We start from the raw sequence: 115,343 nt of genomic DNA, 5'->3' as shown, positions 1-115,343 counted from the left end.
GCGATACTGAAGGACCCATAACCTTCGCCGCCGTTACCCAGAGCAGCACCGCAAGGACCATTCTGCACGAACAGCGTGGTATCCATGATGCGGCCCATTTTGGTGATCGTTTCGATATTTCGTGAGTGAATCATACTGGTGTGTCGGAATCCGTGTTCGAATTCTTTGGCCAGTTCGATTCCGTGATCGGCATTGCGGCAGCGAATGAAGGGCACGAACGGCATCATTTGTTCTTCGGGCACGAACGGGTTGTTCGTGTCGGTTTCGCCGTAGAGTAACTGTGTACCTGCAGGAACGCTGACGCCGATCATGCCGGCGAGGACAGAGGCGTCTTTGCCGATCAAGTCACGGTTGAGTACTGCATGTCCGCCCGGTTCTGTTGGAGGCGAGAATGCCAGTGATGTCAGTTGTGCGACCTGTTGATCGTTTAACTGATATCCGCCATGCCGTCCCATAGCGGACATCAGTTCATTGAAGATGCTGTCGACGGCGAAGACCTCTTTTTCGCCGATACACAGCAGGTTGTTATCGTAAGCCGCTCCGATGATGATCGATTTGGCCGCATTCTCCAGGTCCGCTGTTTCATCGACAACGACGGGCGGGTTACCCGGTCCGGCGACAATGGCTCGTTTCTTGGCAGCCAATGCGGCACGAGCCACACCAGGTCCACCGGTAACGCACAGCAAAGGCACGCCGCGATGATTGAAGATGGCATCGGCGGATTCCAGCGTGGGAGTTCCCAAAATCGTCACCAGGTTTTGTAAGCCAGTTGCCTGATAGATGGCTTGATTGAAACGTCGAACCCCTTCGCAGGCGATTTTGGCTCCGCCGGGATGCGGATTGACGACCAGTGTATTACCGGAGGCAACCATGTTAATGAAGTTACAGGCCAGTGTGGGCAGGCTGTGTGTGACGGGAGTGATGGCCCCGATGACGCCGAAGGGAGCGTATTCGGTCAGGCTGACTCCGTTATCACCGGAGACGGCTTCCGTCTTCATGAATTCCATGCCGGGAATACTTTTGATTAAGTGCAGCTTTTCAATTTTATGATCGAGACGACCGATTTTGGTCTCTTCCAGTTCCATGCGGCCCAGTTCTTCGGCTTGCGTATCACAGATCTGACGCACAATTTCGAGTGCCTTGGCCCGGTCTTCCAGCGTGGAGTTGAGCAGTTGTTTCTGTGCATCGTTGGCCGCAGCGACAGCCTGGTCAACACAACTGAAGACACCCCAGTCACCATCACGCTGTGATGTGGAGGAAGCGGAACCATAGCCGCCTCGATTATTGAGTTGTGATAACACTTCCTGTACGACACTGCGAATGGCTTCTTCAGTCGACTGCATAATCTATTTCTCCCCGAGTTGTCTGGCTGTGAGGCAGAGCTCAAGCCATCGTCTCAGTCTTTTGAATTTCAGTTTTGGTGTTCCAGGTTATAGTTTTCCATCTGGTTGCGAATCCATCCGTCCAGTTTTGATTTCGTTGGTACCGAAGCAATCATGACCAGCAGTAAAATGCCGACGACGACAAAAGGCAGCTTCTGATTTTCGATCAAGATGGCAACCAGGTTGAGCATCGCGGCACCTTCCAGTAATGCCAGTCCGATAATCAATCGAGTTGTGAAAATCTGATAGTAAGTTCCCAGGATCTCTTCCTCATCCTGATTTCCTTCTGCTTTGACCTTTTCCATTGTCTGGCGAAACAGATTCCGTGCCACCAGATTGGGAACAAAGGTGCGTAGTACCAGCATCAGTGCCGCCATGGCGATTCCCAGATAAGTGATGATTGGTAAATCGTCACCAGCGGCTTTTTCCTGACCCATGAACCCAATGATGACACCAAACGTAACCACACCCACGATCAACGCCAGCCAGATGACGGTCATCATCATCAGGCGTTGCTGTGGAGTTATTTGTGGTGGTTGGTTGGTCATCGTTTGATTCCTGTACAGAACGCTCATTAATCCTTCGAGTTAAAAATCTCTTTTGAATTCACGTGAACCTGATCGACGATGCCGATGATGGCGGCGTCGATGGGCAGTGTTTTGGTTTCGGGCGTGAAGCGGGCTGATGACCCCTGCACACACAAGACGATTTCACCCTGCCCGGCTCCCACAGTATCGACGACAATAAACGATCGTCCGGTGGGAGTCAGATCACTCTGGTCTTTTTCGTTGACTCGCAACGGTTCGACAATGAACAGTTTCTGGCCGACCATCGTTTCGACTTTCTGAGACGAAACAACGCTACCGGTAATACGTCCTATAAACATCGAACCAACTCCTGTAAAATCCTGAAAAGGATACTTATTCTCTGTGGGCGTTACGAACGCCCTTCGATGGTTTCTACTGTTTGCCGTCCAACGACAATTTCCTCATTGGTCGGTACGACCCAGATTTGCACGTTACTGTCGTCCGCCTGGATTTGTGCCTCATCTGAGGCTGACTTGTTCCGTTCGGCATCCAGGCGAATTCCCGCCCATTCCAGGTTGCTGCAAACTTTTTCTCTTAAACTTACGCTGTTTTCACCGATTCCACCCGTGAAAACAATCGCATCGGCGCCGCCCAGTACCGTCAGGTAGGCTCCCAGGTAATGCCGGATTGCAGAGTGGAACACGCCCAGAGCCGTTTGAGCCCGTTCGTGCCCGTTAGCGGCCGCTTCTTCCAGATCGCGACAGTCGCCACTCAATCCGCTCATGCCTAACAGGCCTCCCTTGCTCGACAAGTCTTCCAGAAGTTCCGCCAGAGATTTTCCGGTGGCCTTCATTAAGACAGGTAGAGCAAACGGATCAAAATCACCCACACGATTATTGTGCGGCAATCCTGTCTGGGGACTCATTCCCAGACTGTTGGCTTTGGAAACGCCACCCTGCATGGCACACAAAGAGCTACTGCCTCCCAAGTGACAGGAGATGACCTTCAGATCATCTTTACCGGTGAGTTCGGCCATACGAGAGCCGATATACCGGTGACTGGCACCATGAAATCCCCAGCGTTTCACTTCGTATTCTTCCTGCCATTCAAAGGGAATGGCGTAGGTACGATTTTCCGGCGGGATGGTTTCATGGAAGGCGGTTTCCAATGCGGCAACAAGCGGAATTTCAGGAAATGCCTGACGCAGTTGTCGCATGGCCCGGGCATACGGAGGGTTATGAGCAGGTGCAATATCTGCCAGTGCCTCCATCTTGGTCAGTAATTCTTCATCTACCAGACGAATGCCACTCAAGTTTCCGGCAAAGACCGCTTTGAATCCAATTCCGGCAACTTCATCGGCTGAATCGAGACAGCCCCATTCGGGGTTGGTCAATTGAGACAGACACAAGTTGACGGCGGCAGCATGGTCGGGCACGTTTTGTTCGTGCTCTTCCCGATGCTCACCAATTTCCACAAAGCAATGACTTTGTTCTTCGCCGATCCGATCAATGCCGCCGCGTGCAAGCTGCACTTCTGCGGGCATATCGAACAGGCGATATTTGAAACTGGTAGAACCTAAATTGGCGACAAGTACTTTCATTGCAGGAATCCATTCTGTGACTTAGAGACTGGTGTTTCGACTTCCGTTTCTCCGATCAGCACTGGATGTGATGATCGGAAAGAACCAACAGTACGCTCTCTTAGATAAAGTTGGCCATCAGACCTTCAGAGGGGCGTGCGATTACGTGTGCGCCAACCAGTTCTCCGATTTGAGAAGCAGCAGCAGCACCAGCGTCAACGGCTGCACGAACTGAGCCGATATCCCCTTGAATGACTGTGGTAATAAATGCACCGCCGATTTGAATCTGGTCAACCAGAGTCACGTTGGCAGCTTTCAGCATGGCGTCGGATGCTTCGATTTGAGCAACCAGACCTTTAGTTTCAATAAGACCAATAGCTTCAGAACTCATTTTGTCCTCGATCTGTTTAGTTGTGATGGGTTGAGCTGATTTGCCTGTTGCTTCATACCAGTTGAACGTCAGCTGGTTATGATCATCGTCGTTACGATCAGTTTCAGGAATTTCAGCCGTCAATGTTCATAACCCGTAATTATTTCTTGGCAGCAGAAGTTTTACCTGGCAGAACGTTTGCCAGTTCTTCGTGAGGACGTGGAATGACCTGAACGCTCACGACTTCGCCTACTTTGCTGGCAGAAGCAGCACCGGCGTCGACAGCAGCTTTCACAGCAGCAACGTCACCGACAACAAATGCGGTTACCAGGCCACTACCCACTTTTTCCCAGCCAATCATCTGTACGTTGGCCGCTTTCAACATTGCATCGGCGGCTTCAATCAGGCTGATCAGCCCTTTTGTTTCCACCATTCCCAGGGCTTCCATTGCTTTCGCCATGAGTCAGTTCTCCTTTTTAGAGATAGTTAAGAAAAAAACAGTTCGTTCATTCTGCAGAACCGGAAATTGATTCTGCCACAAAATTTAGATCACTGATCGCAGGGATCAGCTATGTTTGCATTTACACGATTCCGGAACATACAGCTTCACGGAAGTGGCATGATCCAGATCGACTGCGTTGCCTTCATCGGTATCGATGTGGACTTCGAGTTTGACTTCGGGGTTTTCACGCACAACGACGTCTTCCAAGACGGTCGTGCAACCTGCCGATTCAATTCTCAGATGTAAGTTATCGCCGTTGGAGCAGCCGTAGTAAGCACAGTCGGCGGGCGACATGTGTACGTGGCGGGCGGCACGAATGACGCCGAATTCGAGTTCAACGACGCCTTTGGGACCCATCAGCACACAGCCGGGTGTGCCTTTGAGGTCGCCACTGATGCGAATGGGAACGTCGAGTCCCAGTGAGATCGTATCGGTAAAAGCGAGTTCCACTTGAGTATCACCACGGCAGGGACCTAAGACGCGTACGTTGGGAATCATCCGGCGGCGGGGACCGACAACCGCGACGGTCTGAGTCGCAGCGAAGTATCCTTCCTGGTACAGATCTTTCTGCACTTCGAGTTCGGCTCCTTTGCCGAACAGGACTTCCAGGTGTTCCTGTGAAAGATGAATGTGCCGGGCGGAGATATTCACCACAAGCGGGTTCGGGGCAGACGAAGGTGCGGCAGCAGGGCCGGCTCCAAGTTGTTGTGATAATGCCTGACGAACCAGTTGTTCTACCTGCGAGCGTGAGATGGAATTGGAAAGTTGTGTCATAATATCAGATCTCAATTTTTCGAATTGAATGAGTAAACTCTACCGGAATGGGATGCTTATGTTTCTACAATCGTCAGTTCGATGCCTGCGTCCTGGATGACGGTTTTCCATTCCTCCGTGATGCCGTCATCAACGACAATGTGGTCGACTGTGTTCAGCGGGCATAAATAGGCCAGTGCCGAGTGGCCGAATTTGGTGCTGTCTGTCACAACAATCACTTCTTCTGCTGCTTCAAACATTTGCTGTTCTGTTTCCACCAGTAACATGTTGCTGTTGTAAAGTCCGTCCTCTGTAATACCTCCGACGCTGATAATGAGCCGTCGAACATGGACACTCTTCAGTGAGTCCACTGCTGTCTTGCCTAATGCGACTCCCGTTTTGGGGAACAGGAATCCCCCGATCAACATCAAATCAATTTGTGGCTGATTCACCAGCAGATTGGCAATCGGCAGTGAATTCGTGACAACCTGCAGTTGTTTTCCCGCCAGTTGCCGGGCGACTTCCAAGGTGGTTGTGCCTCCATCCATCAGCACTGCTTCACCGGGAGCGATCATGTCGGCTACAGCTTTGGCAACCTGCCTTTTTTGCCTGGATGACATAAAAGACCGGTCTTCAAATGTAGCTAAAGACTCTCCACTGTAAGCAGCCCCACCACGGGTTCGTCGAATTTGACCGATTCCGTCAAGATACTCCAAATCCCTCCGAATGGTAGATTCAGAGGCACCCACAGAATCCATCAAATCCACAAGAGACACAAATCCCTTGTTTTCAACAATTTTTAGGATGCTTTCCCGTCTTTCGTCAAGCAACATTGACATGCAAACTCCTCCTGAGACGATATAATTCCCTAAAGAATATGCCTTACAAAGCGCTGACTATCAATCGATATTTTCAAAATACCTCTAGAATCTTTCAAAATCAATCAAAATCTGTCAGTTGTTTTGAATTTTCCTAAAAGCTTCATCTTACCTAAAGAAAATATTCACTTTAGGACGGAATTCAGTAAAGTTTGCCCAAAATTCCCGGATTGAATGCGCTGGAGCCCCGTTGCGAAGGGGATTCGGAGGTTCGCTTTCCTCTCACCAGAATGGCCCGCTTCCATTCTTTCTCTGATTCGGATGACCGGAATTTCTCTCACTGAAGCGAAATCCAGGCTTGATTGCCTCTTGTGTCACAGCCGGGTGTAGACCGGCAGAAGCGGAATATGTCGGTTTTCCTGATTGATCGGGTTGATGACGTCCAAATCTGCCGTCTGTAGTAGTTTTGAGCAAAATACTGCGCAGCGAGAAACTCAATTCACCGATGAACCAACTATGGCTGCGCGACAGGAATGCGCAAGTATGACGCCGACAAGGAGGTCGCGGTGAACGGGGAAATTTCGATAGCCGTTTTGGCAGTGATGGTTTTTGCCAGTGGTTGTGCCACGGGGCCGGAGCGTCACGCTTCAAAGTCGCAGGATTTGAAGCAAAGTGTGGATCGTGTCTCGGAATTAGAAGAAAAGCCGTTCCGCCTTGCACTTGAAGATGAAGATGATTTTACTGCGCCCACCGAGCATTCCGAGTCAAAGACGCGTCAAGTTGATCATGAAGAAGAGATCGCCCTCCCGGTAGCACCAGCGGAATCCATTTTGCTGCCGGCTCCTGATGATAGCCTGCCTGCCCCTGCGAGCGAACATCATGCTGTGATGTCTTTGGCAACACTCGAGCAAATGGCGCTGTCGAATAATCCTACGTTGATCCAGGCGATGGCGCAGGTGGATGCTGCTTCGGGGGCCGCTTATCAGGCGGGACTCTATCCGAACCCTGTTGTCGGGTATGCCAGTGATCAGATTGGGATCGCAGGCACAGCCGGGGAATTGCAGGGGGCTTATATTTCTCAGGAGTTTGTCACTGGAGGAAAACTGCAACTGAGCCGCGCGAAATGGTCGCAGGCAACCTGCATCGCAGAGACGAATCTTTCGGCTCAATATGAGCGTGTCCTGAATGATGTGCGGATTCATTTCTATCAATGTCTGGCAGCGCAGCAGCATGTGGAAATTCAAAAACAGCTGGTTACGAACGCGAAAGATCATATGCAGACCCACAAGGAAATGCTCAATCTGGGGCAGACCAATATGGCGGGCTTTCTGCAATCGGAAGTGGATTTAAGCCAGAATCAGTTAAACCTGCAGAAGGCCGAGAACAACCTGGACCAGGCGTGGCGAAATCTGATGGCGATGGTGGGGACTCCGGAAATCACTCGTTCCACTCTGAGTGGGTCACTGGAGCCGACCGAAGAGAAACTGGACTGGGATTCCGCGTTTCATCATCTGTTGCAGAACAGTCCCGAGTTGATTGCTGCGGGGGAAAAGATCCATCACGATGAAATTACCGTAGAGCGCGAACGCGTTCAGCCGATTCCGAACATTCTGGTCGACGTCGATTTTGGTCACAACTTTGAAACGGACAATTCTGTCGCGGGGGTGACCGCCGGGATTGCGTTGCCGATTTTTGATAATAACAGTGGAACCATCGATCAGGCACAGGCAGATCTGAATCGATCTCGGGCGGATGTGAAGCGGCTGGAATTAACCTTGAGTATGAAGCTGGCTGAGAAATACCGTGATTACCAGACAGCCTGGCAGCATATTCAGGCATATCAGAATGAGATGTTACCCAAAGCCAGACGGGCTCACGAGATGCTCTATGATAGTTATTACAAGCGTCGGGCGGCCTGGCTGGATGTGTTGCTGGCGCAGCGACGTAGTCTGGAGCTGCAACAGCAGTATGTCGATGCACTGCTGGCATACTGCGAAACAGATATCGTGATTCGAGGCATGTTGTTAACGGGGGGATTGACCCAGCCTCCCGCTCCCCTCAGCGGCGGACATATCGACGCGGTTCCGAAGCCACGGTAAGGATGACGCGGGACGAACGTAAAATATTCATTGGATGAAAGAGGAATCATGGTGACTCCCAACGATCGCAGAGAATTTCTGGTCAAAGGTGCGGCTGCGACCGCCGGCCTGTTTGCCGCAGGTTCGGTGATGGGGCAGCAGCCTGAGACGGCATCAATTTCCGGCGCGGATGAAGAGGCGGGGCCCGGTGTCGATGACGGATATCCCCGGATGCATCCCGGTCTGGGAGGGCCAATCGGCAGTCCGACGGATCGGGGCAAGCTGGTCCCCGGTCTTCGCGCACCGGGTTTGACGCCCGTGAATGTCATTGCCCCCGATTTGCCAACGACGTTCGGGAAAATTGTCGATGGGGCGCGGGAATTTCATCTGCGTGCGATGCCGGTGCGTCGTGAGGTCTTACCGGGCATCTGGATGGACGCCTACGGTTACAACGAACAGTTTCCGGGGCCCGTGCTGGAGATGTACCAGGGGGAACGGGTGCGGATTATTTTCAAGAATGAACTGCCCGAGGCGACCACGCTGCATTCGCATGGAATGGAGTTGCCGGTCTATATGGACGGGATTCCGGCGGTGACTCAGAATCTGGTTAAGCCGGGTGAGACGTTCGTGTATGAATATGATGTGCATCAGGAAGGGAGTTACTTTCTGCACCCTCATGTCGCGATGCAGGAAGCGATCGGGATGGTGGTGCCGTTCATCATTCATCCCAAGGTGGCATTCGAGCCCACCGTCGATCGGGATTTTGTGTTGATGACGCAACAGTTTTCCATGTTGCCAAACACAAGTATTCCGGATACGACGTCGATGGACTGGAATTTCCTGACGATCAATGGTCGTTGTGGCCCTTACACAACGCCGCTGGTTTGTAAACTGGGGGAACGCATTCGAATTCGGTTTCTGAATTTCAGCACGCTGCATCAGCATCCAATGCATTTGCATGGGCATACTTTCTGGGTGACCGCAACAGAGGGGGGCCGCATACCGGAGTCGGCGTGGATTCCCGGCAATACGGTAATAGTGGGCGTCGCGCAATCGCGCGAGGTGGAATTAGTCGCTAACAATCCGGGAGACTGGGTGATGCACTGTCATATGTTCCACCACATGATGAATCATATGGTGACCCAGGTCGGACCAATTGTGCGCGACAATAAAAACAAAGCCGGCTTTGAAGTGCCCGGATTCCCACAGATGATGTCAAGCGCGAAACTGACGCCGGAAGACGTGTATAAATTGACAAGTCGTCGAGAGACGCAAGGGATGCGGGAAGGCTGGTATCATGGCGTGCATGGATTGTTTACTGTTCTTCGCGTGCTGCCGCCCGAGCTCTATGACAAAGTAATGTACACGAACGATCCAATTCCGCCGAATTCGAGTAACCCCCTGGGGCCGCCTCCGGGAAGCCAGAAGCTTTAGGTCCCGGCTGAAGTTACTCTTCGATGACAGCACGGCGATCGACGATTTTGATTTTACCAGCTGCGAAAAGTCGAATGACGTGGGGGTAGAGCTCACATTCGGCCTGGAAGACATTCGCCGCGACCTCGTCGGGCGTGTCGGTTCCTTTGACGGGAACAGTGCTCTGTCCGATGATCGGACCGTGATCGTATTCGTTGTCGGCAAAGTGTACGGTGCAGCCGCTGACTTTGACGCCGCGCGCGACGACGGCTTCATGAACTTTATGGCCGTAAAATCCGTGTCCACAGAAGGCGGGAATGAGCGCCGGGTGAATATTCATCACGCGGTACTGGAAGTCGTCAGGAATATGAATCAGTGACAAAAAGCCGGCGAGTGTCACCAGATCAACTTCGGCTTCGCGACAGAGATTAAAAATCGCGGCACTGAAGTCTTGCGTGTTTTCAAAATCGCGACGTCTGATCACTTCGCAGCGCAGTCCGGCGGCTTCGGCTTTGGCGATTCCTCCGCAGTCGGGGCGGCTGGCGATGACCAGCGGTACCTCGATGTTGAGTTCACCGGCTGCCCGTTTTTCCAGAAAGTTCGTGAGAGTGGTTCCGCCGCCGGAAATCAGAACGGCCAGTTTGAGAGGACGATTCTGGACAGGTGCGAGAGTGAGATCCGCGTTCATACTAGTGATACAATATTCTTTTAAATTGAGTGATTATTCCGGCGTTTTGTCGTCGGATTTGGATTCGGACTTCGACTCTGTCTTTGGTTCAGATTTTGATTCCGCCGCCAGCTTTGGTTCTACTTGAGTGGCAGCGGGCGGGGATTCCAGTTGATTGAAGCTGACTTGTTCTTCGCTGGTTTTCAAGCGTGCCTCTCTGAACTGTTTATCTTTCTGGCTGGCTTTCCACATGGCGAACGCAACGCCGGCAATCAGAATGATCAGAGTGCCCGCCAGAATTTGGGAAAAGAGCAGACTCCCTTTTTCATCAACGACCTGGGGAGTCCATTCGAGTTGCCCGGCCAGAATCAGTGGAGCAACCCGTGTCGCATCCTGAGCATTGTAAACGTACATTTTGAAAAGGTAGCCGGTGACTGTCACGTGGTCGATGACGTCGGTCCCTTTGGGAAGACCGTCTTTCAATTCCGGCGGCACATCGGTGCAGACGACGACGGTCGGGTTTTGTTGAGAGTCGTCGGTAAACAGCCAGGCTTCATATAAAGTTTTGATGCCATACTCATTTTTTTCGGCCGGGTAATGAATCAGCTTTCGAACCCGCCCGGTCAAGGTGACGAGTCTACCTTTGTAACGATTGCTGTTCTTAAAGATGTCCGGAAAGAGGGGAAGTTTCAGCTTGGGGTGTTCTTTGAATGTTTTGAGTTCGGATCGTCTCTGTTGCAGGTTGAACTGAGCGGCTTGCTTCTGGTCCTGCAGGCTGGTTTCGCGGAGATGTTTGAGGACATAGTAGTAGAGCGCTTTTTCTTCGGCGCGGATGCCGAACTCGTATTTATCCTCTACTTCGTTGAACAGCGAAGGGGCAAGTTGGTCTGGAAAGGGCTTAAACGGGTCTTCGGATGCCTCGTCTGCCTGGGTGAAAGCGGGAGCGAGGGCGCAGCAAAGTGCGGCCAAGATCAGAGATTTGATGTACGAGTGCATAATCCGCTCCCAGGGGTTCTGTCATTAAGTTCTTTAATATAAGACGATTATGACAATTGTGTGTTGTCCCTATTTTGTCGAGAGGGACTCAGTTTGTCGAGTTTAAAATATTTCGGTACGCGTTGTACCGCGCGGCGTAATCCCTTATTTCACAAGAGTTTTTGTCATTTTCAGCTTCATAGAGAGCATTGACACAATATACAGGATCTCTATAATTCTCTACAATTGCAATGAGAAGCGAAGCAATTTTGTTCTTGATTTCCATTGGGTTAGCGCGATCCTGGAGTCGGGAACCGATGTCATTGCAGGGTAGTCGAAGCGATTTTCTCTGCTTTTTTAAATGAGTATATCGAATCCAATTGTAACGGAGACAACCAGTAATGGCTGAAAATGTCCTGGAATTCACTGATGCGAATTTCCAATCTGAAGTAATCGAAGCGTCGGAACCAGTTTTAGTTGACTTTTGGGCTCCCTGGTGCGGTCCTTGTAAAATGATGATGCCGACCATCGAAGAAATTGCCAGCGATTACTCAGGCCGGGTTCGTGTGGGAAAATTGAACACGGATGAAAATCCAGGTGTTGCTTCCTCAAACAACATCAGCGCGATTCCAACTGTGATGCTTTACAAAAATGGTCAGGTTGTTGAAACGTTTGTGGGCGTGACTCCCAAAGAACGCTTTTCCGCATCTCTTGACAGCCAGTTATAATCGCAATTGAAATTGCGGTTTTAATACATAGTGGGCAGAGGATGGTCTTCAATCCTTCTCTGCCCTTTTTGTCGTTTAACTGATTCGTTTGAACTCAAGTACGATGTGTTTTTTGAGGAATGGGATTCCTCAATTTTGTGCTGATAGCAGACGACATAGCGAGACGCTTTTCAGGGAAAGGAATCCCGGCATGAGCGATGAAATCAAGCCTGAGCAGAAAACAGAGTCCCCTTCTCCGTTTGCGGGTATGAAACCGACCAGCGGTGATGCGGCTGACTCTCGACCTCTTTCCAGTCCCCAGGGCGTAGAACGCCGGGCAGACTCTCCGCATCATTCACAAGCACCCATTCCGCAGGATGAAGCCTCGTCTTTCAGTGCCCAGAAGCAGGCAGCTCTGGAAGAAAGTCTCTCTTTTGCATCAGTCGCTGCGGAAATGCAGACACAGGGGGCAGCGGAAGCAGGTGCTTCTTTAACGGGCGCCGAGCTTTTATCGCAGGCGGGAGAAATTGCCAATTACCTCAAATCGCAGTTTGCCGAAATCAGTCGTCGTGAGCAGACGCTGAGCGGCCAATTGAGTGAGCTTGATAATGAGCGACGCAAAATCCGGATGTGGGTCGGTCAGATTGAGGAACAGTATGACGAACGGGAAGCAAGCGTCCGCGAGAAAGAGACCGAACTGATTCGTAAAGCGGTCGAGTGTGAAAAGCTGGCAAAAACCGTGCAGCATGAGCAGGAAAAAGTGTTCGATGCCCAGGATGCGCTGGAGCTGGAACGCAGTGAAATGCGGGATCAGATTCTGATTGAATTTGCTCAGCAGCGGGAAACGCTGGAACGACAGCGTCTGGATTTGAATCAGGAACGTAGCCGGATTCGTGAAGAGGTGCAATCCTCACTGGCCGAGCAGCGACGCGACCTGGAACACGCCCAGGAAGAATGGCGGGGCGTGAAGCAGACTGAGTTGAATCATCTGAAACGCGAACGTGAATTACATGAAACCACGATTCGAAAAGTAGAAGAAGAGCTCGCTTCTCGTAAAGAAAACTTTGAGCTGGAACTGAAAACGCAAAAAGCGGATTGGGAGTCCCAAAGGCAGGCAGAGCTGGAATCACTGGAATCCCAGAAACGAGATTTTGTGATTCGTTCTGAAGAAATTGAACATCAGCTGAGAATTCAGCGTGAGGATCTGCAGCGCGAGTACAGTTCCCGGGAAGAGCAGTTTGAGCAGAAACGAACGCTGATCGAGAACCGGATCAAGTTTCAGGAGAATCATCTGTTAAGGTTGCGGAAGCAGATCGAGCAGGAGCAGCATGAGTTTCAGCGGCAGCAGCAGATCCAGCAACAGCAGCACGAACAGAACGAGCGGATTCATCTGTTGCGCATGAAACAGCTGGATCGGTTCCGGGATCTATTACATCAACGCGAAGAGTCTTTGAGTCGCGAGCGGTCGTTGCATTTAGAACTGCGGCGTAAGGTAGAACGCCAGGAATTGAATCAGGCGCAGCGGATGACTCAAGAATATGAGTCCTGGAAAAAAGACCGTGACGCACAAAAGGCCGAATTGCGTCGCCAGCAGGATATGCTGGCGTTGCACGCCGATAATCTGGAACGCCGTCGCGAACGACTGGACACACTAAGGTCTGAGGTTGAAGAGACACACCGTGGTACACTGGAAATGCGTCTGGCTCTCGAAGAGGGGTGGGCACAACTGACGCAGGTAGAAGGTGAAGAAGCGGCACGTGAGCGACTGGAAAAAGCCAGAGACGCTCTGGCTGCGCATTACCGTCAGTTGCGTGAATCTCTTTCGGTGGAACGTCAGGAGCTGGATCATTCTCAAGAAGTATTTCATCGGCACCGTGACGAATTTCGCCAGGAACGTCAGGATCTTTCCGAATGGATTGCTGAGCGTGATGAACAACTGAGGTTGCGCGGCGAACAGTTACGCTTCGAAGCAGAGCAGATGTCGATTCGGGATGCGGCCTGGGATCAGAACCGGGAAACCTGGCTACAGGAAAAAGTGCATGCCGAACTCATCATTCGCGAGCTATTGCAGCAACTCGCTGAATTGACGGGTGCGGAAATGACAGTCGATGAAGCGGTGCCGGAATTGAATATGGTCTCGTCTACTTCATTCCATGAACCAGCATCCGAAATACCGGGTGAGGCGCCTTTGGATGAGCGGGCAGAATCAGTAGAGGAAGACGCAGGCAACGAACCGGACACGGAATCCTGAAACGCCTGATAATCCGCTTATCGCAGGTCTTTCCAGGCATCCCAGCAGAGAAACAGAACCAGTGCGGCTGAGATGAGGAACATGATATCCATCATCGTGCTGCCTCGAAATGGGATGCCAGCAATGATATCTACCAGAGCGAGAACAGCCACCAGTCCGGAAGCGGCCATTGAGCCCATGATCATTTTTTTGGGTGCATCCGTCATTGCGATCCCTGTCCCTCTCTACTCGTTCTTAAAGCTATGTGGTTGTTAGATGTCAGTCTGAGCTGCGTTTTCTTACTACTTTTTTCTCGGGGAGAGCTGATCTAAGCTCTTTGTATTTCAAGTATACCGTATCATCTGATGGAATTTCCAGTCGATTCTGATGCTTCTGGCAGCTTAACGATTTCTTGAATCGCTCCCTGCTGAACGAATACCTGAAAAACCGTTAAAATGCTGATATTCGGAGTGAGCTAAGACCGTTCAAGCCAGTGAGCAGAGTTCGATAATATGGCCGTCCGGGTCATTCACGAAGGTTTGCGTGGCACCATCGGGTCGCGATTTGGGGGGCGAAACAATGGGGATTTCCCGGCTGACGGCTTTCTCATAAGCTTGTTTTGCATCGTTAACCTGAAACGCAAAATGATGCGTGCGTGTGTTCTGATCGGGGTCGAGATTGCCGGCTTTTCCGGATTGATCATGCTCGAGGATCAGATGAATTTGCTGATCGCCGATTTGGAACCAGTGCCCTTCAAAAGAGAACCCCGGGCGTGGAACATGTTCCATTCCCAGAAAATCGACGTAGAACTGGCGAGATGCTTCCAGGTCTTTTACGACCAGTGTGATATGGTCAAACGACTGTACCTGAATGGAGTCAGAAACGGCAGAATCGGTCATGGGGAGTCTCTCCTGTTTTGAAATCATTCACGAAGCGGCGGAGGTCAGAATCGGTTCGCCGACACTCCAGTCAGCGCCTTCTCTGACGATGTGACGGTAGAGTGTATCACGTTCGACGGGAATTCGGCCTGCTTCATTGATCAGACGGTGTAATTGTTCGACAGTCAGACCTTCCGGAGTTTTGGCGCCGGCGTCGTGATAGATCAGTTCATGAACCACGGTCCCGTCCAGGTCGTCTGCTCCAAAGCTCAGTGCTGTTTGTGCGGTCTTTTCGCCGAGCATGATCCAATAGGCTTTGATGTGGTCAAAGTTGTCGAGCATGATTCGTGACAAAGCGATTACTTTCAGGTCCATCAGTCCCGATGGTTTATGGATCTCTGACATGCCTGTATTTTCGGGATGGAATGCCAGGGGAATAAATGTCTGGAAGCCGCCGGTTTCGTCTTGCAGCTCTCGCAGGCGGCAGAGATGGTCGATGCGATGCTTGGCCTGTTCATAGTGGCCGTAGAGAATGGTGGCGTTACTGCGCAAGCCGAGGTTGTGGGCTTCGTGGTGAACTTCGAACCAGCTTTCTGCATCGGCCTTGTGCTCGCAAATCTGTTCGCGGACTTCGGGGTGAAAGATTTCTGCGCCCCCGCCCGGCATGCTGGAAAGACCGGCTTCCATCATCTGTTCCAAGACCCAGCGTGTCGGCTTTTTGGTCATAAAACTGAACCAGTTGATTTCCACGGGTGTCCAGGCTTTGATGTGCAGTTCGGGATATTCTTCATGAATCACGCGAACCACATTCAAATACCAGTCAAATTTTTTCTGATGGTGCAGGCCTCCCACGACGTGAATTTCCGTTGCGCCGGTAGTCCGGGCTTCCTGAACACGTTCGCGGATCATGTCATCGGTGAAGGTGTAGCCACGGGGCGATTTCAGGTCGGCCCGGAATGCACAGAACTTACAGCGATAGACACAGACATTGGTTGGGTTCAAATGAATGTTGGTATTATAGAACGCGAAGTTACCGTTTTTGCGTTCGCGAATCTGATTGGCCAGTGCACCCAGCGTCAGAATATCGACTTTCTCATCCAGGAAGACGCCTTCATCAAAAGTGATGCGTTCGCCGGCTTCGACTTTGCGGGTAATGAGATCCAACTGTTGTTGTTCGGTTTGATTTAGATTCATCAGACTGACTGTTGATTCTTTATTGCTTTTCAGGTGTTCAAATGAGTTTGCTGCGGTCGCAGAGACCGCGCAACAGAGACTTACTTTATTATTACGATTCAGGCCCGCTTATGCGAGCCAGACATCGATCAATCCCACAAAGAACAAACCAATACTGATGACGGCATTCACGTGAAAAAAGGCGAGATTGACGCGTCCCAGATCGTCGGGATTCACCAGCAGGTGCTCGTAGATCAACAGGCCTGCCACAGCAAGAACCGCAATCAGAAAGGGAATTCCCAATGCGGCGACGTACCACAGACTGAACAGGCAGACGATGGTCAATGCGTGGCTGAGCATGGCAAAACGGAGTGCTTTTCTGATTCCCCAGCGTGAGGGAATGCTGGAGAGCCGGGTTTCCTGATCGAAATGGACATCCTGACACGCGTAAATAATATCGAATCCGCCAACCCAGAAAAAGACGACCAGTCCCAGCAGTATCGGTTCCAGTGAAAGACTGCCGCGAATGGCGATCCAGGCGGCAAGTGGTGAGAGCATCAAAGCAGCGGAAAGCCAGTAGTGGCACCAGATTGTGAAACGCTTGGCATAGGAATAGCCGAGCAGAAACAGCAGAACTGGAATGGACAGATACAGGGGCCAGCGGTTGGGTAAGAACAAGAGCGTCGAGGCGATGAATGCCAGCGATGTCAGCAGTGTGAAGAGAAACACCGCGCGCACACTGATCAGACCGGCGGGCAGATGGCGGCTTTGGGTGCGTGGGTTCTGAGCGTCGATATCGCGATCGACGAGTCGATTAAAGGCCATCGCTGCGGAGCGGGCAAACAGCATGCAGAGCAGGATGCCGACCAGTTCTTGCCAGCGAACCGTTTGGCCACGCCAGGCCAGTACTGCGGAGAGCAGTGCAAACGGGAGTGCAAAAATGGTATGGCTGAAACGAATCAGTTCCAGCAACAGGCGCAGTCGGGCCAGCATCTCATTTATCCAATATCACGGGGGCGTCGTGCAGTTGAGGGCATACTTAACTGCTGCATCTTAGCTGATTATCAGACATCACCCAAGTCAGCGGGACGCGAAACTGCTCGTGCTTTGCGGGAAAGATGAACCGATTTAGCGTGAGGGGAACGTATTTAACGAGGCGACGTAGTTTACAAACCGCTGATCGACGCCCGGGATATCACGGGGCAGCCGTGTGCTCAGTTCTTCGGGATGATTGTTGGTTCTCAGTTCCGCCAGATATTCAAGCAGTGTGTCTCGCGTTTCCGGCGTGCTGTTCAACATGAAATGTACCCAGGCCCAGGCTTCCTGATAGTCAACCCGCTGCATCTGTGAGACTTTTTCCAGTTGCTCAAGACGTTTCATATCGGGTTTCCAGCCGTTATTCAGGGCGGTGGAAAGCCGCGAAGCATGATCGCGGTTAACTTGTCCGGGCGTATTGCCGGCGACTTCAAAGTATTCCGCCAGTCCTTCATCGAGCCATAAAGGGACGGTTTTCAAGCTGGCGTGTAACAGACCGTGCGTGAATTCGTGCCGCAGGTCTTCCTGAATGCGCTCACCCCAAAATGTATAGACGGCCAATTCCTTGGGAGTTCCCACGAAGTAGGCACGGCGGGGAGGCAACCCCGGGTAGGTCATGTCCAGATAATTTCGATATTCTTCCTGATTGGTGAAGAGGTAGACGGTGACCTGTTCGCTGTTGAGTGGAATACTCAACGTTTCAGCGACGTCCTCACGGAGCTTGATCAAATCCTGAAACAGTTCATGGTCCTGCCCGAGTTTGAAATCACTAAGGACAATGAGCTGTTCCGCACTTACGCTATGCCGGGCCGGTAGATGGACTGTTTGATTTTTGGCAGCACTACGACAGCCTTGAGTCAACAGCAGGCACAACAACAGACAGAGACTCAAAGTCAGTGCTTTGAGTATTCGTTGAGACTTCCTGTTGGAAGACTGATTCGGTCTGTTGGGTGCTTGTCGTTTCACAGTTTGGGATCGTTGTCTATTTGCGCGTTGATGGAACTGACATTCGAGGCTTTGATTTAATAACGTTGGGACGGAGTCTGGGTGTTTTCAGCAGAACGTTTTTTAGGGGCACTCTGAAACAGGCCGTCGAAAAAACCGTTCGACGCTGATTTAATGATGAGATTTCCTTTGCCATTCTCAACCAGGGATTGCGCTAACTTAGGATGGCTTTTCCATGTCGTTGCTTTCCAGTCTCTGATGTCGGCATAGGTGTCGTGCAGGCCGGCTTGCGACTTGGGAATGAAAAGCCAGCCTTCCTTGGATTGCACAATATGAAACTCAAACGCGGCATACATGCCTCCGGCTCCAATCATCATGAAGATCAGAGCCGCGATAATTCGGCGCATCTAATTCACTTCCTTGTGTTTATTAATACTGCATCGCCTCAGTTCAGGGGCGGGATCATCTCAGAAACGGGAAAACGCGGCAAGAGTGAAGTTGCTGAATTACAGTGATTTTGCGTTCACTTATCCTTGCTCTGCGGGAGGGTTTCCAAAGTGGTCTCCAGGGTTGATTTTCCTGCCACACAAGAACTGGCTGGTCTGCATGGGCCGTTTTCCCTGAGGCTGAATCTGTTTCAGTTCCAGCACTCCCTTGCCGGTGCTGATGAGGACTCGTTTTGTATTGGCAAAGATCACTGTGCCTGGGGCGGAATTCTGGAGTTCCTGATCGAGATTCAGTTCGCCTATTTGCTCTGAATTGAGTAGTTCCACATCCAGTATCAATAATCGAAGTGGTTCCTGCTCTGGTTGCTGGAGAAATGAGAAGGGATTAGGCCAGGGCTGCATCGCCCGAACGTGACATGCGATTTGCGAAGCACTCTGGTTCCAGTCGATGGCGCCTTCCTGTTTATCGAGAGTGGGCGCAAATGTTGCTTCAGTATGATCTTGTGGTGTTTCTTTCAGTGTTCCCTGTTCGATTTCTTTGAGTACATCCAATGCGAGCGGGGCGGAGAGTTCGGCCAGTCGGTTCTGGACTTCGCCCGTGGTTTCTTTGGGGCCGATAGAAGTTTCGACCATTGCTGCAACCGGACCGGAGTCGAGAGCGCGTTCGATGCGAAACAGAGAAACGCCGGTTTTGATTTCGCCGTTTCGAATGGCGTACAGAATGGGGGCAGCCCCACGGTATTTCGGCAATAGTGAGGCGTGCAGGTTAAAGGCCCCGTATTTGGGAATATCCAGAAGTTCTTGTGAGAGAATCTGTCCGTAAGCGGCGACTAAAAACACATCCGCATCAAGTTGCCGCAATTCTTCCAGCGATTCCGGCGTATTGATTTTGGGAGGCTGAAACACAGGAATTTCATGTGCGAGTGCGAGCTCCTTCATGGGATTTTTGTGCCGATGATGGCCGCGGCCTGTTCGATCGGGTTGGGTATATAGCCCGAGTACCTGGTGTTCGGAATCAATCAGCGCCTGAAATGCGGGGATGGCGAACGTGCCGGTTCCCATCATGACAACTTTTAAAGGCACGGCGGAGTCTCCTCAAGGCGGCGATGTGGACCATTCCAGTCCGTCGCAGAAAACCGGGGTATTGTATCAAACTCTAGCGGGGCGAACTGTGTTTCGGATAGCTCAAACAGCGAATCAGTTAAAGTGCGTGATTCGATTTATCCCAGCGCCTCTTCAAGCTGTTGCAGTTGTTTACGAATTTCCTCGTCAGACGGGTACTCGCCGGACTTCTGTTTATGTCGAAATTCTGATTCGAAATCGGCGATCAGTGCATCCAGTTCGACTCGTTTCGTATCCACCATTCGATCCGGAAACATGATGCCGTCAAGGTGATCGAGTTCGTGCTGGACCGCACGTGCGGCGAGATCATCGAGTGTGATTTCGAACAACTGGCCATCCAGATCATAGGCCTCGACGGTGATCTCTTCTGATCGTTTCACGTCGCCATACACCTGGGGCAGGCTCAGGCAGCCTTCTTCGCCTTCCGTGGTCCCTTTGCGTTTAGTGATTTCCGGATTGATGAATACGAATTCTTCTTCGCTTTCATTAGGATCGGATGTCAGATTAATCACAAACAGACGGTAGGGAAGTGCGACCTGATTGGCAGCCAAACCGATGCCCCGCGCTTCGTACATCAACTCAAACATGGTCTTTACGGTATCGCGCAGTTCGGGCGAGATACTTTTGATGAGTTTGGATTTCCAGCGGAGGGCGGGATGAGGATAATTAACGATTTCTAAAGCAGCCATAATTACAGATACCCGGCAGGGTATGATACTCAGATAAAGTTCGCAAATAACAATCGTCTCTGCCCTACCGAACTATTCGCGCAGAGGAGAAAACAGAGGACGTCATTACCTGTATATCAGGGCTGATCGGTAGATACAATCCATACGTCTGCGAACAATAGTATTGTTGCAGTAATTTTGCTGAAATCAAGCCGGGAAACTGTCTGTTTTCCCCATCGGCCTGAACCAGGCCGAGTTGACAAGCGCCCAACAAAAGGACCTTCTCACGTATTTCGTTTAATACATGGGAAGTGGATCAAGTGGTGCAGATGCGGTTGTGGGAACACTTCCCTGAATCACAGGTGCACTCGCTGTAGACTGATAGGTATTGTAAGTGTTGTAGGCTCCCTGTGGTGTATATGTTGGAGCGCCAACGCCACAATTTCCCGAGGAACATCCACCACCGCCAAAGGGAGCAGGTGCCATCGTGGGACCATAATTACAGCTTCCGCAGGTGCCTCGTCCGCATTGACATCCTGTCGTCAGGGTAATTAACGCGAGACCCAGCATCATTAAACCAAAACGTTTCATTTGAACAATCCTTTTCTACTACAATGTCGCGATCAAAAAATTCAATCGCTGAGAATCAATCTGTGATGTGGAATAGTTAGTCGATTTACGAAGCGACCGAAGCCGCCGGTTTCTTAAAGTCGATTGGAAACAGACTGGAATTCACGCCAGCCCAATGTGCAGTAAATCCTCCGGGGTGTCGTTCCGGATTGGCTGCGAACGCAATCGTTTCGTCTCTGATTTCATTCACTCCCAGAGAGAGTGAGACGGTCGCGGAATGACGACCTTTCCAGATTTGCAGTCCGGGGTGAAATCCCTGGATGTTTCCTGAAATGATCGTTTCCCAACCGGAGGCAATGTGGCTGATGCTCACGGAGAGCTGACGCCTTAAATTCCACCAGCGGAAAAATGTTTCCAGCGAAGTGACCCAGACCAGCGGTATCTGTTTTCGATCCAGGCCGATCTTCTGGAACAGCTGATTGAGTTCTTCTCGTGACGGAACAGACGGTAGTGAAACCGGCAGTCCCTGTCGGTATCTGCTGATCAGTTCGACGCGAAGTTTACGTTGTGTCTGGCTGTCTGATTTTCCCTGCCAGTCATATTCTGCTTTTAAATGCAGCATTTCCAGCGGGACTGTCAGCGGGCTCATGACATTGGAGAATTCTCGAAATTCTTTGCCTAAAGCCGATTCGCCATAACAGATAACACCCTGATAGGGATAAGGAAAATCTGCCAATCGAATCCAGGCACCGCCTGTTTGCTGTACTCTTTCCTTCAGTTGAATCACCAGGGCCGAGTTGAACTGTTCGCTACCCGTGTTGGATTTCGTTCCTAACTCGTGTTTAAGACGACCAACGGCTGCTTCACTGGTGAATTCAGAGAGATCGACGACCGGGATTTGACAGTGAGAGAGAGTCTGTAAATCCTGGGCATTGAATGTTTTCTGAGCTCCCACCAGTAACAGGTTCCAGTTGGAAGTCTGGTAGCCGGCAAGCTGGGCCAGATCTTCATGGAGTTCGGCGACCGGCAGTCCCATTTCGCGCAATCCTTTTACGACAGGTGTAGCAACCCCTGCTAAAAGAATCGGGTATTCCGGTAAATGACGCGAAACGGACATTGTCTGAAAAGTCTTTGTGAGAAGGAATCGTATCAGTGAGTGCTTGCGTTTCGTACGCAAGGTGTCACTGCTGTTTCAACACGAAAGGTAAATGGAATCAATTAGTTTGACGGGTAATCAGTGTGGGAGGTGAGTGACAGGCCTGTGGATCAGGCGCAGAGATCACTAATGTGAGGCGGGAAGATATTGCTTTTCAAAAGGCAGGTCAATACGAAAGAAAGACAATGAAATAAAAAAAACGACAAACCTTTAATCTTTTTTTCGATTTCGATTTGTTTTTTCGAAAAAATATTTCAGGTTTCTGTTCCAGAGGAGGGATTTTTGAGGAGGAATCGCGACTGTCTCAGATTCTCGATGCTTGATATGGGTTATGTATTATAGGTGAAGCAAGCAGAATCGATTCACGTTTCCGAGCCGAAACAGGGGTATGAAATTCTCTTTCAAATTGGGGTTGGTGAAAATCAGGAATGCCAACTATAATCCGCCTCTCGCGAAACAAAGGGATTGTTTTGTGAGTTTGATTACCGAGTTCTAAATCTGTTGAAAAGAGACAGACTTGTGATTTCGGAAATCAGAATAAGAACAATGTACTGACTGATATAACAACAACGTCATAGCATGGAGGCGCGGCGTGGAAACAGTTCTGGTTATTGGACTTGATACGGTTGCCGGAGCAAATATTGCAACCTGCTTATCCAGTCGATATCGGGTTGTAGGATTAACTTCAACGACACCGGTTTCCATCCAGGGATGCGAAACTCATACTTATCTGGAAGATGATGTCGAGACAGCCGAGCATTGGTTGTCCCTGGCTCGTCCGCAGTGGGTTGTGTATTGTGGCGTAGCAGCCAACTCTGCCTGGTCGGTCGATCCTGGAAAATTCTCCGCGAACGATCCAGTCGTGGCGGTGCGAAACTGGGTGAATGCTGCGGAATTGCATTCGGCCCGCTTTACCCACATCTCTTCTGATGCCATCTTTACCGGTCCCTGGATGTTCCATGAAGAGGACTGCCAGGGAGTGTGTGAAAGCGAGCAGGCAGAGATTCTTCGCGCCATCGAACGCGAAGTCAGCCTGTGTGATAATACATTGATTATCAGAACCAATGTCTTTGGCTGGAACCCGGCAACATACGGGCCTGGCGAGATTGAAAATCTGGTACAAACTTTGCAAGCCGGCACCTATTCCAAGCTGGATTGCTATCGGCATGCCACTCCACTGTTAGCGACGGATCTGGCTGCGATTATTGAACATGCCTATCAGGAACGATTGACGGGCATCTTCCATGTAGCAGGCGGCGAACGAATCAGCCCTGTAGAATTCGTCCAACGACTGGCGGCGACATTTGGATTAACCGTGCCTGTGCTGCCTCGTGCGAATGTGCTCAATGAACGTACTACCGGCTTTGCCAATGGTGAGACTTCACTGCACACCCGCAAAATTCGTCGTGCGTTGAGCATTTCGATGCCGATGCTGGATGACGGTTTGCAGCGTCTGTTCGATCAGCAGCACAATGGTTTCCTGAATCGTCTGAACGATGCCCCCGTTCGACAATACGAGCAGGAAATTGCCGCTTAAAGCAATCAACGAAAAAGATAAACAAAAACCCCTTGCGTATTCGCACAAGGGGTTTTCTTTTTTTCAGGTCTGATTTTCTAGGCCAGGATTTTCTTGACGATTTTTGCCGGATTGACGCCGATTAAGCGTTGATCAAGTCCCTGAAAGCGGAATGAGAGTCGTTCCGGATTCAAGCCAAGCAGATGTAAAATTGTGGCATGCAGATCATAGACGGGAACTTCGTCTTCAATGACATTAAAGCCGAAATCATCAGACCGGCCGATGGTCGTGCCCCCTTTAATGCCGCCGCCAGCCAGCCACATGGTAAAGGCATTGGGGTGATGATCCCGGCCATCGTTCCCCCCCTGCACCATGGGAGTCCGTCCGAATTCACCGCCCCAGACAACAAGCGTATCTTTGAGCATACCACGTTGTTTGAGGTCTTTAATCAATGCTGCTGAAGCCTGGTCGGTGGCTTTACAGTTGTTTTTCAAGCCTCCCACAAGACCGCCGTGCTGATCCCAGGATTCATGGAATAGCTGGATGCAGCGTACGCCACGTTCGACGAGTCGGCGGGCGAGCAGACAGTTATTGGCAAATGAACTTTTACCAGGTTCGGCGCCATACATTTCGAGGGTCTGTTTTGTTTCCTGGGTGATATCCATCACATCGGGAGCACTGGACTGCATGCGGTACGCCATTTCGAAGGAATTGATCCGGGTTGCGATTTCAGGATCGCCAACCTGCTCCAGATGATTCTGGTTCAATGCTTTTAAGGTATCGAGTGAATCACGCTGTAATTGCTCAGAGACGCCGGGAGGATTCTTGAGGTAAAGCACGGGCTCCTGGCCGCCACGGAACATGACGCCCTGATGAACGGTGGGCAGAAAGCCGCTACCCCAGCAGGAACTTCCGCCACTCGGGCCTTTATTTCCGGAACTGAAAACAACAAAGCCCGGCAGGTTTTTGGATTCGCTGCCCAGTCCATAGATGGTCCAGGCACCCAGACTGGGTTTGCCGAAGAGCTGTGAGCCGGTTAACGCTTGAATTTGAGCGGGTGCATGATTGAAGGCGTCGGTTTTCATACTTTTCACGATGGCGAGATCGTCGACGACTTCGGACAGATGCGGCAGGATTTCCGAGAGTTCCGCACCGCATTTGCCATGTTTTGCAAATTTAAATTTAGGGCCGAGGAATTTCGAGTTGGGATTGATAAACGCGGCCCGATAGCCTTTGAGAAGTTCTTCGGGGGGCAACTTGCCGTCAAATTTTCCCAAGACCGGTTTGTTATCAAACAGTTCCAGATGGCTGGGCCCTCCGCCCATAAACAGGAAGATAATATTCTTTGCTTTGGGGGGATGGTGTGGCTGGCGGGGTGCTAAGGGGTCTTCAATTTCACCAGTTTTTGCGGGAGCCGCGTAGCCGGATTCCTGTAACATCTGCTGTAAGGCGATGGCTCCCACACCGACGCCGCATTGTTGCAGGAACCAGCGTCGTGCGATGGGGTGGGCCGGGTGTTGATTTTGATTCATCATGCTTTACCTGTTTTATTCTGACAGTAAAATCACTGCGTTTTTTTGAGAGAACAGTTGCTTTGAAAGCCAGTGATTATTCTTTAGTAATCGTTTCATCCATATTGAGCAGGACGCGTGAGAGCGCGACCCAGGCTGCGAAATCTGTCGTATCCGTTTTTGTTTTTTTCTGTGCGGAAATCTGCCTGGCTTCTTCCGGATGTTCAGCGAAATAAGTGCGTTGCCTGGTCAGAAACTGGTTTAATACCTGTTTTTCAGACGCGGAAGGAGAACGGGAAACACAGCGACGAAAAGCGGTTTCAATGCGTTGTACGTCTGTCGCGTCCTGTTGTTTCAGTGCCGTTTCTGCCAGTCCGTTTGCGCATTCCATAAACAGGGTTTCGTTGAGGGTGGTTAACGCCTGCAAAGGCGTATTTGAACGAGTCCGTTTGACGGTCGAGATATCACCATTGGGTGCATCAAAGGCTGACAGCATGGGATAAGGAACCGAGCGGAAGCGGAACGTATAAATTGCTCGCCGGAAGCGATTATCGTCTTTTGCTTCGATCCAGGTTTTGGGTCCGTAGCTGGCCGGCTTTTCGAACAGAAACGCGGGGGCCGGCGGGTAGACGGACGGGCCACCGACCTGAGGATTGAGCAGGCCACTGGCTTTGAGTGCGATGTCGCGGACGATTTCTGCATCGACTCGATAGCGGGGGCCGCGGGCAAAGAAGCGGTTGTATGGATCTTTCGCATAGAGTTCCGGACTGACTTGAGAGGACTGTTGATAGGTGCGCGAAGTTACGATCAACGTGTGTAACTTTTTCAGGTCCCAACCCTGATCCATAAACCAGACCGCCATCCAGTCCAGTAGTTTACGGTGTGTGGGAGCAGCGCCCTGTGAGCCGAGATCTTCGCTGGTACTGACGATGCCTTTCCCGAAATAGGCCTGCCAGACGCGATTCACGATGGCACGTGCGGTGGTCGGTGATTTGCGATCGACGAGCCAGCGGGCAAACGTCAGACGATTCACCTGAGTATCCTGGGGTAATGTGTTGAGAAAGTCGGGGACTCCCGGCTGGACGACCTGTTTCTTTTTAAGGAAGTCGCCGCGATCCAGCAGGTGCGTCGATCGGGGGTCAGGTCGTTCCTGATACACCAGTTGAGTGGCGCCTTGGGGGTGCTGTTTCCAGAGGGCTTCGATTTCGTTATTTTCAGCTGTCCATTCCGGGACGGTTGTACGCCAGTAGCTGAAGACCTGATCCTGTTGTTGTGGTGTGCGCTTCGTGTGGGGAATCTGCAGAATTTGTCTGACCTGATCAGGAACCGGATCGGCTTTGGCGTTTGCAGATTTGCTGTAGGAGATACGGAAACGTCCCAGATTCATAGTTTGATTATCGTCGCTGTTCCAGCCTCCATGCATCTGTACCAGACTGATTTTAAGTTTCGTACCTTCCGGATAACCAAATGGTTTTTCTGCACGAAAAACAGCTTCACGTGGCTGATTGAAGCGTCCGGGACCGGCATCAATGCCCCAGGCTGTGGTGTTATCGCCGTCGATGGCATATGCCACGGGGCCTGTAAAACCGCGGACTCCTTTTTTATCACTGTACTTTGGTGGCAGTTGCTGTCGTTCATTGCTGAAGTCGGCGGTGGCTTCGGAGAATTTGACGCTGGTTGTCTGTTTCGGATCTTTCGGATTGACGACCGTGAGTTTGATATCAGTCAAAGCACACAAGCCTTCGATCGACCGCCCGGGACCGCCTGCAGGCAGGTTGGGATGATTTAAAAGTTCGAGTCGAATCGCTTTGATTTCAGAAGCATCCACGGTAGCTTCAAAATTGGATGTGAATTTTGAGGGGGCATAACCTTGCGCCAGCATCGAATGATCGGGTTGATCGAAATAGCGCTGAGAGTTACTGTCGGTATTGGTCAGCTGCAACACAGTCCACTCAGGCTGATTTTGTTTAACTGCTTGTTCCCAGGCGGCCATTTTTGCAGGCCAGACAGGCAGCTTTGCTTTGAGTGACTGTTCGATCGTATCGATTTGCTGAAAGAGCGACAGGCGTTTTTCCTGTTCTTCATCGGTGTAGCCGCGAATACTGGCTTCGTAGGAATTATTGATGCAGGCAAAAATCTGATAGTAATTTTCCTGGGTCAGGGGATCATACTTGTGAGTGTGACATTGACCGCATTGCAGAGTCAGGCCGAGCACGCTTTTGCCGATGGTATCCATTCGATCGAACATGGCTGCCATCCGGAACTCTTCAGGGTCGATGCCCCCTTCTTCGTTGAGCATGGAATTTCGCATGAAGCCGGTGGCAATAATCTGATCCTGTGTTGCGTTGGGCAGCAGGTCGCCGGCGATTTGTTCGAGAATAAACTGGTTGTAAGGCATGTTCTGATTGAAGGCGTCGATAACCCAGTCACGATAGAGCCAGACCTCGCGTGGAGCATCTTTTTCATAGCCGTTGGAATCGGCATAGCGGGCGGCGTCCAGCCAGATGCGGCCCCAGCGCTCGCCGTAATGCGGTGAAGCAAGCAAACGTTCGACCTGTTTTTCATAGGCGCTCGGGGCTTTGTCGTTTTGAAATTGATCGACTTCCTGAATACTGGGCGGCAGGCCGGTCAGGTCCAGACTCAGCCGCCTGAGGAGTGTGATGCGATCGGTGGGTTGGGAAAACGTTAACTGCTGTTGTTCCAGTTTTTCCAGCACAAAAGCATCGATCGGATTTTGAACGAGCTGTGGTTGTTGGACGTGAGGCAACTCTGGTTTTTCAGGAGGTTGAAAGGCCCAGTGAGAGGCCCAGGGAGCACCAGCGGCGATCCACTTGCGGATTTTTTCAATGTCCGATTTAGACAGTTTCTTACCGGAATCAACGGGTGGCATTCGTTCGTCGTCGTCGGTAGAAATCATGCGTTGATAGATCAGACTTTCGGCTGGTTTACCCGGGACAATCAGTGCGTGTCCGTCATGCGAACTGAAGACACTTTCTTTTAAATCCAATCTCAGTTCTGCTTCGCGGTGTTCTTCATCGGGGCCATGGCAGGAGAAGCAGGCGTCGGATAAGAGCGGGCGAATGTCGGTTGCAAAATCGAAATCGTCTGTTGTTGTTTCCGTTTCTGCAGAGGCACTCTGAAAAAGAAATACAACGGAAGCGATCAGGCAGAGTAATAAAAATGAGCACGTTCGAACGACCATAATTCTTCTTTCGGTCAACCGCTGAGAGTCGAAATTCAGTGCCGTGATGCAGAAAGAAACGAGACGGTTGTTGACAGACATTGGAGTCTGATCAAAGCAACTGCAATCCCGGATTTTCTGTTAAGCGGAATGATTTCCAAGTCTCAAAACCAAACACGAGTGAATACCGGTCCGCCACTTTACCCAAAGTGGGGTAGCTCAATCGCAGTGTAACTCTAATTGAGCAGGTGACTTAAGCCAGGCAAAGGTGGGCGGGCTGCCTGGCGTTTTCTTACCTTGATTATAGGCGGCGCGACATGGGAAATTCAAGTTTTGTCTCTCATCGGCTCGGTAATTCACCAGACATAATTATGAAGATTTGCGCGAAAACCTTGCTGTATATTCATTAAACCATAACAAAAGGCCCCATTTGATCAATTTTGCTACGAATTATTCATTGGTTCTTAACAGGTCGGGTGGAAAAAACTTCACACACGCTCGATATCGTACTCTCAATTGAAGATTTCAGCCGGCAACGAAAACTTCAAGGCAAAGTAAGAGATTGAATTCAATCAGAAGTGAAAAGAAGAAGTGAGTTTCAGGGGGGACAGATCAGAATCAAACATCAACAGCCTAATTGATGGGGATGACCTGTTTCTTTTACTAGTAATTTGTTTTTAGCCTTCATTGTTCGCGTATCAGTCAAACTCTTTTAAACAACAGGAAACAAAATGAAAAATTCGCGTTCTCGAAAAGTCAACCGATCAGGTTTTACCCTGATCGAACTTCTGGTAGTGATTTCGATCATTGCATTATTAGCTGCTCTGCTGATTCCCGCTGTCTTCGCAGCTCGTGAGTCAGCACGTTCTTCACAGTGTAAAAGTAACTTACGTCAGTTCGGTCTCTCCATGCACTCGTTCGCTTCTACCGATCCCAGCGGACGGTACTGTACCGGAGCTTATGACTTCCGTCGTGACGGATGTCCTGACACCTGGGGTTGGGTCGCCGACATGGTTAACAGTGGTGCTGGTCTTCCTCAGAAGATGCTGTGCCCTTCTTCCACACTGTTAGGTTCAGAAAAATTGAACGACATGATTGGTGTGGCCAATACAAGTAATAAAGACAATGCCCCACCAGCGCGTCTGCTGGAAGGTGTCTGTGCTACCTGGACTTCAGGGACAGAAGGTACAGCTCCTCGTATTCTGCAAGTTGCGAAACTGCTGGAAGACGGCTATGGAACAAACTATGCATCCAGCTGGTTCCTGGTTCGCTCTGGTGCAAAAACCAATGCTGGTGTCACTTCATCTGGTTTAAAAGGTTTTGGCGGTAGCTTAGGTCCTCTGACGATTCGTCGTCTGGATTCATCACGAATTTCTTCTTCAGCCGTTCCCTTCATGGGATGTGGTGCTCCTGGTGATGTGGGCGAAGCTGTTTTGTCACACTCCATTCCAGGATTCGTAGAAGCCGGCGAACGACTGGCTGAGTCCTTCAATGACGGTCCTGCTTACTGGAATCCAGCTGCGGGAACTGGTGGAGCCATCGATCTGATGCCTGCCGGTACAAACGTTGTTGGTGCCATTCCTGCAGAACTTCCAGATCCGAACCGAGCTGGAACGCCCGGAACTGATGGTATTCTGTGGTTACAGGATTCTCGCGACTGGTATGCATGGCACGGTCGTGGCCGTAACAAGATCTGCAACATCCTGATGGCAGACGGTAGTGTCAAAGCAATCGTCGACTTGAATGGTGATGGCTTCCTGAACCCAGGTTTCACTGGATCCGCTTCAGGTGGATCAGGTCACACTGATGCAACTGTTGAACTGCGTCCTTCAGAAGTCTTCTCCGGCCCCTGGTTGGATGCCCAGTTGACCAAAGGCAACTTCGAATAAGCGAAGACTGACTTTAACTGCAAGTTAAGTAATATGCGAGTGGCCGGTATTAAACCGGCCACTCGTTTTTTTATTGACGGTTTATGAAATGATCTCTTTGATGACATGCCCGTGCACATCGGTCAGACGGCGATCAATGCCATTATGTCGGAACGTCAGTTTTTCATGATCGATTCCCAACTGATGCAGAATCGTCGCATGCACGTCATAACACATCGTGGGGTTCGAGGGATCAGCGGGTTTGAAAGACCATTGATCTGATTCACCATAGGTCGTGCCCCCTTTAATGCCACCACCTGACAGCCAGTTGGTAAAGACGAACGGATTATGGTCGCGGCCTTTACTGCCTTGACTGCAGGGCATTCTGCCGAATTCCGTGGTCCATAACACAATGGTATCGTCCAGCATACCACGTTGTTTCAGGTCTTTGATCAACGCGGCTGCGCCGATGGACATGCCACGCCCTAAAGGCCAGTGATCGCGTTTGATGTCTTCATGGGAATCCCAGTTGCGGCGGGGAAATCCGTTGTCGGCTCCCGACCAGATCTGCACGAACCGCACTCCCTGCTCCAGCAGACGCCGCGCCACCAGGCAGTTTCGACCAAAGTATGCGATTTCGGCGGCTTCACTAATGCCTTCCTGTACTTCAAAGTCGACGGAATTCAGCCCGTACATGTTGAGTGTACTTTTCGTTTCATTCGAAAGATCGAGTACTTCCGGTGCCTGTAACTGCATTTTAGCAGCCAGTTCGTAGGATTGAATCCGTGCGTTGAGCCGTGAGTCTCCCGTGCGTTCCTGTTCGTGGCGCTGATTCAATTGTTTTAACGCCGCCAGGACGTCGCGGTCGCTTTTACGGGTGATAAAGTCATTTTTGGGTGGGAACAAATTGGAAATGGGGGTCTCGGAATTCGGTCGAATAATGGTTCCCTGATTGCTGGCGGGTAAAAAACCGGCAGACCAGTTGGCGGCTCCGTTGGGAGCAAAGCCGCGCGGGTCAGGCAGTACGACAAACGTGGGTAGATTATCGGTGAGACTGCCGAGACCGTAGCTGATCCAGGCACCCATGCCGGGAAAGCCGGGCAGGATGAACCCGGTGGCCTGCATGAAAGTGGCGGGGCCGTGCACGTTCGACTTGCTGACCATATTATGGATGAATGCCATATCATCGACGCAGTCACCCAATGGTGCGACGCACTCATTGATCCATTTTCCTGATTCGCCGTACTGTTTCCATTTCCAGGGGGCCTGCATGGTTTTGCCTGGCGAGGATTGAAACAATTGCACCTGTTCGCCGGGGTCCCAGGCATTGCCGTTATCTTTGATCAGTTCGGGTTTGTAGTCGAAGGTATCACATTGACTGGCGGCACCCGACATATAAAGTTGAATGACCCGTTTGGCACGCGGCGGGTGATGCAGTATCTGTGTTTTGGATGATTCAGCGGCAAGTAGTTGATCGTTCTGCAGCAGAGAGGCGAGCGCAATTCCCCCCAGTCCTCCCCCAGCCGACATTAAAAACTCACGACGATCCATGAGATTACTTTCTATGTTGATTAATCGATAAAGATAAATTCATTGCTGTTGAAGATCAGACGGCAGATATTTTTCATGCCATGCTGTTTCCCAATAGTCTGTAAAATCTGTAGTTCTACTTTGTTTGGCGTACGGCCTAATGCGGTTTCGAAAGCCAGTTTGATTTGAGCCGGCAAGTCTGCTGCTTCCGCTTCCACTTTTTGTGCGTAAAACTCGGACATGCTCACCATGAACTGATCATTCAGTAGAGAGAGTGCCTGCAGCGCTGTCAAAGTGGGAATCCGCTTGGGCGTGATCTGAGAAGGATCGGCACAATCCAGCGATTCCATAAAGGGGTCGGGCACCGAGCGAACGACAAAGCGGTAGATTGAGCGACGTAATGATTTGGCGGTCGCAGGATCAAATTTTTCATAAAGATAGTGCGGCGAGTGTTGCGGTTTCTCTAATACAAACAGCCGATCTCCCGGGCCAAACATGGTGAGGTCCAGCTTTCCGCTGACTTGCAGGGCGGCATCGCGAATGGCTTCGGCTTCCAGTTTGCGTCGATTCATTCGCCAGAGCAGACGGTTATCGCCATCAATTTGATTGCCTCGTTCATGGGAGCGCGATGACTGCCGATAGGCGGTGCTTAAGACCAGCATGCGGTGCAATGATTTGAGCGATTGCCCTTCGTCACGAAATCGGCGGGCGAGATAATCGAGCAGTTCGGGATGTGTGGGGAGCGAGCCCATTTTTCCAAAGTCATTCGGCGTATCAACGATGCCTTTACCGAAATGGTATTGCCAGATGCGATTCACAATTGACCGCCACGTCAGTGGATTCTCGCGGCGGGTGATCCATTGTGCCAAGGCAAGCCGGCGGGCGCCTTCGTTTTCCGGATCTTTCAGTTGAAAATCGCCAGGGAGTCCATCGATCAGATTTAAAGTCGCTGGTTGAACTTCTTTCACAGGCGCTTTTTCACTACCACGACTGAGTAGAAACACGGGTCGCGGTTCTCCTGCAGTCGGTCTGAAATTTCCTCGCGGAGAAAAGTGGGTGGCGGCTGCGAAAACTTTCTGACGCTTCGGGAGTTGGTCCAGTTTCTTTTTGATCTGCTTTAACTTGAGACTCTGCTGCAGCATTGTCTTTTTTTCTTCAGCAGTGGACAGGTTGGAGACTAAATGGTTTCGTTTTGCCTGCAGTTTTTGGAGGTCCCCGTTGGAATCGGGGCTTTGATAAAAATGACCGTCATTCACATTCTTGCGCGACCAGCGTGGCAGTGCTTCGATGGAATCAAGGGATGTGACAGTTGCTTGCCTGGCGATATTTTTGCCTGCAGAATCGAGGACTTTGATTTCGCCGAGTGCAAAAATGAAATCGTTTGAGCGGGGTGCGAGTTTTGTGGCCGTCATTCTCAGGTGTTGAAAGCTCTGGCCTTTCAGGTCAAATTCAACGATTCGGGTTTTGGGATTGGGATAATCCGCTTGTGTCTGATCGGCAATGATGGTTTTCGTTGTTTTGAAGTCGGCCGTGTCGGATACTTCCAGTTTGAACCGTTGGGGGAAACCGAAGCCGGCACCGATGCTGTTAAAGTCATCATAGGCGGGAAAGAGCGTGATCTGCTCTGCGGTGATCGGCTGTTTGAAGTTGAGCTGTATCCATTTCTGGCTCTTGTCCGATTTCTCAATTTTGCTGTGATAACCATATTCGACCCCCTGCCCCTGTTTGGCTTTCAGCGCCTGGTCGATTTTGGCGTCCAGTGCAGCCAGTTCTTTTCCCCCGCGTGATCGGATCAGTTCGGAGAGATCTTTGAAATCGTTCCGGGTTTTGGTTTGATCTGCCAACAGTTTCTGGCGTTGGTCTGCTGTCTGGGGATTCGGATCGTATTCCCGTTCGGCACGGTCAATGCCGGCGAAGACGGCTTGTAAACCATAATAGTCTTCCTGGGCGATCGGATCGAATTTGTGATTGTGGCAGCGGGCGCACTGGACTGTCAGGCTGACGGTGGTATTCATGACCGTCGCGACCATATCATCGCGATCGAGATTGCGTGTGATTTTTTTCTCGATCAGTTTTTCATTGATTTCTATTTGCCCGACCCAGTCAAACGGGCCGGCAACGATAAATCCGGTGGCAGGAATGCCGTCGGTGGAGTACGGTTTGATGACGTCGCCGGCGAGTTGTTCCTGAATAAATTCTGAATAAGGTTTGTCGTCGTTGAGGGCCCGGATGACGTAGTCCCGATAAGGCCAGGCGTTTTCACGGAGTTTGTCTTTATCGTATCCGTGTGTGTCGCCGTAGTGCACGACGTCGAGCCAGTGACGTGCCCAGCGTTCGCCGTAGCGGGGCGAAGCCAGCAGTTGATCGACGAGCCGTTCGTAGGCACGCGGGTGGGAATCATTGACAAAATTGTTGATCTCCGCTGGTGTGGGAGGGAGTCCGATCAGATCGAAATAGAGACGACGGATGAGAGTACGGCGGTCGGCGTCTGGGGAAAAGGAGAGGTTTTTCTCCTGCAGTCGGGCGAGCAGAAAGGCATCGACGGGAGTTCGAACCCGTTTTTGATTTTTGGCTGAGAGTGACGGGACCGCTGGTTTCTGCAGCGGCTGGAACGACCACCAGTCGGTTTGCGAAAGCTGGGCTTCGCGAATCCGCGTGCCGTCCGGCCAGGGGGCGCCGGCTTTGATCCACTGTTTGAGGGTTTCAATTTCCACTTCGGATAACGGCTTGCCTTTTTTGGGCATTTCCGGTTCGGGGCCGGTCACATAATCCAACAGCGAACTTTCGTTCGGCTTGCCTGCTACCAGCACACTGCCACTTTCGCCTCCTTTGAGAGTACTGCTGTGGCTTTCCAGTGAAAGGCCGCCGTCGCGAGTGCTGTCGTTATGACACTCAATGCAGTGCTGTTGGAGGATCGGTGCCACTTGTTTTTCAAACGGGAACTCTGCTGCAGACGCTGTCGGGAGAGAGTACAGGCAGAAGATGCTCAAAAACAGTGGTGTGGGTTTGATGTTCCGCTGGGTGAAAAAAAACATATGTGCTTTTCTATTTCTCTCAGAGTGGGAGAATAAATGGGCCGAACCTGAGTCGGAATGCCTCATGTTTTTGGGTAATCGATTATAACCGACAAGTCGGCTTCTGGTTGATCTGTTTGGAAAAAAATGCCTACTCTGTTTCCAGATCAAACAAATGTTGATTATTGCCTGTTTTGAGAGTGACTTTCAGTTCAGTCTGCCGGTTAAACCGGGGTGGGATGCCGTTTTCAAATTCGTCTACCATGGTTTCGCCATCGGTGTCCAGAATCTGTTTGCCGGTGGGGACACTGGAATCGATTTCAACGCGGTATTCGCCGGGGCTGGGGCCTGTTTCTTCAGGGATGACAAATTTTCCCGATTCGATACTCGCACCGGCAGTCGCACCTTTACCTGTGGGAATGAACGTGATGACGCCCTGCTTGACCGGATCTCCGTTGAGCGTCACCATGCCTGCTACCTTCGTTCGTTCGAAGGCGTCATTCTTCCCACAACCGGTCAGGAACAGTACCGCGGTGCAAAGGGACAATAGGATCAAATTCTGAATACGCACTGAAATCACCTTTTCTGTCAAATGACGGAACACAGCATAAAACGTTTCGAAGGACACGAAGTTGAGTTATACATGGCGCGGTTTAAAACTCGCCGATCACTTCGCCGCCACTCATGCTGCTCAGGCTTTGCCAGGTATTGAGGTCGATATTTTCGGAGATAAATCGTACGGCACCATCGCAGAGTAGCGCGTGGACTCCACCAACGTGAAGGCTCCGCGAAGCGTTACTGCGATCTGGACCGGCGATGGAACCCGTACAAGGCAGACGGCCAGCTTCGGAAACACAATGTGTCACCAGGTCGGGGGCTGAACTGTTCGGACCAACGCGGGTCATCACTACGGATTCCGGTTCATCATTCCAGATCCAGGCGCGATAGTCGTCTGCGCTGGTTTCCGGCTTGAGCATTTCCATCATTGCCAGAGTATTACTTGAGCCGTCGGTTATGTCCCGCATGCGGGCGCCGAAGGTATTTCGAAAAGGAGATGGCTTGATTTGATTGCCGAAGGTCCCCTGCCCCCAGTTGACGGCGTAATTTCCACGAATACTGCCATCAGGATTAGCGCTCCAGATCGATTCACGGTCGGTCGGACATTGCCAGACGGGAATCGGAACAAGGCGGACCCCGTTGCCGGCGGGTTGCGGGTCATGGACGGTGGCGTGCCAGTTTTGATTATGGTCGTACAGGTTGTAAATGTTGGCCTGATCAATGTAAGGCAAAAGGTGCACGCAGAAGGGAGTTCGTTTGCCGCCAGGGGATGACGGGGTGACGACGCGATAAATCATGCCGGGAGGGAACAGTCGATGCGTTTCGTGATAGTTGTGCAGCGCCAGTCCCAGTTGCTTCAGGTTATTTTTACAGGTACTGCGGCGGGCTGCTTCGCGCGCCTGTTGTACCGCGGGAAGTAACAGGGCAATCAAAATAGCAATGATGGCAATCACCACCAGTAGTTCGATCAATGTAAACGCGGTACGTTGGTGACGATTTTGTTTGCGAGCGACTGACATTCGTTCTCCCTGGTCTAAACCGGAAATAAAAGTATGCGGTTATTATTTAGTCAAAGACTCCTCGGTCGTTATTAAACGTTTTTCATTTGTGTTCTGTTTCGAGGAGTGGGGTCAGGGGAGAGCCACAGCGCGTCCTCATTAAGTATATGGCGCGCTGATTTTTGATTTAGTACCATCAGTTTTGAATTTTCGTTGAAAATTTGGAAAATCGCGCATTTTTTGGTACCAATTCGGAGTGAATCGCGCCACATACTATAGCGGAGACACCTTTGCGTTCTCTGCTGCGCTGATTTCTTTCCCGATCCAATTCCCTCCAACACCCTGGTAGTGATAGACTTAACTTCGACATGAGTGAGCATCTGAATAATCCGGTCATGAGCGAAGAATTTTTCCGTCTGTTTTCCCGGGATGATCGGAAGGTTTATGGTTATATCCTGGCACTGGTACTGGATGTGGCCGCTGCGGAAGACATTTTTCAGGAAACGTGCGTAATTTTGTGGAAAGAGTTTCCTGAATACGATCCCGACCGCAGTTTTCTCAACTGGGCATATGGGATTGCCTTTAATCAGGTGCGCAAATATCGCCGGAAGTATCAGAACAAGCGTTTGATTTTCAGTGACAGTCTGGTGACTGAGCTGGCGAAAGATGTTTCGAGTATGATGGAAGAACAGAGCCAGCGGCAGTTAGCACTGACTCAGTGTCTGAAAAAACTAAGTGCCCGTGAGCGGGAATTGATTGATGCCTATTACGGGGAACAGGAAACGGCAGCCACCGTGGCGGACCGTTGGAAATGTTCCTCGCATGCGATTTATAAAACGATCAAAAAAATCCGGAAAGCATTATTTGATTGTGTAAACCGTCGTCTTTCCAGCGAGGTGTCTTCATGACCAAACCCGAAAATTCGGTCTCCGAACAGATCTGGGAACTGGCTGACGCACAATGTTCGGGAATCATTACGGAATCCGAAATGGAGACTCTGGAACGTCTGTTGCTGGACCACCCCGAGTATCGGCAGGAATATCTGGACTATATCTTTCTGCATATGGGCCTGGCCAGTGCCGTCACATCGGGTGAACTGCTCTCTTCGTCGGCGATTGAAAAATCGGTAAATCAATATCACGCGGAACCTGAGACAGAAAAAAAATCGCTACGGCTTTCCATCATGCAGACGCTTTGTCTGGTGGTCTGTCTGCTGGCGGTGGGGTTGTTTCTGCTCAGGAAAAAACCTTTGCAAGAGAAAATAGTTCCCCAGGTTGTCGCGGAGTCGTCCCAATACTATTTCGATGACAATGCGGTGCCCCCGGATGAAGTGGCCACGCTTTCCGAGGTGGCTCAGGCAAGATGGGAATTGATCGGAAAATCTCCCGCATTAACGCACCATTTTCAGCCGGGCACGGTGAAGGTGACTTCGGGGAATGTGGAAGTGGCCTTTTCAGGAGGCGCTGATATCTCTGTCGAGAGCCCCGCGCTGTTTGGTATGGAACGTAAGAACCAGGGCACGCTGTTCTCCGGTACGTTGTCGGCACGGCGAACAAACGGAACCGAATCTTTTACGCTGGAGACACCCAGCGTTGAGGTCGTTGATCGGGGAACGGAATACGAAGTGAGTGTCAACGAGGCGGCTGAGACCTACGTGCATGTTCTGGATGGCCAGGTTGAAGTGAAGCCGCGCGGCCGCCTGCCTCGTTTTTTCTGGACCTTCGATCAACCAAAGGCAGAACCGTTAATTGATTCGATTGGCAATCGTTCGATTCAAGCTGGTAAAAATACCAGGCGGGTTCCCGGTTTAGTGGGAGCGGGTGCCGTCCGATTTAATAATCGACCTGATGCTAGTCTGCTGCTGGGAAGCGGAGGTGGTAAAGAAGTCGGCACCGGTGATTTTTCCGTTTCGACCGGTATCACCGTCGAAGCACTGGTGATTTCCGAGTGGAAGACTCCGAATACACCTCAAAAGAAAGCCCCCTTCGATTATGACGAAATCTTTCGCAAAGAAGATGGCAGCTATCGGATTTTGCTGAGCTTTCAGAATGACGACAAAGCCGGTATCACACAAATTCCGACGGTAGGATCCGGCCCTTGCCTTTCGTTTGGTCTGTTTCTGTCGGGCATGGGTTACAGCGAATTGGATATGCCGTTAGACGGCAAAGAGGGGCGACCCACGCTGGAAGAAATCCGCGATGGTAAACCGCATCATATCGTAGCGACGTATAACGGATGGACCGGTGTGAAGGCGATTTACATCGATGGCAAACTACGCATGAGCCATCGTTTCCCGGTGGGGACGATGATTATCAGCGGCGGCTCCAAGCCGGCGGTCATCGGCAATCTGATTTCCGATCGGTTCGAAACGCTAATCGGACGCGAGCCATTCACCGGCGTGATTGACGAAGTTGCCTTTTACGATTATGCACTGGACCCGGCGACCGTCGCCGCACATTATGCGAATGTACAAGCAGGCAAAGACTATTTCGACGGGCAATTGAGCCGGTTCGTACTGCAAGAGCAGAAAGGCAGTAACGTGTTGCTCAACAAAGGCGAGAAAATGAAATTTGCCGCCGAGACAGGTGAGCCGATGCTGTGATCAGCGGAGAGTTTTCGCAAAACTTTTCGAATCGTCGACCGTCGAAACGCGTTGTCTTATCTGGATGAGAATTTTTTTCTACCACGAAAAGCACGAAATAAGGGTCAGTGTAGGGGCAGTACCTGTGTGTCCGCCCGCCTTTCGAGGGTTGGATTTTATCATGTAAAGAATGGGGCGTTTGAAGCGTTCGTTTCTTAATTTTAATTTGCATGCTGTCACTGCGGGCTGACACATGGGGCAGCCCCTACAGCAACCACGTTGGTGGGATTAATCTGGACTTGGACCGGCACTATGGTCAGTCACGATTGGCACACATTGAGTTGGGATGTAGCACGATCTTTATTCATCCAGCGATTTGCCATTGGTTTCTTTGACGGTGAGGATAATGAAAAAGGTGATGCCGGCGATGGCGGAGAGATACCAGGCGATGGAGAGCGGGTTGCCTGTGACTTTGACGAGCCAGGCGGCGACCATCGGTGCGGTGCCTCCGAAGATGGCGAACGGCAGATTATAGCTGACGCTGGCGGCACTCACGCGCACGCCCCGCTTGAAGAGCTCGGTAATTGTTGCGGGGATAGCACCGGCGAAGCAGGCGACGAGCAGTGCGAATCCAATTTGCCCGGTGAGGATCAGCGCAAAATTGTGATGGTGCATCAAGCCGAGCAGCGTCGGCGAGAACAGCGCGATGCCGGCGGAGCCGATCAGCAGAAATGGTTTGCGACCAAATTTATCGGCCAGGATCGCAGCGATGGGAACAAACAGGGTTAACGCCGCCATGCTGATGGTGTTGATGTCGAGTGCTTCGGCGCGGTCTTCGCCAACTTCTTCGACGAGCCAGGATGAGAGATAGATGAAGACCGTGTAAAACGTGACGGCGTTCATCATATTGATGCCGGATGACTGTAACATTTCTTTTTTATGGCTGGCAAATGCTTCCTTCAGTGGTGAATACGCTTCCTGCTCGGAGAGTTCTTCCGACAGAGGCTGTTCGGGAATTCCGTGCCGAATGAAGTAACCGACGAAAGCGACCAGCACCCCGGATAGAAACGGAATCCGCCAGCCCCATTCCAGTAGTTGTTCGTCGGTCGTGAATGTATTGATTAATGCGCCAACGGCCGAGCCCAGCAGGATGCCGCAAGTGGCGCCGATCATGCTCCACGAACCAAAAAAGGCGCGGCGGTGTGGTGGGGCATGTTCGACGAGGAAGACGAACGAACTGGTATATTCGCCCCCGACGGAAACTCCCTGAATCATGCGTAACAACACCATCAGGACCGCGGCGGTGACGCCGATTTGTGCATGCGTGGGTAACACGCCGACCAGCAGTGTCGGCACGGCCATCATCATGACTGAGAGCGTGAGTGCTTTCTTCCGTCCGAGTCGATCGCCGATATGTCCGAACAGAACCGCGCCGACGGGCCGCATCAAAAAGCCGGCGGCAAACGCGCCGAAGGCGGCAATTAAAGACGTGGTGGGATTGTCGGAAGGGAAAAAGAGTTTGCCCAGCGTGGGGGCGAAGAATCCGTAAACGGCGAAGTCGTACCATTCGAGAATATTGCCAATAAAGCCTGCCGCCAGAACCCGCACATTTTTGCTGGCGGCTGGTGTGTTCTCGAGTTCTTCTGCCACGACAGACATACGATCTTCCTTGATAGTGCAATGCGTGTTTTGTGATAAGACTGGTGCGGTTAGTTTAGGGGATCAGAAAATGCTTGGGAATGGCGATATCAGGGGCTGGCTTAAGAAACATCACTCTCTTCAGAATAAGTCGGCAGAGTATGGACCAAAACACCCGAAATGAACAACAAAACGGCATCTGTGACTGCCGGGGGAATTTGTTCGATATTGAACCGGTTAGAAATGGAAATTCACTTTAGAGTGTTTGAAGCGATGCGCTTTCTCAAGGATTTGGAGTCTAATATTCGGTAACGACTATTATAACAATGAACTGTGATACCTGCCTCGCGCAGGGATTCAACGACGTTTGCTGATATCTTGGTGTTGTGGGCTCGAATTTCTCTGAGCAGGGGGATTTGTAACAGGCTGTCTTTCGCCTTGTCGGTGATTTTGGTACTTGACAATTCGAGATGAGTTAATTGGTCGAAATGAATCAGGTGCTTGATCCCTGCATCGGTAATCCCTGTGTTTTCCATTCGCAGTCGATTCAGCTGTTTCAACTTTGCTAGAGAAATGAGCCCCTGATCTGTGATTGAGGAATCGTTTAGTAACAAAAATGTGAGAGATTTCAGATTAGCGATCTGTCGCAGATGGGTATCGTTGATTGATGTTCCGGTTAAATTCAGTTGCTTGAGTGACTTCACATCTGCCAGATACTTCAAGGTATCGGCCTCGATTTCCGATTGAGCGATACTGAGATGCGCCAGCTTTTTCAATTTTGATAAATGCTGTAATCCATCCCTTGTGATACAAGTCTGACTGAGATCAAGCAACACCAGATTGGGGCTCGCAGAAATATTTTCCCAACCTGACTCGGTAAGTTTAATATTAGATAGATGTAGAGTGTATAAACTCTTGAGTGCAGATGCGGCGTGAAACTGTTCTCCCGTGATTTCCAGATCATGGAGACTGAGGACTTTGAGGTTGGAGCACTTTTTCAGCATATTTAAACCGGAGTCGGTAATCGAGCCGCCGTGGATCGTGAGATCAGTGAGCGGAAAATTTGTGATTGCGGCGAGCCCCTGGTCTGTTATTGTTGTAGGGAATTTTTTACTTCCCAGAGAAAGAGACGATAAATGCGGTTGCTCGCCGAGGGAATCGATGAATTCATCAGTGACCTGAAAGTCTACAGTTCCTGGAAGGTAAATCGAACTAATGGTGCCTGTAAACGGTTCCAGTTTCGGGTGTGGTGCGAGGCAGAAGCCTTTCAGGCACAAGCCATGGCTAAAATAGAATCTACCGTCGTTGTTTCGAATCGTTTCTACCACAGCTTTCGACCGCCAGCGTTTTAGTCCCCACGGAGCCAGACAAAAAACGGCAGCAATCAACAGCAGAGTAATCACCTTGCGAACACTGAACCGGGACCGTGTTGGCTGAGCAATGTTCTCAGGGGTAGCTGGTGTGTGATGAGTGAACATAGCACATTATCCCGGTATCATGTTTCCCCTGTTGGCAGGTCCATCAGGGATTGGCAGGCTCCCCCTATTCTATCGCGATTGTATTCGTTGAGTAAAGAAATCTCAGGGGAGAGATTTTCGGTCTGGCAATTCAGTGAACCGTGGTGTTCTTTAAATTAGATCCCGCCGGCGGTATACATGGTTGAAAACAATGAAGGTTCCATAAAGTAGAATATCATTCCAGATTTTTGCAGGGAGCGTATCGCATCGTCAGAAAGTTGCCCTTCAGAGAGATTGAGTACTTTGAGTTGAGGGATTTTTAAAAGGATTTGGATGACGTCATCTGTAATGTGTGTGTTTGATGACAGATCTAACTTCAGCAGACTTTTAGATTGGATCAGGTGTGCAACACCTGCATCCGAGATGCTCGTATTTGACAGAAACAGCTTTTTTAAGTTTTCCATTTTTGTCAGAGGAATCAGCCCTTGATCTGTGACTTGTGAATTACTCAGCATCAGAAATTCGATTTGCTTTACATTGGAAATCTGCCTTACATGGGCATCGTTAAACGCAGTGCCCTGCATGCTCAGGGTACGCAGGGGCTTGACGGCTGACAGATGATTGAGTGATTCGGAGGTGATATTTGTGTTGTCGAGGTTCAGGTCTGAGAGTTTTTTTAAATTCGATAAATGTTGTAAGCTGTCACCATCAATGGAAGTATTGCTGAGATTGAGAAAAAACAGGTTGGGAATAGTACAGAGTTGTTTCAATCCTGCATTGGTGAGCTTTGAGCCATTCAGTTGCAAGATTTCCAGCTTGCTCCAGGCAGGGGTTGCTTGGAATTGTTCTCCTGTAATATCAACTTCATTCAATGAGAGTACCGAGAGTGTGGGAATCTTTCTCAGTTCATTGAGACCTGCATCCGTGATGGAACCGCCGGTAATGCTGAGATATTGGAGAGGATAGTTTTTCAGAGAAACGAGTCCGTGGTCTGTGATTGAAGTCGGGTTTTGTAAGTTCCCTAAGGTCAGTACCGATAAACGTGGTTGCTCTCCCAATGAGCTGATGATTTCGTCCGTGACTTGTACCTTTTTCGAACTCGGAATGGTGATACTGCGGATGCCTCCAATGAGTGAACCGAACACCGGGGGGAAGTTGTTGGTGTATTGAATCTCGCCTCCCAGATCACGAATCCTGCTGACCGGAGTTTCGGGAAGCCAGTGTCTGACTGCGAAAGAAATCAGGCAGAATACGGCTGCAATTAACAACAACACACAAAGCTTGCGAAAGCTGAACCAGGACCGTGTTGGTTGATCGGAGTTGGTCATTGCCTGATGGTCCATTCTTTGTTTGAGGTGCCAGGTCGTGTTTATTTTATGCTACCACGAAAGACACGAAAAGCACGAAATCCGTGCTGGTGTTTAGTAAGTCATGCGGGATGCAGTCAATACCGAAAGGTACGACGGAATTGACTTTCTTCTAATCACAGATGTCTCTTAACAGTGTGCGGGACGAAATCTCGGCTTCGGGAATTCCGGTTACCTTGGAAACAGATGCCATGACGACTGTGTTAATTTCTGGTTTTGAGAGACTTTTTGCCTGATGTTGTTCTGATTGTTCATTTAAGAGCCGACAGGTGGAGAAATAAAGATCCTGTACTGTTTCATGATGGTCTAAAAACAGTTTTTCATCGTCGATGCCTAGACGCTCGCCGATCTCCATTCCGATTTCAATTAGATCCATTCCCATAATCATAGCTTAACAGTGTTCATCTCTGTGGTTGAGAGTCTCTTGGGTAAAATCGGGCGAGTTTTTCCTGATGTTGTTAAATGGCGGCTTGCGCCGTACCGCTCCCGGTGGGAGGGATTGCTAATGTTGTTTGTGAATCAGATTGTCTGTAGCGGTGTGAAGGAGTCAAGAGGAAAGGGGATTTTGTTGTGGGGTGGATGGTGGTTGAGTGTGTGCCGGATGGTGCGGGGAGTTGGTTGGGCGATGTTGGTAATGCGCCGATGTGTGTCGACCCGAATAACTTTTGGAGGATTTCATTTGGAAAATCGGGCTGAAACAAGCGGTTTTTTGCAGGTGCGGTTAAAACCGGTTTCAGAGTTTCACCTGAACCAGTACTGTTCTCGCGCGCGACGCATAAGTTTTGATAAACTAGCGAACCGCGGGTTCGCGTCAAGTGCGATTTTTGCAGTCACTGCTCCTGATCAACACTGCTTTTTCAGAACCAGTTCTGTTTATCAGCGGGGGTCAGGAATGGTTTATCGGCGAGAAAACAACGGAGGTTTTCCAACAGCGTTTCGAGATGGCGTTCGGGGACGTGGGTGGAGGCGGCTGCGATGTGGGGGGTGAGGATGACGTTTTCCATCTGCCAGAGCGGGTGCTCAGCCGGCAGGGGTTCGATTTCGAATACGTCCAATCCGGCGCCGGCGATCTCGCCGTTCTGTAAGGCGGCGGTTAAATCCGTGAGATCGACAATCGCGCCGCGGCCGATGTTGATCAGATATCCAGTTGACTTCATTTGCCGGAACTGTGCGGTGCGAAACAGTTTTTCGGTCTGGGGCGTGTGCGGGGCGGCGATGACGACGAAATCACTGACATCCAGCAGATCATTCAAGCGGTCGACATTCCAGACTTCATCCACCACGCCGGGCACTTCAGTAGCGATGGGGTCGACGGCGCAGACTTGCATGCCGAACGCGGCGGCACGCCGACAGATTTCTGCGCCAATGCTGCCGGCTCCGACGACACCCAAAGTACAGTCGGAGAGGTGCAGATGACTGCGATCGACTTCGCTGACCTGACCCGGTCCGGTGACGAAATTCGGTTTGCCGGCTACGCCGCCGATCGGTTGCCAGTTCGATTCGGTTTGTTGCCTGATATAACGGTGCAGGTTGCGGGCGAAGCAGATGACGAATCCCATGACGTGATCGGCGATGACATCGTAAAACAGGCCGCGCATGTTCGTGAGCTGGCAGGGATGATCAACGAGTTCGGGGAAGACGTAATGTTCGAGGCTGGCGGTGGGGGACTGGACCCACTGCAGGTTTTCGGCGGCGGCGAGCAGTTCGGGGCTGATTTTCCCAAAGAAAGCGTCGGCGTCTTTGATTTCGGTGAGTGCTGCGGAGAGTTCCGACGCGTTACAGACGGTCAACTGGTCGGAGACGTCCTCGATGCGGGCGAGTCTTGTGGAATCGATGGCGGGGTAGATGAGTAGTTTTTTCATAGGTTCCCAGATTCAATCAAAAATGTTCGATGGTGCCACTGATGATACGTTCGATACCTGTTGCGGTTTTCAGAATCAGAAACCCATCGTCGTCGATTTCCAGACATTCGCCTTGTTTGGTTTCGCGTCCTGTATTAATTCGAATCGTTTTGCCGGTCAGCAGGCAATACTCTCGCCAGGAGGACATGAATTTATTTTCTTCGCCGGCAACATCATAGAGTCGATTCTCGATGCCGTTGATCAGGTCGATGAGCGTATTCGCCAGCGAATATTTCTGGCGGGTGGTTTCATAGAGCGAGGTGCCTATCGATTGCAGAGCCTCTTCGGCGGAGAGAAAGGAGTTATTTAAATTGACGCCGACTCCGATCACGACGAGCCCCGGTTGGTTGGCGGCGGTTTCGACCAGAATGCCGGAGACTTTTTTGTTCTGCAGGTAGACGTCATTGGGCCATTTTAGTTGCAGGTGATATTCGGGGAGGTATTTTTCGATCGTTTCACAGACGGCGAGTCCGGTGGCGAGTGCGATCAGGGGTTGCTGTTCGAGGGGAATCTGGATCTGGCTGGCATCGACGACGAGGGAGAAAGTTAATCCCCCTTCAGGGGACCACCAGGCATTGCTGCCTCGACCTCGGCCTGCAGTCTGTTTTCCAGTGAGAATCAGACGCGGTAAACTGATATTGCGCGTCGGATTTTCGCTAACAGGAGGAGCAAGGTTATTCAGAGCCCAGGAGTTGGTCGAAGCCAGACTTTCGAAGTAGTCGAGATGTTCGATGAACGTTTCCGTCTGAATTGCTTTCAAGTCGTCGGCTGTAAACGGCAGCATTCCAAACTCATTTTCAGGAAGGAGGCGAAGGTCAGGAATTCTCGTTCAACGCGGCAAGCGCTGCTTCGCGGGAATCGTATAAAGGCCAGAGGGTTCCGACTTTGATGCACTTGAGGATGTTCTGCATGTTGTCGCAGGCATTACAGAAGACGGCATGTCCGCCGGTCTGTTTCGCACGTTGGAGCAAACGAATGATGGCGCCTATGATGATGGAGTCGAGGTAGTCGACGCGGGAGAGATCAATGATCACATTCTTGACTTCCGGCGAATCAAACAACCTCAGTACTTTATTGGATTCTACTTGAACATTGCTGTATTGAAATTGCATGGTCGAGCCTTGGGGGACTACCACCAGATTGGGAGCAGCCTGTTCTACCTCAAAAATTTCCAAGTTTTCTACCATAGTTCAATTCCAGTCACCCGTGATTTCAGAAAATCGTGAAAACACGGATTATGTAGTATCAATTGAGAGCAAGAAGAATTCATTAAAATGTCTTACAGAGCATACCTAACCTTAAACCAAATTTCAGGGTTGGAACGAAAAACTCTCTGGAAAATCGAGACGATGCTTTCAAAGTGTACATCTAAATCGAGTGGATCTCCCAGTGAAACGGGCCTGAGATTCGCATTTTTTTCCTGTTCCTGAATCAGACGGACTGGCAATTTCAGTTGCCTAATGTGAAATAGCTTAATTAGAATAGATGCTGATTGGGAGAAAACTCCAATTTGTATTATTGCCGCCGGTTGCATTCCGTATAATTGGATCAATTGAAAGAGTTGACCGAAGCAGAATTATCTCTCTAGACCAATAATTCCATCAACTTGAAGAATTTTCCCGGGATAGTGCCGATAAACTAATCCGAATCCTCGGTAAAGTGATGTGAACAACCATCTAGATTAAGCCCCTGAATCCGCCATTTGAATTGCCGTATATGTCGTCTTCTAAATTATCCTGGAAAAGCAGCCCTCGAATGCTTCTGCGTTCGATCTTGATGCTGGATGACAGTGCGCACTCCATTGCTCTGGGTACGGCGATCGGGATGTTTATTGCCTTGACGCCCACGGTCGGCATCCAAATGCTGATGGTGATTTGTTTTGCGTTTTTGATGCGTCCTTTCTTTCGATTCAACCAGATTGCTTCACTGATTACTGTATATGTTTCGAATCCGCTGACGATCGTTCCCATTTACTGGTTCGACTATAAAATTGGCACTTATTATGTGGGCGGTTCGCTCACGCAAAACGATTTTGCCCGGATCCTGGAGTTTGAAGGTTTCAGCGGCTGGTGGGAAACAGTGAAACAGCTCTTGTTGGAAGTCGGTTCGCCGCTGATTATCGGATCTCTTGTGGTGGCGACGTTTTTCTCGCTGGCGACGTATCCTATTATGCTCCGTCTGGTCATGCACTTTCAAAAACTAAGGCCGGTGACTGACCCAGTGGAAACGGAAGCCCAGACTGTGGTGCCTTCCAAACCTGCCGACAAAGAGCAGAACACAAAATCTGTGCATCTTCATTCCAGCTAGGCGTTGAACTCCAACTGAACTCGCTCATAATAATCAGACTGGATTGATCTGACCTGAGTTCGACGAGATAGGAAGGTGCCTCGAATGCCGTCTCCGAAGTATGATTGTTTATGTGCGGGAATCATTGTGGCGGACCATGTCTGCAAAGCCATTGATCATATGCCCAAGCCGGGAGAATTGGTGCTGACGGATGAAATGGAGCTGACCATTGGCGGCTGTGCGTCGAATGTGGCCGCTGATCTGGCGAGACTGGAGCGACAGGTCGCGATCGCTGGTATTGTGGGTCAGGATGTATTTGGTCGGTATGTGGAAGAAAGCCTGATTCAGTCGGGTGTTCAGTGTGAGTATCTGATGAAATCGGATCAGCTTCCGACCAGCGGCTCGTTTGTGATCAACGTTCAGGGAGAGGATCGCCGGTTCATTCATTCCGTCGCTGCGAATTCGTTGTTCACGGGAGAAACCGTCACAGAAGAACAGATTCGTTCGAGCCGGATATTGTATCTGGGCGGCTATTGTCTGTCGGAAGAACTTTCGCCGGACAATGTGGCTCAAATGTTCCGGATTGCGAAAGAGGCGGGGGTGACGACGGTGCTGGATGTAGTGACTCCGCAGCCCGACGACTATTGGAAAATGCTTAAACCAGTGCTGCCGTTAAGCGATTATTTTCTCCCCAATAATGATGAGGGGGAATTGATCACGGGAGAATCAGACCCACTCGCGCAGGCACGTGCCTTCAAAGCAGCCGGGGCGAAGACGGTGATTATCACCTGCGGGGGCGAGGGAAGTATTCTGATGGATGACCAGCAGACGATTCATTCGGCGGTGTATCCGGTACATCTGGTCGACGGAACGGGCAGTGGCGATGCGTTTGTCGCTGGTTTTATCCACGGACTATTGGAAGGTGTGAGCCCTGAAGAATGCCTGCGATTTGGATCTGCTTTGGGGCATAGCTGTGTCCGTGCTACTGGTGCGACGGCAGGCATTTTTACCCGTAGCGAACTGAATCAGTTTCTTGGCTCGCATGAATTACAGGTAAAAACGCTCTGAAATCGCCGGCTTTATTTGGCGGATGTTACTTATGGTTCAAAAACGGCTGAACCGCTTTTTTCCAGACGAGATAGCCTTCATGATTTAAATGCAAGCCGTCCGACTTGAACAGTTCCGGACGTGGCTTGCCATCGGCTCCCAACATGGGTTTCCAGACATCGGCGTACTCCAGCAGGCCGTTATCGGCACATTGGTCAGCAATCAGCTGATTGGCTTTGACGATAGAATCTGCCAGTTTCCAGCGGCTGAGGCTGGGTTTCACGGCGATGAAGACAATTTTCGTCTGGGGCAGTGTTTTATGCACGGTTGCCACGAATTTTTGAAAGTCAGCAGCAACATCTTCGGGGGATCTTTTCCGAGAGAGATCGTTATCGCCGGCGTAAAGGAAGATCAGTTTCGGTTCATGCTTTAGAATGATGCGGTCTGCGAAATGAGTGGAATCGACGATTTCCGATCCACCAAATCCGCGATTGACTGCTTCCAGCTCGGGAAAGTATTTATCCAGATTCCACAGTCGGATACTGGAGCTGCCGACAAAGAGGACTCCATTTTTCTTGATGCCCTGTTTCTGATCCTGCTTTTCAAACTGAGTGATTGATTTTTCCCAGCGGTCATAATTGTGCTTTTGCTCTTCAGCCGCCAGCCCGTTATGAGAAAGGGAACATAGTAAGGCCAGGGTGATTGACAGATAAAAACATTTCATTTTCATGGTCTTTCCTCAAGTTTCTAATTCAGAAAGCTTTTTACCAAGCCTTCTGAATCTATTAAATCTAAATCGCAAAATTACATCATTATGATACACGTTGGGAAACGGCATGCCAGGCAGATAATGCATCCCGATTAGCGGCTACATCGTGCAGACGTAAAATATCAACTGATTGATCCGCCAGTGCAATGGATACGCCGACTGTGCCGGCCAGACGTTCTTCCACGGAACGACCGAGCAGTTTTGATAAGAATCGCTTGCGGGAATGCCCGATCAGCACGGGGAAACCCAAGTCTTTGAATTCCTGAATGTGCGAGAGAATTTCCAGATTATGCTCGGCTGTTTTTCCAAAGCCGACGCCGGGATCGAGAACGATCTGCTCGGGCTCGACTCCAGCATCTAGTAAAGTTTGAACACGTTCCCCTAACCATGTTTTCAGATCGGAAACCACATCCTCGTATTCAGGATGGTCCTGCATGGTTTGTGGCGTTCCCAGAATGTGCATACAGATGACGCCGGCCTGCGTTTCTGCCGCCAGAGGAATCATTTCCGGATCAAAGGTGAGACCGGAGATGTCATTAATAATGACGGCGCCCGCTTGAATCGCGCGACGAGCGACTTCTGCTTTGGTGGTATCAATGGAGATCGGGACTGATGTTTGTACTGACAATGCTTCGATTGCAGGAATGACTCTGCTTAATTCTTCCTCAACCGAGACCGGTTCTGCCCCGGGACGCGTGGACTCGCCCCCAATATCCAGAATGTCGGCGCCATCCTTGACGAGTTTCAGACCTTTACGAACGGCGGAGTCAACATTGATTGCTTCGCCGCCATCGGAAAAACTATCGGGAGTGACATTGAGGATGCCCATTAATAACGGCATACCGCCTAAGGAGATGGACTGATCCACACATTTCCAGAGCCGCTGATGCGCTGAATCACAGGTTGAAGTTTTGGGAGTGGGCAAATTCACACATCCATCGATTGATCGAAATACTGTTGGGAAGGACTTTTATTGAATCAACTTGGTTTTACCCCCCAGGTTGAACTCTTGCAAGGAATTTGGCTGAAAGTCGCTTTTGAATCGGGAAACGTGGCTGAGAGGGCTTAAACCACCCCAATTTACATCTATTTTTCGAGTATTCCAATTGAATTTGAGCCTTCAATAGAAACAGATGCTTTGAATCTGATCGAATGCTACGGAATTTCAGATTGAATCCAGTACGAAAATGGGTCTGCCAGCAACACTTCAGGAAATAGAGGATTTTTAGAGAAACTTCATTTTTCGTATTCTCTTTACTTTGACAACGTAATTCGTTCTGGTATTGTAATCAGCGTATTTACTGTAACCGGTAAATCTTACCAAGATAGAAAAACAGACCTGTTTTCCCTAAGTGCGTAGACTTAGGGACATCGTTGGGGAATGAACTAGTGACTTGTTCTTCAACGGTAGTGGAACCACTTTATTTAAAGAATCTGAGGAGTACACCATGATTCGAAAAGCTGTCACACTCTCAATGATTGCTGCACTGACTTTGATCTCTGCATCTTTCAGTGTCTCTGACACAGAAGCCGGTTTGCTGAACCGTTGCTGCAAACCAGAACGCGTACGTTGCTGCAAGCCAAAGCGTGAACGTTGCTGCAAACCAGTTCGCGTTCGCTGCTGCAAGCCAGAAAAAGTTCGTTGCTGCAAGCCAGTCAAAGTTCGCTGCTGCAAGCCAGAACGTCGTGTTCGTTGTTGCAAACCAGTTCGCGTACGTTGCTGCAAGCCAGCTCCCGTATGCTGCCCCGCTCCAGCACCAAAGTGCTGTGCACCAGCTCCCAAATGCTGTGCACCAGCTCCTAAGTGCTGCCCCGCTTCTCCTTGCTCAAGCTGCGGATCAGCACCAGCTGAAGCTAAGCCAGCTGCTCCTAAGAAAGTAGAAGAAGCACCAGCTCCTCCAAAGAAAGCTCCCGCACCAGCTCCTAAAAAAGCATAGTGTACTGAGCTGATTCTGGCAGATCACACTATCGAGTATGACTGTCAGGAGCTAGATCTGATAAATTGAAACGGCCCATTGCTTTGTGCAATCGGGCCGTTTATTTTTTATCGATCGTATGGGTTATAACTGTTTTACGCTCTACCGGGCGGACAGTTCAAGCAGATTTCGAATAGGAATACTCCGATTCAGACTGCTCGGATGCACTTTGTTGCTGCAGCATCTTCTGCAGTTTGGGAAGCATCTTTTGTCCCGCTCGAGTGACTTTATAAAATACACCAGAATCCCGGCTGGAAATCTGAAATTTTAACAAGTCAAACGCGATCAATTTACCGTGAATTCGAGGGAGGTGTTCCAAGGCAACACCTTCTACCTCATTCTGGCGAATAATCCATCCGTCAAACTCGGGATCCTGCTTTTTCGTCTGGAGCTGTTGTTGACTGTAATGGTTCAACACGAGGCACCATTCAGGGTTTTCTATCATCTGTTCTAATTCAAAGTCGATCATGGTTTTCTTATCGACTCTGCCGGAAAATCAGTCGCATTGATTTTTCGTTGCCGACACGACCGATACAACAGGACTATCGTCTTATCTGATTCGTGATAAAACCGGGTAAAACGACTCAAGAACAGAGAGACTAACGCCGCTGTGACAAGGTAAAACTTGCCATATTTTTGTTCATTGCCTGGTGATCTTTCAACCAGGAATTGCGTATTACATATTTGTTTTTGAATCCGAAACTTCACCCAATGCTGCGTTCAAAGCATTGGTCATTTCTGAATCATGCAGGTGATCTCGAGTGTAGATTCGGAAAATCAAAAAGCTGACAGGAAGTGCACGAAACAATTCATCATCACTGAGTTCCTGTGATTTTCCCGTACCCGGGTCTAGAAAGAAATTCTGACCTCCAGCCGGGAGCCTGCCACTGGGCCGATGATAGTGCCGGGCCACATCAATCCGAAGAGGAATCTGCTTTAACTCAGCAGGCAGCTTGGCGCGCACTCTTTTTTCCACCAGATCCGGCTCAGAAAAAATGGAGGTATGAACGGCAGATCCTGAATGAAAGTTAATTGAGCGTTCGCAAGCCATTTTCCATTCCACATTCCGCGAAAGGAGTCCCTCCCAGCGTTTCGCCAGTTCCTGAACTTCTGGATTCTCGTTTTTATGAAACCGTCCCACATCAACCAGGAATGAGGATTCGGTAAAACCCTGATAGTCATCCAGGTGGTCCAGCGGATTCCCGTGAAACAGATGCTGCATTGTTTCTGCAAAGATCTCTTCGAGTGCCAGGTCGAGCGCGCGAACGGTGCGATGATAATATATCGTGCGAAATAAATTGGCCCGTGTTTCAATAAAATTGACTAAAGCCGGCAGCCCTCGCCCATGAATCGTTAATCCTTCTGATGTAAAAAAGCTGTAATGTATCAGGCGGGATACATCGACGGCCCGGGTGTTGTACCCCGACATATAGGCATCGCGTAGTACAAAATCCATATTATCGACGGTGTAGATTCCGCTAAACATGGCTCGCAATTTACAAAGCCAGTCAGGATTGCCTTCTTCGCTCTCTGAGCCATTTGCAGGGCGACGAATCAGCCAGCCAATCTGTTTGGGGTCCAACTCTTCCAGAGGATTCAAGTGCCCATTGGGGTTTCGACGAATTCCCCGAATCGAATCACCCAGTTCGTGTTCAATGATGTGGGAGCCAAGATCCTCATGAGTCAGGTCGTACTGCGCTAAATAGTGGTCATCAAAAAAGTGCCCGAATGGCCCGTGGCCGACATCATGTAACAAGGCTGCCAGTCTCACCAGGCTTTCCACATAAGGCAGTGAAGGTACATTCCTGCAGGCACTGTTCAGAGAGTCATACCAGGCATTGATGGAAACAGACGCTAAATGCATTGCCCCCAGAACATGCTGAAACCGCATATGCTCAGCCGACGGAAAGACCCACCATGCTGTTTGCAGCTGGTGAATGTGTCTTAATCTCTGTACCCAGGGGTGATCGATAATCTCCTGCTCGGAAACTTCATCGTCCGGAATTCCCGTTTTTGACGTAAAGGGGATATATCCGTGAATCGGATCGTGGGTCAAACTTTCGGAAATAAAATCGCGTACCATTTTCTCACTGCATCAATTGCACTATAGTGCTGTTAAAGTCTGGACAGGTTTTCATAAATTCAAATTTTGTTACAGCTTTAATCCATATGACGTTGTCACACCTTCCAAGCCGATTGCAGTATCAAACGCACCATCCTCGGCGGAGTCGAACACTTCGACGCCTGGAGATCATTGCGTTGATTATCAGCCTGGTGGCCACTGTCATTCTACATGGCCTGCTGAAGATTACCACCATCGTCCATTGGGAATTGGGCTGCACCATTGTGATCGCAATGGTCTATTTCACATTGAGCCTGACGATTCGCTATATCTGGCATCTCTCCCGAAAAGAATTTATTAAGAAATACCTGGCGTATATTTTTATCTCCGGCCTGTGGCTTCTTTCATCCATAGCCATTCTGATTTTTCACGACTTATTTCCCGGTGATGCCCCCGGGCGACTGGAATTGGTCCTGGGCGTTTCAGAACTTTGTGTGATTCTACGCAGTCTGTATGAAACGATTCTATTAATTCGGCGTGTTTCTTCGCGCGGTTGGAACCCGGCTTTGATCGTGGTGGCATCCTTTCTAATCCTGATTAGCATCGGAACTATCCTGCTGATGTTTCCCACGGCCCGTGTACAGGATCCGACTGATAATGCGACTGAAGCGGCCCCTTTTCTCGTTGCGTTATTTACATCTACCAGCGCCAGTTGCGTCACGGGACTGATCGTGGTTCCCACCGGAACCTATTGGAGTAGAACCGGCCAGACGATCATTATGATTCTGTTTCAGATTGGTGGCTTGGGAATATTAACATTTGGTGCTTTTTTCGCTGCGGCATTTGGACGAACCATGCAGATTCGTGAGAGTGTCACATTCAGCGAGATGCTGGAATCGCATCAGCGAGGAGATGTCAGGCGGTTACTCCTGGCTATTCTGGGGATCACCATTTTTACTGAGCTCACGGGGGCAATTTTTCTGACAGGACTCTGGCCTGAACTTCCCTGGCAAGAGCGACTCTACTACAGCCTGTTCCATTCGGTCAGTGGATATTGCAATGCCGGCTTCAGTCTGATGGATGATAATCTGCTCAACATGGGACACCACTGGCAGGTGTGGGGAGTTATGCCTGCCTTGATCATCGTTGGAGGGCTCGGGTTTGCCGTGAATTATAATTATTTGATTTATGGCATCACTCATTTCTCGAATTTCTCGATACGCAAACCATTATTTAATCACCCCACCCAAAAAGTCAGACTGACTGTCTCATCGCGTCTTGTGACTCTGACCACGCTTTTTCTGCTGGTTGGAGGCACACTTGGAATCTATCTACTCGAGTCTATTCATCAGCAAAAAGAGGTTTCGGCGTGGGAACAGCTTAATTCAGCATGGTTCCAATCAGTCACTTTCAGAACCGCGGGGTTTAACACCGTTGATTTAGGAGACTATCAGCCACACACCAAACTGTTTGCAGTTCTCATGATGTTTATCGGAGCCTCTCCCGGTTCAACAGGTGGTGGGGTGAAAACAGTCGTGTGTGCGCTTGCCGTACTCTCGGTCTGGTCACTTCTCAAGGGACGAGATCGGGTTGAAATCATGGGGCGCACGATTCCCAACACTTTAATCAACCGTTCTCTGACCATTATTTCGCTTGGAATTCTGGTCCTGATGACATCGACACTACTTGTGGTTATGTTTGAAAACAGGCAGGACATCTTCCTGGATCACTTGTTTGAAACTACGAGCGCCTTTGCTACCGTCGGTGTTTCTACCGGAATTACCGCAGATTTATCCCCCCCTTCTCATTGGGTGATCATCCTGACGATGTTTATTGGAAGAGTGGGGCCACTGACTGCCCTGATTGCGCTGACGAACCGTGGGCCGTCATACAGGTACAGTTACCCGGAAGAAAGCGTGACCCTGGGTTAGCAGATGATTTAATGAAGCGCGAATTTATTTAGATGACTGACATTTTATTTTGTGCGGGAGATTTCATCCAGTGATAAAAGTAGCGGTAATCGGGTTAGGACGCTTTGGGATAGAACTGGCTAAACGACTGGGAAACAGTGGAGTCGAAGTGATAGCGATTGACCACTCAGACAAACTGGTTAACGAAGTCAAGGACGATGTCGCAATCGCAGTACGTCTGAATGCGACAGATGAACTAGCCTTAAAGAGCCAGGAAGTTGATAAGGTCGATGCCTGTGTGATCTCGATTGGCGAAAATTTTGAATCAGCATTGCTCATCACAGTCATCGTCAAAAAAATGGGCGTCCCAAAAATTATCTGTCGTGCGCAATCAGAATTCCATGCCGAAATTTTTACTCAAATCGGTGCGACGGAAGTCATTCAGCCTGAAGTCCAGGCGGGTGCCCATTTGGCACGTTTACTGGCAAATCCACATCTGGAAGATTACCTGCAGGTGGGCGATGGATATACAATGATTGAATTGTTAACCCCCAACCAGTTTGTGGGTAAAAACCTGACTGAATTGTCTCTACGCTCTAAATACTCAGTCAACGTTGTCGCAGTCCGCAAGCGAAATTCGGAAGAGGTCGAGAAAAAAACCGGCAAAATCTACACCACGGACTGTGTGCCCCACCCTGATTATCAGATTCAGGAATCAGACATTCTTTTAATCATCGGAACCGATCAAAACCTGGCGCGGCTCCCGACCAGCAACACTTAACCAGTTTTAAGATCAATTTTGTGCCCGTACAGCAAGGACAGCTCTAAGACCAGTCCACGGCGCGACCGACGGCTTTCTTCCAGCGTTGATACAAATGGTCGCGTTTTGTCGAATCCATGGCTGGATGAAAATCGGCATCGAGGGCCCAGTTCTTTGTGACTTCATCCTGATTCTGCCAGAACCCCACAGCCAGACCCGCCAGATAGGCAGCCCCCAATGCCGTTGTTTCATGCACAACCGGTCGTTGAACGGGAACGTCCAGAATGTCCGATTGGAACTGCATGAGCAGATTATTCGCCGCGGCACCGCCATCGACCTTGAGCGTTTTCAGTTTGATTTTTGAGTCCTGTTCCATCGCATGCAAGACGTCACAGCTTTGATAGGCCAATGATTCCAAGACTGCCCGCGCAACATGCTCCTTCGAAGAGCCACGTGTTAGACCAATCAAAGTACCTCGTGCATTCTGGTTCCAGTAAGGCGCTCCCAGACCGACAAAAGCAGGCACGAAGAAAACATCGCCTGAATCCTCAACTTGTGACGCCAGTCCTTCGATTTCTTCTGCCGACTTGATTATCTGCAAGCCGTCACGCAGCCACTGTATGGCGGCTCCCGCAATGAAGACCGATCCTTCCAGACAATAGGTGACCTTCCCATTAATGCTCCAGCCGATGGTTGTGAGCAGCCCTGTCTCCGAAGGTACAGGTTGCGAGCCGGTATTCATCAACATGAAACAGCCGGTTCCATAGGTGTTTTTGGCAGCCCCCTGCTCAAAGCAACCCTGGCCGAACGTTGCAGCCTGCTGGTCACCAGCAATACCGGCTATTTTGATCGGCTCTCCAAACAGATCAGGCGTCGTCTCACCATAGACTTCACTGGAGTCTTTGACTTCGGGCAGCATGCATCGCGGAATATTGAATATTTTCAGCAGTTCCTCATCCCACTCATGCGTGTGAATATTATAGAGCAATGTGCGGCAGGCATTGCTGGGATCGGTGACATGCACTTTCCCCCCTGTTAGACGCCAGATCAAAAAAGTATCGATCGTTCCAAATAAGATCTTGCCAGCATTGGCCTGCTCTCTCAATCCTTCAATCTCATTTAATAAATACTCAATCTTGGTGCCGGAGAAGTATGCATCGAGCACCAGACCCGTTTTTTCGCGGAATAGTTTTTCATACCCTTCTGCTTTCAGTTGATCACAACGTTCTGCTGTCAGTCGGCTCTGCCAGACGATCGCGTTCGAAACCGCTTTTCCCGTTTCACGATCCCAGAGCACAATGGTTTCCCGCTGGTTGGTAATCCCAATTGCGGCAATCTCTTCGGGCGTTGCACCTGATTGCTGGATCACGGTTTGCGCCGTTGCCAGTTGTGAATTCCAAATCGCCTCAGGATTATGCTCTACGAGCCCTGGCGAAGGAAAAATCTGCTCGAATTCCTGTTGTGCAGTTGCTTCAATTTGACCTTGATGATTAAACAAAATGGATCGGCTGGATGTCGTTCCCTGATCAAGGGCCAAAACATATTTTGCCATCGAAATTCTCCTTGAGTTAATTGAAGGCTCTTCCGGGTCGCGTTCTCTGTTGATTTAATATTTACAGTACGCAAGCTGAGCCAGGTTCTCAAGGAATTCCGGATATTTCTTTGTTCACAACAACTTCAAACTCTCTGCGCATAAAAAAACTGATGGCAAGTGAAGTCGTTTCACAAGCCATCAGTCAGTCACACTAACGGTACCTCCTGCAAAGCACCAGTGTCTTCAAACAGGTCTTAGAGCCTGGCTTAGTGATAAGCCTGCATTCCGTGCTCTGACAAGTCTAAGCCCTTCATTTCGTCTTCTTCAGATACGCGAAGCTGTCCGATCATCTTCAGGAAGAAGAACAGAGCAAACATTGTGACAAACGCGTAAACAGGAATCACAACAGATCCCAGGATCTGCACACCAAGGTCGTAATCTCCAAAGATGCCAGTGGCAATTCCGCCCCAGACTCCACAGAGTCCGTGTACCGGGAAAGCACCAACAGGATCGTCGATTTTGAGTTTTTCCAAAGCCAGGATACCAAAGACGACCAACAAGCCCGCGATACCACCAATGATGATCGCTTCGATGTTCGTCACGCTGTCACAGTTGGCAGTAATGCCAACGAGACCAGCAAGCACGCCGTTTAAGGCCATTGAAATATCTGGTTTACCGTACATGATCCAACCCAGGATCATTGCGGCGACACCACCGGTGGCAGCTGCCAGGGTCGTATTGGTTGCGATTAACATCACAGCATTCGTGTTATCTGTACCACCGAAAGCCAACTGGCTACCAGGGTTAAATCCGTACCAGCCTACCCAGAGGATAAATACACCCAATGTGGCTTGTGCAATATTATGACCTGGAATCGGAGCAGATTTGCCATCTTTGAAGCGTCCAATTCGGGGTCCCAGAACCAGGGCACCAGCCAAGCCAGCAAATCCGCCGACAGCATGTACTACAATGGAACCAGCGAAATCGTAGAAGCCTTTGGCATCCAACCAGCCACCGCCCCATTTCCAGTAACCGCTGATCGGGTAAATGATCCCTGTCAGGATAATACTGTAGATCAGGTATGAGCTGAATTTCAAACGACCAGCGACTGCTCCGGAAACAATTGTGGCAGCTGTTGCGGCAAAGGCGACTTGGAACAAAAAGTCAACCTGAGGATGTAAAACGCCTGGACCAGGATCTCCTGCCTCGCCGATCCCAAACTGGGCAAAACCAAAGTACCCGTTTCCACTATCGCCCGGGTACATCAGTCCGTACCCAATGGCATAATAGACTAAAACGCCGACACAGACATCCATTAAGTTCTTAAAGAGAATGTTGATTGTATTTTTGGAAGAGTTAAATCCGGACTCGACCATCGCAAATCCAGATTGCATGAAGAGCACCAGAACCGCACACAGAAATAACATGCTGTTATCCAGAGCATAATAGAGCTCAGGTAATGTTAGCGGTGCTGCCTCTTCAGCAGGTGCTTCCGCTTCCCCTTCTGCCGGGGCCGCTGTTTCTGTTGATTCTGCTGCGGGTTTTTCTGTCGGTTCAGCTTCGTCAAACGCCAAAACCGGCTGTGAGAACGCTAAAACTACGACAAGGCTAGCCGTTAAGCCCGTGAGCGCATGTTTCCAATTCATTTTGTCGCAAACCTTTCCCGGAATACTCATCAGATGCTGTTTCGTTTGTTGTTTCAGTTAATCAAATAATCTGAATGAGACCCCTAATTACCAATCAATAATTTGAGCACTTTTCTGGTAATCAGGCATAAAGCAAACAGTGTGCCTCAATGCGATTTAGGAAATGAGCAAACGGCATTATGTCACTAAAAATATGGGACTTATGTCATCTCATAATAAATTAATATTTCCTGAAACCCACTCGAGTGCTGGTTTTGGATGCAGGATGATTAGGCAGCCCTCTATCCAGGTGCCTTCGAAATAGGCATTGTGAATTCAATTTGAATTTCGATCATTTTCCAATCCGGAGTCAGGAAGTGAAGCTCCTGTCTATGGCCGCACAGAGAGTCAGATTTAAATTTGACTCTGACAGATTTTCCCAGATGACTTACAAAGGCAGAGAATGCTGCCAAGTTGGCAGTCACTGAAGAGTGTCAGATTACCAGTGTTTCCATAAATCATAACATAACAGCATCTTACGGATCATGATTCCGATTGGCATGCTGATTGCATTTAGAGCATGGCGTGGACAGGGTCCAAGCTGGATCCTGCCAACTTTGTTGTATACACCTAACATACTCACACGCCGATCCCCATTGGATTCGCAGGAAGAAACATTATTCCGTGTGAGAGATCATCGTGGTCATGGGCAAAATTATTGGCCATTATTGCTGGTTGAGGAGAGACTGTGGCAAAACTTTTAAGCTTTGACGAAGAGGCCAGGAAGAGTTTATTGGCAGGAGTCGCCAAATTGTCGCGTGCAGTAAGCAGTACGCTTGGGCCGCGAGGGCGAAACGCTGTCTTGGACAAAGGCTGGGGAACCCCAAAGGTAACTAAAGACGGTGTCACCGTAGCAGAAGACATCGAATTGGAAGACCCATTTGAAAATATGGGAGTCCAGTTAGTAAAAGAGGCTGCTTCCAAAACGAATGACGTCGCCGGTGACGGAACCACAACGGCAACCGTTCTGGCAGAAGCGATCTTTCGAGAAGGTCTGAAATACATCGCTTCAGGTGCTGACCCAATGGCTTTGAGCCGTGGCGTTCAAAAAGCCGTTGAGGCAGTTGTGGAGCAGATTGGGAAAATCTCCAAGGAAGTAAAAGGAAAAGACAAAAAGGCAATTGAAACCGTTGCCACCATCGCTGGAAACAATGATCCGGAAATCGGCAAGATTCTGGCTGATGCTTTGCTTAAAGTCGGAGCAGATGGTGTCATCACTGTAGAAGAAGGACGAGGCGTTTCAACAGAAGTAGATCTGGTCGAGGGAATGCAATTCGAACGCGGATTCCTTTCTCCTCACTTCGTAACAGACGAAGACAATCAGACCTGCGATCTGGAACGGGCTCGTATCCTGATTTGCGAAGAAAAAATCAGCTCCGCACAAGCACTGGTGCCTTTGCTGGAACAGGTTTCCAAAGATGGTGCTCCGCTGCTGATTATTGCTGAAGACATCGAAGGCGAAGCACTGGCGACTCTGGTTGTCAACAAATTGCGAGGGATTCTCAAAGTCTGTGCTGTGAAAGCTCCCGGTTATGGAGATCGCCGTAAAGCAATGCTCGAAGACATTGCCGTACTGACCGGCGGAAAAGCCATTTTCAAAGACTTGGGAATCAAACTGGAAGCAGTTGAATTAAAAGACCTGGGGCAGGCCAAAAAACTTCATATCAGTGCCGATAATACGACGATTGTCAGTGGTTCTGGAAGTAAGGCGGCAGTGACTGGTCGTGCCGATCAGATTCGTGCAGAAATCGAAGTCACTGACAGCGAATACGATCGTGAAAAACTGCAGGAGCGTCTGGCAAAGCTCGCCGGTGGTGTTGCACAGATTAACGTCGGTGCCGCGACTGAAACAGAAATGAAGGAACGCAAAGACCTGATCGATGATGCACTCGCCGCAACGCGTGCTGCCATCGAAGAAGGAATTGTGCCCGGCGGTGGAATTGCTTTACTCCGATGTAGCAAAACACTTGACAGCCTTAAACTGACTGGCGATCAGGCACTGGGTGTTGCACTCATTCAGAGAGTTCTGGAAATGCCTCTGCGGGCAATTGCAGAAAACGCCGGCCAGGATGGTTCCGTTGTTGCTAATCGTGTCAAAAAAGAAAAAAGCAACTCCTACGGTTATGACGCTTTGAATGATCGTTACGGCGATATGTTCGATTTTGGCGTTGTCGATCCTGCTAAGGTGGTTCGTTCTACTCTGCAGAACGGAGCGAGTGTTGCCTCTCTGCTGATGACAACCGATTCCATTGTTGTCGAAGAACCGAAGGAAGAAGAAGACGATCACCACCATGACGACCATCACGACATGGGTGGCATGGGCGGAATGGGTGGCATGCCTGGGATGGGCGGTGGAATGCCCGGCATGGGCGGTATGCCTGGCATGGGAGGCTTCTAGTCTCGCTTGCAGTCTTTTAACGAGGAGCACCGCGAATCCTTGCTGGCTCCTCTGTTAAAAAAATCAATATATTTTCATCCGGGAACTGCTCCCGGGTTCACAAATACAACCAGACTAATTGGAATAATTGGGAGTTAACATAATGGAACTGAATCCTCTTGATGACCGTATCGTGATTGAACCCAATGTCGCTGAAGAAACAACTGCTGGCGGCATCGTTCTTCCTGACACTGCTCAGGAAAAGCCGCAGAGTGGCACTGTCATTGCTGTTGGACCGGGACGGCTCCTGGAAAGCGGCGAACGATGCCCGGTTGCTGTTGAAGTCGGTGATGAAGTTCTCTACGGCAAATATGGCGGAACGGACATTGAAGTCAGTGGTAAAGAGGTCAAGATTTTACGCGAGAGCGATATCCTTGCCAAAATCATCAAATAGAGAACGTACTTTTATCGGAACACCAGACAGGAAATTGAATCGCTGACCGCCTTTCAATTTCGAACTGCCTTGGGAATCTAATTCAAACCACAAAATCACGCAGGGGAGAACGGAGTAATCCGATCAAATGTTCGTTCCTGTTAAACAGAGGAGTTTATAAGCGTGGCAAAGCAACTATTGTTTGAAGATCGCGCACGTGCCAAGCTGCAAAAAGGCGTGCAAACTATTAGCGACGCTGTAGCCATCACAATGGGTCCCACAGGACGCAACGTGATCATCGATAAAAACTTTGGAAACCCACTGGTGACCAAAGACGGTGTTACAGTCAGTAAGGAAGTCGAACTTGAGGATCCCTTCGAAAACATGGGGGCCAAACTGGTCAACGAAGTTGCCTCCAAAACCAGTGATGTTGCTGGCGATGGAACAACAACCGCTACCGTATTAGCGCGTTCGATCTACCAGGAAGGCTTGCGAGGATTATCTTTGGGTGCTAACCCGATGATTGTTCGCCGCGGAATTGACAAAGCTGTTGAAGCTGCGGTTGCTGCAATCGAAGAACTGGCAAAACCAGTCACTGAAAAATCGGAAATTGCTCAAGTCGGTGCGATCTCTGCAAACAATGACTCTGTCATTGGAGATCTGATTGCCGATGCTGTCGAAAAAGTTGGCCGTGATGGTGTAATTACTGTTGAAGAAGGCAAGGGAAATGAAACAACCCTTTCTTTTGCTGACGGTATGCAATTCGACAAAGGCTATATTTCACCTTACTTTGTCACAGACACGGAAGGCATGAAGTGCATTCTTGAAGATTGCTACATCCTGATTCACGAATCAAAGATTGCCGCTCTGCGAGATCTGGTTCCTCTGCTCGAAAAAGTTTCTCAGACCGGCAAACCGCTGCTGATCATCGCTGAAGACGTTGAAGGCGAACCTTTGACTGCTCTGGTTGTGAATAAACTGCGTGGCGTACTCAACATTGCAGCCGTCAAAGCACCAGGTTTTGGTGATCGTCGTAAAGCAATGTTGGCAGATATAGCCGTGCTGACCGGTGGAACTGTCATTTCAGAAGATCTGGGCATCAAGCTCGAATCAGTCGAATTGAGCCAGCTCGGTCAGGCCAAGCAGATTGAAATCACCAAAGACTCCTGCACGCTGATTGAAGGTGCTGGTGAAACGGAAGCCCTACAGGCACGCGTTGCTCAGATTCGCGGTCAATTAGCCAAAACCGAGAGCGAATACGATCGCGAAAAATTCCAGGAGCGATTGGCAAAACTGACCGGTGGTGTCGCGATCATCTCTGTCGGCGCTGCAACTGAAGCAGAAATGAAGCAAACCAAAGCTCGTATGGAAGATGCGCTTCACGCAACGCGTGCTGCTGTTGAAGAAGGAATTCTTCCCGGTGGTGGTGTGGCACTTCTGCGATCGATTGAAGCTGTCGAGAAAGTCAAAGGTAAAAACAGCGATGAAAAGATCGGTATCAGTATCGTCGCTCGTGCCTTGGAAGGACCGATTCGCAAAATCGCTGAGAACTGTGGAACGGACGGCGCTGTTGTCGCTGATGAAGTGAAACAGCTTTCCGGTTCGAAGGGCTATAACGCCAATACCGGCGAATATGTCGACATGTTCAAAGCAGGAATTATCGATCCAGCCAAGGTCGTTAAAAACGCCTTGAAAAACGCTGCTTCAATCGCAGGGCTGATGTTAACCACTCAGGTTCTGGTCACTAACAGTGACAGCGCCGAAGGTGGTAAACAGGCTGATGTCGAAGGAAGTGTTCGATAGTTGCTGTCATTTACTGAAATCATAAAACCGGTTTCAGTAGGGACTTTGTGATATCAGACGGGCCGCCGTAAAAATGGTGGCCCGTTTTTTTCAGTTCTAACCGAACTGTGGAAGTCAGAAATCTACCAGAGCGGACTTGGTACATTTCGAAACCTTTAAACAATGAGTTGTGAGATATGGCATCGAAACGCGATTATTATGAAATCCTCGGTGTATCGCGCGAAGTGACCAGCGTTGAAATTAAAAAAGCCTACAAAAAGCTGGCGCTGGCCAATCATCCGGATCGAAACCCCGGGGATGAGGAAGCGGTTAAGCGCTTCAAAGAAGCCGCCGAGGCCTTCGAGGTTCTGAGCGATGAGCAGAAACGCGCTCACTATGATCGCTATGGCCATGCCGATTTTGGCGGCGCTGGTGGCAGCCAGTTCCATGATGTCTCTGATATTTTCAGTGCATTCGGCGATCTGTTCGAAGGTTTTGGGTTCCGAGGCTCCTCGCAGCGAGGCGGAAATCGCCCCCGTCAGGGAGAAAGCCTGCGTACCAATATTCAAATCGATCTTTTGGATGCCGCTTCCGGCTGTGACCGAGAAATCAGTATTACGCGTCAGGAAACCTGCGAAACCTGCCATGGCTCTGGTGCAGAACCGGGGACACAACCAGATGAGTGTGATTACTGTGGAGGAGCGGGTCAGGTCGTTCAGTCACAAGGCTTTTTCCGGGTTCAGACAACATGCCCACGGTGTCGTGGTGCAGGAAAAGTTATTGTTGAAAAATGTTCTGATTGCCGAGGTGAAGGCCGGGTTTCCAGTGAAATTACATTAGACATCAAGGTTCCTCCGGGCATTGATAACGGCATGCAACTCTGTCTTAGAGGTGAGGGCAATCCCGGTTTAAATGGGGGACCACGGGGCGATTTATACGTGGTTGTTGGTGTCGACGAACATCCTCTGTTCCGTCGTCAGGATCAAGAACTAAGCTGTCACGTCCCGATTACTTACACACAAGCAGCGTTAGGTGCCAACATCGAAATTCCGACTCTGGAAGGTCGGCATGATCTGAAAATTCCTTCGGGGACCCAACCAGGTGAAGTCTTTCGCCTGAAAGGCCTGGGTATGCCGAATCCACATGGCGGAGGACGCCGCGGCGACCTGCATGTTGTTGTGCAGATCGATGTGCCTAAGAAAATCTCAGAACGGGAAGAAGAATTACTGCGGGAATTAGCAGAAATTGAACACGCGGAAGTTTCTCAACACCGTAGCCCCAATCGAAATTCGTTTTTTGACAAATTAAAGGAATACTTCACACACGCTGATTAATTTTACTCAGTATGTGGGAGCCTCTTTTGTATTACTCAATATTAGATCTGTTTAAATTAACGTTATAGGTCAGAAGCATGGCAGATATGGAACAGCCTGAAGAAATCCAAAATCAGACTGAAGAAAATTCGGTTGAAGAAAGTGAAGCGGCGCAGGAAATGCCTACAATAGAAGAACAATTGCAGTCCGCAATTTCTGAGCGTGATGAAAACCAGGATCGTTTTCTGCGATCACAGGCAGAGTTGGATAACGCCCGTAAACGGCATCAAAAAGAACTGGCACAGATGCGACAATATGCGGCGGCTCCGTTTATTCAGGATCTGTTACCAGCGCTGGACAATCTGAAACGAGCCGTTGATGCGGCGGAAAGTGCTGATCACGTTGACGAACTCAAACGTGGTGTGGAAATGGTAGCGAAGCAGATTTTGGATGTCTTCGCACAACACCATGTCAAAGCGATTGAAGCCTTAGGACAACCTTTTGATCCAAACCTGCACGAAGCGTTACAGCAGATGCCATCAGACGAGTATCCTCCAATGACCGTCATTCAGGAACTGGAGCAGGGTTTTATCCTGAACAACCGAGTGGTTCGCCCCTCGAAAGTAATCGTTTCCTCCGGTCCTACTGAAAGTTAATTTATTTCTCATTGGCTTATTTTGTGAGAAGAGATCGATGCCAACTTACGATTATGAATGTTCCCAATGCGGCAATAAATGGGAAGAGTTTCAGTCAATTACCGCAAAACCACTCCGAAAATGTCCTGCCTGCGGAAAACTGAAAGCCAAACGCGTCATTGGCGCTGGTGCAGGGATCATCTTTAAGGGATCTGGTTTTTACCAAACTGATTACCGTAGCAGCTCTTATAAAAAAGCAGCAGAAGCGGACAGTAAAGCACAATCTTCCAGTTCCGAATCAAAAAGCAGCACCGATTCGAGCAGCTCGAAAAAGAGCACTTCATCTGATTCCTGATTACCTTTGATATTTCCGTTGGAATGATCTATATAGGAGTTTCAGGCTCTGATATTGCTCCTCTTTTTTTCGTCTGAGGCTCCGATGATCCAACCTCAAACATGTCCCATCTGCCGTAAGGTGGTCACATTTAAAGCCAGTGACGACCAGTCGCCATTCCCATTTTGCAGTAAGAAATGTCGCGACGTCGATTTTTTCCGCTGGTCAGAAGGACGCTATGCGATTGTTGAGGAGTTGGACCCTCGCATTATCGAACTACAGCGTCTGGAACAAGAGGGTGAAGACGATTAAAGAGTCCTCTGATATTCCCTCTGCCTCAACTGAGATAGATCTTACCGAGAACCAGGAAGCCAGCGGGATGTCTCCCGTGCTCAAAGGAACCATTTTCGGGGTTCTTTCTGCAGTCGCATACACGGCCGCCAACATCTCCCTGCGGGAAGCAGCCGTCGATAATAATGCCGACTGGGCAATCTGGATCTCCGCCTTGAAATCAGTCCCTGCGACAATCGTAGGCTGGACACTCGTTGCTTACCGGGGCTCAAAGGGTCTGCCTGCTCTGCCTCCACAACGACTCGTCATTCCCTTGATCCTGACCGGACTACTGATGCAGTTCGGGGGAAATGTAATGTTTCAATGGTCACTGAGCCTGGGCGGGTTGGCGTTTACTGTTCCTGTCTGCTTCGCCACCCTGCTGTTTACCGGGGCCATCCTCGGACGAATCTTTCTGGATGAAGCGATCACCCCGCGGATGTTTGTCTCGATGATTATTCTGACGGCGGCGATTGTCGTACTGAGTTTGGGGGCTCATCAGGCAGAAGAGTCTGTGTTTGAACATATGGAGCACCATACCCGATCGTTTGTCACCGTTGCGATGACAATTTTTGTCGCCTGCGTTGCCGGTTGTGCCTATGGAGGAGGAGGAGTCATGATCCGGGGGACCGTCCGTGGCGAGATGTCTATTTCGGCAAGCCTTGTGTTGATCAGTACTACCGGGCTGGTCTGCTTGACTGGTGTTGCCTTCTATCGACTCGGCTTTCAGATCCTCTGGCAGACAACTCCCTGGCAATATCTGGTAATGCTGGTCGGCGGTATTATGAATGCGATTGCATTTTTCGCCATCGGTGCTTCGATGAAATACCTGACAGTCACACGTGTCAATTTATTAAACGCCTCACAAACTGCGATGGCCGCGTTTGCCGGAGTCTGCTTTTTTGATGAGCAGGTAACGGTCTGGCTGTTAAGCGGGACCGCGTTGACCATTGGCGGACTGTTTCTGATGGAAAAAAAACGTCCTGCCATTCCCAACAACACCCTCACCCAGGCTACTCCCATAAGCCCCGAACAGCAGGAGTGTAGCACGAATGAATAATTCAGACTCTTCTCCGGAATGGCCCGCGGAATCAGATTCGATCCCCACACCTCCCGATCTGCCGTATCCTGAAGTCGACTGTGACTGGAACGCGCTGCACTCGATTCCGGTCATTGATCCGACAGCCTGGGTGACTCCGGATGCCATCGTCACCGGCCGCGTTCGTCTCAAAGCCCGCAGTTCCGTCTGGCACCAATGTGTTTTGCGCGGCGATCTGGAATACATCGAAGTTGGTGAAGAAACCAATGTGCAAGACGGATCGATCCTGCATACTGATTACAAACATCCCTGCATTCTCGGAAATCGAGTCACGTTGGGACACGCAGCCATCGTGCACGGCTCTATTGTGGAAGACGATGCCATGATCGCCATTGGTGCCACTGTGCTCAGCCGCTGTGTTATTGGGAAAGGCGCTTTGATCGCCGCGGGCGCTCTGGTCCGCGAAGGAATTCATGTCCCTCCGAATACGCTCTGGGCCGGCTGTCCCGCCCGACAGATTAAAGTGCTCACAGAACAGCAACAGGAACGCCTTAAGGCGACCTGGCAACATTACGTCAATCTTGGCGCTGCCAGCCTCCAACGGTTTGGACGCGAACACATCGACGCCCTCACTCAATCCGGTTAATCTGAAAATAGCACTTGTTCACAATAATGAGTGCTGTATCTGCCCCAAACGTAGGAGCAGCAGTTCAAACGACTTGCCTTCGAGAACCGTATAACGGACTGAGCTCTCAAGATTTGGACTAAAAAACCTGTGAGTAGTTCCCTTTTTTGCCTCGAAAACGGTCTATTACCTGTGGTATCCTAAGGATTCATTTTTCAATGAAACTAACTAATTCAGGACCCTCAAATGACTAACAAGCAATCTGAGCCTTCCAGCTCAACAACGCGTCGTGATTTTATTAAAACCGGCTCGGCAGCAGTTGCTGCTGCTTCCACCTTGTCCAGTGCCGTTTTTGCGGGAACGCCCCAGACGGCTGCTCTGCAATCCAGCCTGTTTGCTGGCGGAACTGATGTCATTCGCGTAGGTCTGGTCGGTTGTGGGGGACGGGGAACAGGAGCCGCCGCACAAGCACTGGCTGCTGATCCAAATGCCAAACTGGTTGCGATGGGCGATACTTTCTACGACCATCTTGATTCAAGTTTTAAAAATCTGAAAAAGAATCCTGTAGCAGAACAGGTCCAGGTCGACGCCGATCACAAATTCATTGGCTTTGATGCTTATCAGAAAGTAATTGACTGCGTAGATGTGGTTCTGTTAACAACACCTCCTCATTTCCGCCCAATGCAGTTGCGTGCTGCAATCGAAGCAGGCAAACATGTTTTCGCCGAAAAACCCGTCGCCGTTGATGCACCCGGTGTTCGGTCAGTAATGGAAACCTGCAAACTGGCGAAAGAGAAAAATCTCTCAATCGTGTCAGGTCTTTGCTGGCGCTATCACCAAGGCATGCGTGAAACATTCAAACAAATTCACGAAGGTGCCGTCGGTGATGTGATGGCCATTCAGTGTAGCTACAACACCCGTGGCTTATGGATGTTTAAGCGTGAACCAGAATGGAGTGATATGGAATGGCAAATGAGAAACTGGCTGTATTTCACTTGGCTTTCCGGTGATTTCAATACCGAACAACACGTTCACAGTCTGGATAAAATGGCCTGGACGATGAAAGATGAAACTCCCATCTCCTGTAGTGGAACCGGGGGCCGTCAAACACGAACGGGTAAAGAATATGGTCACATTTTCGATCACTTTGCCATTGTTTACGAATACCCCAATGGCGTGAAAGGCTTCAGCCGTTGTCGTCAGCAGGATGGTTGTGCTGTTGATGTTTCGGATCATGTATTTGGAACCAAAGGTCGCGTCGATGTCTTCAAACACCGCATCTATGATCCGAAAGGGGAAAAGACCTGGCAGTTCCGTGAAAAAAGTAAAAATATGTACCAGGTTGAGCATGACGAATTCTTCAACAGTATCCGTTCGGGTAATCCCATCAATAATGGCGATTACATGACCAAGAGCACCATGCTCGCTATCATGGGACGCATGGCTGCCTACACCGGAAAATCGATTACTTGGGACGAAGCGATCAATTCGAAAGAAGATCTGACTCCCGCCAGCTACGAATGGGGCCCGCTTCCCGTTCCACCTGTCGCAATGCCTGGAGTCACTGCGTTTAAATAATTTCATCTTCGATCGAAATATTGATTGTATTTACCTACCCCCCCGCACGCTTTCAGATTTTTCTGGAAGCGTGCTTTTTTGATTCAGACTAGAAAGTCTTGATCGCTCATTTCAGTTCCTGGAATTATTTTGAGAATGGCGAGTTTTTCGAAACATTTTCTCGTCTCTCGGGTTTGATTTTTGTAGATTCAATTGAATCAGCTGCGTTAAAGTTTCAGAAGTTGTCCCCCCCGATCTGATTTGGGGCTCGAAAACAACTTTCAATTGAATAAACGGCCATTGTTGTAAACCCATTGGCTAGAGACATTTAACATTTCAAAACCACATTTCCGGAGACCAACAGATGCGTTTCACACATCTACTTTCTGTCAGCACAGCTCTGCTCGCAATTTGTGCGACAACACTACTTCCTGCACAACCTCCTGAAGGTGGCGATCGACCTGAACGAGGTGATCGGCCTGAAGGGCGTGAGCGTGGCCCTCGCGACGGCGATCGCGGTGAACGAGGCCCTCGAGACGGTGGTCCCCGCAGAGGCGGTCCTGGTGGACCAGGCGGGCGTCCCAACTTCCTGATGATGATGCCGATCATCGTGGTTCTCGATGTCAATAAGGATGGCGAAATCTCCAAAGAGGAAATGGAGAATGCGACTGCGGCTCTTCAAAAACTGGATAAAGACAAAAACGGCAAGTTAACCCAGGAAGAATTGCGTCCTGATTTTGGCGGTTTCGCCCGACGCGACGGTGACCGTCGTGGCCCCGGAGGTTCAGGTGGCCAAGGTGGATTTGGAAGACGAGATGGAGGAAATCGTACTGGTGATTTCGTCTCGCGGATGATGAACAACGACAAAAACAAAGATGGCAAACTTACCAAAGATGAATTGCCCGAGCGGATGCAACCGATGTTTGATCGGATCGACACCAACAAAGATAAAGAAGTCGATAAAGCTGAGTTAACCAAAATGGCAGAACAGTTTAACTCACGCAATCGGTCGCGCGGCGGAGATCGGGGTAATCGTGGTGGACGTCGTCCCGACAGCGATCGTCCCAAGCGTCCTGAACCAGAAGAAAATTAAGACGTTCTTTTCCATTTGGCTCGTTATCTCATCTTATTTTCAGAGACATTGATATGCACCTCAAAATTGCTATGTTCGCTTTGTTGATGTTCATTTCCTCAAGCGTTCAGGCAGACTGGATGCGGTTTCGCGGGCCAAATGGCTCAGGGGTTTCTGATGAAAAGCAGGCTACTCCTGCTGAATGGAGTCCTCAGAAAAACCTGAAATGGAAAGTGGCACTACCAGGTCCCGGTTCATCCAGTCCGATCATTGTCGGTGATCAAGTTTTTGTCACCTGCTGGTCGGGCTATGGGATGAATCGGAATGACCTCGGTGATCAGAAAGATCTCAAGCGGCACCTTGTCTGCCTGGATCGAAAAAGTGGTAAGATCCTGTGGGATAAAACAGTCGGTCCGGTTCTACCTGAAGATGTCTATACAGGTATGTTCGCCGAACATGGTTATGCATCGCACACCCCCACCTCAGATGGCAAGCGGGTGTATGCCTATTTCGGTAAATCGGGAGCCGTTGCGTTCGACCTCGAAGGCAATCAGCTCTGGCAAACGATTGTGGGCGATGAACTTGATCCCCGCCGCTGGGGGTCTTCCTCAAGTCCTATTTTGTATAAAGATCTGCTCATTGTAACGGCGACGGCAGAAAGCGAAGCGATTGTCGCGTTGAATAAAGAGACTGGTAAAGAAGTCTGGCGACAAGAATCATCGGGCTTCAACTCAACCTGGGGCACGCCCATTTTAGTGAACCATGGTGATAAGCGAACCGACCTGGTGATCGGCGTTCCCTATGAAATCTGGGGACTCAGTCCAGACACCGGAAAACTGCGCTGGTATTGTGAAGCCATGCCGACCGAGACCTATTGCTCCAGTGTGATTGCTCAGAATGGAGTAGTTTACGGAATTGAAGGACGGGGCGGCGGATCGATCGCCGTGCGAGCCAATGGAAAAGGGGACGTCACCAAATCACACGTCCTCTGGTCAGGCCGGGATGCGAACCGAATTGAAACCCCCGTCATTTATCAGGACCGAATCTATTTCTTCTCGCGTGGCATTGCCAACTGCATCGATGCCAAAACCGGCGAACGCATCTTCCGGGGACGACTCGAACAAGGAGACGCTGTCGCAGCCGATGAGAGAGAAGAACCAGCCGGAAATCGTTTTGGCGGACGCGGGGGTAGAGGAGGCGGTGGTTTTCGTGGTAGCGACTATTCCTCCCCCATCGTTGCCGACGGCAAAGTATATTACACTTCCCGCTCCGGCGAGACGTATGTGATCAAGGCCGGCGACAAACTGGAACAAATCTCTGTTAATCGTCTGACCAATGACAATGAAGACTTTAGTGCCTCTCCCGCAGTGAGTGATGGTGATCTCTTTATCCGCTCGGACAAGCACTTATACTGTGTCGGTGCAAAGGACAGTTAAGACGAAAGGCGTTCAGAGTGGTTACTCGCCCTGAATCGTCACCACCAGACGACGACTACCGCCGTGGTTACGGTGCTCGCAGAGATAGATTCCCTGCCACGTGCCCAGACAGAGTCGGCCGCCACTGATCGGAATCGTAAGCGAATTCCCAATCATTGAGGCTTTGACATGGGCAGGCATATCATCGGGACCTTCGCAGGTATGCACATACGGAAACGATTCGGGAGCGATCTTGTTAAAGGCCATCTCCAAATCAACGGGGACATCCGGGTCGGCATTTTCATTGATCGACAGTGAAGCTGACGTATGCATAATAAAAACATGCATGATGCCAACATCAACTTGTGATAACTCGGGAATTTCGCTCAGCACTTCATGTGTTACGAGATGAAAGCCCCGTCTTAAGGCAGGAAGTCGAATCTGCTTTTGAATCCAGGCCATGCTAGAGTACTCTCTGCTTAATCATTGTGAGTGCGATTGGGAGCCGCTTCACATTGGGCACGCCAACGCAACCAATGATCGGCAAGCGTGATCGCAATCATCGCTTCGGCAATCGGAACAAATCGAGGCAACAGACAGGGGTCATGTCGCCCTTTGGTTCGGATGGTTGTCGGCTCACCCTGTTTTGTCACCGTTGGTTGTTCGATCAACAGGCTACTGGTCGGCTTGACCGCAGCACGAAACACAAGAGGCTGTCCTGTTGAAATGCCACCCAGACTTCCTCCATGCCGGTTTGTGTCTGTGGTAATAATCGGAGCGTCTTCTCCTGCTTCAGCGATGAAGTGATCATTATTCTGACTGCCCCGCATTGTCGCACATCCAAAACCCGATCCGTATTCGACTCCCAGAACAGCGGGAATGCTGAACAAGGCTTTGGCGATGTCGGCTTTCAACTTATCGAAGACCGGCTCCCCCAATCCCGCGGGAACGTTGATCGCCACGATTTCTGCGACTCCGCCTATGGAATCACCTTCTTTTCGTACCTGATCGATGAATTCGATCATCTGGCGAGCCAGATCATGATCGGGACAACGCACCGGGTTCAAACTGCCATCGGAAAACTGTTCGACCTGATCGGCGGTAATCAAAGTGGGATCTGCAATTTCGGCTTTTAAGTGACCAACCTGAGTTACGTAACCCACAATCCGTCCACTAAACGCAGTTGCCAGAATTTTCTTGGCAACCACTCCGGCTGCGACACGGACATTTGTTTCACGCGCACTGGATCGTCCGCCGCCTCGATAATCACGGAAGCCATATTTGGCGTCGTAAGTGTAATCTGCATGGCCGGGACGGTATTTGTCTTTGATATCGCCGTAATCTTTACTACGCTGATCTTCGTTCCGAATCAGAATGGCGAGTGAGGTACCCGTGGTAATGCCTTCAAACACTCCGGAGAGAATCTCAGGATGGTCGGCTTCTTTCCGCTGGGTCACAATCTTACTTTGACCTGGTTTGCGACGATTGAGATCGACGAGTAGATCTTCCACGCTGATCGGAATTCCCGGAGGAACGCCATCAATAATCACCACATTGCCCGGACCGTGGCTTTCGCCAGCCGTCGTAATCCGAAACGCTTGTCCAAAAGAATTACCTACCATACCTTGATTGTAGCGGGACGCGGAGGAATGTCATCCTTCCCGGGAGGCTCCCCTTGATGAATTCGGCGAGAAGGTAGGAATTGTTCCGAATATTCCCGCCAAGGACCTGCAGGAATCCGGTTCAACTGGCTAAAATGTCCCAGAAAATGGGAGAACAGAATGTTTGCCCCTGTTTAAATGTATCGAGTCTCAACAGCAACCATCCTGATTCACGGAAAGAAATCAGACAGTGCCTCAACAGCAACCGAACAATCTTCAATCCGCCCAGTTATCGGGCTGCATGATTCTGACCCTAATGGTCTTTTTTGGCTGTATGATGCCTTTAATTTTTGTCGATCTGGCGGAAACAGCATTACGAAACCTACACCTCAGTCCGCAAGCAGCGGTTCTGGTTCTGATCGGCATGATCTTCGGATCATTGTTTAACTTTCCGATCGCCCGCTTCCCGCTTGATAAGGAAGTGAATGTCCCGATGTTTGAATCGCTGGCCGGTCTGCAACTGATGCCACAAATGAAAAAATTACGTCAGGAAGCGATCATCGCAGTCAACTTGGGAGGCTGTATCATTCCCGTTCTTCTGGCGGTCTGGCTTTCGAAATTTATTATCTCTGGTGGACCGACTCCCGTCATTGTTGCGCTGGCAGGAATCTGTCTCAACTCCTTTATGTGCTATCGTATGGCACGTCTGGTCCCGGGAATCGGAATTGCCATGCCCGTCTTCATTCCTCCACTGACTGCCGTGTTGGCAACCTGGTTTGGTTTTGGAATCGTGGCCCCCATGCAGGGAGATTTAGGAGTCGACTTCCGGTCTCTCTATGCTCCCGTTGCGTTTGTAATCGGCATCTCAGGTCCTCTGCTGGGAGCAGATTTGATGCACTGGAAAGATTTCAAAAAACTGGATGCGCCTTCTATCAGCATCGGGGGAGCGGGAACTTGGGACGGAATTGTACTGTCCGGTATGATCGCCTCACTCCTTGCTTAGTCAGATTTCTGTTTTACTTGCGTTCTTCCACAAATGTCGATTGATACTCTGTTGTAAAAGCCTGTAAACTCTCAACTGAGGAAATGGAATTCAGCTCCTTAGTAACTCCAGGCTCGCACTGTCTGAACGATCAAATTAGTTAAGGGAAATCAAAAACCATGGATTGGTGGCAAAATCTCTTATTGGCGGGCGTGGGCGTTCTTGCCGGTATTTTGAATGTCCTGGCTGGAGGGGGGTCCTTAATTGTCATGCCAACGATGGTGTTTTTGGGAATTCCCGGCGCTGTGGCGAATGGCACCATCCGCATAGCGATTCTGGGGCAAAACTTGACCGCCATCGCCGGTTTCCGCCATAAAGGGTTTTCTGATTTCCGGCTCAGTTTCTCATTAGCGCTCTGTGCTCTTCCGGGGGCGTTTCTGGGAGCCTTCCTGGGATCAAAACTCAATAACACCTGGTTCAACCGTGTACTGGCAATCGTCATGCTAGGTGTCCTCGTTTGGATGATACTCAGCAAACGTAAAAAGAAAGCAACATCGGATACGTCTGAGGCTACTACCTCAGAAGAATCGGATTCCCCCCCAGAGTCCCCGGCCATTCATCATGAGAACACGCTAACGGGTCATTTATTGATGGTCCTTGCAGGATTTTATGGTGGTTTTATTCAGGCAGGCATCGGCTTTATCCTGATTGCGATCATGAATGGTGCCATGAAAATCGATCTGTTGCGAACCAACATGCACAAGGTGTTTATTGTGGCAACGTACACATTAGCGGCGATTGGAATCTTCGCCTGGCAGGGAAAAATTGACTGGGTCACAGGCTTTATTTTAATGCTGGGAATGTCTGCCGGTGGTTGGATTGGTTCGAATCTGGCTGTCAAAAAAGGGGAAGGTTTCATTCGAGCCGTGCTCTATACGGCTATTGTTTGTATGTCGATCAAACTATTATTCACCTAAAAAGAATCACAAATTGATTCCTGAATTGTATAGAATATTCTCTGGTCAATCAGGTTTCATCGGCAACAGATTGAGAAAGCAATTTTATATGTGGCGACGATGGCAACTAGTTCGAATACTTATAGTGATAGTGCTGTTTCCGCTCTGCCCTTTAACCGCTGCCGAACCAGTCACCAAACCCGAATTTGATGCCGGCCGCTCCTATGAATATCTGAAAACAATCTGCCGCCTCAAGTCACGTATCAGCGGTTCGCCCGGTATGGCGGCACAACAAAAGTTAATCTCAGAACATTTCAGGAAGCTGAAAGCCCAGGTTCAATTCCAATCGTTCGACGCTCCGCATCCCTTAAATGGAACTCCCGTGCGGATGAATAACATGATAGTCAGTTGGAATCCCGAAGCAAAAAAACGGATTCTGCTGGCTTGCCACTACGACACACGACCATTCCCCGACCGTGATCGGAGACAACCACGGGGGCTCTTTATTGGTGCGAACGATGGTGCCAGCGGCGTTGCTTTCCTCATGGAATTAGGAAATATGATGCACGAGTTGAAAATCAGCCATGGCTACGGCGTCGACTTCGTGTTTTTTGATGGCGAAGAACTCGTCTATCGTGAAAACGATCCCTATTTCCTCGGTTCAAAATATTTTGCCAAACAATACAAGACAGAACCACGGGATTATGAATACGTCTACGGCGTTCTCTTTGACATGATTGCAGATAAAAATCTGGCAATCTATATGGAAAAAAACAGTCTCAAGTACGCCCCTCAACTGACGCGCAGTATTTGGGAAGCCGCGCAAAGAATGGGGGTGAAGCAGTTCATCCCACAAGCCAAATTTGAAATCCGAGACGATCATTTACCCTTGAATGAAATTGCACGAATCCCAACCTGTGATATTATCGACTTTGATTACCCCGCGTGGCATACGACACGAGATATTCCACGCTACTGTTCAGGGGCCAGCATGGCGAAAGTGGGTAAAGTACTCATCTACTGGTTGCAGAATGCCCCCTGATTCATATAACAGACATGGAATTGATTCACTGAAATTTCTAACAGAACGCATCACCGGCGAAATGGATTCAAAGGTATGATTGATTCAATATTACTCCATCGAGTCCAGTTTGCTTTTACTGCATCGTACCATTATCTGTTCCCCCAATTGACAATGGGCCTGGCTCTGTTGATCTTCATTCTCAAGACCATCGGGCTGAGGGGAAATCCCTGGGCTGATGCGGCGGCGCGCTTCTGGCTCAAAATATTTGGACTCACATTTCTGATGGGAGTTGTCACAGGCATCCCCCTGGAATTTCAATTTGGAACTAACTGGTCCCAACTTGTGAAATCGACCGGATCGATCCTGGGGCAAACGCTGGCGATGGAAGGCATCTTCGCGTTTTTTCTGGAATCGACGTTTTTGTATCTTTTGATCTTCGGTGAAAAAAAACTGAGCAGGACCGCCCACTGGATCGTTTCTTTTCTGTTAGTAGCGGGAACGTGGCTCAGTGGTTACTTCATTATCTGTACGAACGCCTTTCTTCAGCATCCGGTAGGATATCGGATCGACGAACAGGGTGTTTTCCATCTGACTAGTATCTGGGCGCTGCTCAGTAACCCCTGGGCGATCAAACAGTACCTGCATACCATGACCGGCTCTGTGATTACAGGTAGTTTTACAATGGCTTCGATCGGTGCATATCATTTACTGAAAGGGGAACATCTGGAAATCACTCGGCGGTATCTCTCCGTGGCTGTGATTGTTGGGTTTGTTGCGAGTATCATCGCCGCCGCCCCAACCGGTGACTGGGAAGCCAAGCAGGTTCAGAAACATCAACCTGTCAAATTTTCGGCAATGGAAGGGCACTTTCACACCGAAGATGGTGCCGGCCTGGTCCTGATAGGTCAGCCTAATCTGGAAGAACTCAAAATTGATAATCCGATCGTCATTCCCAAAGCACTTTCCTTCCTGACATATGACAGCTGGAATGCGACAGTCAAAGGCCTGACCGAATACGATCGCGATCTCTGGCCTGATAACATCGAATTACTTTATTTTTCTTATCACATCATGGCTGGGCTCGGAACACTTTTCATCGCCTTAATGGGGCTGTGCATGTTGTTGCTCTGGAAAAAGAAGTTGTATACCAGTCGAACCATTCTCTGGCTGCTCATGCTCGCACTGCCGTTCCCGTTTATCGCGAATACAGCAGGCTGGTTTACGACAGAAATCGGGCGTCAACCCTGGTTAATTTATGGTTTGATGAAAACCGTCGATGGCGCATCAAAAAATATTTCACAGGGAAATATCATGTTCACATTGCTCGGATTCATGGGGCTCTATCTGTTTCTGTCCGTGTTATACTTCTTTCTCGCAACACGAATTATCAATCAGGGGCCTGAATTATTAAGTATCGATCAAGCAAACCCAGCAACGGAGGCGGGTACTTAGAATGATGGAAACGGTTTGGTATATTCTACTACTCTTGATGATTTCGACTTACCTGGTCTTGGATGGCTTCGACCTGGGAATTGGCGTACTGCACCTGTTTCTTGCTGACAATCGGCCCGAACAGAAACAGATCATCCAGTCCATTGCTCCCGTCTGGGATGGAAATGAAGTCTGGTTGATTGCTGCCGGCGGAACCATGATGATGGCTTTTCCAGTATTTCTCAGTGCGCTATTCAGTGGGTTCTATCTCCCCCTGACAATGGTCGTCTGGCTCTTGATCTTCCGGGCCATCAGTATTGAATTGCCGCATTATCTTTCCGATTCCCTGTGGGTTCATTTCTGGAATATCATGCTGTTTGTCTCCAGCAGTTTGCTGATTGTCATTCTCGGAGCAGCCATGGCGAATGTATTTCGCGGTGTTCCCCTGGATCAAACAGGGACGTTCTTTGAACCGCTCTGGACCGATTTTCGGATTGGGACTCAAACAGGAATTCTGGACTGGTACACGATCTTGAGTGGCATGACCTCCGCCGTGATCCTTTTACATCATGGTGCACTCTGGCTCATTGCAAAAACCGACGGAGCCGTTCAGCAACGATCCAGACGAGTTGCTTCCTGGCTATGGGATCTGACGACGGGGCTAACCGCGCTGACACTGTTAGCCAGCTACTCGGTTCAGCCACTTGCCAAAGCAAGCTATGCATCCCATCCCTGGATCCTGGCACTCCCTGTCGGTGCAATTCTGGCTCTGATTGGTTCGTTCTTATTTCGAATCAAACATCACAATATGGCAGCGTTTTTAAGCTCAGCTCTGTTCATTTATCTGGTCATTTTCAGCGGTGCTGCAGCCCTGTATCCCAATATGCTGCCCAGCTTGAATCCCGAGTTCAGCTTGACCATCTATAATGCATCCCCCCCCGCCAATGAGCTCAATACAGCCCTCTTCTGGTGGATTCCCGGTATCGTGCTTGTCGGGATTTACTTCACAATCTTGTTCCGCTCACTCCCCAAAACGATCTCTACGACTGCTTCTGAAGAGCATTAATACTTCTCCCCGTAACCCGTATAGCAGAACTTCCGGGTACTGAATCAGGCCCTGCTTCGCCCGAATTAAATCAAATCACTACGTCCAGGAAAAAAAACGGGCACTCAATTCAGGAATCGGATGTTGCAAAAACGCAACATTTCCCTAATTCCCCCATCTATTGAATGTCATTCCAGCGAAATAAGGGTTCTTTATTACTTCACTATTTTTCCGTGCCTCGCTCGTCTTCAAAATAAATTTCATAGGACACGTTTCATCTCAAACTGATTTTGTTAGACTTAAACCGAGAAGACTGGAAAAGTGATTTGGTAACATTTCAAACCCCCAAGGGATTTCTCCCACCACCGATCAAGGATGCAGAAATTGTGACAGATACGATCCCGGGCATAATAGTTGGAACCCTGCTGGTTTTATTTGGTGCGGGACTGATTCAATTGCATCGGACCTCATGGTTCCATCGCCAGCATGACGAAGACTTAAGCGATGACGACTTTCGTTTCTTCTCTAAACAATACCGGCGACGCATGCAAACTTCGAGCCTGCTGGTTTTGATCGGATTTCTGATCATGATCGGCGACGCCCCCTACATGCCTTGGAAATCATATCCGGGACTGTTCGCTGCCTACTGGGGCGGTATTCTCTTAATCGCGTTCTGGGTGATCTTGTCGGCAATTGGAGATATGAGCGCTTCACGCGTCAGATCAACGAACCTGATTTCCCGAATCCAAGATCAACAACGCGTTCTCGAAAAGCAGCTCCTGGAATTGAAAGAGAAGAAAAAGCAGACGTCAGATAAAAATTCCACTTCAGACAAAGAAAAGTGAAATCGCGCAGATCATCTTGTTTTGAATGTTGATGCAGCTTTAAGACGTAACGCATTCTTTTTTAACCAGAGCATCAGAAGGTAACCGCTCATAACCAAACATCTCGAATGCTTTTTGCCAGCGTTCGTAGATTTTCTTTTCCTGGTCGGCGTCCATTTCGTATTTGTTTTTCTTATAGGATTTTTGATCCTTCAAATACGGTTGCATATTCTTTTCTAACTCTTCAAAGCCGGAAAGATTCAGGTGCTCGTATACTTTTCGAAGCTCACTTACTGGATCCGCTTCGAGATCTTCAAAGCGAACTTCGTGTAACTGACCTTCCGGCACGATCTGGCGATCACGCTCATAAACGTGCAGATGATTCTCATAAATATTCGCCATATCCTCTTCTAATTTTTCCATATCGAGAGGAGCGAAACCATTATCGCCAAACATGGTTCGACGCAGATGCAATGTGGAATTATAAACTTTATACGGGTTTCGATAGATATAAACGAAACGGGCATCAGGAAACATTTTCAGCAGGAACGGGATCCGAAACGTATGCGTCGGAGACTTCAGCAAGACACGCTTATTTTCGCCGGCCTTGTATGTCAGCTTCTTCATGAAATAGATAAATGTTTTCTTCCAGAGCGAAGCTTCTTTGGGCGTCAATTGATCCAGTTCATAGTAGCGTTCATAAACCTCGGGCTGATCGCTGAAACTGATTGCCAGATAAGGAGACATCAAATGCAGCAGCATAATCGACGTCTCATCCTCCTGCGGTAAATCCCAGGTCACCGGCATGTTGTCCATAGGACGCTGTTTTGGCAACAAACGCCGTACAACCTGTTTTAATACAGGCTCGGTGAGCAGAAAATGAGATGGAAACAGCATGGCTCCCATATTGGGATAGATAAACTGTTTATCCATCGAAATCAGATTATGGAGTAAAGTGGTTCCGCTCCGCCAGTGGCCAATAATAAAAACGGGCGGCTCCAGTTTCGTCTTATTTACTTTCCGACTAAAAACCAACTTTTCCATCAAGCTCAATAATGAGTTGGAAATGCTGAATAATCCGGAGGAAATCAAACGAAACATTCCAGACCAGCGAATCGTGGGACGCAGTCTCAGCAGCTTGATGAAGTTCGTGAATCCAATTCCAGACCAGACACAAAACGGGCCTTGAGTTGATCCACTGTTATTTTCCTGGCTTTTACTCATCTGCAGAAACGGTCCTACACTTTTTCAACAAAAGTCACGCCCAGCTTATCGATAATTTACCTGGCACTCAGAAAGCATTGATCAATACAACTCGGCCGAAATGTAGAGAATATACTATATTTTTCTGAGATTGTCTGCAGGCAGGTAAAGGAGATTAGCGGCAATGACGTTTATTTTATACCACTTTATCCAAAATGGAACGGACAAGGTTCCCTGGATCTATAATAGTTTACTTCGGCATCCCATGCGAAAGACTTCGACGAACTCTCTTCCGTTCAATGGGTTTGACCAAATACAGACAGAACAACGCTGAATAAAGTGCGCGTTCTTACTCACTCTAAATTAACTGTTTCGCCTCAGTTGTACAATTGACACGACTCATATTCGCTCCGATTCAAATGATCCCTCTTTAAGAATCTGTAGCGTAGTGACGAATTATACTTATTTATGAGTGAGGCTGGATAGTGGACACCAGCCTAGTCGACCAGACTTCTGATCTCCTGAAAATCAGTTTTTAATGAGGAATATAAACCTCGATAGACAGGATAGGCCTGGTTGTATGTTTTTTTGTTTTTAGGGTTTACGTTTGTGCTCTCAATGACTCGAATCGTGGCACCGCACGCTTCTACTACATCTTTATATGCTCCTGTCCCGGCAGCAGCCAGCAACGCAACCCCATAAGCAGGACCTTCTTCGGCGTTAATCGTTACGACTTTTTGACCATAAATATCGGCTTGCATCTGCCGCCAGAATTCGCTTCGCGCACCACCACCGGAAAGACGAATTTCCTTCACCGGGATATTCAGCTCCTTGATGATTTCTAAAGAATCACGCATTGCATACGTGGCCCCTTCAATCACAGCGCGACTCAAGTGAGCGCGACTGTGCCTTAAGCTTAACCCGATCCACGCTGCCCGGGCGTCAGGGTCAGCATGTGGTGTTCGCTCTCCAGTCAGATAAGGTAAGAAAAATAACCCCTCACTCCCGGCAGGTGCTTCGGCTGCCTGTTCGGTAATCAGTTGATACGGGTCCACTTTCTGTCGTTTGGCAAGCGCGACCTGCTGTTCACAAAGTTGATTCCGATACCACTGCAGACTGCCGCCGGCTGAAAGCACCACGCCCATCACATGCCACTTGTCACGAACCGCGTGACAGAATGTATGTGCCCTGCCTTCAGGATCGATCTGCACTTCATCGCTATGGGCAAAGACAACCCCACTCGTTCCCATTGTCGCAGAGATCGCCCCTTTTTTGACAATTCCATTTCCGACTGCACCAGCGGCCTGATCACCACCGCCACCAACGACGGCCACGCCTTTGGTAAGTCCCAACAGCCGGGCTGCATCTTGAGTCAAATGACCACTGACATCTTCTGATTCATAAACGGCCGGCAGCAGTCCTGCATCCAGCTCCAGTTTGCTCAATAACGGACGACTCCATTTTCGCTGTTTGACATTCAACAGTAACGTTCCCGAAGCATCGCTGACTTCAGTTGCGAACTCTCCCGTCAGACGAAAGCGAACATAATCTTTCGGCAGTAATACCTGGACCGTCTTGTCAAAATTTTTTGGCTCGCGATTCCGTAACCAGAGTATTTTAGGTGCCGTAAAGCCAGTCAACGCAGGATTCGCCACCATGCGAATCAGTTTCTTCCGACCGCCGGCACGCTCTTCAATCTCAGCACATTCCGCAGCCGTCCGCTGATCATTCCAGAGCAGAGCAGGCCGGATGACTTCGTGTTTCTTGTTCAGAAACACACTCCCGTGCATCTGACCGCTCAGACCAATCCCTTTCACGTCTACTGGCTTAATTTTACCCGCTTTCAAGACTTTGCGCACACTTTTAATTGTCGCCTGCCACCAGTGTTCCGGTTCCTGTTCTGACCAGCCAGGATGAGGGCTGTAGAGCGGATACTCGACCGTCGCGGAAGAAAGAATGGTTCCGTCTTCCTGCATTGCCAGCGTTTTCGTTCCACTTGTTCCAATATCTACACCCAGAAAAACGGCCATGCTGTTAACCCTCATCCTTAGTTAGTAAATCAAACGCTGTTTCCAGTGTCACAAATTGTCTTGAAATAAGAAGTTCTTACTGGGGGCAGACACAACCGGTCGGATGGACTTCAGAAATTTCGCGAACCCAGATGTTGCGAAATCGGGTATCGTTCCGATGGAACTGCAGCTGAATCGGCAACTTCTCTTCATGAGCCGTATAAAACGGTGGCTGATGATAAAAGGTAGCACCTTGCAGTTCCGTATGATTTTGAACAACGACCCCATTCTGGATCACAGTCACATAAGCCGGTTTGACCAGTTGCCCATACTCATTAAACCGGGGAGCATTGAAAATGATATCGTAAGTCTGCCATTCTCCCGGCTTGCGACAGACATTGACCATCGGCGGGTACTGTTTATAAATCGATCCGGCCTGACCGTCAAAGTATGTTTTGTTCTGGTAAGAATCGAGAATCTGAACTTCGTATTTTCCCATCAAAAAGACGCCACTATTTCCGCGTCCCTGTCCTTTGCCTTCAATTTTTTCGGGAGTCGCCCATTCCAGATGCAACTGGCAATCACCAAAGGATTGTTTCGTTTCGATGTCTTGAGCGGTGGTAATAGCATACCCATCTTTGATTTTCCATTTATCGCCGCCTTTCCATTGGTCCAGGTTCTTTCCATCAAACAGCACAATCGCGTCCGATGGTGGTTGGTTGGGATTAGCGGTCACGACGGTTGGTTCTTTCCAAATCAAGCCGTTCTTATATTCTTCCACCAGATTTCCATAGGTGTGGTAAGCGGTTCCCAGAAAGAATATAACAATCAGAAAATGAAACCCTCTGCGCAAGCTTGTCATAATGATGTCCTCTTATCTCAATATTGATTGTGTAAAGAATGAATGTAACAATTCGAAATTCAATGGTTCTGACTAAAAAATCTGTTGAATCAATAGTCGAGGCTGGCGCCCCCTTCAGCTTCAATGGCCTGTCCGGTCAAAAAGCTCGAATCGTCGGTCGCCAGAAAGAGTGCCAGACGTCCCATCTCTTCAATCGTTCCCATGCGTTTGAAAACCTGAAGATCAGAAACGCGTTTCAATGCTGTTTCCGGGTCGGGCAGTGACTCGGCCCAATCTCGCATTAATGGTGTATCAATATTACTCGGCAGAATCGCGTTCACGCGTACGCCGGTTTCTCCCAGTTCAATCGCCAACGATTTTGTAAAACTGACCTGAGCTCCCTTGGTAGAGCAATAGGCGGTCGAATGATGTTGCCCCAATACCGCAGTCATCGACGACATATTGATAATCGTCCCTTTGGTTTTTCGTAAATGAGGTAACGCATACTTCGCACCGGCAAACGTGCTGAGAAAATTCACACGCATCAGCTCTTCCATTTCTTCGATGCTGGTTTCTTCCAGCGACATTGCCGGCGGATGAACTCCGGCATTGTTGATGATGCAATCCAGTCGGCCAAACTGTTCCACAACCAGCTCAACCGCAGATAAAATCTGTTCATGCTGACCAACATCGCATTGAACAAAGATTGCTTTGCCCGGACCTTTTTCATTGAGTTCACGGGCCAGGTCCTGCCCTGCTTTCATGCCGCGTGCCAAGATCGCAACCAGGCCGCCTTCTTCACAAAATACACGCGAGCAGCCTTCGCCAATCCCTTTGCTGCCACCGGTTACAATTACGGCGCGATCTTTAAATCTCATGTTTCCCTCAAATGATCTATCTCGCAGGAACAAACTCGGAATCGACGATCAATACTAATGGTTCATCAACCCTGAATTGACTGGTGATCAATGCCTGGCGAACACGCCAAAGAGCGTGCGGACCATTTCGGACATCGTACCATTTCAAGTCTGATAAGACACTACTTCCGGTTTGCCATTTACGGTAACAATTACCGAGAGGGAATTCCAATCAAAGGCGGAATTGAATTCTCAAACTGGGATTAATTAAATGAGCTTAATTTTTCCCTGTTCCTTTATTGATGATCAGATCGGGTTTACTGCTCTGAACCGAGGCGTAAGATTTCCGGAAGCTCTGCCAGATTCAAGTTGCCGCCACTTAGAATCGCTACGACCGTCTTACCTTGAAATCGCGTTTTATTGTTCAAGACCGCCGCAAGTGCGGCAGCGCCTGCAGCTTCTGCCAGGTTGTGCGTCTCTTTGAGAATATGATAGGCGGCGATTCGCATATCGTCTTCACCGACGAGCAGAAAATCATCGACGACGGATTTCATGATCTCCTGTGTTAACTCAGCCGCCGATCGCGTAGCCACTCCTTCGGCCCAAGTGTCAGCAGTATCTGTGGTCTGCAATGTTCCCGCTTTCCAGGATAATTGATTTGCCGGTGCGTTCTCAGCTCCCACAGCAATGATTTCCGTAGTCGGACTCAAGTGTCTGGCTACGATGCCTGTGCCACAGACACCGCTCCCCATGCCGACAGGAACGAGAATCACATCCGGTGCCTTCAGCGTTTCAAAGATTTCGATCGCCTGAGTTCCCACGCCGGCAATCAGCAGAGGCTCGTTAGCGGAATGTACGTAACGCTCTTTTCCGCCAATGAGTTCCTGCTCCAGATACCGTTTCGCTTCATCGAAGTCCCTACCTGCTTCGATGATTTCCGCGCCGAGAAGTTTGATGGCACGCACTTTATCCGGGTTATTATTTTTAGGAACCACAATCGTACATTTCGCACCAAACATGCGTGCTGCATACGCGAGTGACTGACCATGATTGCCCGTCGAACAGCCTAAGATTCCCGCCGCGCGTTCTTCCTCGGAAAGTGTACTGACCAGGTTAATTCCCCCACGCACTTTGAACGCACCAACCGGCTGGTGATTCTCATGCTTCAAAAAAAAGTGAGCTCCCGTCAACTGGCTCAAACCGGGCCACTCATACAGAGGCGTCGGTGCCAGAACTTGACGTACACGGGGGAGTGCTTCCTGAACATCCTGAAAGGTGGGAACTCGCATAAGGGATACCTGGGTATAGAGATTTCGCAACAAGAATGAGTTCGTCTGGAATGACACAACACTTTTGTTGAAGTTCGTCACAAAATCGTTCGTTGTCAAGTTCTGTCACGTTTGATTTCAAGATCAATCACCAGAACAGATCGTTGCACAGGGGCTAAACGCCTGCTATTATTGTGATAGAGACTGGTTCTGGTCAGCAGGCTAGAGAAATAGTCTCAAGAAATTCTACCTGCCGGACTTTGGGAGTCTGGCTACCGTTAACTCCATTCGTTACGGATCGGTATCACCAAACCAGTTTGCAACGCGTTTGATGTGCCAGGAACACCGGGTTCTGCTGAAATCGTCCCCGGCACTTCTCTCGCGTCCCCGACTGAGGGCGAACTTCCATGTACCGGTTAAGATCAAAACATACCTGGATAGGATTGCTTGTCTGTTTGATAATCCCTATTCAGGTCAGCTTTGCACAGAATCAAGTCAGTTTCAATCGTGACATTCGACCGATTCTTTCCCGAAACTGCTTTCACTGTCATGGCCCCGATTCCACACACCGCGAAGCAGACCTCCGTCTGGATATCGAAACCGGACTCAAATCAACCACAGGCGATGCAGCTATTATTCACCCCGGCAAGCCCGATCAAAGCCAGCTCTTCGATCGCATCAGCAGTACTGACGCCGATCTGGTCATGCCGCCTGCTGACTCTGGAAAATCGCTGAAGCCTGCCGAAATTGATTTAATTAAACAATGGATCGCTGCAGGTGCTCCCTGGTCCAAACATTGGGCCTATCAGCAGCCGCAATCAACTCCGGTTCCCGAAGTCAAAGATCAAAGCTGGCCCGTGAACTGGATTGACCGTTTCATTCTTTCGCGTCTGGAACAACAGAACCTGCAGCCCGCCGCGGAAGCCGATCAAGTCACGTTAATTCGTCGGCTCAGTTTCGATCTGACCGGACTGCCACCCACTCCCCAGGAAGTCGATCAGTTTGTCAAAGACCAAAGTCCAGACGCTTACGAAAAACTTGTAGACCGACTCTTGGCTTCTCCCCATTATGGCGAGCGGATGGCGATTTACTGGCTGGATCTGGTCCGCTTTGCAGATACGGTCGGGTATCACGGCGATCAGGACCATCACATCTCCCCCTATCGCGACTATGTGATCCGCGCGTTTAACGAAAATCTTCCCTTCGATCAATTCACCCGCGAGCAGTTAGCGGGAGATTTACTGCCTAATCCCACCCTGCAGCAAAAAATCGCCACCGGTTATAACCGCGTGCTGCAGACATCCCATGAAGGAGGCGTGCAGCGCAAAGAATATCTGGCAATCTATGCCGCCGACCGCATTCGGAATTTTTCCGGGGTCTGGATGGGCGCCACCATGGGTTGCTGCCAATGCCACGATCACAAGTACGATCCCTATACCACCAAAGACTTTTATTCGCTCGTCTCGTTTTTTGCCGACATCGATGAAGACCAGCATTTGAGGCGCGGTGCAGACCGGATTCCCACGATCAGAGAACCGGAAATCTTTCTCTATACCGATCAGGAAAAACAACAGATCTCAGAAATCGAAGCCAACATGAAAACGACCCAACAGGCTTTGAAAACAACCAAACAAAAGGAAGAACAAAAAACTCTCAAACAAAAACTGGAACAACTGAAAAAAGACCGAGCCGCCATCGATAAACGTGCGATAAAAACGATGATTACGGTCTCCATCAAACCGAGGGAAATTCGAATTCTGCCTCGCGGCAACTGGCTTGATGAAACCGGCCCCGTCGTTCAACCCGCTATTCCAGAATTTCTGGGAACGCTGAAAACAGAAAAGGATCGCTTAACTCGCCTGGATCTGGCGAACTGGTTATCAGCTGAAGACGGATACGGCTTAATGTTAGCACGCGTCATGGCAAACCGCTTCTGGTACCTCTTCTTCGGCCGCGGGATCGCTCCCGTACTGGACGATTTTGGAGGACAGGGAGGGCCGCCTCATTATCCGGAACTCCTCGATCAACTGGCACTGAAATTTTACAAAGACCAATGGGACGTCAAGCAGACCATCAAATTCATCGTCATGAGCCGCGCTTATCGGCAGTCTTCTCTCGAAACGCCGGAACAGCGAAAACAGGATCCGTTCAACCAGCGTCTCAATCGACAGGCACGCTTTCGACTGCCGGCTGAAATGATTCGAGATAACGCACTGGCCGTCAGCGGTTTATTAGTCACTGAGATCGGTGGCCCCAGCGTGAAACCCTATCAGCCAGCCGGCTACTATCGTCATTTGAATTTCCCCAAACGGAAATACGTCGCAGATACAGACGACCGCCAATGGCGTCGCGGCCTGTATGTGCATTGGCAACGCCAGTTTCTCCATCCCATGTTGAAAGCCTTCGATGCCCCCAGCCGTGAAGAATGTACGGCGCAGCGTCCCCGATCGAATACTCCGATCGCTGCGATGACTCTGCTGAACGATCCGACTTTTGTAGAAGCCTCGCGTAAGTATGCCGAAGATGTTTTGCTAAACGGTGGCGATTCGGATGCACAAAAAATCGGCTATGCGTTCACGAAAGCAACTTCGCGAGCTCCTGAAAACAGGGAAACGGAAGTACTGCTCAATTTATTAAACTCCAATCGCCGTGAATATCGGTCACAGCCCAAAGCCGCCGTTGAACTGACAAAATCCGGCTTGGCGAAAACGAACCAGGAATTAAACGCCAAAGAACTCGCAGCCTGGACGGAAGTCACACGCGCCTTATTGAATCTGAATGAAGTCGTGACGAGGAACTAACAGAATGATGAATCTCGATCAGATACAAACCAGTTTGAACCGTCGCACATTCCTGGCAAATTCCGGTGTCGGTCTGGGAGCGGCGGCACTCAGTTCACTATTATCCGCTGAATCAACCGCTTCAGCTAAATCACCATCGAAGCCGTCACTGGTCGGCGGACTGCCCGGATTACCGCACTTTGCACCAAAAGCCAAGCGGGTGATTTTTCTGTGTATGGCCGGAGGTCCCACACACCTGGAAACGTTTGACTATAAACCTAAGTTAGCCGAGATGGATGGAAAACCATTTCCAGAGAGCTACACCAAAGGTCAACCCATTGCCCAGCTGCAAGGCAAAGAACTGAAATGCCAGGGGCCTTTAACCAAATTTCGTAAGTACGGAAAAAACGGACAGGAGATCAGTGACTTCCTTCCCTGGACAGCAAAAATTGCAGACGATATCTGCATTATTCGTTCGATGGTCACCGAGCAGATCAACCATGACCCCGCACACACCTTTCTCAATACGGGAACTGCCATCAGTGGGCGGCCCTCGATGGGCTCTTGGCTCACTTACGGACTGGGCAGCGAAACAGAAGAACTGCCGGGCTTCGTCGTACTCACCAGTGTCGGCGGACGAAATCCGCAGCCGATCGCTTCGCGTCAGTGGGGCACCGGGTTCCTCCCAAGTCGCTATCAGGGAGTGCAGTTCAATTCGACCGGCGACCCGGTCAACTATCTGAAGAACCCTGCCGGCGTCAGTGCCCGTCAGCAGAAAGAATTAATCGAAACCGTTCAGACACTCGACCGCTTTCGCAATCAACGCGTGGACAATCCCGAAATTGAAACTCGCATCGCTGCTTACGAAATGGCGTTCAAAATGCAAACCTCTGTTCCCGAACTGATGGACCTGTCCAGCGAATCAAAGCAGACGTTGGAAATGTACGGCGCGGAATCAGGCTCGGGAACCTACGCCACCAACTGCCTGCTGGCCAGACGTCTGGCCGAGCGTGGCTCTCGCTTTATTCATCTCTATCACCGCGGCTGGGATCATCACGGCGGTCTGGTTCGCTATATGAATACCTGCTGCGGCTTAACCGATAAACCAACCTGGGCTCTCATCAATGATCTCAAACAACGTGGTATGCTCGATGAAACCCTCGTGATCTGGGGAGGGGAATTTGGCAGGACTCCCATGTTCCAGGGCAAAGGAGGCGCAGGCCGCGATCACCACATTAAAGGGTTTTCCATGTGGATGGCCGGGGGAGGGATAAAAGGCGGGATTACCCATGGTGCAACGGATGAATTAGGCTATAATTCCGTAGAAAATATTGTCCACATTCGTGATCTACATGCAACAATGTTACATTTGCTCGGAATCAATCATCAACGATTCAGTGTGGAATTTCAGGGTCTGGATACCAAGCTCACGGGCGTCGAAGAAGCACACGTTATCAAAAATATTCTTACGTAGCATGGCACTATATAGTCCCTGTGAAACGCCTCGGTGGTCTTGACCATCGGGGCGTTTCCATTGGGGGAATATGATAATTGCCAGCTTCAAGCAACAGTTAGACCTTCAGATCTTCTGTCCCTTGTGCCAGGTCATTCTGATAACGTTGCCTGACGGGCTCAATGATGTCCGCGATAAACGCATCCACCTGTTCGGGAGCGCGACCGATATATTTTCGGGCGTCCAGGGCGCTGGTTAAATCACAGCCGGCAAAAGCGGGGTCTTTTTGCAAGCGTTCAATCAGATCGTTTTTCCCGCCATGCACTTTCACTTCCGCACCGGCAGCCTGGCTATGCACGCGAATCTGTTCGTGCAAATCCTGGCGGTCACCACCCGCTTCCACACCCGCCATCAGAAATTCTTCAGTCGCCATGAAGGGGAGTTCTTCGTTCAAATGTTTCTCAATCACCTTAGGATAAACGACCATCCCGTCCACAATATTTCGATATAAAATCAAAGTCGCATCGATGGCCAGAAACGACTGAGGCAACGACAGACGCCGGTTGGCGCTATCATCCAGAGTCCGTTCCATCCACTGCGTCGCCGCGGTATCTTCCGCATTCGCGGTCAGGCTGATCGCAAACCGTGCTAAGGAGCACATCCGCTCGGACCGCATGGGATTCCGTTTGTAGGCCATCGCAGAAGAACCGATTTGATTTTTCTCGAACGGCTCTTCCAGCTCTTTTCGGTTCTGCAAGATCCGAATGTCATTTCCTGCTTTATGGGCCGACTGACCAATGCCACTCAGAGAACTAAGTACCTGCGCATCAACTTTGCGAGAATAAGTCTGCCCCGTGACCGCATATCGGTCTTTGAAGCCCATTTTTTCCGTGACCCGGCGATCCAGTTCATCAACTTTCGCATGATCACCTTTGAAGAGCTGCAGGAACGTCGCCTGGGTCCCCGTTGTTCCTTTCACGCCCCGAAAACGGAGCGTTTCAATCCGATACTCGATTTCTTCGAGATCCAGAATCAGATCATAGCACCAGAGCGTCGCTCGCTTTCCGACGGTCGTTGGTTGTGCTGGCTGCAAGTGTGTGAATCCCAGACAGGGTAAATCACGATATTCTTTTGCAAACTTCGCCAGATGATCGATCACCGATACAAGTCGCGTCCGAACGCGTTCCAGGCTTTCGCGGATCATAATCAGTTCGCTGTTATCCGTCACAAAACAGCTGGTGGCTCCCAGGTGGATGATTGCTTTGGCGTCAGGACAACGTTCACCATAAGTGTGCGCGTGTGCCATGACATCATGGCGGAGTTCCTTTTCATATTTGGCAGCCAGATCAAAATCAATATCATCAACGGCAGCTCTCAATGATTCAACCTGCTCAGCCGTGACAGGCAGGCCCATCTCGTGCTGTGATTCCGCCAGTGCGACCCAGAGCCGGCGCCAGGTCGAATGTTTTTTTTGAGCCGACCAGATCTGGCTCATCTCTTGTGATGCATAACGACTAATCAACGGATTTTCATAAGTAAGATGACTCAATTTCTTCTCTTTCTTCTGCACGGCGAACCTTGAAGCCCACCCTGGTTCCATTCGCTTATTTTTCACGAAGTATGAGATACAGTCAGGTTCCTACAACGGAACGACTTTCACATTCTCGGCGACATGAATTCCCATCGAGATCACTTGTCCGTTCCACTCAGAGACGACAATTCCTGCCTCGACATTCTTTTCTTGGACGGTTCCTTCAGAACCGATTTGTAAACCGGAGCGGGATAGAAAACGCAGGAATTCAGTTTCCTGATCGGTTACCTGGACAATTTTGACGTGTGTCCCCGGCTGGCAAGCTGCCAGAGTCGTCAGGTTCGGATAGGCCCGCCGCATCTGACCATCGATTGAGGGAATTGGATCTCCATGAGGATCGGTCTCAGGAAAACCAAGATACTCGTCAATATGATCGACAAGGAAATCACTTACCGCATGCTCCATATTTTCTGCTTCCGCATGAATCTGATCCCAGGTCAGTTTTAACGTCTGAAACAGAAACAGTTCAATTAACCGGTGTCGTCTCAATACCCGAATTGCCGATTGCTTGCCACTCTCGGTCAGACAGGCTCCTTCATAGGGACGGTATTCCACCAGCTTGGACTGCTTTAGAGTTTTAAGCATACTGGTCACCGTTCCCGGCGCCACATTCATGTATTTGGCTAGTTCGCCGGTACTAATCCATTCTGAGTCAGACTGCAGGCTGATTTGCAAAATCGCCTTCAAATAATTCTCGACGGTTAAACTCGTTACGTTCACAAATACATCCTGTTTCATCAAATGAGCAACTCTTACACAGCCTGAAATACGTCCTAGTTAACCATAGCGTGTTTCAGCACTTATGATACCAGGCCACCATGACCTGAATGACGCTACCATCAACCCGGATACAGGCTAAGAGATTACATGGATCACGCGAAACGTAACCATCGTTTAGAGACCTCCCATCACCGCTTGCAAGCTTTGTTTATCCTAGCAACATCACAAAATAGTTGGAATCAATACCCCATACGAAATTAATCTCATTTTAAGATAGCCTACACTTCCCTCCCCTACTTAAGGATGACGGCAACTCTCTGACATATAAACACTTACCACTGTTTATTTCAGGCCCATTGATTCCCGGCTTTTCCACGAAAACCGATACTTTGAGTAATGCTGATACTCGGATTGTGCCGATTTTAATGATTGTACGGTTTCCTCTCGCTCCTCTCCTTTTACTGTCTTATTGTCATAAGGAAGGCCGGATGTTCTGCTGGCGCTTGGTCAATTTCAGGTTATTGGTAATGTTCCTATTGGCAGGATCATTCAATGCTGCCGGTGCGCAAACAATCTATCGCGAGATTGGCCCCCCTCAGAATCAGCAACGTCAGACCTCCGTTGTTGGACTCCTGGGTGAATTCCACCATTGTGCCGCCTATGAAGTCTCTAATCAGGATCTTGATCTGAACAAGGTGATTTCACAATCAGGGGGTATGACTCCCCAGGCTTCGGGCATCATTCGCATCATCAGAGGCGGACGCATCAGCCAGGACTTGTTTTATTCTCCCAACACCGATTTCCCCCTGATGCACGGCGACGTTCTGATTGGATTGAAGTCGTCAGCGAATGTAATCGATGTCTCATCTGATCAAAACAGGACTGGAAGCCAGGGAATTCAACAACAGACATCACCTCAACTGACACAGATCGCGATACTCAATTTAATTGACCGTCCTGTGGTCTTTGGAGTGCCTCACGAGATTGCAGATCTGGCAGGCATCTTACGCTGTCTGAGACAACCCCTTGAGCTGTATCCGCAAATGGCACAAGCGATCAAAGTCATTCCTCCCAAACGAATTCACAACAACACAGATTTCAAAACAAAAAAACTGACGTCAAAACTAGCCTCCGGCACGGTGCTTGTTCTGGGACATTCCAGTGGCCTTGATCTCACAATGGTTCCTCGCTCCTTGCCCGGACCACGACGGTTACAGCCGTCACACCCTCTGATTTCGGATGTACCAAAAGTAATCAGCAGGCCGGCCGCGGTCTCAGCGGGAAGTTCTCCATTCCGACAAGCCAATTCTGTCACAGAAGAGGCACTACAAATCCAGCACGGCGTCAGTCACCCTGAAGACATTCCTCAACCTTTAGAAACAACGCCCTCGAAAAATAAAAATAGCGAACTGCAACTCAACGGGCCCGTTCTGCAGCAGACAGCCGCCAGCTTGACCCTGGTTCCCAAGCCGAATCTGTCCCAGGCTGAAAAAAACGCTGCCAATTCAGGTGATGAGTTAACCAAACCACAAAACGCAAATTCTTCAACAGTTCCCGATCTGAACCTGACTGTCGCGCCCGCGCCTCCAGTAGATTCGATTCAGGTTCTGAGTGATGATGATCTGCCGAAATTCGAGGATTTCGAAGAAACGGCCGAGTCTTCCTGGCCGCAATGGCTCTCGTACTTACTCATGGCTGTTTTTGCTGGCGGAATCTGGAAATATCTGCAGAAAAGAGCAAACCGGGCTCCCCGTCAATTGAAGCCTCACTCTGTGCCTACAGAAACAGCAGATTCAGAACCGGCAACGATTATTACCAACTGGGATTCCTTACCTCCTCTGCCGAAAAAATCGCTTCTGGAACAAATCCTGGAGAATGACATCCCCGTCATCGAAGAGACGCCACAAATTCCAACGCAGACATTCATTTATGGGCGACACCAGACCAGATCTGCCCGGATCGATCAAAAGGAAGAAACCCTCAAAGGTCCTCACTTCACAAAGCAAATCAAACCTGAGCCGGTGGATTCCGAAAAACAGGATATGACGAACTCAGTTTCTGAAGCTCCAGAAACGCGCAAGACGGAAAAAACATTGAAAGCACCTGCGTTTCGCTTTGACCGATCCCATCCCAAAACAACCCAACCAGCTGACGAAAAAGTGACTCCCGCAAAATCAGCTCACAGCTCTGCATCAAACCAGACGCAGTCAGCGGCTGCGGAAGCAAATCAAAACTCTGGAATCCTGGATCGGGTTCTGCAGGCAATGCAGGGAGTCATGCCGAAATGAGTAGTTCATTATACATAGGCTCAACCTGCCTGAGAGTTTTGCAAAACGACGCAAACCACAAATTAACGCGCCGCTCGATTGAGACAGCGTATACTGTGATGGAGGATACACTCGAGAACCGCCAGTTACTGCAGAAGATCGCAGTCCCGTTTCTCTTTTCTGAAGGCACATTGATCATTCCGGGAGAAAATGCAGGTCAAATCGCCCGCTTTTCACATTCGCCTCTCTATCCGCTTTTCACAAACGGGGAACTGGTTTTAAATGATCCAGTGAATCGGCAATTGCTCTCAACGCTGATTCAGTCAGTCCTTCCCAAAGCGCGGAGAACCGGCGAATATTGTTCGTTTATCACTCCGGGAACGGATCCTGCAGCACCACTCAGCAAACTGGTCTCACAGTTAATTGCTTTGCAAGGCTTCACTCCCTTTGCAACGACGATCACACAATCTGCCGGTTTAGCAGCGCTGCCAGCCAGCTTACACTATTCAGGGTATGTCGTTTACCTCGGGCATTCACATTCCGAAATCGGCCTGATTCACCAGTCTCGCGTCGTCGTGCGACATTCTGCCCCTTATGGCAGTGAGTGGCTTGACGAGCAATTGGCGTATGCATTCAAATTCTTCAAAACAGATTCAGCAGGGGAAACCGTTCCCGATTCTGAAAAAGCCAGAACCAAACGACTCAATCCTGAGATCAACCTCAGCCCTTACTTGTCGAATCATTCTCTACTGACAAACTGGTACGAATCGCTATTCGACAGTCTGTTAGACCAATTCGCATCCCAACTGGATTCCATGCAGAATTATATTGAAACACTGGAAATACTTCCGGTGGTCTACATGGGCGAACTGTCACACATTGACGGTTTTGATGAATTGCTCGCACAGAATCTCTCCAACCGAAAGATTCGATTCGATACCGGGCAGGTCACGCTGATTCAGGACGAACATTTCAGTATCACCCGTGGTGCCCTGGTAATGGCTGCGATGGAAGAAGAAACGCTCAGTCGGGCAGCCTAATTATGTTGAACCAGATCCTGTGTTAACTGATTCATGAAGTGTAAATAATCCACTTCCATTGTCCGGATATTGGTTTTGAAGGCATCTTTAAAATCCTGCTCTCGCGCATCCGCCGAGTATTCTTTAAGCGGATCGCGGGCGGAAATCTTTTTCAGATAACGGGCATAACGTGCCGGTTGTGTTTCTACCAGAAAAAACGTCAGCGCCCACGCCTCGGCATACGCGTCTAAAGTCGCAGAATGGAACTGTCGGTCGTCCCGAATAAATGCCTGTAGCGACTCTTTTCCACGACGTTTCTGTGCATAATGATGAAACCACAAAAGTCGCGTTCGATTGATTCGCGAGACGGACCTGGCACGTCCCCCGGTATGGGCACGCAACTCATCCGACTCAAACGTTGTTGCCAGACCTTCTACAACCCAGCGAGGATTCTCTCCAATTCGCGAATGTAAACCGGTATTGAAAGCAACCTGGTGTGTCGCCTCATGGATCATCGTATCTCGTAATGCTTCGGTCAGATTTTTACCAGTGCTTGAGACACGCGAAAATGCGAGTTCATTATGGGCTTGATCCTGATCAACTGAAGACGTCGCCGTACGTTGATCGAACAAAGCAGTTCGATTCGTATGCGGGTGATAGTATCCCAGCAGTCCATCTCCGGCACGCACGCCATCTTTTTTACAGTATGCGAAAAATTGATCACGGTCCGGAAATATAATGGTAACCATCAAAAATTCCGGAGCCTTAACCTGATAGCCTCGTAAGGAAAAATAATGCGAGAATGAATCGTACAGATCTTCAAAAACGCCCCCATAGGCTTTCGCCTTTCCGCGCGGCGCACAAATCAGATAATGCCTGGTCGAGATCACTTCAAATAACGGGCCGAACTCTTCCTGCAATTGTTGCTTCATTTTGCTGATCGGCAGGCGTTGAAATTCGGATGCGACTCGCCGATAAGCTGTCACTTTTTTCAGCGGCACTTCTGATAGTCTACCAGTCTGATCCATCATCCAGCTGATATCGTCGTTGTGCGCAATCGATTTGCCGACAAAAACCTCATTTCTGGTTTTCATCTCAATCAGGGAAGGATGCTTGGCTGTTGCCGATGTCTCCGTTATCAAACAGAGACCGGCTACGAGAACTCCGGCCAGAATAGTACGAAAACAGGATAACATTACATCAGTTTCTAATCAGGTTGCAGGTTCTGTTTCAGTTAATATTCTCTCTATCTATAGTGTAAGCCCCAATCCGGGGGCCGGTTCCAGAAATCAGTATCGATCACAAATCAGTGATTTAAGCGGCAGGAATCAAAGGGAACGTAGCGGTTATAAGCATCACAACAATTGTATTCCTGGATTCTCCCGGTGTTTCCCGCGCTCAAACCGGTTACAATAAATGGTAGCCGAGATCATGGCTGGAAGCTGCCATCGTATCATTTAATCAAGATTGAGAATTACCGTGTTACGTATCTGGTTACTGACAGGAGTTGCTGTACTCTGCCTGCTCTGTACATTCAAAAAAGTGAGTGCTAATTCCACTCTGCTCGAACAAAAAGAGTCCGAACAGGAACAGCTGAAACAGCAGATCGCGCAACTTATTGAAAAACTGGATTCCAACCAGCGGCTCGTTCGACAACAGGCAGAGATCCAGTTAGCCGCATTGGGAAAACCGGTATTATCGCTACTTCCTCCACCGGAACTCGTTCCCAGCATTTCTGCCCGGGAAGCTCTGAAACGGATTCGTCTGAAAATTGAGCAACAGGCCGCGAGAGATTCGCTCAAAGCGTCTACGATTACCCTGACAGGCAAACACACTCTCAAGCAAATTCTGAATGCCATTTCTGAACAGACCGGCAATCAACTTGATTCCAGCCAGTTATCCGACGAAGTTTTAAACAAGAAAATACAGATCCATTTTAAAAAGACATCCTTCTGGCAGGCGATTGACGACTTAACTCGAACTTTGCCGCTAGCATATCAAATCAATGGAAGTAACGGGCATCTGCAACTTCAGAAGATTACTCAGAAACGCCCAATCCAGTCAAAACTCGAAAGCCAGATCTACTATGACGGGCCATTTCGAATTGAGGTCGTAACGATAGAAAAACGCGCGCTTCTGGGAACTACAGATAGTGAGTTACTGCGAGTCACGTTTCAAATTCAGGTGGAACCCCGTTTAAGGCCACTCTTCCTGAGTTATTCTTCCCGCGAAATCCAGGCTAAATCAGATCAAAGCCTGACCCTGCCTCCGTTTAATCCCGATGCGAAATATGAACTTCCACTGGGGGAAGGAGGCAAGAATTTGAAATTCACCATGCAATGGATTATGGATAGCAGGCAGCGCCCTGAATTCGTCCAGATTCAGGGAGACCTGAAAATGGAATTGGCCGCTGAGACTCTACCCATTACCTTTGATGATCTCTCACGCACGCAAGGTGCGATCAGGCGGCGCGGCAATGTATCTGTTGAGTTAGTGGAAGCAGAGTCCGTCAAACTTGCTTCCGTACAAAATATGAATGTTCGAATTGCTTTGAGCTATGACTACGGCGGCCCTGCATTCGAATCGCACCGCACCTGGATCTATCATAACCGGGCCTATCTCCAGACACCGCAAGGCAAGCAATACTGGTTGAACGGCTCATCACAAACAACGCTTGAGAGTGCCGGAAAGATTGGCGTCCTCTACCGGTTCACCGACCTGCCTCGAACACAGACGGACTTTCAATTTACCTATCTGGCTCCGACGCTGATTACTTCTGCCCCCATGCAGTTTCGGTTTGAAAAACTGAAACTACCTGCGAAAAGTCAGTGAGGCCGTTTATTTTTACCCGGCTAGTAATTTTGCTTCCTGCTGAACGCGCTCGACCATCCCGAACAATCCATTCTTTCTCTGCGAACTGAGATACTTATCCAGCTGTAATTGAGAAAAATATTGTTTGACATCAATCGTCAGAACTTCTTCCGGAGTTTTATTATTATAAATGGCAAGCAGTACCGCGATTAATCCCTTTACAATTAAGGCATCGCTGTCCGCATGGATCTCCAGAACCCTCTGATCGTCAACCTGCTTCAATTCGGTTGTCAGCCAGACCATACTCTGACAACCGTGCACACGGTTTACTTCTGTCTTGTCAGACTCGGGCATCGGCGGTAATTCAAATCCCAGATCGATCAGAAAGTCACAACGTTCTTCCCAATCGTTCAGAAACTCAAACTCCTCTATCAGCTCTTCAATGCTCATCATGTTCTCGGTCGTATTTTGTGTTGTTGAATTCTGATCCAGTGTCATTAGAGAATTTCCAGGGGTGGTCTTATTGGATTTTCGATTAGAGTGCGGGCAATTTCAATCGCCGTATTCTCTGCCACTTTGAGTAAACAGGCCTGCGATTCCGAATCCGCTTCCACCAACTGAGAGATATTTCCCACATCCGATTTTTCGCGAATTTCTGCATTCATTGGGATCTCACCCAGAAACGGAATCTGTAATTCCTCACCTTTCGTCTGTGCGCCGCCTCGACCAAAAATATCGCCCGACATATTTTCCACAATTCCCAGGACGGGAATTTTCACCTGGCGAAACATCTGCACTGCTTTCACGGCATCCAGTAACGCCACCTGTTGAGGAGAACAGACGACAACAGCTCCGGCCAGATCAAGCAGCTGTGACAATGTTAATGAAACATCGCCTGTTCCCGGGGGCATGTCGATCACCAGATAATCGAGCTCTCCCCACTCTGTATCCTGAAGAAACTGAGAAATCGCCTTATGCAACATCGGCCCTCGCCAGATGACGGCTTGCTCAGGTTCAACAAAAAATGCCATCGACATTACTTTTAAGCCATCCGCTTCCACTGGAATGATGCGTGTGAGCGTCTGACCATCCTTACCTTGAAACTCCTGAGCAACCGGTTTTTCACTGGTTCCCACCAGATGCGGAATACTCGGCCCATAGACGTCTGCATCCACCAGACCCACGCGTGCTCCATATTTTTTGAGGGCAAAAGCCAGACTCGCAGCAACGGTACTTTTTCCAACACCGCCTTTTCCTGCACCGACGGCAATCACATTTTTCACATTCAATCCCAGCCGACCGCCGGAGTTCTTGCCTTTGATATTGATGGAGTATTCAATCTTCAGACCTTCGCAATCAGGAAACGCAGTCCGTACGGCATTCTCAATCAATTCAGATAATTCGGATTGCAGAGGATACGAAGGAACGGGCAATTCAATTTGAATCGAAACCCCTCCGTCCTCTCCAACATTCGCTCCTTTCAAAAAACCAGATGCCGACAACGGCTTTTGGAAGACAGGGTCAATGAGTTCTTTGAGACAGCTCTGTAAACTTGCTTCGTTGATTTCAGAATTTGCCATCAGCCTTTAATACTCTCCAATAACTACTAAACTAATTCGTATCTCAAGTAATTTCGTAACGTGGTCGCGAATCGGGGCAGGAACTTGAACGTTCCCTCTTCATCATCTCAGCCAGTCGCTTTCGTTTGACTGTGAATCGCACTTTTCTCTTTTTCAGTAAAGCCCCAATACCAGCGGCAGATTTTTGCAATCCGCTCAGGCTCTAAACTGCCTGCCTGAATATGAAAGACACCCAATTCTCGTAAAGCCCACTCCAGATTCAATAAAGGCTCTGCCGAGAAAATCATCACGGGAAAAGAAACGTTTGCTCCCAGACACCTTTGTAAGAACTGCAAACAAACTGGCTTGCCGATTCCCAGATCAATGATCACAACCAGTTCTTCAGCAGTTTCGCAAAGTGCGTTCTGAAACAGGATGCTCTCGGTAGAAAAACCGCGAATCTGCCGGTCCGCTTCCTCTTCAAACTGCCATTGAAGCTCAGAGACAATATGTGTCCGCTCTTCCAGAACAAACACCTTTCTCATAAAACCCCAATCCCGTTAAACATACGACCATGTCACCTGGCCTGAGCCAACAACCATTTGTTTCAACCTATCTCAATCGTATACATGCCCGCCTTGAATACAACTCACATAGGGGCCTGAAACGACTCCTCAAAGTTTTTTTTCGATTCTCTGTCTTGAATAGAGAATACAGAATTCTAAACAAAACGGAGTATACATAAAATCACCAATACTACTGCTTGACCAGGACATGAGGAGATTGCCTTAACCCCAACTCGAAGCAGAAGACGTCATAATCGATACAAGTGACGTTTCAGGACCCACTTTGGGGCAAGAGTCTACAAATTTACGTTTCTTCAAGGACTTTCTGGCGAATCTGGCCGAAAAAAATAATCAGGTTTACCTTTTTAATTACGTGAGGCTATGGACTCCCAGGTTGATCAGAAAACCTCATCTGATTGAATCCTGATTGAGTACCTCACGACCGTCCACGAAGCGAATCCTTGGAGATTGCCTAAATGAAATTGTTAAGTTACGTTGCCGCTTTAGCGGTTGTTTGTTGTGCTGGCGCATCTGTTGAAGCTGCTAGCTTCCTTGGAAAAGGTTGCTGTGCTCCTAAACCAACTTGCTGTGCCCCAGCTCCTAAAACTTGCTGTGCACCTGCTCCTAAGTGCTGTGCTCCAGCACCAAAGACTTGCTGTGCTCCTGCTCCGAAGACTTGTTGTGCACCAGCTCCCAAAACTTGCTGTGCTCCAGCTCCTAAGTCTTGCTGCAATACCTGTGACTCATGCTGCGGTCACCGCAAACTGTTCAAAGGATCTTTCCTGAGAGGTTGCAAAGACCGTTGTGGTAAGTTGTTCAATCGTTGCAAAGACCGTTGCTGCAAAGTAAAAGTTCGTTGCTGCAAAGTGAAGAAGTCTTGCTGTGCTCCTGCACCACGGACTTGCTGTGCACCAGCTCCAAAACCAACTTGCTGTGCACCAGCTCCTAAATCTTGCTGCAACTAATCAGATTTGAGGAATTCTGCAGTCCCGGCACTAAGGGATTGGCCTATCAGGTCCGAAGGGCAGCTTCAATAATCGTGAACGTCAAGTCCGAGGGAACTTGTTCCCTCGGGCAGACTTCACAAGAAGGAAGCTACTAGAAATCCTTCAAATGTGAGAGCTTGATTTTAGCAAGTATGAAATAATAAAAATGATGTCTCTCTTTTAAGAGAAACATCATTTTTTTATGCGCAGACAGATCGCTCACTCTCCTTTCAATCACATCCTTTTAATTTCACCACAAACCTCTTAGACTCAAAGCTGACAAAACATTCCGTTGATTACCCCTGATTCAGCTCAGCTGCCAAGAGCAATTTCATGAAAATAGAAGACTTACTCAAACGATTCCAATGGGAACAGATCCCCAATTCCACCGGGCGTTTTACACTCAGTCCCTCCGAAAAATCTTTGTCGGTCGAAGCGCTCATCGAATCAGAGGAAATCGAGATTAAACAATATCCATCAGCGAATCCAGAGGAAGTGATTCACGTGGTGAAACTTGAAGATGGAGGTTTGATCTCCTACCAGCGAAAAGATAATAAATACATCCATACATTGAACTCAGAAAGCATGTTCAAAAGAAAACAGTGGGAACTTGGCATCATTTCTTTCAGCCCGCGGCAAATGCCAGAGGAACATCAGGACTAAACGCGAACCGTTCCCCTGTTCAGCCTCAGATTTCAAATCTGGAATCTGATTCAATCCAAATTGATCTTTTTCAAAAGCGCGACCGCATTTTTGGAAAATTATGATGGTTTTCAAACCAAACTTGGCTAGGATAGTTTTGGGCAACCTCAATCAATATCCATTCTCATTTCGTTTTAAAGTTCTTTTACGACAACTTAGCGATGAGGAGTGTGGTGTGCCTAAGGCAATTTGGAACGAAGTGATACTTGTTGAGTCTGATGAGAGTATCACGATTGATGGAGACGTCTATTTCCCTCTGGAATCAGTCAACAATCTTTTTCTGAAAAGAAGTTCATCTACTTCGATCTGCCCCCGCAAAGGAAAAGCGCTGTTCTTCGATGTTGTCGTTGACGGAAAAATGAATCGCGATGCTGCATGGTATTACCCCGAACCGGATCAAGAATATCCACAGCTGACAAATCGGATTGCGTTCTGGAAAGGCGTTGAAATACGCCAGTAACCTCGAAGACAGTCACCTCAGACGGCCACTATTGACCGTACCAGCTGATCAGTTTTTTGATATCTTGTGAACGAGACAGATTCCTCACGCGGCTGCGAAAATGAGGCATCCCGAATGCAGGTGAATAGCCGTGATGATGATCGGCAATGCTCATCGCCTCATTTACATCCTCTGGGATTAATGTCGATCGTCCCTCTCCCGCTGCTATCCAGCGGGCAATCCACATGATCGCTGGGAACATCAGTGCCAAATGATAAAAACCTTCCACAAAGGGGATCTCATAATAGGCGGCTCCGAAAAAATGCAGTCCCTGAATTTTCACCCGGTAATATCGCGCAAATAACTTTTCACACTCCGGTGGAAGTTCACCAAAGGAGGCTTCCAGGAGTGAAAATGGTACCGATTTAAATCGGTCCTGCAAGGGGGGGATCCCACCAGAAGCAAACGTAAATTTCAGTGCCGACATCAGTAGCGAAAAACGCCTGGTCAAGCCGCGGGATGAGTCTGCAAATGTATCTTTCCGCGCGTACTGCGCTGCCAGTAGGCGAAACTGAATTCCCCCGAGACGACTGGGGGCAATTCGATCCAATTTCCGATCTCCCGGAATTTCCTGTGCCGTCGCCTGGCTGATTAACTCGAGAAACTCATCCAGGCGTTCCCCACGAATTGTTTCAAACCGTGATTGCTCGATTAATTCGACCCAGGAAATCGCCCGCAAGAGATTGATCAGAAATCGGGTATCCTTCATTTCAAAAAACTGATTCAGTGTCCCGACCACCTTCAATGTATCAGGCCAGCCTAGTGTCTCTTTCGATGTCAGACCGGGAGCCGCAGGTGCCTTGTAGCGTTTGGGAAGAACCTGATCGACAATTTTCTTGATCTCGTCGGTCTGCTGATCAACCCGCTTCCCCAGATTAGAAACCACCGACGGACAACTGAATCGTAAACTGACCGCGATCTGATTACCCGCCGGATGAAAGGCATAAGGATAGACCTGGCACGCCAGTGGTTTTGCCGGCTCGCCAAACTTGGCATGTATCCGACAGAGTCCCTGTTCATTCAGAAAGATACAGGAACCATCAGACTGGTGCGCTAACCGGTAACGTTTGCTGGTCGGCGACAAGCCCGTCTTTATGATCACAGGCTGCCCCTCTGGGATCGATTTGTCCTCGTCCCAACGCTGCTTCTCAATCCGCTCTTTTTCCTCAGCAGTGATTTCGATCTCATGCTGTTTACAGCAACCGGCACAGTTATGACAGTTCCAGTTTTGAATGACAGGTAGAATCAACGGGGGTGAAGACATGAGAGATCTTTGATGGAAACACTTTTATTCGAAAAAACACGGCCATTTATTGTAAAGATTACAAAAACGAAACGCAAAGTATCATCCCTGCAGGAATTTCTTGCCAAGTTTTTCCGTCCAACAGACAGAATCCCGAATTCGGTATAGACACATTTTCAAGATTCCCTAAAATCCCGCTCGCTTACTGGAAAGAAGTTTGTTTTTGTAACCGTCTCCCCGCAGAGACCTGTCACATCAATCCCCGCTGTATGTGATGCAAAAACTCCCGAATTCTTCGCTCCAGCAGGCAAACCCGTCCATAGATTTTTCCCTTTCTGTAGATCACCAGTCTCTTCCGGGAAATCACTTGGAACTTTAAGGACCCAATCATGTCGACACGATTTCTATTTAATATCTGCTGGTGCGCACTAATAAGCTGCGCTGCTTCCGGATGCTATTCCCACCATCAGTATCCCTATGGGGGAACTTATCCCGGGCCTTACGGCACACCCGGTCCTTACGAAATGGCACCAGGCAGCATTCCTCCCGGCAGCTATCCGGTTCAACCCGATCTGGGACAACCCGTTCCGCCGCCTCAGGGATCACTCCCTCCAACCGGCTCTCAGGCATACAGCGATCAGTTTCCCAGTAATACAACAAACAATACCAACTATGACGGCGTCGATTCCCAATGGAAACAACCCGTCAATAGCTCCCCTGGTCCCAGTAGCGCACCCTTTGAATCCAATCCAACGGCATCAGGCAGGAATGCGACGCCCAGCAGTGGCTTGAATCAGAACTCCACAGGCAGCCAGGCCGTTCCCAGCTATCAGGATCCCAACAAAATTAATTCCAATCCGCAATCGTTCGGCAATGAGTTTCCACAAAACACCACACCCCCATCCAGCAATACCAGCAATTCCTTCCCTGGAAATGCCAACGATGAATTCGAAAGTAATCAAACACCACAACCCCTGGGTGGCAACTCCACACAAATGAATGATCAGTTCGAGCCCAGCAGCAACGATCAGTTCCAAAGTAACCCACCGGATCAGTTCCAGCAGCCCAAAGATGAATTCCAGCAAAATGACAACGAAGGCTTCAGTGTTCCTAAAGTGGAACAGCAAAGCTTCGAAAGTGACAGCGATACATTTGGCCCTAATAACAGCAAGATGGCAGCTCCAGCCGACAACGATGTCTTTGGGGCCAATCCCCAAAAATTCGAAGCCAATCCAATGCCTAAAGACTCATTTGACGCCAATCCCAGCGACCCTTTCAACGTGAACCCCAATGACAGCAGTCAGGAATTCCAGCCTCCCGTGAATAGTTTCCCGGGAAATGATGACACCTTTGGCCCCAATAGCAGCTCGATGATGAACTCGGCTCCTGGCAAAGTCAGCCATGCCGGTCATCAATCCCGCGCCTCAGGACCACAACTTGTCCAGTCAGATCCGTTCATGAAGCCTGCGAAATTTCAATCCGCTTCATTTGAAGTTCCCTCTGACTCCGGTCAGCGAACTTCCGCCGGTAAATCACCTTCTCCTTTCAATTATGACAAACAGAACTACCGCTGGCTGAGAGGCATCGTAGAATTCGATGAACAGGAAAAACGCTGGAACATTACTTACAACGCCATTCCCGATAAATCAGACAGATTCGGCGGCAACATCGTGCTTATCGATCAGGGACAACTGAACCGTTTCACAAACGGAGACGTCGTTCTCATCGACGGACACATTGATGGTTCACAACAGGACAAAATGGGGAAACCCTGCTACCGTATTGCCAAAGCACAAAAACTGGTTCCTAAAAAATGATGCCGAATCTTCAGTCGTGCATGTTGCCGCATTCCAACATGCCTGAAGCATCTTGAAATTTTCATGACTTGGAAATACAAACATTTCAGCCCTGATTTCAGGGCTTTTTTTACGCCTTGACTCCTCACTCCCTCTGCCTAACATGCGGAGATAACGTCGCGCGCACGAGAGAAACAACATTTTCACTTGCTCCTTTTCGCACCTGTTGAAATTAACCCTACGAAAACCAAGTGACTTTTGATGTTTTTCCAGCCTGCGGACCACTTCGCATCCCCAAACTCTCAATTTTCGTGACGCATCGAAGACGCTTCGTGAAACTTCAGAGCAGGTATGTACCCCTTCACAGCGACTTCGTGAACACTTCATGTCACAAATTTTGCGGTCCCTCTTGACCCCCTCATGCACTTCCCCAACATAGGTCTCTGTCAGGATGATCGAACAAATCAAAGTTAAACAAAGGATGCACATGATAAACTCCCACTCCCAAAACATTTCTTATGACCGCCACCGTTTTGATGACAACACTGTCACTCACTCAAATCGGCACGTTCCCCTCACACAGGAGATGCTCCGATAAACCTGGATACAGACTAATGGATACAACCCGGGGCCCCTAGCTGAAGATAGACCAGCGGCAGTCTTGATTTGAGCAGGTAACGAACATGCAGCCTGCTGTCAGTGTCTATTAAAGATATACACCATGCCGATACTCAGAAATCAGCAGTTGTAAGGCCAAAAACGGCTTTTTCATGTAACCCTTTTCATGAGCGGGTTTCGTGTTAGAATCCCTTATGAAGAACTGGTTTATAGCAAACACGCGTCCCCTGATTCCAACCCGGTCCATCTTCAGTGAAACTTGAGCCCCAGGGATCTGGTAACACAAAAGGAACTCCAACGCGGACTCAAATCTGAAATAGACAAACATGACCGCCGATATTGCATCAATTCGACACGATTTTCCCATTCTGAACACGAAGCTTCCCAACGGGCAGCCCCTCGTTTATCTGGATAGCGGCGCGACCGCGCAGCATCCCAAATCGGTCATCAATAAAATTTCGGAAATCTACGAACACTATTACTCCAACGTGCATCGTGGAGTGCATCAACTGGGTGACCGCGTGACTTCAGAAATGGAAGCTGCCCGGGCACGCATCCAGGCCTTTATCGGCGCCAGCGCAACGGAAGAAATCATTTTCACATCCGGCACCACCATGTCCATCAATCTGATTGCACAGACCTGGGGCCGTCACTTCCTCAAAGGGGGCGACGAAATCATCCTGAATGAAATGGAACATCATGCCAATTTCGTTCCCTGGCAGGCCATCGCCAAAGAACGTGGCGCAGTTCTCAAATTCATTCAACTCACCCCTGACGGACGTCTGGATCAGGAACACTATCAATGCCTGCTCTCACCCAAAACAAAACTCGTCGCTGTCACCGGCATGTCGAACGTGCTGGGGACAATCAATCCAATCGAAGAAATGGCCGCGCGGGCACATGAAGTCGGCGCCCTGATTTTTGTCGATGGAGCGCAGAGTGTGCCGCATCTGCCGGTCAACGTGGTTGAAAGTGAAATTGACTTCCTGGCGTTTTCCGGGCACAAAATATTCGGCCCGTCCGGTATCGGCGTCTTATACGGCCGCAAGTCACTCCTGGAACAGACTCCCCCCTTTCTGTTTGGTGGGAATATGATTTCAGAAGTGCATTGCGAGGATTCGCACTGGGCCCAGCTTCCCGCGAAATTCGAAGCCGGCACCCCCGCCATTACCGAAGCCATCGCCCTGGGCACCGCAATTGATTATGTTTCAGAGCTCGGCTTCGATGCGATTCAACAGCAGGAACATGTTCTCAGTCAATATGCCCTGCAGCGACTGCAGGAAGTTCCTGGTTTACAGATTTATGGTCCGCTTGAGCTCGAAGACCGAGGTGCGATTTTCAGTTTTAATATCGATGGTGCCCACCCCGAAGATCTGGCTACACTGCTCGATCGAAAAGGCATCGCCGTCAGGCACGGGCATCATTGCACCATGCCGTTACACCAGCATTTGAATATCGCCGCCAGTATCCGCGCCAGTCTGACCTTCTATAATACCACCGACGAAATCGATGCACTCATCGACGCCATCGAATTCGCCAGAAAACGACTCCGCCTCGCCTGAGTTACTAAACAGGTATTCGATCCACTCGAATACCCTCCATCGTTACATGACTTCCGGGTGACACCGTCTGATTGGCTGATGGTGCCGGTCCAGTATCAAAGAAACACTTCCCACTCTTGTTGCTGTATGGTTTCGTACTTTTCGTGGTAGTGATTTTTCTCACCGCGCATAAAAGCAGCCGACGTTTTTGCGTCGGCTGCTTCTTTGTTTCAAGTTCGCACGTGAAACTTCAGACCAGTTTCACATTTTCTGCGCGTGGTCCCTTTTCTCCGCGTCCTTCTGTGAAGGAAACGCGTTGCCCTTCGTAGAGCTCTTCAAATGACACGCCTTCCAGGTTTGACGAATGGAAGAACAGGTCTTTGCCACTTTCTGTGTCAATAAACCCAAATCCCTTTTGTGTCACTTTTTTGATTGTACCTTCAGCCATCTTCTGTTCCGATTCCTAAAAAATAAAAAATGCAGCGTCTCCCGAAACAACTGGTTCAGGCCGCTCAGCTGCAAGAGTTAATCTTAACGGCCCCGAACAATAAAACAAGCAAACTGAACAAGAATCGCCTGTTTTCAAACCATTTCCTTCTCCCTGATCGCCACGAATTCCCTGTTTTTCCTGAGCCAATTCCACTTTGGAAAACTTTTCCCGATTTGCCGCTTTATTCCGGTATTGCCAACTCTCGGCACGATTTCCACAATTGTCCCCGAACGATCCAGTCTACCCCAATCCTCAATCTCTATTTCATGATTCCACTAAATAAAACGTAGAGAAAGTGACTCAGCACAGAAACAGGCAACCACCCACCAGTTGATTCATACTTTCAACAACGTGGTTTGATCGTATTATGACTCTGAAACAACTTAAAAACCCCTAAAATACCGGTAACATCGCAATGAACTACTTGACAACTGTATCCAGGCACCGCACTATTGGAAAGAGCGACGCCTTTTCTCTTAATCCTATCCAGAAAGCGAGTACTCATGATGGTTCCTCGCCCTCTTCCTAATTTTCGAGTCACGACCACGTTCCTCGCCCTCTTACTGGCATGGCATGCGCCAACTGCGGAAGCACAAAAACGCTCCACCCGCTTCAATGCCAAACCTTCAAATACCGTCGAAGCCGCCGCGATGGAATTTGCCCTTTCGGCTGAGGAAATCGACCAGCTCATTGGTAAAACAGCAGACGTCCTCACATCCAACGGCAAGCAGGAACAGAATGTCGAAATCACGCGTTTCTTCACAGGCCGGGATAAGAGCCAGATTAAATCGATGGAAGTCAAAGCCGAAAATGCCCGTCGTGGCAAACGGCTGTTCGCGACCCGTCTCGTCGAAATGACAGTCGATGACAAATCCTATCGGTTTCAGTATCTCCCCTCGCTCAAAGCAGCCACCATTGAAGACCAATCTAAAAAGAACGCTGCGATAAAAGATAAACTTCGTTCTTCTAACGAGCAGTTCTGGGAAGAGATCCCCGAAGAAGAGCAGTTAAAGCACGTCGAGGAATACAAGGAATTTCTGACCAAAGTCGGCGAACATTTCACTACGCTCAATATGAAGTTTTATGAAACAAAATATTTCCTGTTTTACACCGACATGCCCGCCAAACAGGTTGCCCCTTATCTGATTCAACTCGATAAGATGAATGAACTACTCGGTCAGTCGTTCGGTTTCAAGCCCGGCCATAACATCTGGCGCGGCAAAGCCGTCATCGTGGCGTTTATGGGAAAACCTGCGTTTCTCGAATTCGAACAGCAGTTTTATAATCGTACTGAAACGGGTAACGCCATCGGTCTCTGTCATTCGCATGGCAACGGCAAAGTGGTCGTTTCCTGTTACCGCGGCAACGATCCTAATTTCTTCGGTGCTGTCCTGGTGCACGAGACCGCCCACGGCTACATCCACCGCTACAAAAGTACGGTCCCCATTCCGACCTGGATCAATGAAGGCATCGCTGACTGGATCGCCATGATCATCGTTCCTTCTTCCAAAGAAGTTCGTTTCCGCCAAACCGAAGCCGCCGCCCGCCTGCGCCAGATGAAAACCTTTGGCGGTCAGTTCTTCAATTCCGATCGACTCGATGGCTGGCAGTACGGCTCTGCCAGCGCGATCATTCAGCTCATGCTCAAAGCCAGCCCGGAACAGTTCAAACTCTTCTTCAACGGCATCAAAGAAGGACTCACCTGGCAAGACAGCCTGCAACGCGCCTACGGCTTAACCGTCGAACAACTCAGCCAGGCCTACGGCCAATCCATCGGCATCCCGCTGCTGACACCTTGATATTGGTTCTATCCGTGGTGTGACGATGAAAAACAGCCCCTGTGTGCCGTTCGTGGTAGAAAAAACAATAATTCCCGGAATCGGCTATGGCACGGTTTCTGAGAATTTATTTCGAGATCTTGCCAGATGGCGAATATTGACATTGCGAGGGGTTAAGCTGGGTGGGTACCATTTGTTTATATGGTGTCGTTTGTTTTATAACCATTCACAATCGACTGTATTACTCTCTTTCTTCCAGCGATCTCTTGCCTCCATAGTATAGAATGACTACGGCAAAAATAAAATCTGCTTTACATTTTAACCGGTGGATTGAATCGCTTGCTCAGGGTGAGATTAAGAAAGTGTATTATGCGACCTAAGAGTTCTTACTGGTTTTTTTTGGTCGCGATCCTCTCAGCACAGCAGGCGCGTGCGGATGATTCGCAAGACAAGACGCTGTCACTTCGAGATGTTCAGAAACAGGCGATCCTGTTAAAACGTCGGGGACATCGACAACCCCAACAATCGCTTCAGGACAAGGTCGCCCCGCTTAAGAACGCCCTTGCACTTGCGAATCTGTCAGGTACCCCGCTGAATCGTCTCTATACCAATGCCTCGGACAGTCTGGCTATGGTCTGTGCAGACCTCGACCTGCCGGTCACCGAACGATTCAAGAAACCAACTGAAATCAGGCAGGAATCCAATTCGTATCGAGTTCGAATTGCTTATTTAATTCCAGCCGACCGATCCCCGAATGCAGCGGCAGCACATCGCGCTGCAGAACTCTTGCTGTGGTATCAACGTTGGTTTGCCGACCAGATGGCCCATAACGGTCACGGTGAGATGACGTTTTCCTATGAGACTGAAACGGATTCATCCTGGCCCCGGGTGCATAACATCCGTCTGCCACGTCCCAGTGCTTATTACCGGACGAATCAGCCAGGTCAGGGTGACAAAGTTTATAGTCGCGTTGTGACCGATTCGAAAGACGTCGGGATTCCTGTAGAAGAAAGTGGCCAGGTCTGGCTTTTGATGATCGATATGCAGGAAATCCTTTCGAGTGGGAATGTTGTTGGCGTTCATCGTCAGGGGGGCGGGAAGACTTTTCATACAGGTGCGATGGTTTGCGATACGGGCACATTGGGAGAGTTATCCTTAACTGCCTTGACGAATGAAAAACCGTATCACGGGATGATTGTGCCAAGTCTCGGTCGTTTTCCCCTGAAGCGGGGGGTGAGCTTTCCGCCAAGTCGCGGAACCACCGTCGGGACCGTAGTCTCTTCAAATCTGGGCAGTTGGCTGCATGAACTGGGGCACTGTTTTCTGTTAACGCACGACTTCAGAAACGATGACAATGCTGCGGGGAATTTAATGGGGAACGGGCTTCGAGGTTTTCGAGCTTGGTTGTATCCCGAGAAATTTTCGAATGAGTATACACACCTGAGCGCAAATGCGTCTGATCTATTGCGACTCAATCGATTCTTCCGCTCGGGGGAAGAATTCAATGATACAAAAGCACCCTCGATTGAGCAGGCGAATGTTTCAACGGAACCGGTCGAAGGTCTTTTGGTATGCTCCGTATCGATTCGCGACGACGATGAACTCGCCTACGTGATGCTGATGAATAATGGCTGTGTTGTCGCCTCGCAGGAAGTTTCCGGAACGGCCGCGCAAGTGAACCTTCCTTTCTGGAGATATGAAATTGGTGATAACCGCTGGCAGTTACGGGTATTTGATCGTAGTGGGAATGTTAGAATTCTCCCCGGTACTGCCGTGGTGTCTGCCGCCTCAAAACGAGCCGCTCACCCTTATGTTACCTGTCCGAAGATGCGACTCAAGGTAGGCGAGCCTCTCTCCGTATCTGCGGAGAAAACGAAAGATCCCGATGGAGTTTCATCGTCACTCCAGTATGCCTGGGACTTCGAAGGAGATGGAAAGTTAGATACTGAATTTTCCCCTAGTCCCAAGGCCCGTGTGACTTATCCCGTCGCAGGAGTAAAGCGTCTCCAGTGCCACGTGAGGAATCGCACTGGAACGACGGCTGTCTCGAGCGCGATCCGAATTAAAGTCGAGTAATCGTTCCTGGTAGAGATGTACTCACTATATGAGTCTGTAGTTAACATAGCCACCTGAGCGGATCGACGACAGCCGCCGTATCAAAAAACAGACAAAACAACAAACACATCAACCAAGAAATACCAAGTGCAACAACCCATCATCGGCTATCACAAAGACGAACAAGGCCACTGGGTCGCACAACTCCACTGCGGACACAACCAGCACGTCCGCCACGATCCTCCCTTAATTACTCGCGAGTGGGTCACCACGCAATCCGGCCGCGACGCCATGCTGGGCCACAAACTCGAATGCAAAAAATGTGACGAACACGCGCCGCTCGATGAACGTCCCTGATTGAAAGCGGCTGCCAAATTTTTTTCGTGCTTTTCGCGTCTTTCGTGGTAGTAAAAAACAAAACGATCAAGATTCGACTTCCATTCCCGGTCAGGTTATCATGTCTTTACAGAATCCCACTGCAAGTTGTATTGTTTTCACGAGATCGTCATGCCCAGTAATCCCAACCACTTCAAAACACTTTGGTTTCTCTGTTTGGTACTCTTTTGCTCTGTTCTCCCCGCACAGGCAGCAGACAAACAGCCGGACTTTCGCGAACTCAAACGTTTTCCGGCAAAGGAAGCTCATCAGGCGGTGGCCGTGGATGAAAGTTCGTTTTATGCGATTTCCAGTCGAGGCATCGCCCGCTATCAAAAATTGGACGGGACTCAACTCAAAACATGGACTGGGCCGAAAGACTCGCACATTCGGCATCTGAATAGCGGCGTTGTTATCGACGGTAAACTGTATTGTGCGCATTCGAACTGGCCTGCTTCACCGCTGAAGAATACGGTGGAAATCTTCGACGCCAAGACGTTGAAACATTTAGAGACGCTGAAATTTCCCGATACCGAGGGCGCGATTAACTGGATCGATCGGTGGCAGGATAAATGGTGGATCGCGTTTGCTTTTTACGGCAAGTTGGACAACGTCCGTAAGACCCGCGTTGTACGTTACAACGATCACTGGCAGTCGGAGGCCACATATACATTTCCCGATTCCGTTCTGAAACGTTTTCTTCCCAACAGCAATTCCGGCGGCGCCTGGAGTTCCGATGGGAAACTCTACACCACGGGCCACGATCATGGCGAACTTTATGTGCTGGAACTGCCGAAATCAGGAACAACACTGAAGCACATCACCACCCTGCCCGCCCCGATCACCGGCCAGGGCATTGCCTGGGACCAAAGCAACTCCGGCACACTCTACGGCATCAGCCGCCGCCAAAAACAAGTCATCAAAATGCAATGTCCGACTGGACCGAAGCCAGAGTAAACTAACCAACGATGAGCAGATCGGCACTAACCGCCGGTGGTGATCGGCGATCGTTTTATAAAACCGGTGGCTTACGCCATTCCACACAGAAAATTAGCGACTCCTACTGTTGAGGCGTGTGAGCAACCCATTGGCCCAGTCGTGATTCGGTAGGAATATGCTCAATAAAACCATCATCACCGTATTTGAGGATATCTTCCTCTCCCTGTGAAATCAGTAGGGCATTTCCTAGCCGCGTCCATTTATGCTCTCCTGTTTCTTTAATGCTTAAGAACAGATCGACTTCATCTAATTCCAACAATTTCGGATTTTGAGGAATGATCATAAAGACGCAGTCTCCCTTGTCCTGGCTGAGATCCGGGTGAAACAGAGTAAAGCCGAGATGCTCTTTCTCTATCGTTTGGATCACCATCATTTTTACTGCTTCGGATGTCATCTGCTAATCCTGTGCTCAAAAAAAGATAAGTCAGGCACTTCAGAATGTAAAGTTCCAGCAATCGTTCATTCTATCAGATCATCTGCCTGATCACTCTGTTAAGATTTGGCAAAAAATAGGTTCCGGGAACCGTTAATCCAATAAGATGAATTGCTGCTTTCTTAAGTTCATTTTCCGAAATAGTTTGGATACGCTTCCATCAACTCCAAGGTGTTATAAATCCATTCTTCAGCGATCTCGGGAATTTGACCCTCAAAACTATTTAAATGACGATTCAATTCAATCCGAAAATCCAGGTACCGACGTTTGACGAGGGGATCGACGGAATCATCTGGTGTTAATAAAAGTTCCTTGAGTGAAACCAGTTCATGATCCGCACGTTCGATATACTTCAAGAACTTTTGAACGTACGGCAATGTAAGATATTGATCTGCATCGCAAGCAACCGTCGACAAAGATAACTTTTTCGGCAACTGATCCGTCGTTTGCCCCGTCGCGGATTCCATATCCTCAATCAGGGTTGCACGGTGAGTCCTAAAATAATCATCCAGTTTTAAATTTAGACGATCTGTCACTGCACTGGAGATATACGCAGGGATTCCAGCATAGGGATTGTCTCGCATGTGCTTTACCAGAGCATCCATCCCCAGGACAACTAAGTCATCAATCAACCCTTCGCGAGAATCGGGGGAAAGCCAATCAAATTGACTAGCGGGTGTGAATTCATCTGGATCATCCTCAGAAAGATGTGCGACGAAATAGGAAATACGGAGGGTAAAGCAACTCTCAGCCCCCAACGATCGTGAGATTTGAGTTCGAATATAGGGGGCGAAAATACAAGCGAGTTTTGGAAACCGGTTTCGCCACCAGATCAGAAAGTCCTGCGATGTTAACTCGGATCGTTCCATACGATCGTACTCGCCTTTCGTATCTTTTCGAGTTTTTCGTGGTAGTAAATCTTGTCTGCTATTCAAGCAGGAAATTGACAGTTGAATCAAACAAGGT

Annotated in this window: 100 protein-coding genes and 1 pseudogene (1 of these 101 only partly in view); 44 read left to right on the top strand and 57 right to left on the bottom strand. The window is 49.5% G+C overall.

The window, feature by feature from the left end:
• The 9 genes and pseudogenes from Enr17x_RS24350 to Enr17x_RS30295 all read right to left on the bottom strand — a co-directional run.
• A protein-coding gene (locus tag Enr17x_RS24350; protein ID WP_145312271.1) for an aldehyde dehydrogenase EutE crosses the window boundary here: on the bottom strand, positions 1 to 1,343 show its 5' portion. It extends 88 nt beyond the left edge of the window; only the first 1,343 of its 1,431 coding nucleotides appear in the window; it begins with the start codon at positions 1,341 to 1,343; the stop codon falls past the left edge of the window.
• 68 nt (positions 1,344 to 1,411) lie between these two features.
• Positions 1,412 to 1,930, bottom strand: coding sequence for a hypothetical protein (locus tag Enr17x_RS24345; RefSeq protein WP_145312270.1), 519 nt, complete (start codon positions 1,928 to 1,930; stop codon positions 1,412 to 1,414).
• A gap of 26 nt (positions 1,931 to 1,956) precedes the next feature.
• Positions 1,957 to 2,268 (bottom strand): EutN/CcmL family microcompartment protein, encoded by a 312-nt coding sequence (locus Enr17x_RS24340; protein WP_145220691.1) that lies wholly within the window; start codon positions 2,266 to 2,268, stop codon positions 1,957 to 1,959.
• A 50-nt stretch (positions 2,269 to 2,318) separates the two neighbouring features.
• Positions 2,319 to 3,509: an acetate/propionate family kinase gene (locus tag Enr17x_RS24335; RefSeq protein WP_145312269.1), complete on the bottom strand. Its 1,191-nt coding sequence runs from the start codon at positions 3,507 to 3,509 to the stop codon at positions 2,319 to 2,321.
• Positions 3,510 to 3,609: 100 nt separating this feature from the next.
• Positions 3,610 to 3,879: a BMC domain-containing protein gene (locus Enr17x_RS24330; protein ID WP_145312268.1), complete on the bottom strand. Its 270-nt coding sequence runs from the start codon at positions 3,877 to 3,879 to the stop codon at positions 3,610 to 3,612.
• Between the two features lie 139 nt (positions 3,880 to 4,018).
• Positions 4,019 to 4,318: a BMC domain-containing protein gene (locus Enr17x_RS24325; RefSeq protein WP_145220687.1), complete on the bottom strand. Its 300-nt coding sequence runs from the start codon at positions 4,316 to 4,318 to the stop codon at positions 4,019 to 4,021.
• Positions 4,319 to 4,423: 105 nt separating this feature from the next.
• Positions 4,424 to 5,134: a phosphate propanoyltransferase gene (pduL, locus tag Enr17x_RS24320; RefSeq protein ID WP_145312267.1), complete on the bottom strand. Its 711-nt coding sequence runs from the start codon at positions 5,132 to 5,134 to the stop codon at positions 4,424 to 4,426.
• Between the two features lie 56 nt (positions 5,135 to 5,190).
• Entirely contained in the window at positions 5,191 to 5,733 is a 543-nt protein-coding gene (locus Enr17x_RS24315; protein WP_232101101.1) for a DeoR/GlpR family DNA-binding transcription regulator, read from the bottom strand.
• 51 nt (positions 5,734 to 5,784) lie between these two features.
• Positions 5,785 to 5,946: pseudogene (locus Enr17x_RS30295) on the bottom strand (DeoR family transcriptional regulator); the annotation flags it as partial.
• A 551-nt stretch (positions 5,947 to 6,497) separates the two neighbouring features.
• Here Enr17x_RS30295 and Enr17x_RS24310 point away from each other — a divergent pair.
• Both Enr17x_RS24310 and Enr17x_RS24305 read left to right on the top strand, forming a co-directional pair.
• The gene (locus Enr17x_RS24310; RefSeq protein ID WP_198000771.1) at positions 6,498 to 8,030 is read left to right on the top strand and encodes a TolC family protein; all 1,533 of its coding nucleotides are present in this window, start codon (positions 6,498 to 6,500) and stop codon (positions 8,028 to 8,030) included.
• A gap of 48 nt (positions 8,031 to 8,078) precedes the next feature.
• Positions 8,079 to 9,443 carry a multicopper oxidase family protein gene (locus tag Enr17x_RS24305; RefSeq protein WP_145312265.1) on the top strand — a complete coding sequence of 455 codons (1,365 nt, stop codon included), beginning with the start codon at positions 8,079 to 8,081 and terminating at the stop codon, positions 9,441 to 9,443.
• Positions 9,444 to 9,456: 13 nt separating this feature from the next.
• On the opposite strand, the gene purN is transcribed toward Enr17x_RS24305, so the two are convergent.
• Positions 9,457 to 10,110, bottom strand: coding sequence for a phosphoribosylglycinamide formyltransferase (gene purN / locus Enr17x_RS24300; protein WP_145312264.1), 654 nt, complete (start codon positions 10,108 to 10,110; stop codon positions 9,457 to 9,459).
• A gap of 33 nt (positions 10,111 to 10,143) precedes the next feature.
• Positions 10,144 to 11,085 (bottom strand): hypothetical protein, encoded by a 942-nt coding sequence (locus tag Enr17x_RS24295; RefSeq protein WP_145312263.1) that lies wholly within the window; start codon positions 11,083 to 11,085, stop codon positions 10,144 to 10,146.
• A gap of 380 nt (positions 11,086 to 11,465) precedes the next feature.
• On the opposite strand from Enr17x_RS24295, the gene trxA reads away from it, so the two are divergent.
• Both trxA and Enr17x_RS24285 read left to right on the top strand, forming a co-directional pair.
• Complete coding sequence (gene trxA, locus Enr17x_RS24290; protein ID WP_145220676.1) at positions 11,466 to 11,792, top strand: thioredoxin; 327 nt, start codon at positions 11,466 to 11,468, stop codon at positions 11,790 to 11,792.
• 190 nt (positions 11,793 to 11,982) lie between these two features.
• A complete protein-coding gene (locus tag Enr17x_RS24285; RefSeq protein WP_145312262.1) occupies positions 11,983 to 14,022 on the top strand; it encodes a coiled-coil domain-containing protein in 2,040 nt (679 codons plus the stop codon).
• 17 nt (positions 14,023 to 14,039) lie between these two features.
• Here the strand turns inward: Enr17x_RS24285 and Enr17x_RS24280 are convergent, their stop codons facing one another.
• The 10 genes from Enr17x_RS24280 to Enr17x_RS24235 form a co-directional block, all read right to left on the bottom strand.
• On the bottom strand, positions 14,040 to 14,228 hold the full coding sequence (locus Enr17x_RS24280) for a hypothetical protein (protein ID WP_145312261.1): 189 nt from the start codon (positions 14,226 to 14,228) through the stop codon (positions 14,040 to 14,042).
• Positions 14,229 to 14,486: 258 nt separating this feature from the next.
• Positions 14,487 to 14,900 (bottom strand): VOC family protein, encoded by a 414-nt coding sequence (locus Enr17x_RS24275; RefSeq protein ID WP_145312260.1) that lies wholly within the window; start codon positions 14,898 to 14,900, stop codon positions 14,487 to 14,489.
• Positions 14,901 to 14,927: 27 nt separating this feature from the next.
• On the bottom strand, positions 14,928 to 16,073 hold the full coding sequence (mqnE, locus tag Enr17x_RS24270; protein ID WP_145312259.1) for an aminofutalosine synthase MqnE: 1,146 nt from the start codon (positions 16,071 to 16,073) through the stop codon (positions 14,928 to 14,930).
• 108 nt (positions 16,074 to 16,181) lie between these two features.
• Positions 16,182 to 17,045 (bottom strand): UbiA-like polyprenyltransferase, encoded by an 864-nt coding sequence (locus Enr17x_RS24265; RefSeq protein ID WP_145312258.1) that lies wholly within the window; start codon positions 17,043 to 17,045, stop codon positions 16,182 to 16,184.
• Between the two features lie 135 nt (positions 17,046 to 17,180).
• On the bottom strand, positions 17,181 to 18,053 hold the full coding sequence (locus tag Enr17x_RS24260) for a DUF1570 domain-containing protein (protein WP_145312257.1): 873 nt from the start codon (positions 18,051 to 18,053) through the stop codon (positions 17,181 to 17,183).
• Between the two features lie 56 nt (positions 18,054 to 18,109).
• On the bottom strand, positions 18,110 to 18,439 hold the full coding sequence (locus Enr17x_RS24255) for a hypothetical protein (protein ID WP_145312256.1): 330 nt from the start codon (positions 18,437 to 18,439) through the stop codon (positions 18,110 to 18,112).
• A gap of 120 nt (positions 18,440 to 18,559) precedes the next feature.
• Complete coding sequence (gene fmt / locus Enr17x_RS24250) at positions 18,560 to 19,561, bottom strand: methionyl-tRNA formyltransferase (RefSeq protein ID WP_145312255.1); 1,002 nt, start codon at positions 19,559 to 19,561, stop codon at positions 18,560 to 18,562.
• A 137-nt stretch (positions 19,562 to 19,698) separates the two neighbouring features.
• Positions 19,699 to 20,289, bottom strand: coding sequence for a peptide deformylase (gene def / locus Enr17x_RS24245; RefSeq protein ID WP_145312254.1), 591 nt, complete (start codon positions 20,287 to 20,289; stop codon positions 19,699 to 19,701).
• A gap of 276 nt (positions 20,290 to 20,565) precedes the next feature.
• On the bottom strand, positions 20,566 to 20,859 hold the full coding sequence (locus Enr17x_RS24240; RefSeq protein ID WP_145312253.1) for a hypothetical protein: 294 nt from the start codon (positions 20,857 to 20,859) through the stop codon (positions 20,566 to 20,568).
• An 85-nt stretch (positions 20,860 to 20,944) separates the two neighbouring features.
• A complete protein-coding gene (locus tag Enr17x_RS24235) occupies positions 20,945 to 21,955 on the bottom strand; it encodes a hypothetical protein (RefSeq protein WP_145312252.1) in 1,011 nt (336 codons plus the stop codon).
• Positions 21,956 to 22,586: 631 nt separating this feature from the next.
• Here Enr17x_RS24235 and Enr17x_RS24230 point away from each other — a divergent pair.
• Complete coding sequence (locus Enr17x_RS24230) at positions 22,587 to 23,531, top strand: sugar nucleotide-binding protein (RefSeq protein ID WP_198000770.1); 945 nt, start codon at positions 22,587 to 22,589, stop codon at positions 23,529 to 23,531.
• 77 nt (positions 23,532 to 23,608) lie between these two features.
• Here Enr17x_RS24230 and Enr17x_RS24225 read toward each other — a convergent pair whose 3' ends face one another.
• Both Enr17x_RS24225 and Enr17x_RS24220 read right to left on the bottom strand, forming a co-directional pair.
• A complete protein-coding gene (locus Enr17x_RS24225; protein WP_145314142.1) occupies positions 23,609 to 25,042 on the bottom strand; it encodes a DUF1501 domain-containing protein in 1,434 nt (477 codons plus the stop codon).
• A 76-nt stretch (positions 25,043 to 25,118) separates the two neighbouring features.
• Positions 25,119 to 28,223 (bottom strand): PSD1 and planctomycete cytochrome C domain-containing protein, encoded by a 3,105-nt coding sequence (locus tag Enr17x_RS24220; protein WP_145312250.1) that lies wholly within the window; start codon positions 28,221 to 28,223, stop codon positions 25,119 to 25,121.
• Between the two features lie 710 nt (positions 28,224 to 28,933).
• On the opposite strand from Enr17x_RS24220, the gene Enr17x_RS24215 reads away from it, so the two are divergent.
• The gene (locus Enr17x_RS24215) at positions 28,934 to 30,091 is read left to right on the top strand and encodes a DUF1559 family PulG-like putative transporter (protein WP_145312249.1); all 1,158 of its coding nucleotides are present in this window, start codon (positions 28,934 to 28,936) and stop codon (positions 30,089 to 30,091) included.
• Positions 30,092 to 30,172: 81 nt separating this feature from the next.
• Here Enr17x_RS24215 and Enr17x_RS24210 read toward each other — a convergent pair whose 3' ends face one another.
• The 4 genes from Enr17x_RS24210 to Enr17x_RS24195 all read right to left on the bottom strand — a co-directional run bounded on the left by Enr17x_RS24210 (position 30,173) and on the right by Enr17x_RS24195 (position 36,191).
• Complete coding sequence (locus Enr17x_RS24210) at positions 30,173 to 31,621, bottom strand: DUF1501 domain-containing protein (protein WP_198000769.1); 1,449 nt, start codon at positions 31,619 to 31,621, stop codon at positions 30,173 to 30,175.
• 20 nt (positions 31,622 to 31,641) lie between these two features.
• On the bottom strand, positions 31,642 to 34,635 hold the full coding sequence (locus Enr17x_RS24205; RefSeq protein ID WP_145312247.1) for a PSD1 and planctomycete cytochrome C domain-containing protein: 2,994 nt from the start codon (positions 34,633 to 34,635) through the stop codon (positions 31,642 to 31,644).
• 130 nt (positions 34,636 to 34,765) lie between these two features.
• A complete protein-coding gene (locus tag Enr17x_RS24200; RefSeq protein WP_145312246.1) occupies positions 34,766 to 35,185 on the bottom strand; it encodes a hypothetical protein in 420 nt (139 codons plus the stop codon).
• Positions 35,186 to 35,267: 82 nt separating this feature from the next.
• The gene (locus Enr17x_RS24195) at positions 35,268 to 36,191 is read right to left on the bottom strand and encodes a DUF1559 domain-containing protein (protein WP_145312245.1); all 924 of its coding nucleotides are present in this window, start codon (positions 36,189 to 36,191) and stop codon (positions 35,268 to 35,270) included.
• A gap of 347 nt (positions 36,192 to 36,538) precedes the next feature.
• Between Enr17x_RS24195 and Enr17x_RS24190 the strand changes: the two genes are divergently transcribed.
• Positions 36,539 to 37,078 carry a sigma-70 family RNA polymerase sigma factor gene (locus tag Enr17x_RS24190; protein ID WP_145312244.1) on the top strand — a complete coding sequence of 180 codons (540 nt, stop codon included), beginning with the start codon at positions 36,539 to 36,541 and terminating at the stop codon, positions 37,076 to 37,078.
• Positions 37,075 to 38,772 (top strand): LamG-like jellyroll fold domain-containing protein, encoded by a 1,698-nt coding sequence (locus tag Enr17x_RS24185; RefSeq protein WP_145312243.1) that lies wholly within the window; start codon positions 37,075 to 37,077, stop codon positions 38,770 to 38,772. The genes Enr17x_RS24190 and Enr17x_RS24185 overlap by 4 nt, the downstream gene beginning before the upstream one ends.
• A 339-nt stretch (positions 38,773 to 39,111) precedes the next feature.
• Here the strand turns inward: Enr17x_RS24185 and Enr17x_RS24180 are convergent, their stop codons facing one another.
• The 7 genes from Enr17x_RS24180 to Enr17x_RS24150 all read right to left on the bottom strand — a co-directional run bounded on the left by Enr17x_RS24180 (position 39,112) and on the right by Enr17x_RS24150 (position 46,301).
• Complete coding sequence (locus Enr17x_RS24180) at positions 39,112 to 40,410, bottom strand: MFS transporter (protein WP_145312242.1); 1,299 nt, start codon at positions 40,408 to 40,410, stop codon at positions 39,112 to 39,114.
• 230 nt (positions 40,411 to 40,640) lie between these two features.
• Entirely contained in the window at positions 40,641 to 41,867 is a 1,227-nt protein-coding gene (locus Enr17x_RS24175) for a leucine-rich repeat domain-containing protein (RefSeq protein WP_145312241.1), read from the bottom strand.
• A 155-nt stretch (positions 41,868 to 42,022) separates the two neighbouring features.
• Complete coding sequence (locus tag Enr17x_RS24170) at positions 42,023 to 43,174, bottom strand: leucine-rich repeat domain-containing protein (protein ID WP_198000768.1); 1,152 nt, start codon at positions 43,172 to 43,174, stop codon at positions 42,023 to 42,025.
• Between the two features lie 151 nt (positions 43,175 to 43,325).
• Positions 43,326 to 43,589, bottom strand: a complete 264-nt coding sequence (locus Enr17x_RS24165; RefSeq protein ID WP_145312239.1) for a hypothetical protein — start codon at positions 43,587 to 43,589, stop codon at positions 43,326 to 43,328.
• 481 nt (positions 43,590 to 44,070) lie between these two features.
• A complete protein-coding gene (locus tag Enr17x_RS24160) occupies positions 44,071 to 45,075 on the bottom strand; it encodes a D-2-hydroxyacid dehydrogenase (RefSeq protein ID WP_145312238.1) in 1,005 nt (334 codons plus the stop codon).
• 16 nt (positions 45,076 to 45,091) lie between these two features.
• Complete coding sequence (locus tag Enr17x_RS24155; RefSeq protein WP_145312237.1) at positions 45,092 to 45,898, bottom strand: biotin--[acetyl-CoA-carboxylase] ligase; 807 nt, start codon at positions 45,896 to 45,898, stop codon at positions 45,092 to 45,094.
• 31 nt (positions 45,899 to 45,929) lie between these two features.
• The gene (locus Enr17x_RS24150) at positions 45,930 to 46,301 is read right to left on the bottom strand and encodes an STAS domain-containing protein (RefSeq protein WP_145312236.1); all 372 of its coding nucleotides are present in this window, start codon (positions 46,299 to 46,301) and stop codon (positions 45,930 to 45,932) included.
• A 568-nt stretch (positions 46,302 to 46,869) separates the two neighbouring features.
• Here Enr17x_RS24150 and Enr17x_RS24145 point away from each other — a divergent pair.
• Both Enr17x_RS24145 and Enr17x_RS24140 read left to right on the top strand, forming a co-directional pair.
• Positions 46,870 to 47,421, top strand: coding sequence for a DUF2062 domain-containing protein (locus tag Enr17x_RS24145; RefSeq protein ID WP_198000767.1), 552 nt, complete (start codon positions 46,870 to 46,872; stop codon positions 47,419 to 47,421).
• An 84-nt stretch (positions 47,422 to 47,505) separates the two neighbouring features.
• Positions 47,506 to 48,468: a carbohydrate kinase family protein gene (locus Enr17x_RS24140; RefSeq protein WP_145312234.1), complete on the top strand. Its 963-nt coding sequence runs from the start codon at positions 47,506 to 47,508 to the stop codon at positions 48,466 to 48,468.
• A 25-nt stretch (positions 48,469 to 48,493) separates the two neighbouring features.
• Here the strand turns inward: Enr17x_RS24140 and Enr17x_RS24135 are convergent, their stop codons facing one another.
• Positions 48,494 to 49,177 (bottom strand): SGNH/GDSL hydrolase family protein, encoded by a 684-nt coding sequence (locus Enr17x_RS24135; protein ID WP_145312233.1) that lies wholly within the window; start codon positions 49,175 to 49,177, stop codon positions 48,494 to 48,496.
• An 82-nt stretch (positions 49,178 to 49,259) separates the two neighbouring features.
• Positions 49,260 to 50,141 (bottom strand): dihydropteroate synthase, encoded by an 882-nt coding sequence (folP, locus tag Enr17x_RS24130; RefSeq protein WP_232100839.1) that lies wholly within the window; start codon positions 50,139 to 50,141, stop codon positions 49,260 to 49,262.
• A gap of 523 nt (positions 50,142 to 50,664) precedes the next feature.
• On the opposite strand from folP, the gene Enr17x_RS24125 reads away from it, so the two are divergent.
• Positions 50,665 to 51,153, top strand: coding sequence for a hypothetical protein (locus Enr17x_RS24125; protein WP_145312232.1), 489 nt, complete (start codon positions 50,665 to 50,667; stop codon positions 51,151 to 51,153).
• A gap of 157 nt (positions 51,154 to 51,310) precedes the next feature.
• Here Enr17x_RS24125 and Enr17x_RS24120 read toward each other — a convergent pair whose 3' ends face one another.
• Together Enr17x_RS24120 and Enr17x_RS24115 are read right to left on the bottom strand one after the other, a co-directional pair.
• The gene (locus Enr17x_RS24120; RefSeq protein WP_145312231.1) at positions 51,311 to 51,661 is read right to left on the bottom strand and encodes a hypothetical protein; all 351 of its coding nucleotides are present in this window, start codon (positions 51,659 to 51,661) and stop codon (positions 51,311 to 51,313) included.
• Positions 51,662 to 51,868: 207 nt separating this feature from the next.
• Positions 51,869 to 53,275 carry an HD domain-containing protein gene (locus Enr17x_RS24115; protein ID WP_145312230.1) on the bottom strand — a complete coding sequence of 469 codons (1,407 nt, stop codon included), beginning with the start codon at positions 53,273 to 53,275 and terminating at the stop codon, positions 51,869 to 51,871.
• Positions 53,276 to 53,451: 176 nt separating this feature from the next.
• Here Enr17x_RS24115 and Enr17x_RS24110 point away from each other — a divergent pair, with 176 nt between their 5' ends.
• Together Enr17x_RS24110 and Enr17x_RS24105 are read left to right on the top strand one after the other, a co-directional pair.
• On the top strand, positions 53,452 to 55,185 hold the full coding sequence (locus Enr17x_RS24110; RefSeq protein ID WP_198000766.1) for a TrkH family potassium uptake protein: 1,734 nt from the start codon (positions 53,452 to 53,454) through the stop codon (positions 55,183 to 55,185).
• A 70-nt stretch (positions 55,186 to 55,255) separates the two neighbouring features.
• Complete coding sequence (locus tag Enr17x_RS24105; RefSeq protein ID WP_145312228.1) at positions 55,256 to 55,945, top strand: potassium channel family protein; 690 nt, start codon at positions 55,256 to 55,258, stop codon at positions 55,943 to 55,945.
• A 43-nt stretch (positions 55,946 to 55,988) separates the two neighbouring features.
• Here Enr17x_RS24105 and glpK read toward each other — a convergent pair whose 3' ends face one another.
• Both glpK and Enr17x_RS24095 read right to left on the bottom strand, forming a co-directional pair.
• Positions 55,989 to 57,476, bottom strand: coding sequence for a glycerol kinase GlpK (glpK, locus tag Enr17x_RS24100; protein WP_145312227.1), 1,488 nt, complete (start codon positions 57,474 to 57,476; stop codon positions 55,989 to 55,991).
• A gap of 248 nt (positions 57,477 to 57,724) precedes the next feature.
• On the bottom strand, positions 57,725 to 59,104 hold the full coding sequence (locus Enr17x_RS24095; RefSeq protein WP_145312226.1) for an ammonium transporter: 1,380 nt from the start codon (positions 59,102 to 59,104) through the stop codon (positions 57,725 to 57,727).
• A 727-nt stretch (positions 59,105 to 59,831) separates the two neighbouring features.
• On the opposite strand from Enr17x_RS24095, the gene groL (Enr17x_RS24090) reads away from it, so the two are divergent.
• The 12 genes from groL (Enr17x_RS24090) (at position 59,832) to Enr17x_RS24035 (ending at position 72,076) form a co-directional block, all read left to right on the top strand.
• Complete coding sequence (gene groL, locus Enr17x_RS24090) at positions 59,832 to 61,541, top strand: chaperonin GroEL (RefSeq protein WP_145312225.1); 1,710 nt, start codon at positions 59,832 to 59,834, stop codon at positions 61,539 to 61,541.
• A gap of 142 nt (positions 61,542 to 61,683) precedes the next feature.
• Positions 61,684 to 61,974: a co-chaperone GroES gene (locus tag Enr17x_RS24085; protein ID WP_145312224.1), complete on the top strand. Its 291-nt coding sequence runs from the start codon at positions 61,684 to 61,686 to the stop codon at positions 61,972 to 61,974.
• A 162-nt stretch (positions 61,975 to 62,136) separates the two neighbouring features.
• The gene (groL, locus tag Enr17x_RS24080; protein ID WP_145312223.1) at positions 62,137 to 63,756 is read left to right on the top strand and encodes a chaperonin GroEL; all 1,620 of its coding nucleotides are present in this window, start codon (positions 62,137 to 62,139) and stop codon (positions 63,754 to 63,756) included.
• Between the two features lie 176 nt (positions 63,757 to 63,932).
• Positions 63,933 to 65,069 carry a molecular chaperone DnaJ gene (gene dnaJ, locus Enr17x_RS24075; protein WP_145312222.1) on the top strand — a complete coding sequence of 379 codons (1,137 nt, stop codon included), beginning with the start codon at positions 63,933 to 63,935 and terminating at the stop codon, positions 65,067 to 65,069.
• Positions 65,070 to 65,146: 77 nt separating this feature from the next.
• On the top strand, positions 65,147 to 65,704 hold the full coding sequence (gene grpE / locus Enr17x_RS24070) for a nucleotide exchange factor GrpE (RefSeq protein ID WP_232100838.1): 558 nt from the start codon (positions 65,147 to 65,149) through the stop codon (positions 65,702 to 65,704).
• Positions 65,705 to 65,741: 37 nt separating this feature from the next.
• Positions 65,742 to 66,038, top strand: coding sequence for an FmdB family zinc ribbon protein (locus tag Enr17x_RS24065; protein ID WP_145312221.1), 297 nt, complete (start codon positions 65,742 to 65,744; stop codon positions 66,036 to 66,038).
• Between the two features lie 84 nt (positions 66,039 to 66,122).
• Complete coding sequence (locus Enr17x_RS24060) at positions 66,123 to 66,329, top strand: DNA gyrase inhibitor YacG (RefSeq protein ID WP_145312220.1); 207 nt, start codon at positions 66,123 to 66,125, stop codon at positions 66,327 to 66,329.
• Entirely contained in the window at positions 66,316 to 67,407 is a 1,092-nt protein-coding gene (locus tag Enr17x_RS24055; RefSeq protein ID WP_198000765.1) for a DMT family transporter, read from the top strand. Before Enr17x_RS24060 ends, Enr17x_RS24055 begins: the two co-directional genes overlap by 14 nt.
• Positions 67,400 to 68,032 carry a gamma carbonic anhydrase family protein gene (locus Enr17x_RS24050; protein WP_145312218.1) on the top strand — a complete coding sequence of 211 codons (633 nt, stop codon included), beginning with the start codon at positions 67,400 to 67,402 and terminating at the stop codon, positions 68,030 to 68,032. Before Enr17x_RS24055 ends, Enr17x_RS24050 begins: the two co-directional genes overlap by 8 nt.
• Before the next feature lie 225 nt (positions 68,033 to 68,257).
• Positions 68,258 to 69,589: a Gfo/Idh/MocA family oxidoreductase gene (locus tag Enr17x_RS24045; RefSeq protein ID WP_145312217.1), complete on the top strand. Its 1,332-nt coding sequence runs from the start codon at positions 68,258 to 68,260 to the stop codon at positions 69,587 to 69,589.
• Between the two features lie 343 nt (positions 69,590 to 69,932).
• The gene (locus Enr17x_RS24040) at positions 69,933 to 70,661 is read left to right on the top strand and encodes an EF-hand domain-containing protein (RefSeq protein ID WP_145312216.1); all 729 of its coding nucleotides are present in this window, start codon (positions 69,933 to 69,935) and stop codon (positions 70,659 to 70,661) included.
• Positions 70,662 to 70,714: 53 nt separating this feature from the next.
• Entirely contained in the window at positions 70,715 to 72,076 is a 1,362-nt protein-coding gene (locus Enr17x_RS24035) for an outer membrane protein assembly factor BamB family protein (protein WP_145312215.1), read from the top strand.
• Between the two features lie 21 nt (positions 72,077 to 72,097).
• Here the strand turns inward: Enr17x_RS24035 and Enr17x_RS24030 are convergent, their stop codons facing one another.
• Together Enr17x_RS24030 and aroC are read right to left on the bottom strand one after the other, a co-directional pair.
• Positions 72,098 to 72,517: a secondary thiamine-phosphate synthase enzyme YjbQ gene (locus tag Enr17x_RS24030; protein WP_145312214.1), complete on the bottom strand. Its 420-nt coding sequence runs from the start codon at positions 72,515 to 72,517 to the stop codon at positions 72,098 to 72,100.
• Positions 72,518 to 72,534: 17 nt separating this feature from the next.
• Complete coding sequence (gene aroC / locus Enr17x_RS24025) at positions 72,535 to 73,677, bottom strand: chorismate synthase (RefSeq protein ID WP_145312213.1); 1,143 nt, start codon at positions 73,675 to 73,677, stop codon at positions 72,535 to 72,537.
• A 229-nt stretch (positions 73,678 to 73,906) separates the two neighbouring features.
• On the opposite strand from aroC, the gene Enr17x_RS24020 reads away from it, so the two are divergent.
• The 6 genes from Enr17x_RS24020 (at position 73,907) to Enr17x_RS23995 (ending at position 79,939) form a co-directional block, all read left to right on the top strand.
• The gene (locus Enr17x_RS24020) at positions 73,907 to 74,659 is read left to right on the top strand and encodes a DUF1614 domain-containing protein (protein WP_145312212.1); all 753 of its coding nucleotides are present in this window, start codon (positions 73,907 to 73,909) and stop codon (positions 74,657 to 74,659) included.
• 158 nt (positions 74,660 to 74,817) lie between these two features.
• Entirely contained in the window at positions 74,818 to 75,615 is a 798-nt protein-coding gene (locus tag Enr17x_RS24015) for a sulfite exporter TauE/SafE family protein (protein ID WP_145312211.1), read from the top strand.
• 124 nt (positions 75,616 to 75,739) lie between these two features.
• Entirely contained in the window at positions 75,740 to 76,636 is an 897-nt protein-coding gene (locus Enr17x_RS24010) for a M28 family peptidase (protein WP_232100837.1), read from the top strand.
• A gap of 75 nt (positions 76,637 to 76,711) precedes the next feature.
• On the top strand, positions 76,712 to 78,070 hold the full coding sequence (locus Enr17x_RS24005) for a cytochrome ubiquinol oxidase subunit I (RefSeq protein WP_145312209.1): 1,359 nt from the start codon (positions 76,712 to 76,714) through the stop codon (positions 78,068 to 78,070).
• Position 78,071: 1 nt separating this feature from the next.
• Positions 78,072 to 79,115 (top strand): cytochrome d ubiquinol oxidase subunit II, encoded by a 1,044-nt coding sequence (gene cydB, locus Enr17x_RS24000; protein ID WP_145312208.1) that lies wholly within the window; start codon positions 78,072 to 78,074, stop codon positions 79,113 to 79,115.
• Positions 79,116 to 79,420: 305 nt separating this feature from the next.
• A complete protein-coding gene (locus tag Enr17x_RS23995) occupies positions 79,421 to 79,939 on the top strand; it encodes a hypothetical protein (RefSeq protein WP_145312207.1) in 519 nt (172 codons plus the stop codon).
• Between the two features lie 39 nt (positions 79,940 to 79,978).
• Here Enr17x_RS23995 and Enr17x_RS23990 read toward each other — a convergent pair whose 3' ends face one another.
• The 5 genes from Enr17x_RS23990 to Enr17x_RS23970 all read right to left on the bottom strand — a co-directional run bounded on the left by Enr17x_RS23990 (position 79,979) and on the right by Enr17x_RS23970 (position 86,117).
• Entirely contained in the window at positions 79,979 to 81,142 is a 1,164-nt protein-coding gene (locus tag Enr17x_RS23990) for a sulfotransferase family protein (protein ID WP_145312206.1), read from the bottom strand.
• A gap of 476 nt (positions 81,143 to 81,618) precedes the next feature.
• Entirely contained in the window at positions 81,619 to 83,151 is a 1,533-nt protein-coding gene (gene xylB / locus Enr17x_RS23985; RefSeq protein WP_145312205.1) for a xylulokinase, read from the bottom strand.
• 76 nt (positions 83,152 to 83,227) lie between these two features.
• Complete coding sequence (locus tag Enr17x_RS23980) at positions 83,228 to 83,992, bottom strand: 3-keto-disaccharide hydrolase (RefSeq protein WP_145312204.1); 765 nt, start codon at positions 83,990 to 83,992, stop codon at positions 83,228 to 83,230.
• Between the two features lie 89 nt (positions 83,993 to 84,081).
• Positions 84,082 to 84,849 carry an SDR family oxidoreductase gene (locus tag Enr17x_RS23975; RefSeq protein ID WP_145312203.1) on the bottom strand — a complete coding sequence of 256 codons (768 nt, stop codon included), beginning with the start codon at positions 84,847 to 84,849 and terminating at the stop codon, positions 84,082 to 84,084.
• 296 nt (positions 84,850 to 85,145) lie between these two features.
• Positions 85,146 to 86,117, bottom strand: coding sequence for a threonine ammonia-lyase (locus tag Enr17x_RS23970; RefSeq protein ID WP_145312202.1), 972 nt, complete (start codon positions 86,115 to 86,117; stop codon positions 85,146 to 85,148).
• Positions 86,118 to 86,551: 434 nt separating this feature from the next.
• On the opposite strand from Enr17x_RS23970, the gene Enr17x_RS23965 reads away from it, so the two are divergent.
• Positions 86,552 to 88,897, top strand: coding sequence for a DUF1549 domain-containing protein (locus Enr17x_RS23965; RefSeq protein ID WP_232100836.1), 2,346 nt, complete (start codon positions 86,552 to 86,554; stop codon positions 88,895 to 88,897).
• Positions 88,898 to 88,901: 4 nt separating this feature from the next.
• The gene (locus tag Enr17x_RS23960; RefSeq protein WP_145312200.1) at positions 88,902 to 90,350 is read left to right on the top strand and encodes a DUF1501 domain-containing protein; all 1,449 of its coding nucleotides are present in this window, start codon (positions 88,902 to 88,904) and stop codon (positions 90,348 to 90,350) included.
• A 97-nt stretch (positions 90,351 to 90,447) separates the two neighbouring features.
• Here the strand turns inward: Enr17x_RS23960 and purB are convergent, their stop codons facing one another.
• Together purB and Enr17x_RS23950 are read right to left on the bottom strand one after the other, a co-directional pair.
• A complete protein-coding gene (purB, locus tag Enr17x_RS23955) occupies positions 90,448 to 91,878 on the bottom strand; it encodes an adenylosuccinate lyase (protein WP_198000764.1) in 1,431 nt (476 codons plus the stop codon).
• A gap of 90 nt (positions 91,879 to 91,968) precedes the next feature.
• Complete coding sequence (locus Enr17x_RS23950; protein ID WP_232100835.1) at positions 91,969 to 92,640, bottom strand: metal-dependent transcriptional regulator; 672 nt, start codon at positions 92,638 to 92,640, stop codon at positions 91,969 to 91,971.
• A 527-nt stretch (positions 92,641 to 93,167) separates the two neighbouring features.
• On the opposite strand from Enr17x_RS23950, the gene Enr17x_RS23945 reads away from it, so the two are divergent.
• The gene (locus Enr17x_RS23945) at positions 93,168 to 94,928 is read left to right on the top strand and encodes a hypothetical protein (RefSeq protein WP_145312197.1); all 1,761 of its coding nucleotides are present in this window, start codon (positions 93,168 to 93,170) and stop codon (positions 94,926 to 94,928) included.
• On the top strand, positions 94,925 to 95,947 hold the full coding sequence (locus Enr17x_RS23940; protein ID WP_145312196.1) for a disk-shape morphogenesis protein volactin: 1,023 nt from the start codon (positions 94,925 to 94,927) through the stop codon (positions 95,945 to 95,947). The genes Enr17x_RS23945 and Enr17x_RS23940 overlap by 4 nt, the downstream gene beginning before the upstream one ends.
• Here the strand turns inward: Enr17x_RS23940 and Enr17x_RS23935 are convergent.
• Positions 95,944 to 97,122 (bottom strand): DUF1570 domain-containing protein, encoded by a 1,179-nt coding sequence (locus Enr17x_RS23935; RefSeq protein WP_145312195.1) that lies wholly within the window; start codon positions 97,120 to 97,122, stop codon positions 95,944 to 95,946. The two genes, Enr17x_RS23940 and Enr17x_RS23935, sit on opposite strands and share 4 nt — an antisense overlap.
• A 283-nt stretch (positions 97,123 to 97,405) precedes the next feature.
• Here Enr17x_RS23935 and Enr17x_RS23930 point away from each other — a divergent pair, with 283 nt between their 5' ends.
• Positions 97,406 to 98,758, top strand: a complete 1,353-nt coding sequence (locus Enr17x_RS23930) for a hypothetical protein (protein WP_145312194.1) — start codon at positions 97,406 to 97,408, stop codon at positions 98,756 to 98,758.
• A gap of 12 nt (positions 98,759 to 98,770) precedes the next feature.
• Here Enr17x_RS23930 and Enr17x_RS23925 read toward each other — a convergent pair whose 3' ends face one another.
• From Enr17x_RS23925 to Enr17x_RS23915, 3 genes are all read right to left on the bottom strand, one after another.
• Complete coding sequence (locus Enr17x_RS23925; RefSeq protein ID WP_145312193.1) at positions 98,771 to 99,235, bottom strand: SufE family protein; 465 nt, start codon at positions 99,233 to 99,235, stop codon at positions 98,771 to 98,773.
• A complete protein-coding gene (locus Enr17x_RS23920) occupies positions 99,235 to 100,317 on the bottom strand; it encodes an Mrp/NBP35 family ATP-binding protein (protein WP_145312192.1) in 1,083 nt (360 codons plus the stop codon). The genes Enr17x_RS23925 and Enr17x_RS23920 overlap by 1 nt, the downstream gene beginning before the upstream one ends.
• 107 nt (positions 100,318 to 100,424) lie before the next feature.
• Complete coding sequence (locus Enr17x_RS23915; protein ID WP_145312191.1) at positions 100,425 to 100,841, bottom strand: hypothetical protein; 417 nt, start codon at positions 100,839 to 100,841, stop codon at positions 100,425 to 100,427.
• 1,340 nt (positions 100,842 to 102,181) lie between these two features.
• Here Enr17x_RS23915 and Enr17x_RS23905 point away from each other — a divergent pair.
• Both Enr17x_RS23905 and Enr17x_RS23900 read left to right on the top strand, forming a co-directional pair.
• Entirely contained in the window at positions 102,182 to 102,511 is a 330-nt protein-coding gene (locus Enr17x_RS23905) for a hypothetical protein (protein WP_145312189.1), read from the top strand.
• A 100-nt stretch (positions 102,512 to 102,611) separates the two neighbouring features.
• Positions 102,612 to 103,010 (top strand): DUF427 domain-containing protein, encoded by a 399-nt coding sequence (locus Enr17x_RS23900; protein WP_232100834.1) that lies wholly within the window; start codon positions 102,612 to 102,614, stop codon positions 103,008 to 103,010.
• A gap of 28 nt (positions 103,011 to 103,038) precedes the next feature.
• On the opposite strand, the gene Enr17x_RS23895 is transcribed toward Enr17x_RS23900, so the two are convergent.
• Complete coding sequence (locus Enr17x_RS23895) at positions 103,039 to 104,313, bottom strand: YkgJ family cysteine cluster protein (RefSeq protein WP_145312188.1); 1,275 nt, start codon at positions 104,311 to 104,313, stop codon at positions 103,039 to 103,041.
• A 368-nt stretch (positions 104,314 to 104,681) separates the two neighbouring features.
• On the opposite strand from Enr17x_RS23895, the gene Enr17x_RS23890 reads away from it, so the two are divergent.
• Positions 104,682 to 106,109, top strand: coding sequence for a hypothetical protein (locus Enr17x_RS23890; RefSeq protein ID WP_145312187.1), 1,428 nt, complete (start codon positions 104,682 to 104,684; stop codon positions 106,107 to 106,109).
• Positions 106,110 to 107,032: 923 nt separating this feature from the next.
• Positions 107,033 to 108,268 carry an aminotransferase class V-fold PLP-dependent enzyme gene (locus Enr17x_RS23885; protein WP_145312186.1) on the top strand — a complete coding sequence of 412 codons (1,236 nt, stop codon included), beginning with the start codon at positions 107,033 to 107,035 and terminating at the stop codon, positions 108,266 to 108,268.
• A gap of 229 nt (positions 108,269 to 108,497) precedes the next feature.
• Here Enr17x_RS23885 and Enr17x_RS23880 read toward each other — a convergent pair whose 3' ends face one another.
• Positions 108,498 to 108,695 carry a cold-shock protein gene (locus tag Enr17x_RS23880; protein ID WP_145220625.1) on the bottom strand — a complete coding sequence of 66 codons (198 nt, stop codon included), beginning with the start codon at positions 108,693 to 108,695 and terminating at the stop codon, positions 108,498 to 108,500.
• A 545-nt stretch (positions 108,696 to 109,240) separates the two neighbouring features.
• On the opposite strand from Enr17x_RS23880, the gene Enr17x_RS23875 reads away from it, so the two are divergent.
• From Enr17x_RS23875 to Enr17x_RS23860, 4 genes are all read left to right on the top strand, one after another.
• Positions 109,241 to 110,536, top strand: coding sequence for a hypothetical protein (locus Enr17x_RS23875; protein WP_145312185.1), 1,296 nt, complete (start codon positions 109,241 to 109,243; stop codon positions 110,534 to 110,536).
• 348 nt (positions 110,537 to 110,884) lie between these two features.
• Positions 110,885 to 112,591 carry a hypothetical protein gene (locus Enr17x_RS23870; protein ID WP_145312184.1) on the top strand — a complete coding sequence of 569 codons (1,707 nt, stop codon included), beginning with the start codon at positions 110,885 to 110,887 and terminating at the stop codon, positions 112,589 to 112,591.
• A 126-nt stretch (positions 112,592 to 112,717) separates the two neighbouring features.
• Positions 112,718 to 112,927, top strand: coding sequence for a DUF3565 domain-containing protein (locus tag Enr17x_RS23865; protein WP_145312183.1), 210 nt, complete (start codon positions 112,718 to 112,720; stop codon positions 112,925 to 112,927).
• Between the two features lie 150 nt (positions 112,928 to 113,077).
• Positions 113,078 to 113,902, top strand: a complete 825-nt coding sequence (locus Enr17x_RS23860) for a hypothetical protein (protein WP_145312182.1) — start codon at positions 113,078 to 113,080, stop codon at positions 113,900 to 113,902.
• Between the two features lie 103 nt (positions 113,903 to 114,005).
• Here Enr17x_RS23860 and Enr17x_RS23855 read toward each other — a convergent pair whose 3' ends face one another.
• On the bottom strand, positions 114,006 to 114,338 hold the full coding sequence (locus Enr17x_RS23855; protein ID WP_145312181.1) for a hypothetical protein: 333 nt from the start codon (positions 114,336 to 114,338) through the stop codon (positions 114,006 to 114,008).
• A 167-nt stretch (positions 114,339 to 114,505) separates the two neighbouring features.
• The gene (locus Enr17x_RS23850) at positions 114,506 to 115,246 is read right to left on the bottom strand and encodes a hypothetical protein (RefSeq protein ID WP_145312180.1); all 741 of its coding nucleotides are present in this window, start codon (positions 115,244 to 115,246) and stop codon (positions 114,506 to 114,508) included.
• Between the last annotated feature and the right edge of the window lie 97 nt (positions 115,247 to 115,343).

The sequence above is a fragment of the Gimesia fumaroli genome, assembly GCF_007754425.1.
GTDB lineage: Bacteria > Planctomycetota > Planctomycetia > Planctomycetales > Planctomycetaceae > Gimesia > Gimesia fumaroli.
The sequence above is the reverse complement of the archived record's forward strand: the minus strand, read 5'-3'. Positions and strand labels throughout refer to the sequence as shown.

What these genes read in the sequence shown, in the direction of transcription:
- Enr17x_RS24345 (WP_145312270.1), bottom strand. Translation starts at nt 1,930, where the DNA reads ATGACCAACCAACCACCACAAATAACTCCACAGCAACGCCTGATGATG.
- Enr17x_RS24340 (WP_145220691.1), bottom strand. Translation starts at nt 2,268, where the DNA reads ATGTTTATAGGACGTATTACCGGTAGCGTTGTTTCGTCTCAGAAAGTC.
- Enr17x_RS24335 (WP_145312269.1), bottom strand. Translation starts at nt 3,509, where the DNA reads ATGAAAGTACTTGTCGCCAATTTAGGTTCTACCAGTTTCAAATATCGC.
- Enr17x_RS24330 (WP_145312268.1), bottom strand. Translation starts at nt 3,879, where the DNA reads ATGAGTTCTGAAGCTATTGGTCTTATTGAAACTAAAGGTCTGGTTGCT.
- Enr17x_RS24325 (WP_145220687.1), bottom strand. Translation starts at nt 4,318, where the DNA reads ATGGCGAAAGCAATGGAAGCCCTGGGAATGGTGGAAACAAAAGGGCTG.
- pduL (WP_145312267.1), bottom strand. Translation starts at nt 5,134, where the DNA reads ATGACACAACTTTCCAATTCCATCTCACGCTCGCAGGTAGAACAACTG.
- Enr17x_RS24315 (WP_232101101.1), bottom strand. Translation starts at nt 5,733, where the DNA reads ATGTCATCCAGGCAAAAAAGGCAGGTTGCCAAAGCTGTAGCCGACATG.
- Enr17x_RS24305 (WP_145312265.1), top strand. Translation starts at nt 8,079, where the DNA reads ATGGTGACTCCCAACGATCGCAGAGAATTTCTGGTCAAAGGTGCGGCT.
- purN (WP_145312264.1), bottom strand. Translation starts at nt 10,110, where the DNA reads ATGAACGCGGATCTCACTCTCGCACCTGTCCAGAATCGTCCTCTCAAA.
- Enr17x_RS24295 (WP_145312263.1), bottom strand. Translation starts at nt 11,085, where the DNA reads ATGCACTCGTACATCAAATCTCTGATCTTGGCCGCACTTTGCTGCGCC.
- trxA (WP_145220676.1), top strand. Translation starts at nt 11,466, where the DNA reads ATGGCTGAAAATGTCCTGGAATTCACTGATGCGAATTTCCAATCTGAA.
- Enr17x_RS24285 (WP_145312262.1), top strand. Translation starts at nt 11,983, where the DNA reads ATGAGCGATGAAATCAAGCCTGAGCAGAAAACAGAGTCCCCTTCTCCG.
- Enr17x_RS24280 (WP_145312261.1), bottom strand. Translation starts at nt 14,228, where the DNA reads ATGACGGATGCACCCAAAAAAATGATCATGGGCTCAATGGCCGCTTCC.
- Enr17x_RS24275 (WP_145312260.1), bottom strand. Translation starts at nt 14,900, where the DNA reads ATGACCGATTCTGCCGTTTCTGACTCCATTCAGGTACAGTCGTTTGAC.
- mqnE (WP_145312259.1), bottom strand. Translation starts at nt 16,073, where the DNA reads ATGAATCTAAATCAAACCGAACAACAACAGTTGGATCTCATTACCCGC.
- Enr17x_RS24265 (WP_145312258.1), bottom strand. Translation starts at nt 17,045, where the DNA reads ATGCTGGCCCGACTGCGCCTGTTGCTGGAACTGATTCGTTTCAGCCAT.
- Enr17x_RS24255 (WP_145312256.1), bottom strand. Translation starts at nt 18,439, where the DNA reads ATGCGCCGAATTATCGCGGCTCTGATCTTCATGATGATTGGAGCCGGA.
- def (WP_145312254.1), bottom strand. Translation starts at nt 20,289, where the DNA reads ATGGCTGCTTTAGAAATCGTTAATTATCCTCATCCCGCCCTCCGCTGG.
- Enr17x_RS24240 (WP_145312253.1), bottom strand. Translation starts at nt 20,859, where the DNA reads ATGAAACGTTTTGGTTTAATGATGCTGGGTCTCGCGTTAATTACCCTG.
- Enr17x_RS24235 (WP_145312252.1), bottom strand. Translation starts at nt 21,955, where the DNA reads ATGTCCGTTTCGCGTCATTTACCGGAATACCCGATTCTTTTAGCAGGG.
- Enr17x_RS24225 (WP_145314142.1), bottom strand. Translation starts at nt 25,042, where the DNA reads ATGAATCAAAATCAACACCCGGCCCACCCCATCGCACGACGCTGGTTC.
- Enr17x_RS24220 (WP_145312250.1), bottom strand. Translation starts at nt 28,223, where the DNA reads ATGGTCGTTCGAACGTGCTCATTTTTATTACTCTGCCTGATCGCTTCC.
- Enr17x_RS24215 (WP_145312249.1), top strand. Translation starts at nt 28,934, where the DNA reads ATGAAAAATTCGCGTTCTCGAAAAGTCAACCGATCAGGTTTTACCCTG.
- Enr17x_RS24210 (WP_198000769.1), bottom strand. Translation starts at nt 31,621, where the DNA reads ATGGATCGTCGTGAGTTTTTAATGTCGGCTGGGGGAGGACTGGGGGGA.
- Enr17x_RS24205 (WP_145312247.1), bottom strand. Translation starts at nt 34,635, where the DNA reads ATGTTTTTTTTCACCCAGCGGAACATCAAACCCACACCACTGTTTTTG.
- Enr17x_RS24195 (WP_145312245.1), bottom strand. Translation starts at nt 36,191, where the DNA reads ATGTCAGTCGCTCGCAAACAAAATCGTCACCAACGTACCGCGTTTACA.
- Enr17x_RS24190 (WP_145312244.1), top strand. Translation starts at nt 36,539, where the DNA reads ATGAGTGAGCATCTGAATAATCCGGTCATGAGCGAAGAATTTTTCCGT.
- Enr17x_RS24185 (WP_145312243.1), top strand. Translation starts at nt 37,075, where the DNA reads ATGACCAAACCCGAAAATTCGGTCTCCGAACAGATCTGGGAACTGGCT.
- Enr17x_RS24180 (WP_145312242.1), bottom strand. Translation starts at nt 40,410, where the DNA reads ATGTCTGTCGTGGCAGAAGAACTCGAGAACACACCAGCCGCCAGCAAA.
- Enr17x_RS24175 (WP_145312241.1), bottom strand. Translation starts at nt 41,867, where the DNA reads ATGTTCACTCATCACACACCAGCTACCCCTGAGAACATTGCTCAGCCA.
- Enr17x_RS24170 (WP_198000768.1), bottom strand. Translation starts at nt 43,174, where the DNA reads ATGACCAACTCCGATCAACCAACACGGTCCTGGTTCAGCTTTCGCAAG.
- Enr17x_RS24165 (WP_145312239.1), bottom strand. Translation starts at nt 43,589, where the DNA reads ATGGATCTAATTGAAATCGGAATGGAGATCGGCGAGCGTCTAGGCATC.
- Enr17x_RS24160 (WP_145312238.1), bottom strand. Translation starts at nt 45,075, where the DNA reads ATGAAAAAACTACTCATCTACCCCGCCATCGATTCCACAAGACTCGCC.
- Enr17x_RS24155 (WP_145312237.1), bottom strand. Translation starts at nt 45,898, where the DNA reads ATGCTGCCGTTTACAGCCGACGACTTGAAAGCAATTCAGACGGAAACG.
- Enr17x_RS24150 (WP_145312236.1), bottom strand. Translation starts at nt 46,301, where the DNA reads ATGGTAGAAAACTTGGAAATTTTTGAGGTAGAACAGGCTGCTCCCAAT.
- Enr17x_RS24145 (WP_198000767.1), top strand. Translation starts at nt 46,870, where the DNA reads ATGCTTCTGCGTTCGATCTTGATGCTGGATGACAGTGCGCACTCCATT.
- Enr17x_RS24140 (WP_145312234.1), top strand. Translation starts at nt 47,506, where the DNA reads ATGCCGTCTCCGAAGTATGATTGTTTATGTGCGGGAATCATTGTGGCG.
- Enr17x_RS24135 (WP_145312233.1), bottom strand. Translation starts at nt 49,177, where the DNA reads ATGAAAATGAAATGTTTTTATCTGTCAATCACCCTGGCCTTACTATGT.
- Enr17x_RS24125 (WP_145312232.1), top strand. Translation starts at nt 50,665, where the DNA reads ATGATTCGAAAAGCTGTCACACTCTCAATGATTGCTGCACTGACTTTG.
- Enr17x_RS24120 (WP_145312231.1), bottom strand. Translation starts at nt 51,661, where the DNA reads ATGATCGACTTTGAATTAGAACAGATGATAGAAAACCCTGAATGGTGC.
- Enr17x_RS24115 (WP_145312230.1), bottom strand. Translation starts at nt 53,275, where the DNA reads ATGGTACGCGATTTTATTTCCGAAAGTTTGACCCACGATCCGATTCAC.
- glpK (WP_145312227.1), bottom strand. Translation starts at nt 57,476, where the DNA reads ATGGCAAAATATGTTTTGGCCCTTGATCAGGGAACGACATCCAGCCGA.
- Enr17x_RS24095 (WP_145312226.1), bottom strand. Translation starts at nt 59,104, where the DNA reads ATGAATTGGAAACATGCGCTCACGGGCTTAACGGCTAGCCTTGTCGTA.
- Enr17x_RS24085 (WP_145312224.1), top strand. Translation starts at nt 61,684, where the DNA reads ATGGAACTGAATCCTCTTGATGACCGTATCGTGATTGAACCCAATGTC.
- dnaJ (WP_145312222.1), top strand. Translation starts at nt 63,933, where the DNA reads ATGGCATCGAAACGCGATTATTATGAAATCCTCGGTGTATCGCGCGAA.
- grpE (WP_232100838.1), top strand. Translation starts at nt 65,147, where the DNA reads ATGGCAGATATGGAACAGCCTGAAGAAATCCAAAATCAGACTGAAGAA.
- Enr17x_RS24065 (WP_145312221.1), top strand. Translation starts at nt 65,742, where the DNA reads ATGCCAACTTACGATTATGAATGTTCCCAATGCGGCAATAAATGGGAA.
- Enr17x_RS24060 (WP_145312220.1), top strand. Translation starts at nt 66,123, where the DNA reads ATGATCCAACCTCAAACATGTCCCATCTGCCGTAAGGTGGTCACATTT.
- Enr17x_RS24050 (WP_145312218.1), top strand. Translation starts at nt 67,400, where the DNA reads ATGAATAATTCAGACTCTTCTCCGGAATGGCCCGCGGAATCAGATTCG.
- Enr17x_RS24045 (WP_145312217.1), top strand. Translation starts at nt 68,258, where the DNA reads ATGACTAACAAGCAATCTGAGCCTTCCAGCTCAACAACGCGTCGTGAT.
- Enr17x_RS24040 (WP_145312216.1), top strand. Translation starts at nt 69,933, where the DNA reads ATGCGTTTCACACATCTACTTTCTGTCAGCACAGCTCTGCTCGCAATT.
- Enr17x_RS24035 (WP_145312215.1), top strand. Translation starts at nt 70,715, where the DNA reads ATGCACCTCAAAATTGCTATGTTCGCTTTGTTGATGTTCATTTCCTCA.
- Enr17x_RS24030 (WP_145312214.1), bottom strand. Translation starts at nt 72,517, where the DNA reads ATGGCCTGGATTCAAAAGCAGATTCGACTTCCTGCCTTAAGACGGGGC.
- aroC (WP_145312213.1), bottom strand. Translation starts at nt 73,677, where the DNA reads ATGGTAGGTAATTCTTTTGGACAAGCGTTTCGGATTACGACGGCTGGC.
- Enr17x_RS24015 (WP_145312211.1), top strand. Translation starts at nt 74,818, where the DNA reads ATGGATTGGTGGCAAAATCTCTTATTGGCGGGCGTGGGCGTTCTTGCC.
- Enr17x_RS24005 (WP_145312209.1), top strand. Translation starts at nt 76,712, where the DNA reads ATGATTGATTCAATATTACTCCATCGAGTCCAGTTTGCTTTTACTGCA.
- cydB (WP_145312208.1), top strand. Translation starts at nt 78,072, where the DNA reads ATGATGGAAACGGTTTGGTATATTCTACTACTCTTGATGATTTCGACT.
- Enr17x_RS23990 (WP_145312206.1), bottom strand. Translation starts at nt 81,142, where the DNA reads ATGAGTAAAAGCCAGGAAAATAACAGTGGATCAACTCAAGGCCCGTTT.
- xylB (WP_145312205.1), bottom strand. Translation starts at nt 83,151, where the DNA reads ATGGCCGTTTTTCTGGGTGTAGATATTGGAACAAGTGGAACGAAAACG.
- Enr17x_RS23980 (WP_145312204.1), bottom strand. Translation starts at nt 83,992, where the DNA reads ATGACAAGCTTGCGCAGAGGGTTTCATTTTCTGATTGTTATATTCTTT.
- Enr17x_RS23975 (WP_145312203.1), bottom strand. Translation starts at nt 84,849, where the DNA reads ATGAGATTTAAAGATCGCGCCGTAATTGTAACCGGTGGCAGCAAAGGG.
- Enr17x_RS23970 (WP_145312202.1), bottom strand. Translation starts at nt 86,117, where the DNA reads ATGCGAGTTCCCACCTTTCAGGATGTTCAGGAAGCACTCCCCCGTGTA.
- Enr17x_RS23960 (WP_145312200.1), top strand. Translation starts at nt 88,902, where the DNA reads ATGATGAATCTCGATCAGATACAAACCAGTTTGAACCGTCGCACATTC.
- Enr17x_RS23945 (WP_145312197.1), top strand. Translation starts at nt 93,168, where the DNA reads ATGTTCCTATTGGCAGGATCATTCAATGCTGCCGGTGCGCAAACAATC.
- Enr17x_RS23940 (WP_145312196.1), top strand. Translation starts at nt 94,925, where the DNA reads ATGAGTAGTTCATTATACATAGGCTCAACCTGCCTGAGAGTTTTGCAA.
- Enr17x_RS23935 (WP_145312195.1), bottom strand. Translation starts at nt 97,122, where the DNA reads ATGTTATCCTGTTTTCGTACTATTCTGGCCGGAGTTCTCGTAGCCGGT.
- Enr17x_RS23925 (WP_145312193.1), bottom strand. Translation starts at nt 99,235, where the DNA reads ATGACACTGGATCAGAATTCAACAACACAAAATACGACCGAGAACATG.
- Enr17x_RS23920 (WP_145312192.1), bottom strand. Translation starts at nt 100,317, where the DNA reads ATGGCAAATTCTGAAATCAACGAAGCAAGTTTACAGAGCTGTCTCAAA.
- Enr17x_RS23915 (WP_145312191.1), bottom strand. Translation starts at nt 100,841, where the DNA reads ATGAGAAAGGTGTTTGTTCTGGAAGAGCGGACACATATTGTCTCTGAG.
- Enr17x_RS23905 (WP_145312189.1), top strand. Translation starts at nt 102,182, where the DNA reads ATGAAAATAGAAGACTTACTCAAACGATTCCAATGGGAACAGATCCCC.
- Enr17x_RS23900 (WP_232100834.1), top strand. Translation starts at nt 102,612, where the DNA reads ATGATGGTTTTCAAACCAAACTTGGCTAGGATAGTTTTGGGCAACCTC.
- Enr17x_RS23895 (WP_145312188.1), bottom strand. Translation starts at nt 104,313, where the DNA reads ATGTCTTCACCCCCGTTGATTCTACCTGTCATTCAAAACTGGAACTGT.
- Enr17x_RS23890 (WP_145312187.1), top strand. Translation starts at nt 104,682, where the DNA reads ATGTCGACACGATTTCTATTTAATATCTGCTGGTGCGCACTAATAAGC.
- Enr17x_RS23885 (WP_145312186.1), top strand. Translation starts at nt 107,033, where the DNA reads ATGACCGCCGATATTGCATCAATTCGACACGATTTTCCCATTCTGAAC.
- Enr17x_RS23880 (WP_145220625.1), bottom strand. Translation starts at nt 108,695, where the DNA reads ATGGCTGAAGGTACAATCAAAAAAGTGACACAAAAGGGATTTGGGTTT.
- Enr17x_RS23875 (WP_145312185.1), top strand. Translation starts at nt 109,241, where the DNA reads ATGATGGTTCCTCGCCCTCTTCCTAATTTTCGAGTCACGACCACGTTC.
- Enr17x_RS23870 (WP_145312184.1), top strand. Translation starts at nt 110,885, where the DNA reads ATGCGACCTAAGAGTTCTTACTGGTTTTTTTTGGTCGCGATCCTCTCA.
- Enr17x_RS23860 (WP_145312182.1), top strand. Translation starts at nt 113,078, where the DNA reads ATGCCCAGTAATCCCAACCACTTCAAAACACTTTGGTTTCTCTGTTTG.
- Enr17x_RS23855 (WP_145312181.1), bottom strand. Translation starts at nt 114,338, where the DNA reads ATGACATCCGAAGCAGTAAAAATGATGGTGATCCAAACGATAGAGAAA.
- Enr17x_RS23850 (WP_145312180.1), bottom strand. Translation starts at nt 115,246, where the DNA reads ATGGAACGATCCGAGTTAACATCGCAGGACTTTCTGATCTGGTGGCGA.